The 115,343-nt window shown below is 40.8% G+C and carries 105 protein-coding genes, 1 other RNA gene, 2 pseudogenes and 3 riboswitches (1 of these 111 running past the window's edge); of the genes and pseudogenes, 26 read left to right on the forward strand and 82 right to left on the reverse strand.

The window, feature by feature from the left end:
• The coding region (locus N693_RS20425) for a hypothetical protein (RefSeq protein ID WP_216593571.1) at positions 1-182 on the forward strand (182 nt) is incomplete at its 5' end.
• A gap of 288 nt (positions 183-470) precedes the next feature.
• Here the strand turns inward: N693_RS20425 and N693_RS0101055 are convergent.
• The gene (locus N693_RS0101055; RefSeq protein WP_025782943.1) at positions 471-1,355 is read right to left on the reverse strand and encodes a DMT family transporter; all 885 of its coding nucleotides are present in this window, start codon (positions 1,353-1,355) and stop codon (positions 471-473) included.
• A 189-nt stretch (positions 1,356-1,544) separates the two neighbouring features.
• Between N693_RS0101055 and N693_RS0101060 the strand changes: the two genes are divergently transcribed.
• A complete protein-coding gene (locus N693_RS0101060; RefSeq protein ID WP_025782944.1) occupies positions 1,545-2,543 on the forward strand; it encodes a cation diffusion facilitator family transporter in 999 nt (332 codons plus the stop codon).
• Positions 2,544-2,586: 43 nt separating this feature from the next.
• Here the strand turns inward: N693_RS0101060 and N693_RS0101065 are convergent, their stop codons facing one another.
• From N693_RS0101065 to pruA, 4 genes are all read right to left on the reverse strand, one after another.
• Complete coding sequence (locus N693_RS0101065; RefSeq protein ID WP_025782945.1) at positions 2,587-3,750, reverse strand: iron-containing alcohol dehydrogenase; 1,164 nt, start codon at positions 3,748-3,750, stop codon at positions 2,587-2,589.
• A 127-nt stretch (positions 3,751-3,877) separates the two neighbouring features.
• Complete coding sequence (locus tag N693_RS0101070; RefSeq protein WP_025782946.1) at positions 3,878-5,122, reverse strand: Glu/Leu/Phe/Val dehydrogenase; 1,245 nt, start codon at positions 5,120-5,122, stop codon at positions 3,878-3,880.
• A gap of 80 nt (positions 5,123-5,202) precedes the next feature.
• Entirely contained in the window at positions 5,203-6,396 is a 1,194-nt protein-coding gene (locus N693_RS0101075) for an ornithine--oxo-acid transaminase (RefSeq protein ID WP_025782947.1), read from the reverse strand.
• 72 nt (positions 6,397-6,468) lie between these two features.
• Entirely contained in the window at positions 6,469-8,016 is a 1,548-nt protein-coding gene (gene pruA / locus N693_RS0101080; protein WP_025782948.1) for an L-glutamate gamma-semialdehyde dehydrogenase, read from the reverse strand.
• A 134-nt stretch (positions 8,017-8,150) separates the two neighbouring features.
• Here pruA and N693_RS0101085 point away from each other — a divergent pair, with 134 nt between their 5' ends.
• Positions 8,151-9,470 carry a sigma-54-dependent Fis family transcriptional regulator gene (locus tag N693_RS0101085; protein ID WP_025782949.1) on the forward strand — a complete coding sequence of 440 codons (1,320 nt, stop codon included), beginning with the start codon at positions 8,151-8,153 and terminating at the stop codon, positions 9,468-9,470.
• A gap of 16 nt (positions 9,471-9,486) precedes the next feature.
• Here N693_RS0101085 and yugI read toward each other — a convergent pair whose 3' ends face one another.
• Positions 9,487-9,861 carry a S1 domain-containing post-transcriptional regulator GSP13 gene (gene yugI / locus N693_RS0101090; protein ID WP_025782950.1) on the reverse strand — a complete coding sequence of 125 codons (375 nt, stop codon included), beginning with the start codon at positions 9,859-9,861 and terminating at the stop codon, positions 9,487-9,489.
• Between the two features lie 130 nt (positions 9,862-9,991).
• Positions 9,992-10,255 (reverse strand): DUF1871 family protein, encoded by a 264-nt coding sequence (locus N693_RS0101095; RefSeq protein ID WP_025782951.1) that lies wholly within the window; start codon positions 10,253-10,255, stop codon positions 9,992-9,994.
• A 77-nt stretch (positions 10,256-10,332) separates the two neighbouring features.
• Here N693_RS0101095 and N693_RS0101100 point away from each other — a divergent pair, with 77 nt between their 5' ends.
• Positions 10,333-11,508 (forward strand): MalY/PatB family protein, encoded by a 1,176-nt coding sequence (locus tag N693_RS0101100; RefSeq protein WP_025782952.1) that lies wholly within the window; start codon positions 10,333-10,335, stop codon positions 11,506-11,508.
• A 13-nt stretch (positions 11,509-11,521) separates the two neighbouring features.
• Here N693_RS0101100 and N693_RS0101105 read toward each other — a convergent pair whose 3' ends face one another.
• Positions 11,522-11,746 (reverse strand): hypothetical protein, encoded by a 225-nt coding sequence (locus tag N693_RS0101105; RefSeq protein ID WP_025782953.1) that lies wholly within the window; start codon positions 11,744-11,746, stop codon positions 11,522-11,524.
• A 35-nt stretch (positions 11,747-11,781) separates the two neighbouring features.
• Positions 11,782-12,534 (reverse strand): peptidylprolyl isomerase, encoded by a 753-nt coding sequence (locus N693_RS0101110; RefSeq protein ID WP_253271141.1) that lies wholly within the window; start codon positions 12,532-12,534, stop codon positions 11,782-11,784.
• 125 nt (positions 12,535-12,659) lie between these two features.
• Here N693_RS0101110 and N693_RS0101115 point away from each other — a divergent pair, with 125 nt between their 5' ends.
• On the forward strand, positions 12,660-13,889 hold the full coding sequence (locus tag N693_RS0101115; RefSeq protein WP_025782955.1) for an MFS transporter: 1,230 nt from the start codon (positions 12,660-12,662) through the stop codon (positions 13,887-13,889).
• A gap of 73 nt (positions 13,890-13,962) precedes the next feature.
• Positions 13,963-15,816 (forward strand): transglycosylase domain-containing protein, encoded by a 1,854-nt coding sequence (locus N693_RS0101120; protein ID WP_025782956.1) that lies wholly within the window; start codon positions 13,963-13,965, stop codon positions 15,814-15,816.
• On the opposite strand, the gene N693_RS0101125 is transcribed toward N693_RS0101120, so the two are convergent.
• Complete coding sequence (locus N693_RS0101125) at positions 15,813-16,415, reverse strand: DUF5366 family protein (RefSeq protein ID WP_025782957.1); 603 nt, start codon at positions 16,413-16,415, stop codon at positions 15,813-15,815. The genes N693_RS0101120 and N693_RS0101125 overlap by 4 nt on opposite strands.
• A 175-nt stretch (positions 16,416-16,590) precedes the next feature.
• Between N693_RS0101125 and N693_RS0101130 the strand changes: the two genes are divergently transcribed.
• The 7 genes from N693_RS0101130 to mnhG are packed head-to-tail and all read left to right on the forward strand — an operon-like array spanning position 16,591 to position 22,336.
• Positions 16,591-18,999 carry a Na+/H+ antiporter subunit A gene (locus tag N693_RS0101130; RefSeq protein WP_025782958.1) on the forward strand — a complete coding sequence of 803 codons (2,409 nt, stop codon included), beginning with the start codon at positions 16,591-16,593 and terminating at the stop codon, positions 18,997-18,999.
• Positions 18,986-19,408, forward strand: coding sequence for a Na(+)/H(+) antiporter subunit B (locus N693_RS0101135; RefSeq protein WP_025782959.1), 423 nt, complete (start codon positions 18,986-18,988; stop codon positions 19,406-19,408). The genes N693_RS0101130 and N693_RS0101135 overlap by 14 nt, the downstream gene beginning before the upstream one ends.
• Positions 19,408-19,749 carry a Na(+)/H(+) antiporter subunit C gene (locus N693_RS0101140; RefSeq protein ID WP_025782960.1) on the forward strand — a complete coding sequence of 114 codons (342 nt, stop codon included), beginning with the start codon at positions 19,408-19,410 and terminating at the stop codon, positions 19,747-19,749. Before N693_RS0101135 ends, N693_RS0101140 begins: the two co-directional genes overlap by 1 nt.
• A complete protein-coding gene (locus tag N693_RS0101145) occupies positions 19,742-21,223 on the forward strand; it encodes a Na+/H+ antiporter subunit D (protein ID WP_025782961.1) in 1,482 nt (493 codons plus the stop codon). The genes N693_RS0101140 and N693_RS0101145 overlap by 8 nt, the downstream gene beginning before the upstream one ends.
• Positions 21,224-21,229: 6 nt before the next feature.
• The gene (locus N693_RS0101150) at positions 21,230-21,709 is read left to right on the forward strand and encodes a Na+/H+ antiporter subunit E (RefSeq protein ID WP_025782962.1); all 480 of its coding nucleotides are present in this window, start codon (positions 21,230-21,232) and stop codon (positions 21,707-21,709) included.
• Positions 21,706-21,987: a Na(+)/H(+) antiporter subunit F1 gene (locus N693_RS0101155; protein ID WP_025782963.1), complete on the forward strand. Its 282-nt coding sequence runs from the start codon at positions 21,706-21,708 to the stop codon at positions 21,985-21,987. Before N693_RS0101150 ends, N693_RS0101155 begins: the two co-directional genes overlap by 4 nt.
• Positions 21,971-22,336, forward strand: coding sequence for a monovalent cation/H(+) antiporter subunit G (gene mnhG / locus N693_RS0101160; RefSeq protein WP_025782964.1), 366 nt, complete (start codon positions 21,971-21,973; stop codon positions 22,334-22,336). The genes N693_RS0101155 and mnhG overlap by 17 nt, the downstream gene beginning before the upstream one ends.
• Positions 22,337-22,383: 47 nt before the next feature.
• Here the strand turns inward: mnhG and N693_RS0101165 are convergent, their stop codons facing one another.
• On the reverse strand, positions 22,384-22,641 hold the full coding sequence (locus tag N693_RS0101165; RefSeq protein WP_025782965.1) for a hypothetical protein: 258 nt from the start codon (positions 22,639-22,641) through the stop codon (positions 22,384-22,386).
• Between the two features lie 62 nt (positions 22,642-22,703).
• Positions 22,704-24,218, reverse strand: coding sequence for a leucyl aminopeptidase (locus N693_RS0101170; RefSeq protein WP_025782966.1), 1,515 nt, complete (start codon positions 24,216-24,218; stop codon positions 22,704-22,706).
• Between the two features lie 117 nt (positions 24,219-24,335).
• On the opposite strand from N693_RS0101170, the gene N693_RS0101175 reads away from it, so the two are divergent.
• Entirely contained in the window at positions 24,336-24,812 is a 477-nt protein-coding gene (locus N693_RS0101175; protein ID WP_025782967.1) for a divergent PAP2 family protein, read from the forward strand.
• Positions 24,813-24,849: 37 nt separating this feature from the next.
• Here N693_RS0101175 and N693_RS0101180 read toward each other — a convergent pair whose 3' ends face one another.
• The 3 genes from N693_RS0101180 to N693_RS0101190 all read right to left on the reverse strand — a co-directional run bounded on the left by N693_RS0101180 (position 24,850) and on the right by N693_RS0101190 (position 27,260).
• A complete protein-coding gene (locus N693_RS0101180; protein ID WP_156028841.1) occupies positions 24,850-25,191 on the reverse strand; it encodes a YuiB family protein in 342 nt (113 codons plus the stop codon).
• A gap of 127 nt (positions 25,192-25,318) precedes the next feature.
• On the reverse strand, positions 25,319-26,536 hold the full coding sequence (locus N693_RS0101185) for an NAD(P)/FAD-dependent oxidoreductase (protein WP_025782969.1): 1,218 nt from the start codon (positions 26,534-26,536) through the stop codon (positions 25,319-25,321).
• 358 nt (positions 26,537-26,894) lie between these two features.
• On the reverse strand, positions 26,895-27,260 hold the full coding sequence (locus N693_RS0101190; protein ID WP_025782970.1) for an iron-sulfur cluster assembly accessory protein: 366 nt from the start codon (positions 27,258-27,260) through the stop codon (positions 26,895-26,897).
• A gap of 119 nt (positions 27,261-27,379) precedes the next feature.
• Here N693_RS0101190 and N693_RS0101195 point away from each other — a divergent pair, with 119 nt between their 5' ends.
• Positions 27,380-28,057 (forward strand): DUF2225 domain-containing protein, encoded by a 678-nt coding sequence (locus N693_RS0101195; RefSeq protein ID WP_025782971.1) that lies wholly within the window; start codon positions 27,380-27,382, stop codon positions 28,055-28,057.
• A 47-nt stretch (positions 28,058-28,104) separates the two neighbouring features.
• On the opposite strand, the pseudogene N693_RS0101200 reads toward N693_RS0101195, so the two are convergent.
• Positions 28,105-28,400, reverse strand: a pseudogene (locus tag N693_RS0101200) (NifU family protein).
• A 23-nt stretch (positions 28,401-28,423) separates the two neighbouring features.
• Between N693_RS0101200 and N693_RS0101205 the strand changes: the two are divergent.
• Positions 28,424-28,753 (forward strand): YuzD family protein, encoded by a 330-nt coding sequence (locus tag N693_RS0101205; protein ID WP_025782973.1) that lies wholly within the window; start codon positions 28,424-28,426, stop codon positions 28,751-28,753.
• A gap of 104 nt (positions 28,754-28,857) precedes the next feature.
• Here the strand turns inward: N693_RS0101205 and N693_RS0101210 are convergent, their stop codons facing one another.
• Positions 28,858-29,922, reverse strand: a complete 1,065-nt coding sequence (locus N693_RS0101210) for an NAD(P)/FAD-dependent oxidoreductase (RefSeq protein WP_025782974.1) — start codon at positions 29,920-29,922, stop codon at positions 28,858-28,860.
• Positions 29,923-30,061: 139 nt separating this feature from the next.
• On the opposite strand from N693_RS0101210, the gene N693_RS0101215 reads away from it, so the two are divergent.
• Positions 30,062-30,298, forward strand: a complete 237-nt coding sequence (locus N693_RS0101215) for a YuzB family protein (protein ID WP_025782975.1) — start codon at positions 30,062-30,064, stop codon at positions 30,296-30,298.
• Positions 30,299-30,418: 120 nt separating this feature from the next.
• On the opposite strand, the gene N693_RS0101220 is transcribed toward N693_RS0101215, so the two are convergent.
• The 31 genes from N693_RS0101220 to N693_RS0101370 form a co-directional block, all read right to left on the reverse strand.
• Entirely contained in the window at positions 30,419-31,183 is a 765-nt protein-coding gene (locus N693_RS0101220) for a TIGR01457 family HAD-type hydrolase (protein WP_025782976.1), read from the reverse strand.
• Positions 31,170-31,634: a DUF86 domain-containing protein gene (locus tag N693_RS0101225; protein WP_025782977.1), complete on the reverse strand. Its 465-nt coding sequence runs from the start codon at positions 31,632-31,634 to the stop codon at positions 31,170-31,172. Before N693_RS0101225 ends, N693_RS0101220 begins: the two co-directional genes overlap by 14 nt.
• Positions 31,635-31,722: 88 nt before the next feature.
• Positions 31,723-32,082: a YutD family protein gene (locus tag N693_RS0101230; protein ID WP_025782978.1), complete on the reverse strand. Its 360-nt coding sequence runs from the start codon at positions 32,080-32,082 to the stop codon at positions 31,723-31,725.
• Positions 32,083-32,088: 6 nt separating this feature from the next.
• Positions 32,089-33,018, reverse strand: a complete 930-nt coding sequence (gene lipA / locus N693_RS0101235) for a lipoyl synthase (RefSeq protein ID WP_025782979.1) — start codon at positions 33,016-33,018, stop codon at positions 32,089-32,091.
• Positions 33,019-33,372: 354 nt separating this feature from the next.
• A complete protein-coding gene (locus N693_RS0101240; protein WP_025782980.1) occupies positions 33,373-34,080 on the reverse strand; it encodes an ABC transporter ATP-binding protein in 708 nt (235 codons plus the stop codon).
• A 2-nt stretch (positions 34,081-34,082) separates the two neighbouring features.
• Entirely contained in the window at positions 34,083-34,859 is a 777-nt protein-coding gene (locus N693_RS0101245; protein WP_025782981.1) for an ABC transporter ATP-binding protein, read from the reverse strand.
• The gene (locus tag N693_RS0101250; RefSeq protein ID WP_025782982.1) at positions 34,849-35,799 is read right to left on the reverse strand and encodes a branched-chain amino acid ABC transporter permease; all 951 of its coding nucleotides are present in this window, start codon (positions 35,797-35,799) and stop codon (positions 34,849-34,851) included. The genes N693_RS0101245 and N693_RS0101250 overlap by 11 nt, the downstream gene beginning before the upstream one ends.
• Positions 35,800-35,812: 13 nt before the next feature.
• The gene (locus tag N693_RS0101255) at positions 35,813-36,688 is read right to left on the reverse strand and encodes a branched-chain amino acid ABC transporter permease (protein ID WP_025782983.1); all 876 of its coding nucleotides are present in this window, start codon (positions 36,686-36,688) and stop codon (positions 35,813-35,815) included.
• Between the two features lie 78 nt (positions 36,689-36,766).
• Positions 36,767-37,951, reverse strand: coding sequence for an ABC transporter substrate-binding protein (locus tag N693_RS0101260; RefSeq protein ID WP_025782984.1), 1,185 nt, complete (start codon positions 37,949-37,951; stop codon positions 36,767-36,769).
• Between the two features lie 292 nt (positions 37,952-38,243).
• Complete coding sequence (locus N693_RS0101265; RefSeq protein WP_025782985.1) at positions 38,244-39,821, reverse strand: Na+/H+ antiporter NhaC family protein; 1,578 nt, start codon at positions 39,819-39,821, stop codon at positions 38,244-38,246.
• Positions 39,822-39,955: 134 nt separating this feature from the next.
• A riboswitch (Lysine riboswitch) is annotated at positions 39,956-40,136 on the reverse strand.
• 54 nt (positions 40,137-40,190) lie between these two features.
• Positions 40,191-40,958 carry a sporulation protein YunB gene (gene yunB, locus N693_RS0101270; RefSeq protein WP_025782986.1) on the reverse strand — a complete coding sequence of 256 codons (768 nt, stop codon included), beginning with the start codon at positions 40,956-40,958 and terminating at the stop codon, positions 40,191-40,193.
• A gap of 54 nt (positions 40,959-41,012) precedes the next feature.
• Complete coding sequence (locus N693_RS0101275; protein ID WP_025782987.1) at positions 41,013-42,389, reverse strand: bifunctional UDP-sugar hydrolase/5'-nucleotidase; 1,377 nt, start codon at positions 42,387-42,389, stop codon at positions 41,013-41,015.
• Positions 42,390-42,391: 2 nt separating this feature from the next.
• Positions 42,392-43,216, reverse strand: a complete 825-nt coding sequence (locus N693_RS0101280; RefSeq protein ID WP_025782988.1) for a sulfite exporter TauE/SafE family protein — start codon at positions 43,214-43,216, stop codon at positions 42,392-42,394.
• A 2-nt stretch (positions 43,217-43,218) separates the two neighbouring features.
• Complete coding sequence (locus N693_RS0101285) at positions 43,219-44,079, reverse strand: DUF72 domain-containing protein (protein ID WP_025782989.1); 861 nt, start codon at positions 44,077-44,079, stop codon at positions 43,219-43,221.
• 124 nt (positions 44,080-44,203) lie between these two features.
• Positions 44,204-44,914, reverse strand: coding sequence for an N-acetylmuramoyl-L-alanine amidase (locus N693_RS0101290; protein WP_025782990.1), 711 nt, complete (start codon positions 44,912-44,914; stop codon positions 44,204-44,206).
• A gap of 209 nt (positions 44,915-45,123) precedes the next feature.
• A complete protein-coding gene (locus N693_RS0101295; RefSeq protein WP_253271145.1) occupies positions 45,124-46,182 on the reverse strand; it encodes an acyltransferase in 1,059 nt (352 codons plus the stop codon).
• A gap of 385 nt (positions 46,183-46,567) precedes the next feature.
• Positions 46,568-47,965 (reverse strand): Fe-S cluster assembly protein SufB, encoded by a 1,398-nt coding sequence (gene sufB / locus N693_RS0101300; protein WP_025782992.1) that lies wholly within the window; start codon positions 47,963-47,965, stop codon positions 46,568-46,570.
• A 22-nt stretch (positions 47,966-47,987) separates the two neighbouring features.
• The gene (gene sufU, locus N693_RS0101305) at positions 47,988-48,425 is read right to left on the reverse strand and encodes a Fe-S cluster assembly sulfur transfer protein SufU (RefSeq protein ID WP_025782993.1); all 438 of its coding nucleotides are present in this window, start codon (positions 48,423-48,425) and stop codon (positions 47,988-47,990) included.
• Positions 48,425-49,645 carry a cysteine desulfurase gene (locus N693_RS0101310; RefSeq protein WP_025782994.1) on the reverse strand — a complete coding sequence of 407 codons (1,221 nt, stop codon included), beginning with the start codon at positions 49,643-49,645 and terminating at the stop codon, positions 48,425-48,427. Before N693_RS0101310 ends, sufU begins: the two co-directional genes overlap by 1 nt.
• On the reverse strand, positions 49,645-50,952 hold the full coding sequence (gene sufD / locus N693_RS0101315) for a Fe-S cluster assembly protein SufD (RefSeq protein ID WP_025782995.1): 1,308 nt from the start codon (positions 50,950-50,952) through the stop codon (positions 49,645-49,647). Before sufD ends, N693_RS0101310 begins: the two co-directional genes overlap by 1 nt.
• Before the next feature lie 18 nt (positions 50,953-50,970).
• Entirely contained in the window at positions 50,971-51,750 is a 780-nt protein-coding gene (gene sufC / locus N693_RS0101320; RefSeq protein WP_025782996.1) for a Fe-S cluster assembly ATPase SufC, read from the reverse strand.
• 335 nt (positions 51,751-52,085) lie between these two features.
• Entirely contained in the window at positions 52,086-53,285 is a 1,200-nt protein-coding gene (locus N693_RS0101325) for a dicarboxylate/amino acid:cation symporter (RefSeq protein WP_025782997.1), read from the reverse strand.
• Positions 53,286-53,422: 137 nt separating this feature from the next.
• A complete protein-coding gene (locus N693_RS0101330) occupies positions 53,423-54,265 on the reverse strand; it encodes a MetQ/NlpA family ABC transporter substrate-binding protein (RefSeq protein WP_025782998.1) in 843 nt (280 codons plus the stop codon).
• A gap of 247 nt (positions 54,266-54,512) precedes the next feature.
• Positions 54,513-55,181, reverse strand: coding sequence for a methionine ABC transporter permease (locus N693_RS0101335; RefSeq protein ID WP_025782999.1), 669 nt, complete (start codon positions 55,179-55,181; stop codon positions 54,513-54,515).
• Positions 55,178-56,200, reverse strand: coding sequence for a methionine ABC transporter ATP-binding protein (locus N693_RS0101340; protein WP_025783000.1), 1,023 nt, complete (start codon positions 56,198-56,200; stop codon positions 55,178-55,180). Before N693_RS0101340 ends, N693_RS0101335 begins: the two co-directional genes overlap by 4 nt.
• A 119-nt stretch (positions 56,201-56,319) precedes the next feature.
• Positions 56,320-56,425: riboswitch (SAM riboswitch) on the reverse strand.
• A 50-nt stretch (positions 56,426-56,475) separates the two neighbouring features.
• Complete coding sequence (locus N693_RS0101345) at positions 56,476-56,775, reverse strand: thioredoxin family protein (protein WP_025783001.1); 300 nt, start codon at positions 56,773-56,775, stop codon at positions 56,476-56,478.
• Positions 56,776-56,842: 67 nt separating this feature from the next.
• Positions 56,843-57,226, reverse strand: coding sequence for a glycine cleavage system protein GcvH (gene gcvH / locus N693_RS0101350; RefSeq protein ID WP_025783002.1), 384 nt, complete (start codon positions 57,224-57,226; stop codon positions 56,843-56,845).
• A 77-nt stretch (positions 57,227-57,303) separates the two neighbouring features.
• On the reverse strand, positions 57,304-57,663 hold the full coding sequence (locus N693_RS0101355; RefSeq protein ID WP_025783003.1) for an arsenate reductase family protein: 360 nt from the start codon (positions 57,661-57,663) through the stop codon (positions 57,304-57,306).
• A 77-nt stretch (positions 57,664-57,740) separates the two neighbouring features.
• The gene (locus N693_RS0101360; RefSeq protein ID WP_025783004.1) at positions 57,741-59,528 is read right to left on the reverse strand and encodes an acyl-CoA dehydrogenase family protein; all 1,788 of its coding nucleotides are present in this window, start codon (positions 59,526-59,528) and stop codon (positions 57,741-57,743) included.
• Between the two features lie 35 nt (positions 59,529-59,563).
• Positions 59,564-60,739: an acetyl-CoA C-acetyltransferase gene (locus N693_RS0101365; RefSeq protein WP_025783005.1), complete on the reverse strand. Its 1,176-nt coding sequence runs from the start codon at positions 60,737-60,739 to the stop codon at positions 59,564-59,566.
• A gap of 30 nt (positions 60,740-60,769) precedes the next feature.
• On the reverse strand, positions 60,770-63,154 hold the full coding sequence (locus N693_RS0101370; protein WP_025783006.1) for a 3-hydroxyacyl-CoA dehydrogenase/enoyl-CoA hydratase family protein: 2,385 nt from the start codon (positions 63,152-63,154) through the stop codon (positions 60,770-60,772).
• A gap of 212 nt (positions 63,155-63,366) precedes the next feature.
• Between N693_RS0101370 and N693_RS0101375 the strand changes: the two genes are divergently transcribed.
• The 3 genes from N693_RS0101375 to N693_RS0101385 all read left to right on the forward strand — a co-directional run bounded on the left by N693_RS0101375 (position 63,367) and on the right by N693_RS0101385 (position 64,800).
• Positions 63,367-63,687, forward strand: coding sequence for a thioredoxin family protein (locus N693_RS0101375; protein WP_025783007.1), 321 nt, complete (start codon positions 63,367-63,369; stop codon positions 63,685-63,687).
• Positions 63,688-63,795: 108 nt separating this feature from the next.
• The gene (locus tag N693_RS0101380; RefSeq protein WP_025783008.1) at positions 63,796-64,254 is read left to right on the forward strand and encodes an STAS domain-containing protein; all 459 of its coding nucleotides are present in this window, start codon (positions 63,796-63,798) and stop codon (positions 64,252-64,254) included.
• 18 nt (positions 64,255-64,272) lie between these two features.
• Complete coding sequence (locus N693_RS0101385; protein ID WP_025783009.1) at positions 64,273-64,800, forward strand: C39 family peptidase; 528 nt, start codon at positions 64,273-64,275, stop codon at positions 64,798-64,800.
• 20 nt (positions 64,801-64,820) lie between these two features.
• On the opposite strand, the gene N693_RS0101390 is transcribed toward N693_RS0101385, so the two are convergent.
• On the reverse strand, positions 64,821-65,636 hold the full coding sequence (locus N693_RS0101390; RefSeq protein WP_025783010.1) for an STAS domain-containing protein: 816 nt from the start codon (positions 65,634-65,636) through the stop codon (positions 64,821-64,823).
• The gene (locus N693_RS0101395; protein WP_051508667.1) at positions 65,608-66,504 is read right to left on the reverse strand and encodes a 5'-3' exonuclease H3TH domain-containing protein; all 897 of its coding nucleotides are present in this window, start codon (positions 66,502-66,504) and stop codon (positions 65,608-65,610) included. The genes N693_RS0101390 and N693_RS0101395 overlap by 29 nt, the downstream gene beginning before the upstream one ends.
• 225 nt (positions 66,505-66,729) lie before the next feature.
• On the opposite strand from N693_RS0101395, the gene N693_RS18745 reads away from it, so the two are divergent.
• Positions 66,730-67,392, forward strand: coding sequence for a hypothetical protein (locus N693_RS18745; RefSeq protein ID WP_025783012.1), 663 nt, complete (start codon positions 66,730-66,732; stop codon positions 67,390-67,392).
• 937 nt (positions 67,393-68,329) lie between these two features.
• On the opposite strand, the gene N693_RS18750 is transcribed toward N693_RS18745, so the two are convergent.
• The gene (locus tag N693_RS18750) at positions 68,330-74,167 is read right to left on the reverse strand and encodes an NPCBM/NEW2 domain-containing protein (protein WP_025783013.1); all 5,838 of its coding nucleotides are present in this window, start codon (positions 74,165-74,167) and stop codon (positions 68,330-68,332) included.
• A gap of 139 nt (positions 74,168-74,306) precedes the next feature.
• Positions 74,307-74,390, reverse strand: a riboswitch (cyclic di-GMP riboswitch).
• Between the two features lie 157 nt (positions 74,391-74,547).
• Here N693_RS18750 and N693_RS0101410 point away from each other — a divergent pair.
• On the forward strand, positions 74,548-74,985 hold the full coding sequence (locus N693_RS0101410) for a general stress protein (RefSeq protein WP_025783014.1): 438 nt from the start codon (positions 74,548-74,550) through the stop codon (positions 74,983-74,985).
• Positions 74,986-75,118: 133 nt separating this feature from the next.
• Here N693_RS0101410 and N693_RS0101415 read toward each other — a convergent pair whose 3' ends face one another.
• The 4 genes from N693_RS0101415 to N693_RS18755 form a co-directional block, all read right to left on the reverse strand.
• On the reverse strand, positions 75,119-77,203 hold the full coding sequence (locus tag N693_RS0101415; RefSeq protein WP_025783015.1) for a methyl-accepting chemotaxis protein: 2,085 nt from the start codon (positions 77,201-77,203) through the stop codon (positions 75,119-75,121).
• 219 nt (positions 77,204-77,422) lie between these two features.
• Positions 77,423-77,929, reverse strand: coding sequence for a DUF2165 family protein (locus tag N693_RS0101420; protein ID WP_025783016.1), 507 nt, complete (start codon positions 77,927-77,929; stop codon positions 77,423-77,425).
• A complete protein-coding gene (locus N693_RS0101425; RefSeq protein WP_025783017.1) occupies positions 77,926-78,135 on the reverse strand; it encodes a DUF4177 domain-containing protein in 210 nt (69 codons plus the stop codon). The genes N693_RS0101420 and N693_RS0101425 overlap by 4 nt, the downstream gene beginning before the upstream one ends.
• Positions 78,136-78,682: 547 nt before the next feature.
• Entirely contained in the window at positions 78,683-79,111 is a 429-nt protein-coding gene (locus N693_RS18755; protein ID WP_051508665.1) for a MarR family winged helix-turn-helix transcriptional regulator, read from the reverse strand.
• 228 nt (positions 79,112-79,339) lie between these two features.
• Here N693_RS18755 and N693_RS0101435 point away from each other — a divergent pair, with 228 nt between their 5' ends.
• Positions 79,340-79,924 carry a DUF3238 domain-containing protein gene (locus N693_RS0101435; protein WP_025783018.1) on the forward strand — a complete coding sequence of 195 codons (585 nt, stop codon included), beginning with the start codon at positions 79,340-79,342 and terminating at the stop codon, positions 79,922-79,924.
• Between the two features lie 271 nt (positions 79,925-80,195).
• On the opposite strand, the gene N693_RS0101440 is transcribed toward N693_RS0101435, so the two are convergent.
• The 4 genes and pseudogenes from N693_RS0101440 to N693_RS18760 all read right to left on the reverse strand — a co-directional run bounded on the left by N693_RS0101440 (position 80,196) and on the right by N693_RS18760 (position 83,747).
• Positions 80,196-80,882: a DUF4956 domain-containing protein gene (locus N693_RS0101440; RefSeq protein WP_025783019.1), complete on the reverse strand. Its 687-nt coding sequence runs from the start codon at positions 80,880-80,882 to the stop codon at positions 80,196-80,198.
• Entirely contained in the window at positions 80,851-81,660 is an 810-nt protein-coding gene (locus N693_RS0101445) for a polyphosphate polymerase domain-containing protein (RefSeq protein WP_025783020.1), read from the reverse strand. Before N693_RS0101445 ends, N693_RS0101440 begins: the two co-directional genes overlap by 32 nt.
• A gap of 115 nt (positions 81,661-81,775) precedes the next feature.
• The gene (locus N693_RS0101450; protein ID WP_253271142.1) at positions 81,776-83,080 is read right to left on the reverse strand and encodes a cell wall metabolism sensor histidine kinase WalK; all 1,305 of its coding nucleotides are present in this window, start codon (positions 83,078-83,080) and stop codon (positions 81,776-81,778) included.
• Positions 83,061-83,747: pseudogene (locus N693_RS18760) on the reverse strand (response regulator transcription factor). Before N693_RS18760 ends, N693_RS0101450 begins: the two are co-directional and overlap by 20 nt.
• Before the next feature lie 197 nt (positions 83,748-83,944).
• On the opposite strand from N693_RS18760, the gene N693_RS0101460 reads away from it, so the two are divergent.
• Positions 83,945-86,062, forward strand: coding sequence for a carbohydrate-binding domain-containing protein (locus tag N693_RS0101460; protein ID WP_025783022.1), 2,118 nt, complete (start codon positions 83,945-83,947; stop codon positions 86,060-86,062).
• 353 nt (positions 86,063-86,415) lie between these two features.
• Here N693_RS0101460 and N693_RS0101465 read toward each other — a convergent pair whose 3' ends face one another.
• The 5 genes from N693_RS0101465 to N693_RS0101485 all read right to left on the reverse strand — a co-directional run bounded on the left by N693_RS0101465 (position 86,416) and on the right by N693_RS0101485 (position 93,051).
• Positions 86,416-87,246, reverse strand: coding sequence for a MerR family transcriptional regulator (locus N693_RS0101465; RefSeq protein ID WP_025783023.1), 831 nt, complete (start codon positions 87,244-87,246; stop codon positions 86,416-86,418).
• A gap of 346 nt (positions 87,247-87,592) precedes the next feature.
• On the reverse strand, positions 87,593-88,594 hold the full coding sequence (speB, locus tag N693_RS0101470) for an agmatinase (protein ID WP_025783024.1): 1,002 nt from the start codon (positions 88,592-88,594) through the stop codon (positions 87,593-87,595).
• A gap of 72 nt (positions 88,595-88,666) precedes the next feature.
• The gene (locus N693_RS0101475; protein WP_025783025.1) at positions 88,667-89,848 is read right to left on the reverse strand and encodes an iron-containing alcohol dehydrogenase; all 1,182 of its coding nucleotides are present in this window, start codon (positions 89,846-89,848) and stop codon (positions 88,667-88,669) included.
• 56 nt (positions 89,849-89,904) lie between these two features.
• Entirely contained in the window at positions 89,905-91,398 is a 1,494-nt protein-coding gene (locus N693_RS0101480; protein WP_025783026.1) for an aldehyde dehydrogenase family protein, read from the reverse strand.
• Between the two features lie 264 nt (positions 91,399-91,662).
• A complete protein-coding gene (locus N693_RS0101485) occupies positions 91,663-93,051 on the reverse strand; it encodes an APC family permease (protein ID WP_037592526.1) in 1,389 nt (462 codons plus the stop codon).
• 643 nt (positions 93,052-93,694) lie between these two features.
• Here N693_RS0101485 and N693_RS0101490 point away from each other — a divergent pair.
• Both N693_RS0101490 and N693_RS18765 read left to right on the forward strand, forming a co-directional pair.
• Entirely contained in the window at positions 93,695-94,468 is a 774-nt protein-coding gene (locus tag N693_RS0101490; RefSeq protein ID WP_025783028.1) for an SDR family NAD(P)-dependent oxidoreductase, read from the forward strand.
• Between the two features lie 242 nt (positions 94,469-94,710).
• On the forward strand, positions 94,711-95,211 hold the full coding sequence (locus tag N693_RS18765) for an Ltp family lipoprotein (protein ID WP_025783029.1): 501 nt from the start codon (positions 94,711-94,713) through the stop codon (positions 95,209-95,211).
• A 190-nt stretch (positions 95,212-95,401) separates the two neighbouring features.
• Here N693_RS18765 and N693_RS20350 read toward each other — a convergent pair whose 3' ends face one another.
• The 18 genes from N693_RS20350 to rnr form a co-directional block, all read right to left on the reverse strand.
• On the reverse strand, positions 95,402-95,572 hold the full coding sequence (locus tag N693_RS20350; protein WP_025783030.1) for a hypothetical protein: 171 nt from the start codon (positions 95,570-95,572) through the stop codon (positions 95,402-95,404).
• A gap of 208 nt (positions 95,573-95,780) precedes the next feature.
• Positions 95,781-97,733, reverse strand: coding sequence for an LTA synthase family protein (locus tag N693_RS0101510; protein ID WP_025783031.1), 1,953 nt, complete (start codon positions 97,731-97,733; stop codon positions 95,781-95,783).
• 554 nt (positions 97,734-98,287) lie between these two features.
• Positions 98,288-98,839, reverse strand: coding sequence for a hypothetical protein (locus N693_RS0101520; protein ID WP_025783032.1), 552 nt, complete (start codon positions 98,837-98,839; stop codon positions 98,288-98,290).
• Positions 98,840-99,121: 282 nt separating this feature from the next.
• Positions 99,122-100,045, reverse strand: coding sequence for an LD-carboxypeptidase (locus N693_RS0101525; RefSeq protein WP_025783033.1), 924 nt, complete (start codon positions 100,043-100,045; stop codon positions 99,122-99,124).
• 1,358 nt (positions 100,046-101,403) lie between these two features.
• Positions 101,404-101,634 carry a hypothetical protein gene (locus tag N693_RS0101530; protein ID WP_025783034.1) on the reverse strand — a complete coding sequence of 77 codons (231 nt, stop codon included), beginning with the start codon at positions 101,632-101,634 and terminating at the stop codon, positions 101,404-101,406.
• On the reverse strand, positions 101,603-102,271 hold the full coding sequence (locus tag N693_RS0101535) for a DUF3990 domain-containing protein (RefSeq protein ID WP_025783035.1): 669 nt from the start codon (positions 102,269-102,271) through the stop codon (positions 101,603-101,605). Before N693_RS0101535 ends, N693_RS0101530 begins: the two co-directional genes overlap by 32 nt.
• A gap of 853 nt (positions 102,272-103,124) precedes the next feature.
• Positions 103,125-103,406 carry a hypothetical protein gene (locus N693_RS0101540; RefSeq protein ID WP_156028843.1) on the reverse strand — a complete coding sequence of 94 codons (282 nt, stop codon included), beginning with the start codon at positions 103,404-103,406 and terminating at the stop codon, positions 103,125-103,127.
• A gap of 126 nt (positions 103,407-103,532) precedes the next feature.
• Positions 103,533-103,694 (reverse strand): hypothetical protein, encoded by a 162-nt coding sequence (locus tag N693_RS20105; RefSeq protein WP_156028844.1) that lies wholly within the window; start codon positions 103,692-103,694, stop codon positions 103,533-103,535.
• Between the two features lie 247 nt (positions 103,695-103,941).
• Positions 103,942-104,280, reverse strand: coding sequence for a hypothetical protein (locus tag N693_RS0101550; protein WP_025783037.1), 339 nt, complete (start codon positions 104,278-104,280; stop codon positions 103,942-103,944).
• Between the two features lie 629 nt (positions 104,281-104,909).
• Positions 104,910-105,137: a hypothetical protein gene (locus N693_RS0101560; RefSeq protein WP_025783038.1), complete on the reverse strand. Its 228-nt coding sequence runs from the start codon at positions 105,135-105,137 to the stop codon at positions 104,910-104,912.
• 1 nt (position 105,138) lies between these two features.
• Positions 105,139-105,348, reverse strand: a complete 210-nt coding sequence (locus N693_RS0101565; protein WP_025783039.1) for a hypothetical protein — start codon at positions 105,346-105,348, stop codon at positions 105,139-105,141.
• Between the two features lie 207 nt (positions 105,349-105,555).
• The gene (locus tag N693_RS0101570) at positions 105,556-107,172 is read right to left on the reverse strand and encodes a type I restriction-modification system subunit M (protein ID WP_025783040.1); all 1,617 of its coding nucleotides are present in this window, start codon (positions 107,170-107,172) and stop codon (positions 105,556-105,558) included.
• An 18-nt stretch (positions 107,173-107,190) separates the two neighbouring features.
• Complete coding sequence (locus N693_RS19825) at positions 107,191-108,471, reverse strand: restriction endonuclease subunit S (protein WP_025783041.1); 1,281 nt, start codon at positions 108,469-108,471, stop codon at positions 107,191-107,193.
• 41 nt (positions 108,472-108,512) lie between these two features.
• Positions 108,513-111,569 carry a type I restriction endonuclease subunit R gene (locus N693_RS0101580; RefSeq protein WP_025783042.1) on the reverse strand — a complete coding sequence of 1,019 codons (3,057 nt, stop codon included), beginning with the start codon at positions 111,567-111,569 and terminating at the stop codon, positions 108,513-108,515.
• A gap of 4 nt (positions 111,570-111,573) precedes the next feature.
• Entirely contained in the window at positions 111,574-112,152 is a 579-nt protein-coding gene (locus N693_RS0101585) for a restriction endonuclease subunit S (protein WP_025783043.1), read from the reverse strand.
• Positions 112,153-113,368: 1,216 nt separating this feature from the next.
• Positions 113,369-113,727, reverse strand: a transfer-messenger RNA (tmRNA) gene (ssrA, locus tag N693_RS19830).
• A gap of 109 nt (positions 113,728-113,836) precedes the next feature.
• Positions 113,837-114,304, reverse strand: coding sequence for an SsrA-binding protein SmpB (gene smpB, locus N693_RS0101595; RefSeq protein ID WP_025783044.1), 468 nt, complete (start codon positions 114,302-114,304; stop codon positions 113,837-113,839).
• A 47-nt stretch (positions 114,305-114,351) separates the two neighbouring features.
• Positions 114,352-115,343, reverse strand: the end of a protein-coding gene (rnr, locus tag N693_RS0101600) for a ribonuclease R (protein ID WP_051508668.1). It continues 1,324 nt past the right edge of the window; 992 of the gene's 2,316 nt are visible here — the last part of the coding sequence; its start codon lies beyond the right edge, outside the window — the gene reads right to left on this strand; the stop codon is at positions 114,352-114,354.

Below are 115,343 nucleotides of genomic sequence, written 5' to 3' on the forward strand. Positions count from 1 at the left end.
GGATCAAACTCTCCATAAAACTGGTAGTCGATCTGCAGCGCATTACGTCGTCAGCTTCACTCTCTCAATCGGTCACGTACCAAAGTACGCTCCCTTCTTCGTTCGATCACTTCCTAGTACCACACTACAGCTCGACAACCAGTATGAGAATTGATTGCTCAATTCGTACTGGCATCATTTAAGATGTCTATCAGATCGATTAAGATCTGTTTGTGTTTGTTTCGCCGACAGAGCCGGTAAAACAAACAATAATTCGTTGACATTTTGCTGTTCAGTTTTCAAGGTTCATAGTGTTAAACTTATTTGTTAGCTGTTGTTTCAGCAACTCTTACATCATAACATGGTGTAATCATCGTGTCAACAACTTTTTTTAAAAAATATTACTTGCCTTTGAACCCGATAAAGCGTGTTCCGAAGGACAAGTAATAATATACAACAGATAGTATATAGTTTGCAAGCTTTTTTTAAAATTAAACCGAAGTTTTTTTTCGACCATCGACCACAAACAACAAAATCCCTAGTAATACAACGATTCCACCTGTAATTTGTGCTGTCGATAAACTCTCATCGAAGATGTAATACGCCAAGATTGACGCACCAACAGGTTCGAATAATATTGCAATAGAAATGGCATTCGTACTTACCCACCGGATTGCCCAGTTAAAAAGGGTATGACCTAGTAGGTTCGGAATTAACGCTAATAACATGAACCACATCCAATCTGATTGTGGATATGGACCAAATGACTCCCCTTTTATTAATACATAGAAGAAAAGTGTAATTGAGCTAATTGAGTAAACTACAAACGTATATGTGATAAGGGACAATCTTTGACGCACGTCTTGGCCTAACAATAAGTTACCTGTAATTAGCGCACAACCAATCAGTGCAAGGATATCTCCATAAAATGCAGTTCCTCCAAGTTGGAAATCACCAAAACTGATAATGACACTCCCCGATATTGCGACAACTGCAGATAATATCGTTTTAATCGATAAACGTTCTTTAAAGAAAAAGTATGTACCCGCAAACGCAAATATAGGTTGGAGTGTTACTAATACCGTAGAACTTGCAACGGATGTATAATTCAACGATTCAAACCAAAAGATGAAGTGGAACGCTAAAAACACACCTGCCAAAGTTGAAAATATCCAATCCCGTTTTTTCAGTAGAGTTATTTCTTTTCTGTATTTCAGTAAGAAAATCGGCAACATCAAGAGGACCGAGAAAAACATTCTGTAAAATGCAGTAACTCCCGCTTCTGAGGATACTAATTTTACAAAAATTGCTGATAAAGCAACTGAGATAACTCCTATAATGATAGGGATCGCTGGATGTATAGGAGGTTTGTTCATATAAACACATCACTTTCCTTCTATTGAGGGTTACAATAGTTTGTTTATGGATATAGCATATAGTATATCAGACAAGGTTGTTCTAAAAATTCCGCGTTTAGAATACCTCTATTATTTATCTAGAAGGAAAAAAGATGTCACAATGTAATTGAACGAACCACCATTTTTGTTACAAAGGAGCATACATTCATGACCAATTGGATTCAACTTTTAAAAGATGGTAACAAACCTGCTCTTTTAGCCGCTATAGTTAATGTTATTATCGCCGCTTTAAAAGCGGGTGCTTTTTTTCTAACAGGCAACGTGGCCATGTTCGCTGAAATGATGCACTCTATCGGAGATGCTGCAAACCAACTATTCGTTTATGTTGGTTCTGCCCTTTCTAAAAAAGCACCAACTCCTAAATATCCAAATGGTTTTGGTAGGATTGTAAACCTCGTCTGTCTTGGGGCAGTTTTGATCGTAGCGATCCTTTCTTATGAAACTATAGTTGGAGGGATACATCATATCCTCCATCCTTCAGAAAGTGGAGGTTTGTGGATCAATCTAGGCGTCCTCGGAATCGGAATTGTGCTAGAATCCTTTGTTCTCTATAAGGCATCAAAAGAAGTCTTTCACGATGCAGGTGTTGAACATGTAGGTTTATCATCTTTTCTAAAAAGCTTTATATATCTCAAAAAGGCAAAACCTCCAACTAAGTTAGTCTTTATGGAAGACTTAGTGGCGACTAGCGGAGGCATAATAGCATTTGTTGCCGTGCTACTCGCTCATTTCTTTGGCTGGTTCGCAGCCGAAGGCGTTGCTTCAATTATCATTGGTGTAATGATGTTCTATGTAGTAGGTAAAGTGTTCCTCGAAAATGCTCGAGGGGCTATTGGAGAAACGGATGAAGAAATGCTCGCGCACATTGCCCATCTACTCGCAGAAGACCCTGACATTGTGGATATTCAACGTGTTGAGGTTGTTAAAGAAGGAGAATTTCTACATGTTGAAATCATTGCCGAGGTTGCGACTTCGAATACAGTTGAGTATGTTCTTAAAGTCAAAGATCGTTTACTTACTACAATCCTGATTCAGAAAGGCATTCAGGATGTCATCATTTCTTTAGTAGGCGATGACGGTGTTGAATCCTGGACTGGCAAAAATAGTTCTAACCTCATCGAAAATCGCAAGAAACTACCTGAATAAAAAAATGCGAGCCAACGCTAGAGACTGTTGGCTCGTATTTTTATTACAATGAATTCGTCAAAATTTGAACGACGTCCTCTTTAGCTAGCTTCGCGAAGTTACCAAGCGGTCCTCTTGCTGCAGCTTTTTCAGCCATTAGTTCAATTTTCGAATCATCTATATCGAAATCAGCAAGTTTTCGAGGCGCTCCAATCGATGCCCAGAACTCCTCTAATTTAGAAATACCTTCTAATGCCGTTTCTTCATCTGTCTTACCCGCCGGATCTACACCAAATGCTTTTACAGCTAACTGTGCATAACGTTTAGGATTCAAATGCATCGTATAACGCATCCACTCTGGGAATAGGATAGACAGACCGCCAGCGTGTGGAATGTCATAGACTGCTGAAACAGCGTGCTCAATGTCATGAGTTCCCCAGTCACCTGTGTATCCCATGCGAAGGAAACCATTCAATCCCCAAACACCCGCAAGCATCATAGTCGCTCTTAGTTCGTAGTTATCTGGATAATTCACTACTTCTGCACCTGTTGTGATCAAAGTACGGAGAGCACTTTCACACATTTCATCTTGGAAAGGAGTATTCGATGATTCATTGAAGTATTCTTCAAAGATATGAGACATCGTATCTACAATTCCGTTGACTGTTTGATCCTTCGGAACTGACATCGTATAAGACGGATCTAAAATTGAGAATTTAGGGAAGTTAAATGGTGTTCCCCATCCATACTTTTCTTGAGTTTCTTCATTAGTAATGACAGACCCTGCATTCATCTCAGAACTTGTTGCAGATAGTGTCAATACTGTACCAAACGGTAGTGCATCTTGAGGTACCGCTTTACGTACAACAAAGTCCCACGGGTTGCCATCATATTTTGCAGCACAAGCGATTAGCTTCGTACAGTCAATGACCGAACCGCCCCCGACTGCTATGATTACGTCTATGTTCTCACGTTTACATAATTCCGCTGCAGCAATCGCAGTTGAAAGTCTAGGGTTCGGCTCCACTCCACCAAATTCGTGAACAGTGAGTCCCCCTTCTTTCAGTACTCCCATTACATCATCATATACACCATTCTTCTTAATACTTCCTCCACCGTATACAACAAGAACGTTATTTCCATATTTTTTAAGCTCATCTGCTAAATTCGAGACTTGCCCTTTACCGAACAATAATTTTACAGGATTTTGAAATACGAAGTTATCCAAAATTCATCGCCTCCTCAGACTACATCTATTATGTTTTAGGACAGTTAGTGATGCAACTGTTCTGCCCATCATCTTAGTTGAACCAAAAAGAGCACCCCTGTTAGCAGGGGTGCTCTCGATTTACTGATTATGCCCAGCCACGGAAACGTGAAGCTTCCGCTGTTTTACGGATACCGATCATATACGCAGCAAGACGCATGTCAATGCCTCGTGTAGTTGATACAGAATATACATTTTCAAACGCTGCGACCATTTTTTCAGTCATGCGCTCACGAACAAGTTCTTCTGACCAGTAGTAACCCATGTTGTTCTGAACCCACTCGAAGTACGAAACGGTAACACCGCCAGCACTTGCCAGTACGTCAGGAACAAGTAGAACTCCACGATCTGCAAGAATTTTCGTTGCTTCAGAAGTTGTTGGACCATTTGCTGCTTCAACAACAATAGAAGCTTTAATGTTATGTGCATTGTGTTCTGTAATTTGGTTCTCGATTGCTGCAGGAACGAGGATATCGCAATCCAACTCCAACAACTCTTGGTTCGTCAATGTGTTTTCGAACAATGTAGTTACTGTTCCAAAACTATCACGACGGTCAAGTAAATAATCGATGTCCAAGCCGTTTGGATCGTGTAAAGCTCCATAAGCATCAGAAATCCCGATTACTTTAGCACCTGCGTCGTGAAGGAATTTAGAAAGGAAGCTACCTGCGTTACCAAAACCTTGGATAACAATACGAGCGCCTTTCATATCGATACCACGACGTTTAGCTGCTTCATTAATAATAATCGTTACGCCTTCAGCAGTCGCACGGTCGCGACCTTGTGAACCACCGAGAACGATAGGTTTTCCTGTAATGAAGCCTGGTGAGTTGAACTCATCAATTCTGCTGTATTCATCCATCATCCACGCCATAATTTGTGAGTTTGTGAAAACGTCAGGTGCTGGAATATCTTTAGTTGGCCCCATAACTTGAGACAACGCTCGAACATAGCCACGACTTAGACGTTCTAATTCGTCCATAGACATTTCACGCGGATCACAAACGATGCCGCCTTTACCGCCGCCGTAAGGAAGGTCTACGATACCAGCTTTAAGTGTCATCCACATGGAAAGTGCACGCACTTCATCTAAAGTAACATCTGGGTGGAAACGTACTCCGCCTTTTGTTGGTCCGACAGCGTCGTTATGCTGGCCACGGTATCCAGTGAAGACTTTTACTTTTCCATCGTCCATTTTAATAGGGATACGTACTTCTGTCATGCGCATCGGTTCTTTCAGAAGTTCATACATTCCTTCATCGTAGCCCAGCTTGTCAAGTGCTTCTTTAATAACAACTTGTGTAGATGTGAACAGATTCAGGTTTTCAGTCATTGTAATGGTCGCCTCTTTGTTTCATAATGTTTTTTCCTTATTCATAGTATCATATCGAACAACGTAATTGGAAAGAATTTTTAGTTAGCAAATACGCTTTTGATTTTTTCAAGTGCCCAATCAAGTTCTTCTTTAGTAATGACTAATGGTGGAGCAAAACGAATTACTGTATCGTGTGTTTCTTTACAGAGCAATCCAAGTTCTTTGAGCTTTTCACAGTACGGACGTGCCTCTACAGTTAGCTGCATTCCGATGAACAAACCGCGTCCGCGTACTTCTGTAATCACTTCATTTTCGATCTTTTGAAGTTCTTCTTTGAAGTAGTTTCCAAGTTCAAGTGACTTGTCTGCAAGTTTTTCGTTTTCAAGCACATCTAAAGATGCAATTGAAACAGCACATGCCATTGGGTTTCCACCAAATGTAGATCCATGTGAACCTGGGTTAAATACTTCAAGCACTTCTTTGTCAGCTACTACACAAGAGATCGGGAATACTCCGCCACCTAGTGCTTTACCAAGGATATACATATCCGGGTTAACGTCTTCCCATTCACATGCAAACATTTTACCAGTACGGCATAGACCCGCTTGGATTTCGTCTGCAATGAATAGAACATTGTTTTCTTTACATAGGTCACGCGCTTTTTTCAAATAGCCTGCTGTAGGAATGATGATTCCAGCTTCTCCTTGAATTGGCTCGATGATGAATGCCGCTGTATTTGGTGTAATTGCTTTTTCCAGTGCATCAAGATCGCCATAAGGTACTAATTTGATACCTGGAAGCATTGGTCCGAAACCACGCTTATATTCCGGATCTGAAGAAAGGGACACTGCACCCATCGTACGTCCGTGGAAGTTGCCTTCACATCCGATGATTTCAGCTTTGTTTTCTTCTACGCCTTTAACGTCATATGCCCAGCGGCGAGCTGCCTTGATTGCTGTTTCAACAGCTTCAGCACCAGTGTTCATTGGCAACGCCATTTCTTTACCAGAGAGTTCAGTAATTTTTTCGTACCAAGGACCCAACTGATCGCTGTGGAATGCACGTGAAGTAAGAGTAACTTTGTCTGCCTGATCTTTAAGTGCTTGAATGATTTTAGGATGACGATGCCCTTGGTTCACTGCAGAGTATGCAGAGAGCATATCCATGTATTTGTTACCTTCTGGATCCTTTACCCATACACCTTCTGCTTCTGAGATAACAATCGGTAGCGGATGATAGTTTGGTGCACCATACTTATTAGTTTGTTCAATCACTTGTTGAGATACTGACATTCAAATTCCCTCCTCGGTTAGGTATGTAGATACAGCGCCTGTCTTGTGACAGGCGACTGCTTGAAACTAGTCTTATAGCATTTCAGAAGTTGTTTTACCTTGCATGTGAAGCTGCAAGTAGTCTGGGCCACCTGCTTTTGAATCTGTTCCTGACATGTTGAATCCACCAAATGGCTGGTATCCAACGATAGCGCCTGTGCAACCACGGTTGAAGTACAAGTTACCACAGTGGAAATCTTCACGAGCTTGCTCGATGTGCTCACGGTTATTAGTGATAACTGCGCCTGTCAAACCGTAATCTGTGTCGTTTGCCATGTCGATTGCTTCTGTGAAGTTTTTCGCTTTTGCAAGTGCTACGAATGGACCGAATACTTCTTCTTTCATAATACGAGCTTCAGGTGCAACGTCTGCGAATACAGTCGGAGCAACGAAGAATCCTTTAGAGCTATCGCCTTCCCCACCTGCAACAAGACGACCTTCTTCTTTACCAATTTCAACATAGCTCATGATTTTGTCAAAAGCAGCTTGGTCGATAACTGGTCCAGCGAAGTTAGACTGGTCAGTTGGATCACCATAAGTCAACTCTTTAGTAAGTTCTTCTACGCGAGCAACCACTGTGTCATATACATCTTCGTGGATAATTGCACGTGAACAAGCTGAACATTTTTGTCCGCTGAAACCGAATGCTGATTTAACGATAGATTGTGCAGCAAGCTCAAGATCCGCTTCGTTGTCAACAACGATTGTATCTTTACCGCCCATTTCAGCAATCACACGCTTCAACCAAATTTGTCCTTCGTTCACTTTAGAAGCGCGCTCGAAAATACGTGTTCCAACTTCGCGTGAACCTGTGAACGATACGAAACGAGTGCGCGCGTGATCTACTAAGTAGTCACCGATTTCAGAGCCAGAACCTGGTACATAGTTTACTACGCCTGCAGGCATTCCCGCTTCTTCAAGGACTTCCATGAATTTGTAAGCAACAACTGGAGTAGTTGAAGCTGGCTTCAATAGTACTGTGTTTCCTGTTACAAGTGCAGCTACTGTAGTACCCGCCATGATTGCGAATGCAAAGTTCCACGGAGAGATAACAACGCCAACTCCTAAAGGAATGTAGTCAAAACGGTTGAATTCGCCTGGACGGCTTTCTACTGGCATTCCGTCTTTCAAGCGTAACATTTGACGGCCGTAGTACTCTAGGAAGTCAATTGCTTCTGCAGTATCTGCATCCGCTTCGTTCCAAGGCTTACCAGCTTCTTTTGTCAATAGTGCTGAGAATTCCATTTTGCGGCGACGAACAATTGCTGCAGCTTTGAAAAGAATATCTGCACGCATTGCTGGTTCTGTCTTTCTCCAAGTATTGAAAGTTTCGTCTGCAACTTTCATAGCTTTTTCTGCAATATCTTTACTTGCTTTAGAAACGCTACCGATAACTTCTTCTTTGTTAGCTGGATTGAAAGAGACGAGCTTATCATCAGTCATGATGCGCTCTCCACCTACGATTAGGGGATAATCTTTACCAAGGTAAGCTTCCACAGTCTTAAGACCTTCTTGGAATGCTTTTTTATTTTCTTCGATTGTGAAATCTGTGAATGGTTCATGTTTGTACGGGATCATGATAGTCCTCCTTTAGATGGGTCATGCAAATAATATTTGCACTTCATTGTTAATTGCACTTATAATAATGCAAGATATTATTGCACATTGCAAGTATTAATGTTTACCTGAAGAAAAAAGTTAGGCGGTGTCACTCTATGAGTGCTTTTGAAGAGTCACTCTTTCCCTTTTATGAATTTGCTGTAAAGCGTGCAGGGGTTGGAATCCATGCCGTTAACAGTGAGGGCAGGACCATTATTTACAACGACAAGATGAAAGAAATCGAAGGACTAGACCTCGATGATATCCGAGATTTGTCCATCATGGAATTATTCAATTTCCGCCAACAACCGAGTACGTTGATGGAAGTGTTACAAAGTGGACAAGAACAATTAAACATTAAACAAACGTATTGGAACCAAAACGAAACTGAAATTACAACGATTAATAATACCTATCCTATTGTGAATAACGGAGTGCTCATAGGTGCAGTTGAACTCTCTCATGACGTCACAGCACTGGAAAAGTTTGTTCTGCAACCGTTGACCAAGGATCGAGAACCTGTTTTGCTGAACAACATCGTAGCGGAATCCGTATCCATGAAAAAGATTATCGCTACAGCAAAAAAAGCGGTACGTGCAAAACTCCCTGTCCTCCTTGTAGGAGAAGCAGGCACTGGTAAAGACCTTGTAGCCCAAGGAATTCATCATGAAGTTCCTGTTGCAGATTCGTCGTTTTATACACTTTACTGCAATCGATCTGATGACCAATCAATTGATCGTCTGGCAACTGAATTAAAAACCGATGCGCCATTCACCCTATTTTGCGAACGAATCGACTTTTTATCCATCGAACTACAGCGCAAGCTTCTAAGGATTTTAGAAAGTTCGGACCATCATAAACGACAATTCATCGCAAGCATAGGTGAAGACCCCGTCGAACTTATCGCATCAGGAAGTCTGCTAAAGGAGCTGTATTACTTTTTTGCATCCTTTACGATTCGCTTCCCACCTCTGCGGGAAAGGAAAGAAGATATACTTCCTTTCGTCAAAAGGTATTTAGTGAGACGCAAAGAAAGTTTAGGTACCGCATTAGACGACATTACAGGAGAAGTCGAGGAACTATTCCTTTCATACACATGGCCTGGCAATATCCGTGAACTTGAAATGTTGCTAAACGAAGTGGCCTCCCTCGCTTCAGCTGAAACAACAATTACGTATGAAATGCTCCCTCAACACTTTAGAGCTAAAAGTGCGGTTTTGGACGAAGGAACAGTTCCGTTCCCCTCTTTCATCTTGCCAAGTGAAAAAGACATGCTTCCTCTCGATAAATTTTTAAGAGAAGCAGAATCCTATTATTTACAAAAAGCTTTAACCATTCATGACGGTAACATTACTAGAACAGCGAATGCCTTGTCGATGAGCAGACAAAACTTACAATATCGTCTTCGGAAAAACAAAAAAGGAGAAGAGGGATAATCGCCTCTTCTCCTTTTTAATATCCTGACTTGTCGATCCAGTCTCTCAGCTTGTCTTTCAAAGAGTTGAATCCTTTTTCATCTTGTTCGTCTACCCGTTCTTGTAAGGATTTACGGGGACGAGTAAATTTCTTTGTGGGTGTCGGGGGATCTTGTAACGAACGGATGGACAAACTGATTTTCTTATCCGTCTCGTCCACTTCCAACACTTTTACAGTTACTTGCTGACCAACCGATAAATGCTCGTTGATATCCTTCACAAATCCGTAAGTGATTTCAGAAATGTGGACGAGTCCTTGAGTGGATTCATCAAGAGCTACAAACGCACCATAAGGCTGAATGCCTGTAACTGTACCTGACAGTTCTTCACCTGCTTCGTATTTACCTGTCATGTGTAACAGCTCCCAATTCTGTTTTGACTATCTGAAATTGCCATTGCGGCCATTATCAGTATACCATTTGAACACTATTGGGGCAAAATATAGTCATTTAGACCGGATTTGAGCTATTAGAAAACGAGATTTATGAAATGATGCATTTAGCTTCGAATTTCACAGCTAATAACTTATACGAAATTTGCATGCAATCTTCCAAAGGAATCCACATTGCATAAGAGTGTTCATAAATTTCGCGAATTCGTTTCGCTAGATCTGTTGGATGATCCAGTAGTTGAAGTTCCTCCACAACATCCGCTATTTCTAGTTCGTATGCATCTGATCCAGCAAGGAAAGGATCCCATTCTTCTAGTAAATGAATCGCTTTTTTATTCATTTCTACAGTTTGCACGTCAAGTCACCTGATTTTTTCTTTTTATTTATGATAGCATAGGTATGAAAAAGAAAACAGACTTAGGGGGATTATGTATGAAAGAATTCACTGCTGTAAAAAACCGACGAAATACGTCGTCAATGAAGTGGGATCGGATGGATCGCATTTATGGAATAGAAAATACTGAAGATATACTTCCTATGTGGATCGCAGATATGGACTTTTCAGCACCTCAACCTGTCATCGATGCGTTGAAAGAACGCTTAGATCATGGAGTTTTCGGCTACTCTTACGTATGTGAGGATTGTAAAGACGCAATCCGTGAATGGATGTCCAATAAGCATGGTTGGCAAACTAAAAATGAGTGGATGTTATCTCATCACGGCGTCGTTCCTGCAATTGCCTCTGTTGTTGAGACGTTGACAAACGAAGGTGATGCTATTCTAATCACTCCACCTGTTTATCCACCGTTCTCTGGTATACCTAGTTTACAGAATCGTACTCTTGAAGAATGTACGCTTATCGATAAAAATGGAACCTATGAAATCGACTTCGTTAAATTCGAAGAATCATTAAAAAGAAATGTCAGATTATTCATTTTTTGCAATCCACACAACCCGGGCGGGATTGTATGGCCGGTACCCGTGTTACAAGAAATTGTTCGACTATGCGCTAAATATGATGTACTTATATTGTCTGATGAAATTCATGCAGATCTAGTGTTTGCTCCTTACAATCATACTCCCCTACATACAGTTGCTGGAGATGAAGGAAATCGGATTATCACGTGTGTCGCACCTACCAAAACCTTTAACTTAGCTGGAATTCAGGCGGCTATGATGATTATTCCAGATGAAGGATTACGCGAGCAATTGCGCGCTAACGGAATGGCTCACGGTCAAATGGAATTAAACGCTTTTGCAAATGTTGCGTTGAAAACAGCTTATCGCCACGGAGAGCCATGGCTTGAAAAGTTACTTATAACGGTGTCTGATAATATGGATTACGTGATTGAAACATTACCTACGCGTGTCCCAGGAGTTAAAATTACTAAACCTCAAGGAACTTATTTGCTTTGGATAGACTACCGTGGAACAGGTCTTTCCGAAGATGAAATAATGGACAAGTTACTTAACAAAGGAAAATTAGCACTTGAGCCAGGTACAAAATACGGGGAAGCTGGTCGTGGATTCTTACGTATGAATGTTGCTACTTGTCTTTCCACGGTTCAAGATGGTGTCGAACGCTTTATAAAAGGCATGGAAAACTAAGAAAAGAGCATCCTCATGAATGAGGATGCTCTTTTTGTTGTTCGTGCATATCTCTACGTTCCCGGAGTATGCGTTCTTCTAATTCTTTCGTTTCCAATTCTTGCTTTTTAGAGATGCGCTGAATCCACATGAATGTCAGTACAAGAAGCACCATGAAAAAAGAAAAGGAAATGGCCGCTGGGATATATTCTGATTTGTCTTCCGGGAAATATAGGAAGGGCATTAGAACTGTCACCATGGATATCACTCCCTAACCAATAATTTTAGTGGGCATTACTCGCCTTGAATGTCAATAGACTCAATTTTCACATCTTCAACCGGCTTATCTTGAGCGCCAGTTTTAACCGTAGCAATCTTGTTGACAACATCCATACCTTCAATAACTTGTCCAAACACAGTGTGCTTCTGGTCAAGGTGCGGTGTTCCGCCACGCTCTGCATATGCATCAGCGATTTCTTCTGGCCATCCGCCTTTTTTCAACTGATCCGCATTAGCGCCAGCTAGGTTAGATGCTTGGACGATGAAGAACTGGCTACCGTTTGTATTTGGACCAGCATTCGCCATTGACAATGCACCATTTAAGTTGAAAAGATCCATCGTGAATTCGTCTTCGAACGAATCTCCATAGATACTTTCTCCGCCCATACCTGTACCAGTCGGGTCTCCACCTTGGATCATGAAGTCTTTAATAACACGGTGGAAAATAAGTCCGTCATAATAACCGTCTTTTGCATGAGTTAAGAAGTTCTTAACTGTTTTTGGTGCTTTTTCTTCAAAAAGCTTGATTTTAATTGGACCAAGAGTGGTGTTCATAGTAATAAGCTTTTCTCCTGCTGCTACTTCATTAGATAATTGCGGATACATCTGGGAGTCCTCCTTAGGAATCGTTTTTTCTGGTTCATCTGTTTGAGTCGTTTCACCTTTATCAGGTGCAGACTCTTTTTCTTTAGCTTCTTGTTTTCCACATGCAGATACAATAAGAATCAATGCTAAAGAAAGCATGAGCATATAAAGTTTTTTATGCAATTCTCTCACCCTAAATTAGTTTAACACATGATTCAGTGAAACCGAACTACGAGCACTTGACTTCCTTCGGGAAACGAATTGTTTTATACTACTTAAATACAGTTTTTATAGAGGGAAGGTCACCTATGGATATTCAAAAAAGAAATTTCATCATTATCTGGGTGTCAAACTTTCTAGTAGCCGGTACAATGACAATGATTATGCCATTCTTGTCATTATATATTGAAACGTTTGGCGATTATTCAGATGCATACGTTCAAAAATGGTCGGGTCTTGTTTTCGGCGCGACATTCATATCCGCTCTCATTATGTCTCCAATTTGGGGAAGGATTGCCGATAAATACGGATTTAAGCCCATTCTAATCATTAACGGATTCGGAATCGCACTTTCAGTATTCTTAATGGGATTCATCCACTCTGTCGAAGCGTTCTTTATACTCCGTCTTCTTAACGGTGTGGTAACAGGCTTTATTCCCACTTCTCTTGCGTTCATCTCCGCGAACACAAAACGCGAAGAAGCCGGAAAACGGTTAGGGACACTTCAAATGGGTAGTGTAACAGGTACTTTGTTTGGTCCAGTATTAGGCGGACTCCTTGCCGATGCTTTCGGTTTTAAATACACGTTTGTAATTACGTCAATCTCCGTTATTATCGCTGCTCTCATCATCATATTCGGGATAAAAGAACAGCGCAAAGTAAAAAGTGGTCGTGGCAATGTCTATTCCCGAAAAATGATCTTAAGTGGATTGTTGCGTCATCGGCTCATGTTGAATGTCATGGTTGTGACTGCCCTTATTCAAATCGGGAACTTCAGTATTCAGCCATTACTCTCTCTTTACGTCTCCCACTTAACGGACACGAAAGACGTTGCCTTTTTAGCAGGAATTACTTTTAGTGCAGCTGGTGTTGGGAACTTATTGTTCGCCCGGAAATGGGGAAAACTTGGCGATGACATTGGGTACGAGAAAGTCCTAGGATTCTTACTACTCCTCTCCTTCATCTTCATCATCCCACAAGCTTTCGTAGGCAGTCTTTGGCAGCTTGTGATTTGGCGTCTACTATTCGGTATTTCCATGGGCGGTATGATTCCAATTACGACAGCCCTCGTTCGCCGTGAAGCACCGCTCGATATCCAAGGCGAAGTGATGGGCTATAATACAAGTTTCCGATTCTTAGGTAACATTATCGGTCCTATGGTCGGAGGAATTATTAGTGGATTCCTCGGTATTTCTTCTGTATTTATCATAACTGGCTTATTGTTCTTGCTCGGTTTCGCGTTCCTTTACTATGCAAAACGCAAACCGACACAAGATTTTGAAGATTTCTTGGCTGATTCACAACAAAAAAACTCCTAAAAATATAGCACACTCCAAATACTGGAGTGTGCTATATTTTGTATAGGTATTTGTAAGAACGGAGGGACCAGTTGTGAGACAGCTTGCAGGATTTGCTGTCGCTTTGTTAAGTCTCCCGCTACTTTTCTGGCTTCAACAGGAAGTCGCAGCGGAATGGCATGAGGCGAATGCGTATAAAGAACAAGTTGAAGAAACCATCGAATTCTCAGATCCTAAAGTAACAATTCCGATGGCACTCTACGATAGTAATGGACAATTATTTGCAGAAGAATATGCGGAGTGGCGGGATCCGCTCCCGTTATCCGAAATCCCCTTGTTTGCGAAACAGCTGTTTCTTGAAAGCGAAGACAAAGGGTTTTACGAACATAGAGGATACGATGTCGCTGCAATCGCTCGAGCATTCGCAGTAAACGTGAATTCGGATGGATTAAGCCAGGGCGCTTCGACCATCACTCAACAAGTCGTGAGAATGCGTTTTCTCTCTCCTGAAAAAACCTATGAGCGGAAATTCAAAGAAATTCTTTATGCTGCTGAACTAGAAAAGCAATCCACAAAAGATGAAATCTTGGAAATGTATATGAATGAGATGTACTTCGGCAACCAAGTTTATGGAATTGGTGCTGCTTCTACCTATTACTTTAGTAAACCATTAGCTAATTTAAACGAAGCGGAGACTGCGTTTTTGGCAGCTATCCCTAATAACCCTTCTTTGTATGATCCATTGAAGCATTTTGACCGTACAAAAAAGCGGCAAGAACGACTTCTTCAAGTTCTAGTGAACAACGAAGTGCTCTCCATGGAAGAAGGAAAAATCGCTCAGAGTACACCAGTCAAGCTACGGCTAAAACAGAAAAACAGTCAATTCCCTGCCTATCATACCTATGTAGTTGACGAGCTAAAACAGTTGATCAGCGAAAAAGAAGGTTTTTCCGACCAATTAAAAACAGCAAAAGATGAAGAAGCACGAAAAAAGATTCAACAATCGCTATCGGAGCGTACCTCTGAAGTGATCAATTCAGGCGTCCGTATCGACACTTCCCTTGACCCCGTTAAGCAAAGCAGCGTCGAAAGTGGCATTTCAAACGCACTTGGCGGTAGTGGTATCCAATCCGGTGCAGCTGTTGTGGATAACAAATCTCGTGAACTCATTAGTGTATACGGGGGATTTGGCTATCGGAAAACAGATTTCAATCGGTCCTTTCAAGCTGTGCGACAGCCAGGGTCTATTATTAAACCATTACTCGTATATGCCCCTTATTTAGAAAGCGGACCGTATACTGAGAACTCTCTTATCGATGGTAGTGGAATTTGTATCGGGAATTTCTGTCCTGAGAATTTCGGACGCTATTCGTATGGCGTTTCAACGGTAAAAAAAGCGTTTAGTCGAAGTTATAATACGACAGCTGTCCGGGTCTTCCAACGTGTTGGGATTGAAGAGTCGTTTGCTCACCTAGCTCCTTTTGGATTCAAGTATGTCACCGAAAAAGATCATCAGTATACTGCAGCTCTTGGTGGTTTTGAAAATGGCATGACGCCTTATGAAATGGCAAATGCGTATACGAGCTTCATAGATGGTACGTTTAAACCTGCTAGAGCGATCCGTTCTGTAAAAGATCGTCAAGGGAACGTGTTATACAAATGGGAGGATGAACGTAAAGAGGTATGGTCGCAGAAGACAACGCAAAACATCCGATCCATGCTAGAAGAGACTGTAAGAACAGGAACAGCTCTTGGCCTCCGTCCCACAACGGATTATACAGGAGCAAAAACAGGAACAACAAGTCATTTTAAAGACTTATGGGTTGCCGGGATGAACGATGATTATACGGCCGCGACCTGGATCGGGTATGACCGACCGCAGTCACTCCAACAAGAGAGCGAACAAAAATTACATCTGAAGGTTTTTTCAGCCGCACTTTCCGACTAGTTGCCAATTGGCAGCTGGTCTTTTTCAACTCCTGGGATACTTGCGGCGATTCCGTTATAAAGTCTCAGTAAAATGTAAACAACGGCAGAAACCAAAACCGCCCATACGATGAATTCAAAGAAGATAATTCCGATTATCGCTGAAAAAGGTAGCTGATGGTGCAACATATATGTGCTATATACAAAGTAAATGAAAGTGACTGTCAAAAACACGATAAGTAACCAGTAAATCGATTGAATAGCAAATGCAGAAGCAAGCGCGCCGATGAAGTAAATGAGCTTCCCCCCTCGATCGTCCGTCACATGGTGAACAGGAGAATCTGCTGTAGGGGTCGCTTTGTAAAAGAACAACATTGCCGTTTCATGAATCGTAGCTGCAATCAGTTTGAGAGCACTGAATACCATGAAGTAAAAGAGCGCATAGATGGTTAGCAAAAACAATCGGAGTTGGGTATCCGTCAGAAATTCCAATAGACCATTGTACAAGCCGATTTCGCGAAATACACTCAATGAATAGCCAACTGTATACACTCCGAACGTTAAACTAAACAGCATAATTGTGAAGAAAGGTAAATAACTAAACAAATACGGATTTTTCATACTGCACCTCAGACTGACTTGTTATTTTTAATGGATTTTTCCATGACTCTATAATATAGGAAGAGATTGATGTACCGCAATATCTTTCAAGTGCCCACAGTGCAAAATGCGCTTGTTTACGTTATACTTTAAAGCAATGTCTACATCATAATAGTACGAGGAAGGAGGATTTTTAGTGGAATTTGTTTGGTTCATTTTCTTGCCAGCGTTAGCAGCTCTTTTCATCCCGACGTTGTTCCGTCGTGTGACTGGCATACATACAGGTTGGTTTGTTCTGATTGTCCCAGTTGTACTGTTTGTTTACTACAGTACGTACTTACCACTGACAGCAAGTGGAGATCACGCAGTCTCTTCGTTCGATTGGATCCCTTCACTAGGAATCTCTTTTGTCTCCTACCTAGATGGTCTCAGTCTTCTATTCACGCTGCTCATCACAGGGATTGGTGCGTTGGTTGTACTGTATTCAATTTTCTATCTAGATAGGCACAAAGAAAAGCTTGGTAATTTCTATGTATACTTACTGCTTTTCATGACGGCAATGCTTGGTGTTGTCCAGTCAGATAATGTCATTTCTCTCTACCTTTTTTGGGAGTTAACTTCCATTTCTTCTTTCCTACTAATCGGTTATTGGTACACAAGGGACGGTTCTCGATTCGGTGCCTTAAAGTCAATGATGATAACCGTTGGTGGAGGACTAATGATGCTCGGGGGCTTCGTAATTCTCGGGATTTTAGGAGATACATACTCGATTCGTGAATTGATATCCGGGTTGTCCGATTACTCTGGAGATCCGTTATTTACACTTGCAGCAGTACTTCTGTTATTCGGAGCATTTACAAAGTCTGCTCAATTCCCGTTTTATATTTGGCTTCCGGATGCAATGGAAGCACCGACTCCGGTCAGTGCCTACTTACACTCCGCGACAATGGTCAAAGCTGGATTATATTTAGTCGCACGATTTACGCCGATTTTCGCAGAGTCCTCTGTGTGGATCTGGCTCGTTTCCGGTATTGGACTGCTCACATTAATGTGGGGCTCGTTCTTTGCTGTGAAGCAAACCGATTTAAAAGGAATTCTCGCATTCTCGACAGTTAGTCAATTAGGTCTGATCATGTCGTTACTAGGTGCCGGAGCAATTGCTTATCACTCAGACGATACGCTATTCCGCTTAGCGATGTTTGCAGCGATCTTCCACTTAGTGAATCACGCAGTCTTTAAAGGTAGTCTGTTCATGATTGCAGGTATTGTTGACCATGAAACTGGAACACGTGATATTCGTAAACTCGGTGGCCTGATGAGTGTCATGCCAATCAGCTTCACCGTTGCGTTCATCGGCGGTCTTTCAATGGCAGGTATTCCGCCATTTGGTGGATTCTTGAGTAAAGAATTGTTCTTAGATTCTATGGTTGCTCTGAAACAATTTGAACTGTTCAACTTTGATACGTGGGGCATTCTATTCCCTGTAATTGCATGGATTGCAAGCGTATTCACATTTGTCTATAGTTTCTACTTTGTATTCAAGACATTTACAGGTGAGAAGAAGTTTGACAAGCTTCCGCTTAAGCCACACGAAGCACCAATTGGTATGCTTATTTCACCTATTATTTTAGCAATCAGTGTCATTGCACTATTCTTCATCCCGAACATTGTTGGGAAGTGGCTTGTTGCGCCAGCTGTAATGGCTGCACAGCCACAACTGTACAGTTTACCTTCAGAAGCTGCTGTTCATGTACAAGCCTGGCATGGGTTCGAGTATATTCCAATGTGGCTGACAGTTGGCGTTATTGCAATTGGAGCATTGCTATTTACTTCGATTAAAAAATGGCAACCAGTTTATGGCATGCAGCCAGAGAAGTTATCATTGAACGCACTTTATGATGGCGTGATGACGTTATCAGAAAAAGGGATGAACAAGCTATCCCGTTTCTATATGAATGGGTTAATCCGAACGTATTTACTGTATATGTTTGCTTTCTTCTCCATCATGACGATTGTTGTGTTGTTCGCTAAAGGCGCATTTAAATTAGATATGAGTAGTCTGTCACCAATTACGTTATTCGCTGTGATGAATGCCATTGTAGCTATATTAGGAACTGGCATGGTAATTATGTCGAAAAACAGAATCTCCGCTATTATTGCTCTAGGGGCAGTCGGATACTCTGTCGCATTGTTCTTCGTGCTCTTTAAAGCACCTGACTTAGCCTTAACCCAGCTCGTAATTGAGACGATTTCAGTCGCTCTCTTCTTATTAGCTTTCCGTCACCTCCCTGCTTTAAAAACGCATGGAGAAACAAAACAGAACAAATTGGTGAACGAAATTATTGCAATCGGGGTTGGTCTTTCCGTTACTCTCGTTGCATTGTCCGCACATTCCAATAAGCTTGTCGCAAGTATTTCACAGTACTATAAAGATACCGTCTATACAGAAGCTGGCGGAGGCAATATCGTGAACGTCATTCTCGTCGACTACCGTGGTTTCGATACATTGTTTGAAATCGCCGTGCTATCGATTGCTGGAATTGCTGTTCTTGGCATGATCAAGCTTCGCTTGTCGAGAAAGGGGTCTGATGATGAAAAAGAATAACGTTATATTACAGACGACTACTAAAGTCACATTTTTCATCATTTCCTTGTTCTCGATTCATATCTTCTTTGCTGGCCATTTCGCTCCGGGTGGAGGATTTGTCGGAGGCCTGCTAACGACGGGTGCGATTGTTTTACTATTACTTGCATTCGATCTTGAAACGGTACAAGCTACACTGCCCTTCAATTTCACGATTGTGATTGGTGTCGGTTTACTTCTTTCATTAGGAACAGCAGCTGGATCCATTTTGTTCAACGTTCCCTTTTTCACACATGCATTTGCACATTTCGATTTACCGCTATTCGGTGACACTGAACTCCATACAGCCATGATCTTTGACTCTGGCGTGTATCTCGTCGTCGTTGGTGCAGCAATTACAATCATTCAGTCGATTGGAGGGGATGAGTAATGGAATTGCTCATGGCGATTGTAGCGGGCATTCTATTCACCGCTGCAATTTACTTAATTCTATCCAGAAGTCTGATTAAAGTAATCCTAGGAACAGGCTTGTTAAGTCACGGTGCCCATTTATTCATTTTAACAATGGGTGGATTAGGTGGTAGTGCACCTCCAGTCCTTCTAGACGGGGTTACTGAATATGCAGATCCACTTCCACAAGCTTTAATCTTGACCGCAATTGTTATCAGTTTTGGGGTTACGGCGTTCATATTGGTACTCGCCTACAGAACCTATGCAGTTCACAAAACTGATGATTTGAATTCGATGAAAGGAAATGATGAGCATGATTAACCTTCTATTGTTTCCGATCATCATCCCGTTTTTCTTTGCGATTGTACTTCTGTTTTTCAAAGAACAAGTACGCATCCAGCGAATCCTCACTGTCATTGGACTAAGTGCAAGTATTGCTTCCGCATTTACACTCGTTATGAAAGTGAAACAGGATGGGATCCAAACACTTACACTCGGGAGCTGGCCCGCTCCCTTCGGCATCACAATGGTTTCGGATATGTTTTCTGCGTTACTCGTAACGTCAACATTAGTGATTACGTTATTAGTGGCCATTTATAGCTTTAGCTCAATTGGTGAAGAGCGGGAACGGTTTTTCTACTATCCTGCCATCCTCTTCATGATTACAGGAGTGAATGGTGCATTTACGACTGGTGATATTTTTAACATGTTTGTATTTTTTGAGGTATTGCTGATTGCTTCTTACCTGCTCATCGTTCTAGGTGGAGAGAAGAGACAGCTTCGCGAATCTATTAAGTACATACTTGTAAATGTCATTTCTTCTGCTTTCTTTGTCATTACAGTTGCGTATTTGTACTCTATCGTCGGAACGCTCAATATGGCGGATATCGGTCAGAAGATTGCAGATATCGGTCAGCCTGGAATCGTTTCAGTAATTGGTGTTCTATTGTTGCTCGTATTCGGGATTAAAGCAGGAATCTTCCCACTCTACTTCTGGATGCCTGGATCATACGCTGCACCTCCTGTCCCGATTCTCGCATTGTTTGGTGCGTTACTGACTAAAGTCGGTGTGTATGCCATCACACGTACCTATACACTATTTTTCGTCAATGACCTTGCGTTTACGCACACCATTTTAATGGTACTCTCATTGCTCACAATTGTTGCGGGATGCATTGGGGCACTTGCCTATTTCGATTTGAAACAGATTATCATTTACAATATTTTAATTGCGATTGGCGTTATACTGTTCGGAGTCTCTATGATGAACGAAGCTGGGATGCAAGGTGCCGTTTTCTACCTGATTCATGACATGCTCATTAAAGGGGCATTGTTCCTAATAATCGGGATTATGATTTATGTTACAGGGACGTCCAATCTACGAGAAATGGGTGGACTTATTAAAACCCATGCACCACTTGGCTGGCTATTTCTCATTGCTGCCTTCGGTCTAGCTGGTATTCCCCCGCTAAGCGGTTTTGTTGGGAAGTTGCTAATTGTTCAAGGTGGATTTGAACATGGGCAGTTATTCGGAACGATTGTCATCCTCGCTTCTAGCCTGGTTGTCCTACTATCGGTCATCCGAATATTCATTTATGCGTTTTGGGGAGAGCCGGTTGCGTTACAACCAACGAACCGTAAAACCTATAAGCACATGATGTTCCCTGCCGTAATTCTAGTAGCTCTGTCCGTTTTATACGGAGTCGGAACTGAGTGGATTTTCCCGTACGTATCTGATGCAGCTCATGTGCTGCTCGATCCGTCGAGTTATATAAACGCCGTGTTAAAGGAGTAGATCACGTTGGCATTTCAAATACTGCTTAACTTTTTCATCGCAATTACGTGGGTGCTCATCACGGCGTCTTTCACCCCTTCTACATTTATAATCGGTTATATCATTGGATTACTACTGCTCATACTCACAAGGCGTTTTTACAAAAATCGCTTGTATGTAGATCGACTATGGGCTTGCGTAAAATTGACATGCATCTTCTTTAAGGAACTAATCCTGTCAAATATCTCCGTTGCAATGCTTGTGTTAAAACCCAAGCTGCAATTACAGCCGATGATTTTCGCGATGCCTACTGTTCTTGAAAAAGACTGGGAAATTACGTTACTTGCTAGTTTGATTACATTGACACCTGGTACAATTGTTATACATGTTTCGGATGATCAACGGACGCTGTACGTTCATGCAATTGACGTGGATGATGTTGAAGAAGCCATCAATTCCATTAAACAATCATTCGAAAATGCCATCTTGGAGGTGAGCAGGACATGAAGATATTCATATGGATTAGCTTAATCATCATCTTCTTATCCATGCTCGGCACGCTTGTTCGAGTATTCAAAGGCCCCTCAACTCCAGACCGGCTTATCGCTTTAGATGGAATCGGTGTGATGCTGATTTCAATAATCGCGTTGCTGTCAATTGTATTTGATACAATATTTTTCATTGATGTGATTTTGCTCATTGCGATTATGTCCTTCATCGGGACTGTATCGTTCTCGAAGTTCATCGAGAAAGGGGCGATTATAGACCGTGATACTCATCGCTAACATTATTATTGCTTTGTTCATACTTGTAGGCGTCTTCTTCACTGTTGTCACTGTTGTAGGGGTTCTCCGATTACCTGATGTGTACACACGAGCGCATGCCGCATCAAAAAGTGCGACTCTCGGTGTTCTAGGAATCCTGATTGGGGTGTTCCTTCACTTCTGGTGGATTAAAGGACATTTCAGTATTCAGCTATTACTAGGTAGTGTTTTCTTATTCATCACGTCGCCTGTTGGTGGGCACTTAATGAGCCGTGCCGCTTATATGTCTGGCGTAAAACCGACAGAACTGACGGTTGGGGACGATCTTCAAGAAGCCATCGGTGAACAGAAATCTCATGAAGAGGACTAAACAAAAAGACGCAGTGTCCCAAATCGGACGCTGCGTCTTTTTGTTGTTTACCAATATCCATATGGGCTGTAATAAGGTTGGTAGTAGTATGGATAATAGCCGTATGGGGGATACCCTCCATATGGTGGGTATCCTCCGTAGCCTCCTCCGTATCCGTAAGGTGAAATTGCACTACCGAGAAAGCTACCGAATAATCCACCAAGAAAAGGTCCGCCGAAGCTGTTTCCAAATCCGCCTCCGCCGTAGCCTCTACCTCCTCCGTAACCTCTTCCACCACCATAGTTATTTCCTCTATATCGTGACATGTTACTCCCCCTTTCCCACTTATCTTATTCATTGGGCAAAGGTAGGGGTAGGCTGACACCTATTACGCTTCAGAGGAGTCTTCAGCTAAACGCTCAATAAACGTAGCTAATGTTCTTGTCATGGCCCCTGTTGCACCTTTAGGTCCAAGTGCATGAGGTGCATCCGCTTCAGACGTACCTGCGATATCCAAGTGGATCCAAGGTGTATCTCCTACGAATTCTCCAACGAATCCACCACCAAAGATCATATGACCATCACGACCTGGTGAGTTATTAAGGTCCGCTACTTCGCTCTTACGAAGACGCTTTTTATCACTTTCAGTTAACGGCAAACGCCAAACGAATTCTCCTGTTTCTACAGAAGCTTCCATGAAATCTTCGAAGAATGCTTCGTTGTTCGTCAATGCTCCAGTTTTGTCTTTACCAAGAGCAACGATTACTCCGCCAGTGAGTGTTGCAATGTCAATTAGATAATTTGCACCTGATTGTTTTGCATAGGTCACAGCGTCTGCCAATACGAGGCGTCCTTCAGCGTCCGTGTTCAACACTTCAATCGTTTTTCCTGACAGCGATGTAATGACATCGTCCGGTTTGAATGCATCCCCTGAAACCATGTTGTCGGTAGAAGCAATGACAGCGATTACGTTTTTTGCAGGTCGAAGTTCACCGATGATTTGCATTGCACCGAATACAGCTGCAGCACCACCCATGTCCCCTTTCATGCCAACCATGCCTTCACGAGGCTTCAACGAGTATCCGCCTGTATCGTACGTAATTCCCTTACCAACGAGACCAACTACATCTGTCCAGTCCGCGTTGCCGCCAGCGTATTTAAGGACAATCAGACGTGGTTCCTCTACTGATCCTTTGTTGACAGCAAGAATCGCCCCCATACCGAGTTCTTCCATTTCTTTTTTACCGAGAACTTCGATTTCAAACCCGTATTTTTCAGCCAACATTTCACCATGCTCCGCCATCTTAACTGCAGTTAAAATATTTGGAGGTGTGTTAACGAGGGTACGAGCCGAATTGACAGCTACTGCATGTACATGGCCTACTTCTACTGCCGCTTTCAGTTCATCCTCATCTGCTGTGCTGAGTAGTTCAATCGTTTCGAATTCAAAATCTTTCTCGTTCGAAGTCGTTTTGTAATCGGCAAATTGGTAGCTTCCTAACACTAGCCCTTGTAGAGAGGCAAATGCTATGTCATCAGCTTCAAGTTCTTCTGTTGTGAAGGAATCTACCCAAATGGAAACGCTTTCTGATTTCATCGATCTAAGCTCTTTTCCAACCTTAGAGAATACTTCAAGCAACCCTTGGTCTGTTAACTTTTTAGATGCTCCAAGACCGATGAAAACAACTCGCTTGAACGTGCTTTCGCCCATAGATGGCAGCTTAGTGACTGCATTGAGTTCCGTCTTTACATCGCCTGTTTTAACCCAATCCGTTAACTTCCCATTGAATGTGTCATTTATGACTTTCCAATTTGTATTGTTTTCTGGATGTTCAGGAACACCGATCACAACCACGTCAAGATTGGTCTCCGTAATCTGTTTGTTTGTAATGATAGTTTTCATTTGACTACCTCCTCATTTTCATACATTCTTAATTATATACCAATTGAAGAAGAAACGAAAAAAATTCTTCGGTTGCCGGACTATTTTTCATAATTATTTTTAACGAGGAGTGCCTACATGACAATTTTGAGCAATGTGCCACTGTTGGTTGCGCTATTCGGAATTTTTTTCGCACAGTTCGTAAAGATTCCGATTCATTTTTTACTCACTCGTGAGCTCGATTGGAAGCTAATGACCTCGACAGGAGGCATGCCAAGTTCTCACTCAGCCGCAGTAACTGCACTCACAACTGCTATCGCCTTCGAACACGGTCTCGATTCTTCCATGTTTGCGATTTCAGCAATTTTTGCAGTGATTGTCATGTTTGACGCAAGCGGTGTTCGTTACCAAGCAGGTCAACAAGCCTTGATCATCAACCAGATCCGTGCAGACTTTCAAACATTCGTCAGTGGAACAAAAGGTTGGATTAAGAAAGACGAAGAACAAAAGATTGTAGAGCTGAAGACGCTACTCGGTCACAAGCCAAGCGAAGTTTTTGCAGGAGCAGTAACCGGCATCCTGATTTCCGTTCTCACGTATTCATTTATCGTATAAAAAAAACGCTCGGGCAACTTTGCCTGAGCGTTTTTTTTTAAAACATCTGATAACCTTGTTTGCGTAAAAGCTTACTCACAAACCCTGAAAGGATAGCTCCAACTAGACCGCTTGAAAGAATCACGATGTCGACTGTATGTAACGCCATCAACTTATCTCCGAGCATACTGAATGCATGACCTGATTTCGTAATATATTCATATGCCTTCACTTCATCAATAATTAAGATGACGACAATCGGGTAGACAATTGCCATGACCCACGACATGCGCAGTAACATGTTAAGCAAAAAGCCAATCCCGAAAAACATGACTATAAAGATGAGGACTGACAGAATAATCTCTGTAAGTGAAATTGTTCCCAAAATGATGACCTCCATTTTCCTTAGTTCATTTTACCGGATTGTGGCACTTCTTTCAACAGCTTAAACAAGTGTCATGAAGTTGTTGAAAAGTTTAAAAAACACTCGTCCTTAAAAAAGGAGACGAGTGTTTTTCGATTTTGTATTAAAGGAGGTCAAACTTTCCTTTTTTAAATGTAAGACCAGCCCCACCGATTAAGTAAAGGGCACGGTTGTCGACCATTTTCTTCATGAAGGATGCTTTCTTACCTGTCATCTTCTTACCGAAAGCAACTCCAATCGCATCGTTAGAACCAAGTGAAGCTATGCTCCCTTTCAAGTCCGGAACGAATGCTTGAGTCGGTTGACCTTTCATAAGAGCGATCAAGTTATTTGCACACATGTCTCCTTGCTGCATCGCGATTTGAGCAGTTGGAGGGTATGGACGGTTGATTTCTTCGTTAATCATCAATGCACAGTCACCCACGATGAAGACATCGTCGAATCCTGGAGCACGTAGATCTTTTTCTACTTTAACGCGCGCACGCATGTTTTCGATGCCTGTCTCTTCGATCAAACGGTTACCACGGACACCTGCTGCCCATACAACTGTACCAGCTTCGATGAATTCAAATTCGTCGTCGCCTTTTTTCAGTTTAACACCTTCAGGAGTCGCTTCAACAACTGGTGTACCTATTGAGAATTCGATTCCTTTAGATTTCAATTGTCGAACTGCGTATTCAACCAATTCAGGGTCAAATCCTGGAAGGACCATAGGAGCTGCTTCTACACAAAGTACTTTTACTTTGTCAGCAGGTACATCGAACTCTTCACAAAGTTCCGGAATACGATCTCCGAGTTCACCAAGGAATTCGATGCCTGTAAATCCAGCGCCTCCGACAATAATAGTTAAACGGCTGTCTGCTTTCACTTCTTCAAGAGACCATGTCGCAAACTGATATTCAATATGCTCACGAATTTGACGTGCTGCCTTTACGTTTGCAATCGAAAGTGCATACTTATCAAGACCTTGGATTCCGAATGTTTCTCCTTCAAATCCAAGTCCGATGACTAAGTAATCATATGTATGCTGTCCAGCTGATGAGGTAACCATTTTAGCTTTAACATCGATTGCTTCAACTTCAGCTTTCACAAATTTCACTTTGTCTTGCTGAATAACACGGCTAATCGGATAACGAACTTGTTCAGGCTTCAATGTACCTGCTGCAGCTTCATGAAGCCAAGTAGATTCATAGTGGTAATCATTTTTGTTAATAAGGATAATTTCAGCATCGTCTACGCCTAGAGATTTCTGTAGATTTACAACGGTTGCTAATCCACCATATCCAGCACCTAAAACGAGGATTGTAGGTCTTTTTTTCACGGGAATCGGTTCCACCTTTTCTTGTATGATGTGCCGGTTTGTAAAAATCACGTAATTCCTACAATCCAGCGTTTATTATTTATATTCCTCATTCATAGTAGCCTTTTTGACCTGCTATTTCAATAGCTTATTAGGAATATAATCGGACATATTGAAATAACTTCATAGTGTCTCCATAAACTCGTAAAAAAATTCCAACAAACGGAACGATTCCCCTACAAATTGGTTGACGTGACTAATTTCTGTGAAATCATAAGAAAAATCTCTTGAAGGAGTCATGTTCTAATCCATGCCCTTCAAGAGACCTTATTTAAGCATTCGTAAATTGCAAATAGAACAAAACGATTTTTAGGGAGTATCAATCACAACTTGCAGGATTTCCCGCTTTCTTCGCTGTTCTGAATGACGTCCCACAGCCACAAGAAGCAATGGCGTTTGGATTTTCGATGGTGAACCCACCACCCATTAATGATTCTTTATAGTCGATTTCTGTACCTGCTAATATATCCGTATCCTCAGAAGACACGACAATCTTTACTCCGTGCAATTCCAAAAGCTGATCTGACGCATGCTGTTCTGTATCAAATCCCATTCCGTACGTAAGACCACTGCAGCCTCCACCGTTGACAGAAACACGTAGAAAAGATCCTTGCTCCCCATTATGCTCCATCATTTCTTTCACTCGGTAGGCAGCTGCTTCAGATAAGTTGAGTAGTTGTGTCATCTATATCCCTCCTAAGTAATATCAATCATATCAATGTTGTAAATTGTAATGCAATGAAACCCACTTGTTCTATAAAGTTTTGCTATAATAGGTAAGGAAGCACGAAAGGATGGTGCAGCATGGAAGTTACCCCATTTTATGACAAAAAGATAGTATGCTTGAATTGTAAAGAAGCTTTCACAACGACTCGTATTCGTTCTCGTTTTGCAAGGGTTGCTTCTACGGATAGTGATTTCAAACCCAATTATGTGGACAGCGATGTGAATCCACTGTTCTATAATATCGCTGTATGTCCATCGTGCGGTTTCTCGTTCACAGATGATTTTGCACCCTATTTTGCACCTGGAGCGAAAGAACAAATAGCTTCAGTCATTACCGCTGGTTGGAAACCCCATTCACTAGGTGGTGAGCGCACTATTGAAGATGCCATCGCTGCTTACAAGCTAGGCTATTTAAGTGCAATGGTAAAAAAAGAAAAATCACTTACAACAGCTGGAATTACGCTGAGGACCGCTTGGCTCTATCGAATCATGAAAAACGAGGAAGAAGAGCAGCGTTTTTTAACACTTGCACGAAATTTGTATGAAGAAGCTTATTCAGCAGACGATCACGTCGGTACCCAAATGTCAGAATTGCGTGTTCTCTACATGATTGCGGAGTTGTCATGGCGTGTGGGTGATCGTGATAAAGCTGTTCTATACTTCTCGAAGATTATTGAGGCGCAGAGAACTTCCACTGAACCTCAGCTTATAGAAATGGCAAAAGAGCGCTGGCGAGAAATACGAGAAGAAAAATAAAACAGGAACGGACACATGAGGCCCGTTCCTGCGAAGCCAAATGGCCCTTAGAAAACTTGTTCTACTTCTACAACGCCGGGTACTTCTTCAAGAAGAGCACGCTCAATACCGGCTTTCAATGTAATTGTGGAGCTTGGGCACGTACCGCAAGCGCCTAGAAGACGTAACTTTACAATTCCGTCCTCCACATCGATTAGTTCACAGTCACCGCCGTCACGTAAGAGGAACGGACGTAATTTATTTAACACTTCTTGAACGGATTCGTTCATCGTTGCTTCTGTCATAAGTTTTAAACTCCCCTTTCCTTATAGTTATTATAAACTGGATCGCAAAAAAAATCCAATAGAGAATCAGGAGGCGTTAGCTATGAACGCTAAACACGTTACAGTAGAAGTATACGGCGCAGAGGTCGTTTGTGCAAGTTGTGTGAACGCACCGACGTCAAAAGATACATATGAATGGCTAGATGCTGCAATTCAACGAAAATATCCAAATCATCCATTTGAGATCGTTTATATCGATATTGAGTCCTTTATTGAAAACGATCGTCAACGCAAGCTGGCTGAACAAGTAAAAGAAGAAGAGTTTTTCTATCCACTTGTACTTGTGAACGAAGAAGTGATTGGTGAAGGCTATATTCAATTAAAACCCATTTTCAATGAACTAGAAAAACATGGCTTCATTTCAGCTGGTTAAGTGATAATACTTATTTTGTAATTGAGAACTTAGGGTCATCCATTTTACAAACAAAAGCGTGCAAGGCAGCGTATTTCTGCCTTACACGCTTTTATTTGATTTACTCAGCCATTATGCCATTTGTACATCCAGAGAACTCCAGATTTCAACAGTCGTGCAATTCGTCCTGTTACCGTGCGATCTGCTAAGTACGCAAATCCTTGTTTTTTACCGAGAGACCCCATAAATCCTTTGAGCTTGATTTCCGGCATTGTCTCTGGCAACGATTCACCATTCCACGTATGTTTGAGTACAGTAACGATCTGTTCCGCTTGTCCTTCTGCCAACTGTGCGCTTGGAGCATGAGGAAGTGCAGCGATGTCCCCTACGACGTATACATCTTCATAGCCAGGAATCTGATGGTACTGATTCAACACAATACGGTTTGACCTATCTTTTTCAACATCCAATTCTCGAACTACTTTAGTCGGTTGAATACCAGCCGTCCACACTACTGCATCCACAGCAATTTGGTCCTCATGGTTATGAAGTAGATTCATTTCAACTTTAGTAATATTTGAGTTTGCAATGACATCCACATCGTTTTTGGCGAACCAACTTTGAATGTAATTACTCAGACGCTCCGGGAAGTCACGTAAAATACGCGGTCCTCTGTCGAATAATTTGATATTCAAATCTGAGCGACTTTCTCTCAATTCACTTGCTAGCTCGATGCCACTTAGACCCGCACCGACAATTCCAACAGTCGCACCACCATTTAAATTCAAAAGCTTTTTGTACGTTTCACGGGATTGACCAATCGTTTGAATGCTGTACGTAAATTCGTCAGCACCTGGCACGTCGTGATAATTATCTTCACAACCTAGGCCAATGACAAGTTGGTCGTAGTCTAGCTGTCTGCCATCTGTAAGTAAGACACACTTTTCCCCAACTTCAATTCCTGCAATCTCACCTTCAACAACTTTCAAACGTTCATGTGTCGGTAGTGCAACACGCACTTCGCTATCTGGTACAGTACCTGAAGCGAGTGCATAGAATTCTGTCTTTAAACTATGGAATGATGTGCGATCTACTAGTGTCACTGCAACATCTGATGGTAAGTTATTCAGTATTCGCAGTAAAATTCGCATATTTCCGTAACCGGAACCTAATAATAGCAATTTTTTCATGATAGTCTCCTTTGTCTGAGAGATTTCCGTCTTTTCCTCACGTATGAGTATAACAGTTTGTGACGTTCTTCACAATAAGACAAGGGCTTTGACGATTAAAGAAAAAAAGAGTACGATCGTACAAGGTGAGGTGATGGGTGTGAACCCGATAGTTGAGTTTTGCATTAGTAATTTAGCCAATGGTTCTCAAGAGACACTGGAAGCACTTGAGAAGGATCCGAATCTGGATGTCTTGGAATATGGTTGTCTTAGTTATTGCACCAAGTGTGTAGAGTCACTGTATGCTCTAGTGAACGGAGAAGTCGTAGAAGCGGATACACCCGCTGAGCTGACAGAGAAGATTTACGAGTTTATAGAAGAGAATCCTCTTTTTTAAAATAGGAAAATACGAAAGGACTTGTCCGGGTTAATGGGCAAGTCCTTTTGTTGTATGCTACTGGCTAGGAACACGTGTCATAATACTAATAAAAACCATATTGAAAGAAGGTTATTACTTTCAATCATTCCATTCGGCTAGCGTTTTAAACATATACGTCGGATGTTCCAGTTTGGCTAGTACTTCCTCTAGCGCCGTGACGCCGCCTTGGAGATGGATCGTATCGATGCCGTAACGAATGCCTGAAAGAATATCCGTTTCATAATTGTCGCCGATCATAATCATCTCTTCCTTGCTTGCTCCACTTTGTTGTTGGATGAATTCCAGCATGTACGATTGTGGCTTTCCGAGTATCGTCGGTGTAACTCCAGTTGAGGCTTTTACAAGTTCTATGAATGCGCCGTTGCCTGGCACAAGTCCCAGTTCGTTAGGCAACGCAAGATCTCCATTTGTCGCGAGAAAGTGTGCGCCATTTCGTATAGATAAACAAGCCGTAGCTAATTTGTCGTATGTAATTTTGTGGTCAATCCCCATGATCACAATGTCACCGTCAGCTTCGACAAGTCTAATTCCCTCGTCTAATAACGCTTCACGTAATCCCGATTCACCAATCATTTGAACTGACTTACCTGTATAGTGTTGTGCACAATACTTAGCACTGGCGATCGCAGATGTCATGATCTGTTGCTCTGTCGTTTCAACACCGAGCAATTTCAGTTTTTGTTGTTGTTCCAGAGCTGTACGTGATGAGTTATTCGTTAAGAAATACGGCTCGATACCTGATTGCTGTAACTTTTGGATGAGAGCAACCGACTCTGGGATAGCTTGGCTTCCTTTATATACAGTGCCATCCAGATCCAAGCAAATCGTCTTATAGCGTTCCATGAGGTGAATCCTCTGGAAGGAATGCAGAAACCGGTCCCAATTCGTTTTCCAAATATGTTAACACACAACTGGGAAACTTTTCGAGTGAAGAGTAGCTCGCCTTAATAGTTTTCTCTACTTCCCCTAAATCGACTTTCATAAAGTCACGGACAAGCATTTTTCGTAATTCAATCATTTCTTTTAGTGGTTGTTCCATTTCTTTGTCGATTACTTTTTCATCTTCCATAATATCGACAATGTCTTCATAACTTCCCGGATCACGCATGATAAACCCATCAATCATGGAGTTCCCTACATCTATAATGGACTCGATGATGTTTTGTGCGATTCGTTCAAGTGCCAACGTCTTTAACGTACTATCTTGCCAGTTAGACTCACTTGAAAATTGTGCAAGAAGTTCTTCCATATAAGCGAGCGTCTCACTAATTTTTTTCCGGTCGATAAAATACATGATAGTTCCTCCTCAAATGTCTTCGTATAAAGAACATGCAGAAACGGACGTCACAGAGAATTCTCCAAGACGCCCGAATGGAAAGGGATTATGATGTTTGCGGAATTTCTTCTGCAACAGGTAATTCCTGTTTCGCATCAGCATCCGCTTGTTCCTTCTTCACTTTCCCTACTTTTTTCAATATAAAATGGGCACAGCCAAAGTTACAGTATTCGTAAAGGTAATCTTGCAACGTGCTGATTTTCGTTTCATAAGTGGCTTTCGCATTACGATCCTCAAAAAATCCCTTAAGACGGAGTTGTCCATATCCCCAGTCTCCGAGGATATAATCGTATTTCAAAAGAATTTCACTGTAACGACTCATCAGTGCTTCGCTGTCAAAACCCTCACGAAAGTTTTCGATAATCTCGAATTCGTACTGATCCAACGTAATTAGTCGTTCTGTCATGTCGACTCAGCCTTTCACAGTCAAGGATTCAAGCATCTCTTCGCCTCTACGCTGACGTTCTTTCGCCGCTGCATTCACTTGCTCATCTGCATGATAACTTGAACGAACGAGTGGCCCTGATTGGCAATGCGAAAAGCCTTTACTCATTGCAATCTCAAAGAGTTCTTTGAATTCCTTTGGCGTGTAATATTTTTGTACAGTTAAATGCTTTTTACTTGGTTGTAAGTATTGACCAATAGACATAATATCCACTTGGTTCGCACGTAAATCATCCATTGTTTCTAAAATCTCTTCCCACGTCTCGCCCACACCTAGCATAATCGATGATTTTGTAGGAATTTCTGGGTACATTTCTTTTGCACGACGAAGTAATTCTAACGAGCGATCATACTTAGCCCGTGCTCGGACTCTCGGCGTCATTCGTCTAACCGTTTCAATATTATGATTCAAAATATCCGGTTTGGCATCCATTAACCGTTTAATATTATCATACTCTCCTCCCATATCAGAAGGAAGTACTTCGACTGTTGCAAATGGATTTTTTCTACGAATCGCACGTATTGTTTCTGCGAACACACCGGATCCACCATCTTTTTGGTCATCCCGAGCAACTGCAGTCACAACGACATGCTTTAAATTCATCAGTGCAACTGAATCTGCCACGCGCTCCGGCTCTGCTAAATCGAGCTCTGTTGGCAATCCTGTTTTAACGGCACAAAAACGGCAGGCGCGTGTGCACGTATCCCCTAAAATCATGAATGTAGCCGTTCTGCGCTCTCCCCAGCACTCATGGATATTCGGGCAGCGCGCTTCTTCACAGACTGTATGAAGATTTTTTTCACGCATCAACTTTTTTAAATCCGTATAGTTTTCGTTCGTATTCAACTTGATTTTAAGCCAATCCGGTTTACGGATATGCTCTGTTTTTTTGTCCACCCCTGGTTTGCAAGACAAAGTCTTCAGCTCCATTCCATATCAATTGAGCCTTGGCGTAATTGCGTCCAGATTTTTTCGAGAGAGCTCGAAAAGCACCCTTAAAAATCTGTGACTTCCGCCGGAGGCTATAACTTAATTCAGTAGCTTTATCCCCACGAAAAAGATAAAAAGTTCGCACTCATACGGACATTTATAGAAGAGGAAGACTCCTGCTGAATTTAGTTAAACGTTTACTGTTTCCCCCACTTCCAATAATGTAACATATATTCAGAAAGCGAACAACTTGATGCCTAAAGGGTTGTAACAAGAAAAGCGCCCGTAAAAGGGACGCTTTTCCTTAGATAATTTAGTTGTTTAGTGACCGCCAAGATAGGCGTTTTTCACTTCTTCACTTGCTTGTAACTCAGCTGCAGTTCCTGACAGAATGACCCTACCAGTTTCAATTACATATCCGCGATCCGCAATTGAAAGTGCAATGTGGGCATTTTGCTCAACTAACAGAATCGTCGTTCCTGCCTTACTAATATCTTTAACCGTTTCAAAAATGGTTTTGACCATAAGCGGCGCCAGTCCCATAGACGGCTCATCTAATAGAAGTAATTTAGGGCGCGCCATTATTGCCCTTCCCATCGCAAGCATTTGCTGTTCCCCTCCTGAAAGCGTCCCAGCAGTTTGTTTACGCCGTTCATACAGTCTTGGGAAAATACTATAGACTTTCTTAAGGTCCTTCCCGATTTCACCTTTGTCTTTCCTCAAGTAGGCACCTAGTTCAATATTCTCTTCTACCGTCATATCCGCGAAAACCCGCCTCCCCTCTGGTACTTGGGAAACCCCCATTTTCACGATAGATTGTGCCGGCTTCCCACTTATCAAAGAATCCTGATAATGGATAGTACCATCTTTTGGCTTTAGTAGGCCAGATAACGTTTTCAGCAATGTACTCTTCCCTGCACCGTTTGCGCCAATAAGTGTGACGATTTCTCCTTCATTCACTTCGAGAGAAACCCCTTTTAATGCATGGATGCTGCCATAATAGACGTTCAAATCTTGGATGCTCAGCATGCTCATACAATTTCCTCCCCTAAATACGCTTCAATCACTTTTGGATTGTTCCGGATTTCTTCAGCCGATCCTTCAGCTAACAAAACACCATGGTCAAGAACGTAAATCCGCTCACAAATTCCCATGACCAAGTTCATATCATGTTCGATTAAAAGAATCGTCAATCCGAATTGCTTTCGGATAAAGGCGATGAGATCCATCAGTTCTTTCGTTTCAAAAGGGTTCATCCCAGCTGCAGGTTCATCCAACAGCAACAGATCAGGATTTGCTGCAAGTGCTCTCGCAATTTCTAGTCTACGCTGTTTCCCATATGGAAGATTTTTTGCGGTTTCATCTTTATATTTATCGAGTTCGAATATCTTCAAGAACTCCATCGCTTTGTTTTCCATCTCATGTTCGTTCTTAAAATAAGAAGGCAAACGCAAAATTGAACTCATTACAGAATCATTTGCTAGTGAATGATAAGCAACTTTCACGTTATCTAAAACAGAAAGTTCGTCGAATAACCTGATGTTTTGAAATGTACGACTCATCCCCAAACGAGTTACTTTAAACGGTGGGAGTCCATTAATTTTCTTTCCATCAAAGAATATTTCACCTTCAGTCGGAACGTAAACACCTGTCAATAAGTTAAAACTAGTTGTTTTACCTGCTCCATTTGGCCCTATTAAACCAACCAATTCACCTTTATTGATTTTCATGTTGAATCCTGAAACTGCTTTTAGCCCCCCGAATTGGATGCCTGCGCTTTGCACATCTAACAATACCTCATTGCTCATGCTGGCTTCCCCCTTTCGGACGCATCCACATCTTCAAATAGTCTGTGAATTCCATTTTGCCCATCAACCCTTTTGGACGGTATAACATGACGATAATCAGGACAAGACTGTAAATGATCATCCGTGTTTCAGGATAGTCTTGTAGGAATGTAGAAACGATTGTTAATAAGATTGTCGCAACAATTGCACCTGACAAACTACCAAGACCACCAAGTACGACATAGATCAAAATATCGATTGACTTCAGAAAACCGAAGTTGGAAGGCTGGATAATGTAGAAATTGTGTGCATACAACGCACCGGCTACGCCCGCGAAGAAAGAACCAATCGCAAATGCAAGCACTTTATAGTAAGTTGTATTAATGCCCATTGCATCAGCTGCAATTTCGTTTTCTCGTATTGCAATACATGCGCGACCATGCCTCGAATTCGTAAAGTTCACGATGACTAGAATGGTTACGAAGAGGCAAATGAATGTATATGTCCATGTTGTTAAGTGAGCGACTTGCATACCAGCAGCTCCACCCACATAATCGATATTCAAGAAAATGATGCGGATAATTTCAGCGAACCCAAGTGTCGCTATGGCTAGATAATCTCCACGTAGCCTCAAACTTGGGATACCAACTACCAACCCTGCAAGCGCTGCTGCAATTCCAGCAATTAGAATCGCTGCAAAGAATGGCAAATCGAGTTTCATCGTCATAATTGCGGATACATAGGCACCGACAGCTAGAAAACCAGCATGACCGAGAGAAAATTGTCCCGTAATTCCAATGACTAGGTGTAAGCTGACCGCCAGCATGATATTAATCGCCATAAAGATCAGTGTATTGGAATAGAAATTATTCAAAAATCCTCCGCTAATCATAAACTGGATGGCAGCGAAGATTGCAATTGCCAAAATGGCAAATACCCAAAACTGTTTAGATTTTTTCATCATTTCGTTTCACCTACACTTTCTCTCTTGTGTTTTTACCGAAGATGCCAGAAGGTTTAAAGATTAAGATCAAAATCAAAATGATGAACGCAGCCGCATCTCGCCACAAGGAGAATCCAAGGGCACTTACTACTGTTTCGACGACGCCAAGTACAAGACCGCCTGCAACCGCTCCTGGAATGATTCCAATCCCACCAAGTACAGCTGCGACAAATGCTTTCAGACCTGGAATAACGCCCATTAACGGATCAATTTTTGTATAATAGATTCCGAAAATGACACCTGCTGCTCCAGCTAGTGCAGACCCAATTGCGAACGTAGCAGAAATTGTATTGTCTACGTTAATACCCATTAGTTTTGCAGCTTCAGCGTCATAGGATACAGCTCGCATGGCTTTCCCGATTTTTGTCTTATGTACAATGAACTGTAGGACAATCATCAAGAATACAGATACAGATAGTATAAGAATTGCCTGTGTGCTAATTTGTGCACCAAACAGGTTAAATGATTTGTTCGCAAATACTTCAGGATAAGCCGCTGGTTGTGCACCTCTAAAGTAGATCACTCCGTTTTGAATGAGAAGAGAAACCCCGATAGCTGTAATAAGTGCAGCAATACGTGTTGCATTCCTTAGACGTTTGTAAGCGATGCGTTCAATGACGACACCAATAATCGCACAAACCGTCATCGAAAGTAAAAGTGCTGGGAAAAAGCCTAGACCCCATCCTGCAATGGAGATGTATCCTATGAACGCACCAATCATAAACACTTCACCGTGTGCAAAGTTGATCAACTTAATAATGCCGTATACCATTGTATAACCTAGCGCAATGAGCGCATAAATACTGCCTAAAGAAATACCGTTGATGAGTTGCTGTAGCCATTCCATGATGTCTCACTCCTTTTTCATATCTGACATTCGTCCAAAAAAAGAAGGTAGGGAGAGAGCTCCCCACCCCTCATGAAATTATGGATTCACCTTCGTATTGAAGACTTGCTCGCCATCCTTGTATTCAAGGATGGTTGCAGATTTAATCGGGTGATGATTTTCATCCACTGAATATTTACCTGTTACAAGATCGAGTCCATCTGTCTTAGCAAGTTCGTCTTTAATCTTTGTTGAATCTGCACTGCCAGCACGTTCAATTGCATCTTTCAACAAGTAGACTGTGTCGTACCCTAGAGCGTTAAAGGCATCCGGAGCCTTGTTATATTTCTCGTTAAACTTGTCATTGAATGCTTTAACCGCACCGTCTGGATCGTCAGAGGAATAGTGGTTGGTTGTAAACGTATTGTTAAGCGCATCTGCCCCTGCAAGATCCATCAAGATCGGAGAATCCCATCCATCAGCACCCATAAGTGGGACATTGATACCCATTTCACGTGCTTGTTTAACAATCAAGCCAACTTCTTCATAATAACCAGGAATAAAAATGAATTCGGGATTAGCAGATTTAATACGTGTCAGTGTGGAACGGAAATCAGAATCTTTCGCAACATATGATTCCTCGGCAACAATTTTTCCACCTGCTTTTTCAAAGTCTTCTTTAAAGGATGAAGCAAGACCTTTAGAATAGTCACTTGCGTTATCCGAGAAAATTGCAACGTTTTTAACACCTAAATCATTTGCTGCAAAGTTCGCTGCAACCGTTCCTTGGAAAGGATCGATGAATGATGTACGGAACACGTACTCATTTACCTCACCCTTTTCATTGACTGTAACTGTCGGGCTTGTTCCGGAGGGACTAATGAGCGGCGTCTTGTTGTCATTTGCAATTTGAGCTTGTGCCACTGTTGCTCCACTTGTGGCTGCACCGATTATAGCTACAACGTTCTCTTGAGTCGTCAGTTTGATTGCTGCATTTGTTGCTTCAGCAGCATCTGACTTGTTATCAATTTTAACAAGCTTTATTTTCTTGCCATCAATTCCACCGTCTTTGTTGATTTCATCAACAGCGAGCTGAATTCCGTCCGCTTCGGATGTACCGTATGAAGCAACCGCTCCTGAGAGTTCGAGGTTTACCCCGATTTTAATCTCATCGCCATCCTTCCCACCTGATGCTCCGTCCTTACCTTCTTGACCGCAGCCCGCTAGGAGACCAACACCAAGCGTCATCGCTGCTAGTAAACTCCATGCTCTTTTAAACTTCATTTCTCTTCCCCCTTATTAAACTATTCTGAAATTACAACAGAAAGGATTGCATTAGTCCGAGTGGAGACATCCGCACCCTTTCTTTTCTTTCTGTATCCCTATTCTAAAACAAACTTCCAATTCAGTCTATACAAATTTTCAAAATCTTATTACTAGATTGTTAAATTGTTTCGGTTCCCGTCACTTCTACCCTCTAGATAGAGGGAACTATTGCTAATTTCCTAGTGAATAGAATTATTCAACATACAAAAAAGGTATTCCCCACAACTAAGTAGGAATACCTTTTTTCTGCTTATTCTGCTGTTACGCTCACTGCTTTTTTTGAATTTCTCACATTCCAAACAGTAAACAATGCCGCTAGAATAATAATTACTGCAACAAGACCGATCCAAATCGATCCTGTTAATCCAAGAACAATGTATCCACCAGTCGCAATTGCAGCTGCCATGAGCGCATAAGGTAACTGTGTTGAGACGTGATCCATGTGATTACTTCCTGCTCCTGTAGACGAAAGAATTGTCGTATCCGATATTGGTGAACAGTGGTCACCGAACACCGCCCCTGCAAGTACTGCAGATAATGCTGGTAATAGTAATTCCGGAGCTGCGTTCACCATAATCGTTCCTGCAATCGGAAGTAAGATTCCGAATGATCCCCAAGAAGTTCCTGTAGAAAAGGCCATTAATCCCGCTAACACAAACAGTACAACTGGCAGGAATGCTACAGGGATATTTGACTTCCCGACTACTTCAGATAAGAATAGTCCAGTCTCTAAAATATCGATTAAGTGAGTCAGTGACCAAGCCAGTATTAGAATTAATACTGCAGGCATCATCGCTTTTACACCGCTGACAAATGCTTGCCCAATTAACCCGGCAGATGCGGTCTGATTCACCTTAAATTGAGAAGTATATAGTATGATGGCAATTGCAGTACCTGCAAGACCGCCAATGACTAAGGACAACGGAACATCTGTGTTTTCAAAGATGGTCCATAGATTTAACTCTCCACCAATTTTGTACCCTGTAATAACCATCGACACCAATGTTACAGCTACAAGTGTCACAATCGGTGCTACTAGATCTCTTACACGTCCATGATTGTGCTCAGGGAACTCATCTTTCAATTGTCCAGGTATCTCTTTATTAGGATCAAATAACTCCCCTTTTTCTTCTGCACGATTTTCATGTTTTTTCATTGCAAAAAAGTCGATATTCGTCCAAGCGAAGAAGAATACCATTGCTAATGTAGCAATTACATAAAAGTTCATCGGCGCCATCATTAGAAATGCTGCTAGCGGTGAGTAGTTGACTGTAGCAGTCGTTGCAAGAATGATTGCAAGTTGTCCGATTAGGAACGCTCCCCAGCTCGATACAGGTGAAATCACACACACCGGAGCCGATGTAGAGTCTATGAAATAAGCAAGTTTTGCTCGAGAAATCTTATGACGATCTGTAATCGGTCGTGCGATTTGACCAACCGCAAGTGCGTTGAAATAGTCATCTACAAAAATGGCAATTCCTAATACCATCGTAAGAAGTTTTGCACTTCGGCGAGTTTGGATTCGCGTTACAGCCCACTCTGCAAAGGCACGGCTTCCTCCTGATAGACTAACAAGTGCCGTAATAACACCTAACAAGAGTATGAATAACATTATGAAAATATTATACGTATTCAATTCACCATCTGCCCAAAATGAGACGATGAGCGCTTTCCCTAACTGCGTCAATGTTTCCACTGGTGCAAAGGAAGCGACTAGTAATGCAGCGGACAAAATCCCTGCCCCGAGTGAAAGTAGCACCCGCTTTGTCGTGAGTACCATTACAATGGCAATCACTGGTGGCAGTATCGATAACCAAGTTCCAATCATTCCAATCTCCTCCTTCAATTTGTTAATGTAACCGGGGAAACAAAAAAGCCGGTGCCCGTTTCACTCTTTTCAAGTGGACCGGGTACCGGCTGTCTACATGTCGTTTGTTTGATAATCACTTTCGTTATCTCACTGACGATTGTAGCTCATCATGGACAATATAGCTGTCCCTGACAGTGCCATCCCTTTTCGAAATGACCCCAGCCTCATGGAATTGACGTTCCATCAGACTTCGGCAATGCTTCCTTTCACGCATGGTCTACGATGTCACCCTCGCATGCGGTACTCTTAAACAGTGCAGCCTCTACCCTATCGATTACGTTATTACTTTCTAATCATAACAATAATCGATAGAACATGCAAGGTCACTTATGGTTTCTTAATATCTTCCATAGGTACTTCGATATTTGCTGGACTCTGTCCCCCCTTCGTATAGATTTGTGGAACGACCCCTTGGATGATACCGATAGCAATCGGGATTTGCTGAACAACTGTACTTTGTTTAGTTGCTATTGGAATAATAATTTGGACATTTACAGTCAATTCCATATTCACTTCCATATAGACGTTATTGATGCCATACTCTGTTAGTTTTGTATCAACGTCCGCATGTACATCTCCTACAATATGAAACCTGATTGGAATCTTCGGTCCTAAATTCCCGAGCAGCGGAATATCCGCAACTTGACCGATTGGAACGAAAAAGACGACACCTCCATGCTTCTCCATTTCTTCAGTATCGAATTTGATCCCATCACTTTGCGGTAACATTTCAAGATCTCCGGACTCTGCTCGGTCCAAGTGTTCTTCAACCAACTGATGCATCTCGGCCATAACCTGATTAATGGTTTCTGCATCGACTTTTAGTGTAACCGTCTCATTAGAATCATTAGGGATATTCAAGAGGACATCGTTCGCATCCAACACACTTGTTGACCTCGATTGAATGGCTTGACTGATAACGTGTGCAGCAATTTTACGTGTTTGAACTTCAGCATAGTTCATGTAAACCGGCTTTAACTTCATATTTAAATAGTAAAAACTTCCGATTATCGTCAAAAGAAGTGCTGGGATAATGAGTTTTAACCATCTTCTTTTCGGTTTTCGTTTCTTAGGGACTTGCATGTGAAATTTCAAAAAGCGACGCCTCCCTATTCCACAATATGAAGAGGAGGAGTCGCTTATTACTTGTTATGAAGTTGTTCCAAAATGCTTTTCCCCATACCAGCCGAAAATATCACGAATGAGTTCCGGGACGAGGTAGTCAATTTTCTCTAATTTCATGTTCGGATAAAAGAAACCGAATGTAAACATATCAAGAGTTGCTAACCTATACTCTCTATCTGGTTCGACGATTTCATCCCCCATATAGAGAATATCTTGTTTCATCCTCAGATTCACTTGGATCATTACGCCCATCATTGTTCCTCTGAATCCAAGTCCCTTCACTTCAGTACGCGGCCAATCAGGATGGCAAGATATTTCATAATACTCCCTTAAAGCACGGCCGGTTACTATGATGACACATGCATTGATCGGATGTGGAAGAATACGGTGCAAATCTCTCTTCGTAACAACGCCTTCATGAAGTCGTCCAAGAAAAATTCCCGAGTTAAACAATCCGCAATCCGCTTTCGTATAGGCGAGTAATGCTCGACCGAAAATGTCGGATAGCGGGCTCGGCCCAAATAGATTTTGCCCAAGACTACTAGGCGTTGTAAAAACTTCTTCATCTAATAGTTGCGTTCCCTCAGTGATCATCTGCTGCACAGCTTTGAATTCATGTTTTTCTGCCTTAAGTTCATCTGCCTGTATGACAGTTGCCTTTTTATCGACAACTTGACCATTCTCCAGTGTGAGCGTGACATGCCCTACATACTGTCCATATTTCCCTGTGGCGGCTAACAATGTATTTTCAACAACCTCACCTCGTAAGAACAAATGATGAGTGTGTGCGCCTAAAATGACATCGATCGAGGATGTTTCCTTAGCTAAAAGACGATCTTCATTCACCCCAAGATGAGAGAGACAAATGACGCAATCCATTGAATGGCTTAACTCGGAAGCAAGATCCGCCAACACTTTGCGAGGTTCTTGAATCGACCAACCAAGCTTGTCGTAGAATAACTCATAAACAGCAGTAGCCCCTATCACAGCCAGTTTTACTCCACTATGGGTTGTGTAGCACGTATATGGAACAGCCCACTCTAACTCACGTCCATCCATATTCTTCAGGTTTGCAACGACCACCTCAAACTGGGCATCCACATACAATTCTTCGAGTGCCTCGTGTGATAACGTAATCCCTTCGTTATTCCCTATTGTCACCGCATCATATTTGGCACGATTCAACAGTTCAATATTCCCTTTTCCTTCAGTCGCTTCAGTAAATGGATGAGACCGATCGACGAAATCACCGAGATCGAAAACAAAACAAGACTCTCCAGCCTGTTCGTGTTCAATTCGTTTATCCACTAAGAATTCACTGATACCTGGCCAATTGTCAAAATGACTATGAATGTCGTTTGTATGATATATATGAATGGTTTCTGTTTTTCTAGCGATCATTGTCAACCCCAAATCCCATCAATAATTGAATTAATCCCGAATAATAGTAATAGTACGCGTAACACTACAACCAGCGTTTCAGAACTCATCTTCTTGTTCAACATGGATCCGAGTGTTCCTCCTATATAAGCACCCGGAATGACTGCGAGTGAATAGAGCCAAGGGACGTGACCCAGATAAATATGAGTCCCGGAGTTGACGAGAGCAGACAAAAATACCATGAGCATCGATGTACCGACTGCAACGTGCGGCGGAAATAAAAATAGTAGAAGCATAGCTGGTACGATCATTGCACCGCCACCGATTCCAAACAAGCCCGACATTAAGCCAATCACAAATGTCAGCAGAAGAGCAAACCAGATCGGATACCCATACACATGTGTTTCACCTTGTGGATCAGTGAATGTAATTTCTTTGCCGTGATTCACAAACCAATTGATAGGTTTCAAATATTTTTTGACGAGCAGTAGAGCCGCTAAAAAGATCAGTAATATCCCAAAGTATAAGTTAAAAGACCCTAAATCTAAACTCTTATTAAAAAATGCCCCTAAAATTGTGCCTGGGACACTACCAGCGAAGAAGATGAATCCACTTCTGTAGTCCATAGTTTTGGCTTTCATGTGGAACAGAGTTGAAGACAGCCCATTGAACACCATCATGATCACGGACATCCCTACAACCGTCTGTGGTGTCACATGTGGGATCCAGCCTAAGTCAATTCCCACTAATATTGTGACAGGGACAAAAATCGTACCTCCACCTAGTCCGACGAGTGAACCAACCACTCCTGAAAGCATTCCAATAACAATCAGCAAAACATATTCCATCGTTATTCCCCCTCAAAGATGTCGAGCTGTTTAGGAGCCAAGTCATCGAAAGAGAGATGAAGCATTTTTTGAAAACGTTTGGCATTCTCTGCAGCATGCCCACCTGAGTTATTATTAAAAATAACAGCAACATAATCGCACTTTTTTTCTACCTGCTCAACAGCTGATTGCACTCCTTTTAACTCTTCATCTGTATAATCATACAAGTAACGCACTTTCCGCCACGCTTCCCTACTCCCACCTGGGTTACGCCATCCTGCTAGATTTCGACCATGTAGACGAATGACCGCTTTATCACTCCGTGTAACACTTGGAACAAATGGAACACTTCCTGTACCTGCTTGCGGTTCATCTGCAATGACATGGATTAGATGGTTCTCTTCCAGGAAACGAAGTGTCTTATCACGTAACTCTTCCGCATACCAAGACTGGTGACGAAATTCAATTCCAATATCGAATCCTTCTAATTGCTTACTTATGTATCGTATTTCTTCAACGTTCTCTTTGACACAATCGAACCAGGGTGGGAACTGTACTAAGATAAGCGATAGCTTGTCCGCTTCTATTAGCGGTTCCATTGAAAGACGAAAGAGCTCAAACATTTCTTCCTTCGATTCATACGGCAGTTCGCCGCGCAGATGCCCTGTCATCCCTTGATATGCTTTGACGATGAAACCGAAGTGATCAGGAGTTTCCTTAATCCATTTTCGGATATTTCGTTCCGGTTGGATCGCATAGAACGTTGCATCCAGTTCGACGACAGGGAAATGAGCGCTATAGTCCATTAACTTTTCTTTCGCTGTGGATGAGGGCGCATACACATCAGGGTGGTCTCCCCATCCAGTTAAGCCGATTTCAATCATGTTTAGCCCTCCAATCGTGTACGAATCTGTTACCCTCATCATATCATAACTAATCCGTTTTTCTGGACTTCGGGACTGTGTGAGGATGAAAAAATGACCTTTGCATTTCAGCAAAGGTCAGCTGTTAGGATTCTTCTTTTACATAAACGGTCCATCCGTGTTGCTTCCTTAGACGATCAGCTGAGACTTCTGCATCTTCTTTGGATAGAAATGTACCTGTTACTAATCGGAATGTCTTTCCGTGATTGATAATAGATGCCGTGCTCGATTTCTTTTTGAGTTGATAATAAGCTATCACTGCTTCAGCTATAGCTTCGCCTTGAGCCTTCAATCGTTGTGGATTCCTAAGTGCTTCAATATCTGTCCGGGAATCCATGAAGCCCCCTTCAATAAGTACAGCAGGCATCTTGGTTTCGCGGAGCACATGCAAGTTTTTCTTTCGTACGCCTCGATCTCGCAGCCCCATTGCACGTACGAGTCTCGGCTGAATGAATTTTGCAAGTTTATCAGCCTTCGAATTCGATCCATTCCCCTCAAACGTATACGTCTCCACCCCACCCCAGTCGCCCCAAACACCTGTATTGGCGTTGTGATGAAACGATAGATAGACATCGGCTTTCCATGTGTTTGCATAGTCTGTCCTCATTTTTAACCGAACGTCAGTCTTTCCAGTCGGATCATCCACTCTTAGCAGTTCGACATTTTCATATGTTTCCAATATTGACTGTGCCGCTATAAGTACTGTGTTGTTAAACAGCCATTCTTTCTCACCATCAGGAGTGAGTTTTCCAGCTGTTCGTAAACCATGCCCTGCATCAAGTACAATTTTCACCATTTTCTATTCTCCTTTTCGAGTGCCATATTATGCTTCATCTTTATATAGACGACTAGTCATAAAAAGGATACAGAAAACTAAAAATCCCCTTGCACTTGTTTAAACGTGTGCAAGAGGCTATGCATATAAAAACCGAATTTGTTCAGTTGTAATTTATGAATGAGAGATGAACGATATAAATACAAAAAATTAACAGGCTCTTTCTATTTCTATTTAGATATTAAGAAACTATCTATTTCTAATTCGTTATTTGCTTTCAATTTCTTTTTTTCATTAATACGATGCTTTAAATAATTGGTAAATCTTTTCTCAATTAAATTATACGATAAATGGGAAACCATCATGGAAATAGATATTGATAATCCAAAGAATATCATAAACAAGATAGAAGGCGAGGGCTCCAGAAAGTCATTTATCTTGTGCATAAACACCTTCAATATAAACATTACAAATGTATGCCATAAGTAAAGACTGTAGCTGATATTTCCAAGGTAATAAAAGAACTTTGATTGTAATACAAACGACAATATTCCTTCTTCATTTATGATTGTTATAAAAAGTAAGAAACTTAAAAGTAGTGAAACTAAAATATGGAACCTCTCAAAAGATGTATACAGTATAGTTATTAAAATTAATCCATTAAAGTAAAACCAAGGTTTGTACACTCTTTTCACATTTATTGTCCCAATGAGTTTAAAGATTAGAATACCAACTATAAAAAAACTAGATCTTGGATGAAAATATAAGAAACTAATCGAAATAAAAATAGCAATCATTAAAATAAAATAGCCCATTACAGATTTATAATTTAGTAGTGTACCAAAAATTAATGCTGTTAAAATATAGAATAAAAATTCATAACTCAAAGACCAAGAAACGAGTTGTGCAATCGGTAAAGAAGTGAATAATCCAGGTAATAATAGCAAGTTTGAAAAGAAATGACCTGCATACTCGTTAATAGATATTCCAGCCATCCATTTATACCCTATAATTGGCCCAACAATAAATATAAGTAAATGGATAACTACATAAACAGGATAAATCCTCAACACTCTATCAATTATAAAATTTTTTATTTGCCTATGTCGATTTAAACTCTGTATTATCAAGTATCCGCTTATTACAAAAAATAAATTAACAGACATATACCCTAGGGAGTCCACTAAGCTTGTATCAGTCATCAATTGCAAGAGGTTGATAGATACTAGCCCATAATAGGCGTGAAATATTACCACTAAAAATGATAACAATCCCCGTAATCCATGCATCGAAAGGTTTTTCTGTTTCAAAGAATTTCAAACCCTTTCTCTTCTTTTACTTATAGTATATGACTATATGTGGACAAGTATTATCAAATTTGTAGTATTAAGAGAATTTAGGAGCTATGTACTTTAAGGATACACATTCTAACAAACACAAACCTTTTTGCTGGTGGAAGTTTAAGAGAGGATAAATTTTTCTTCACAACAGTTATGTCACTCAACGTCTGAAACTAAAACTGATGCTTATGTAGATTTAAGCGATGGAATACAAAAAGACGAACTTAAAAAAGTTCGCCTCTTATATGTCCGGCCGATATCGATTCGGTACGAATTCGGCACGGACAGTTATTCAGTTGTTGGAAATACCGCACAAACACTGGTGTACCAATGCTTATCCGATACTGCCCTCCATCTCGAATTTAATGAGACGGTTCATTTCTACGGCATATTCCATTGGAAGTTCTTTTGTGAATGGCTCGATGAAGCCCATAACGATCATTTCAGTCGCTTCTTGTTCTGAAATACCGCGGCTCATCAAGTAGAAGAGCTGCTCTTCAGAGACTTTAGAAACTTTTGCTTCGTGTTCGAGTGAAATGTTATCATTTAGGATTTCGTTGTATGGAATCGTATCTGAAGTAGATTTGTCATCCATGATGAGCGTATCACATTCGATGTTGGAGCGAGCGCCTTCCGCTTTACGTCCGAAGTGAACGATTCCGCGGTACGTTACTTTACCACCGTGCTGTGAAATGGACTTCGACACAATTGTTGAAGATGTGTTCGGAGCCAAGTGCATCATTTTTGCACCCGCATCTTGGTGTTGCCCTTTACCTGCGATTGCAATTGACAATGTCATACCGCGAGCGCCTTCACCTTTGAGGATGACTGCAGGATATTTCATCGTTAGCTTAGAACCGATGTTACCATCAATCCATTCCATCGTTGCGTTCGCATCACAGACAGCGCGCTTCGTTACTAGGTTGTACACGTTGTTCGCCCAGTTTTGAATCGTTGTGTAACGGCAGTATGCATCTTTTTTGATGATGATTTCAACAACCGCACTGTGAAGTGAGTTCGTTGTATAAACAGGAGCTGTACAGCCTTCTACGTAGTGAACGCTTGCGCCCTCATCAACGATGATCAGTGTACGCTCGAATTGCCCCATGTTCTCAGAGTTAATGCGGAAATACGCTTGAAGAGGCGTATCTACTTTAACGCCTGGTGGTACATAGATGAACGATCCACCTGACCAAACCGCTGAGTTTAGTGCAGCGAATTTATTATCAGAGTTCGGGATGACTGTACCAAAGTGTTTCTTAAACAGTTCTTCGTTTTCGCGAAGTGCTGAGTCAGTATCTTTAAAGACAATTCCTAAGTTTGTTAACTCTTCTTTCATGTTGTGGTAGACAACTTCGGATTCATACTGTGCGGAAACACCTGCAAGGTATTTTTGTTCTGCTTCAGGAATTCCCAGTTTGTCAAACGTACGCTTGATTTCTTCTGGTACTTCATCCCATGAAGTTTCTGTTGCTTCAGATGGTTTTACGTAATACGTGATCTCATCGAAGTTTAATGAATTCAAGTCTCCGCCCCATTGTGGCATTGGCTTGCTGTAGAACAATTCAAGAGACTTCAGACGGTAATTCAGCATCCACTCCGGCTCTTCTTTCATACGTGAGATTTCTTCAACGATTTCTTTTGTCAATCCACGTTCAGAACGGAAAACAGATACGTCTTTGTCATGGAAACCGTATTTGTAATCGCCAATTTCAGGCATCTTTTTAGCCATTTGTTAGTCCTCCTTCGTTCAATTATTCGGAATCGCTCGCGATTCCTTTTTCCATCGCTTTCCATGGCAGAGTGGCACATTTAATGCGCGCTGGGAATTTAGCAACCCCTGTCAACGCTTCAATATCTCCAAAATCCATAGAATCATCGATATCTTTACCCAACATCATATCTGAAAAGGCATGAGCTGCTGTGACTGCATCCTCAGTATTCTTTCCTTTGATCAGTTGCGTCATCATGGAAGCAGATGCCATTGAAATCGAACATCCTTCTCCTTCAAACTTAGCATCCTTAACGATGTCGTCTTCAACTTGTAGCGTTAGGTGAATCACATCTCCACAAGTAGGGTTGTTCATATCGATTGTAACGTTACTGCTTTCAAGGACTCCTTTGTTGCGAGGAGTTTTATAATGATCCATTATGACCGAGCGATACAGCTGATCCAGTTTTTCGTTTCCCATTATTGAAAATACTCCTTTGCCATGCGAAGGCCTTCAACAAGACGGTCCACATCTTCTTTCGTGTTGTAGAGATAGAAGCTGGCACGTGCTGTTGCAGATACATCCAACCATTTCATAAGAGGCTGGCAACAATGGTGTCCTGCACGAACTGCTACACCATTCATATCTAACACAGTTGCTAAATCGTGTGGATGAACCCCTTCTAAATTGAAGGTAACAATCCCTGCACGCTTGCTAGAATCCCGTGGGCCATAAATTTCAAGACCTTCAACAGTCTTCATTTGTTCCATTGCATATGCGACCAGTTCGTGCTCATGCTTCTCAATAGTATCAAGTCCAATAGATTCGATATAATCGATAGCCGCCGCCATTCCGATTGCACCAGCTATGATCGGTGTCCCACCTTCAAACTTCCAAGGCAGTTCTTTCCACGAAGAATCATAAAGTCCTACGAAGTCGATCATTTCACCACCGAATTCAATAGGCTCCATCTCATTTAATAACGCTTTTTTTCCGTAGAGTGCACCGATACCTGTAGGACCACACAACTTATGTCCGGAAAACGCGAGGAAATCACAGTCTAAGTCTTGGACATCAAGCTTTAGATGGGGCGCTGCTTGCGCTGCATCCACCACCATGATTGAATTGTGCGCATGAGCAATTTCTGTGATTTCTTTTATCGGATTCATTGTTCCCAAAACGTTCGAGACATACATCATCGATACAATCTTCGTCCGATCTGTCATCGCATCCCTCACTTTTTCAAGTGCTATCGTGCCATCTTCTTCAAGATCGATGTATTTCAAGACAGCTCCAGTCGCTTTCGCTAGTTGCTGCCAAGGAATGATATTCGAGTGATGCTCCATATACGTGATGAGAATTTCATCACCTTCACTAATGTTTGCACGACCATAGCTTTGAGCAATTAGATTCAAAGCGGTAGTCGTTCCACGAGTGAAGACGATTTCTTCTGTTGACGAAGCATTCAAGAACTTGCGCACAGTTTCACGCGCGCCTTCATAACCTTCTGTCGCTCTGTTACCAAGTGTGTGGACTCCTCGGTGAACGTTTGCATTATCATTTTGATAGTAGTTGGCAACCGCCTCGATTACTTGACGTGGTTTCTGAGAAGTTGCTGCACTGTCAAGGTATACGAGAGGATATCCATTTACTTCTTGGTCGAGTATCGGGAAATCTTTGCGAATGTCGTTGTTCAGCATTAGCGCACTTTCCTTTCGATGACCTCCGTCAACTGTTTCTTGACGCCTTCAATTGGCAATTTGCTAACAACCGGCTCAAGGAAACCATGGATGACGAGACGTTCTGCTTCCTGCTTCGAAATCCCGCGGCTCATCAAGTAGAACAACTGAAGTGGATCTACGCGTCCGACAGAAGCGGCGTGTCCTGCTGTTACATCGTCTTCATCGATTAAAAGAATCGGATTGGCATCTCCACGAGCTTTTTCGCTAAGCATAAGTACTCTCGACTCTTGCTCCGCATTTGAACGTGTTGCACCTTTTTCGATTTTACCAATACCGTTGAAGATGGATGAAGCAGCATCTTTCATAACACCGTGCTTTAAAATGTGACCTTCTGTGTCAAGTCCCCAGTGGACAATTTCAGAAGTGAAGTTTTGTTTTTGTGTTCCGCGTCCTACTACAACAGATTTCATATCACAGCGTGAGCCGTTGCCAACTAAATGTGTTAAGTTGTCTGAAACCGTGTTGCTATCGTTCATTAAGCCCAGTGCCCAATCAATGCGGCTATCACGGCCAGCAATACCACGACGGTTTACGTAAGTTGTAAACCCTTCAGCTAGTACATCTACTGCGCCATAAGTAACAACAGCATTATCACCTGTGAATACTTCTGAAATGATATTCGCAAGTCCTTCAGCGTGAGGGACTGTAGATAGATAGTTCTCAACGTAAGTGATAGCACTATTCGCTTCAGCAACTACAATAACGTGGTTGAAAAGGGATGCTTGTGCATCATCATGTAAAAACAACACTTGAATCGGTTGTTTAACTTCTACGTTTTTTGGTACGTATACAAATACGCCACCGTTCATGAGAGCTGCGTGGAATGCAGTGAGGCGGTGCTCGTCCACTTTAACGCCATCCGTCATGAAGTATTTCTTTACAAGTTCACTATGTTCACGAGATGCCGTGAAAATATCTGTCAAAATAACGCCTTGCTCTTTCAATTCATCTGATAATGACAAATAAGCAGGTGTGTTGTTATGTTGTACATAAATATTTTTTTGGTTTTCTGCGTCTACAAGTGATTTCGCATCGTCTGGAAGTTCGCTAAGGTTTTCATATACTGTGCTTTCAACAGCATGTACAGGAAACTCCGTGAAGTTCCATTTATCAATCTTCGTTTTATCTGGTTTTGGCATTGGAAGTGAGTCTACTTTGCCCAGCGCACCCAAGCGGAGATCGGTTAACCAGCTCGCTTCTCCCGTAGTTGCGGAATAAGAGCGGACGTCTTCTCCGGTCAATGCCAATTTAGTTTCAACCGTCATGTTCAATCGTCCTCCCTCTTACGCTTCTTGTTCAACCGTCTCGTCTTCGATTCCTAATTCTTCTTTAATCCAGTCATAGCCCTGTTCTTCCAGTTTGCGAGCAAGCTCTTCTCCACCGGATTTCACAACGCGACCTTGCATCATCACGTGAACGTGGTCAGGTGTGATGTAGTTCAATAGACGCTGATAGTGAGTAATGATGAGGCAACCGAAGTCTTCTCCGCGCATTTCGTTGATACCTGTAGAAACAATACGTAAAGCATCGATGTCAAGACCGGAGTCAATTTCGTCTAGAATTGCGAATTTAGGCTTTAACATCATAAGTTGAAGAATTTCGTTACGCTTTTTCTCTCCACCTGAGAATCCTTCGTTCAAGTAGCGAGTAGCCATATCTTCGTCCATTTCAAGAAGTTCCATTTTGCTATCGAGTTCACGGATGAACTTCATAAGCGAGATTTCGTTCCCTTCTTCGCGACGTGCGTTAACACCTGAACGAAGGAAATCAGCGTTTGTTACGCCTGTAATTTCACTCGGATATTGCATTCCTAGGAACAGACCTGCTTTCGCACGTTCGTCCACTTCCATTTCAAGAACTTCTTCTCCATCAAGAAGTACAGATCCTGATGTAACTTCGTATTTTGGATGACCCATGATTGCAGACGCGAGCGTGGATTTACCTGTTCCGTTCGGTCCCATGATTGCATGGATTTCATTTGTGTTGATCGTTAAATTGACACCTTTAAGTATTTCTTTGTCTTCGATTGAAACATGAAGATCTTTGATTTCCAAAGTAGCCATTCCAATACCTCCAGTATGCTTAAGATGAATTTCACTCATCTTCTATTTATCATCATTCTAATCTTATCCTATATACGAAGTACTTGCAAATCATTAAGAATGATTATATTTTGTAAAAGAAGTCCCTTATTTCACTAGCTTTCACACCCTCCCTCCATTTTCAATTGACGATTTGCGAATGAGAATTTATCACGAACTGTTCACAAACTATTTTTCTGATTAGGCTCCCAACAGCAACGGATTTCTCCACTCTTCCTTCAACCCATGATTAAAAATAAAAAGCGCGCCATCTTCTAATAGAACAGAAGATAGACACGCTACTTATTGAAGGTTAATCATTTTGAGAGCTTGGCAGATGTGCCGTCTTTTGAAAAGCTGTCGACGACAATTGCAAGTGCTCCATCTCCTGTAACGTTCGTTGCAGTACCGAAGCTATCTTGAGCCATGTATAGAGCAATCATGAGTGCCACCATGGATTCGTCGAAACCTAACATGGAAGCCAATAGACCTGTCGCCGCAACAACTGCTCCGCCTGGTACTCCAGGTGCAGCGATCATTGTAATTCCTAACATGAAGATGAAACCAAGATACGCAACAAAACTAATTGGCATATCGTTCATCAGCATAACCCCGATTGAACAAGATACGAGTGTAATCGTACTTCCTGACAAGTGGATTGTTGCAAACAATGGAACGGTAAAGTCCGTCACTCGTGCAGACGCCCCAGTTTGTTTTGCTTGACGTAATGTTACAGGGATTGTTGCTGCTGAAGATTGTGTACCGATCGCTGTGAAATAAGCTGGTGCCATAATCTTCATCAGACGGAACGGATTCCGTTTTGAAACAGCCCCAGCAACTGTGTATTGCAATGTCAACATAACTAGGTGAAGAATAATGATCATAACGAATACGAAGATGAAAATCGAAAGCACTTTAGCAACTTCACCTGTATATGTCATATTTAAGAAAATCCCGAAAATATGTATTGGTAGGAGCGGTATGATAATGACCGTGATCACTTTTTCTATAATCGTGTTCAATTCTTCAAACATGTGTAACATTGTTTTACTGCCGATTGCAGCCATACCGATTCCTAGTACGAATGCAAGAAGCAACGTCGTCATAACGCCCATAAGAGGTGTCATTTCTAGCTCGAAGAAAGCGGTAGCTGCTGCCTTCGCAGTTTCGATAGATTTACTGCCTAAACCACCTATGTATCCTGGTAATAAGTTCGTTGCTGCAAAGTATGCAAGTATTCCTGCGATGATTGTTGAAGCATACGCAAATAACGTCGCAAGACCAAGCAACTTCCCAGAACCTTTACCAAGTTTAGCTATTCCCGGTGCGATAAATGCCAAAATAATCAAGGGGACCACAAAGTTGAGGAATCCTCCAAATAACATGTTAAATGTTGCGAATAGACGTGTGAAGCCCTCTGCAAATCCTTCACCAATCATAGGTGTCAAATATCCAAGTCCTACTGCGAGTCCAATGGCGATGACAATCCTCCAGATCAGTCCTATTTTAAATTTCACGTTCCAAACCCCTTTCGTACATTGAATTATTAAAGCTCTCTTTAATCATACATGAAAACGCTTTAATCTTCAGTCCTATTTATTATCCAAAAAACCCCTCATCTTTGTAATCTCAAAGATGAGGGATTTCTTCTATATTATTTAGTAACCGGTACGACAGAACCTTTCCATTCATCAAGGATGAAGTCTTGGATCTCTTTTGAAGTTAGAACTTCGACAAGTGCCTTGATAGCTGGTTTGTCTTCATCGCCTGTATTCACTGCAATGATGTTCACATATGGAGAATCAGATTCTTCAAGTGCAATAGAATCCTCCAGTGGGTTGATGCCTGCATCAATTGCGTAGTTCGAGTTGATCAGTACTGCATCGCCTTCTTCGCTGTCAAACATTTGTGGAAGAAGTGCCGCTTCATAGTTTGCGTCGAACTTGATGTTTTTCGGGTTATCCACGATATCTTTCACTTCAGCTTTTGTCTTATCCACACCGTCTTTAAGCTTAATAAGACCTTCTGCTTCAAGCATCGCAAGAACACGACCGTGGTCAGCAACCGAGTTACTGATAAGGATTGTAGCGCCATCCGGAAGTTCGTCTAGTGATTTGTATTTCTTTGAATAGACTCCGATTGGCTCGATATGAATGCTACCTGCATTTGTGAAGTCATATCCATGATCCGCAACTTGTGTTTCCATGTAAGGGATGTGTTGGAAGTAGTTTGCGTCCAGGTCTCCAGAATCAAGATCTTGGTTCGGTAATACATAATCCTGATACGGTTCAATCTCCAAGTCATATCCTTTTTCTTTCAATAGTGGCTTTGCTTCTTCCAAAATTTCTGCGTGTGGAACGTTGGATGCGCCAACTTTAATGACTTTTAGGTCTTCATCAGAACCGCTTGCTTTTCCATCTTTGTCGTCTTTTGAACCACATGCTGCAAGTGCTAATACAAGTACTGCTAGTAAAATTCCTGTTAAAAACTTTTTCATCCATTCCACTTCCCTTTTCTTTTTTTTTAGATTTGATAACGAACAGTGTTGATTTCCGTTGCAGGCGGACGCGTTCCGTGGGCTCGAACTCAGCCTACTCGGTCGCTACGTTTCCTGCGGGGTCTTCGTTCTTCGCTCATTCCACAGGAGTCGCCGCCTTCCACTCCTATCAACGGAGATGCCAGGCATCAGTTTTAATTCATCAAACCACTTATATAGTAGACAGGCATGCCTGTTTTTCCCTGTGTTATCGTTTGTCGAGCTTTTTGACGGCGAAGTCTCCCGCAAATTGTAAGATGAAGACGACGATTAGGATCAAGATTGTTGAAACGAGTGTGACGTCTTCTCGGCTTCGTTGGAATCCGTCTAGGAAAGCGAGTGTTCCAAGTCCTCCTGCACCAATAATTCCTGCCATTGCTGTGTAACCAACAAGTGCGATTGCTGTCACTGTAATCCCAGAGATTAAAGCGGGCATCGACTCTGGCAATAATACTTTGAAAATGATTGTTGAGGTTTTTGCACCCATCGAGCGTGCTGCTTCTAGAACACCCTTGTCAATTTCCTGCAGCGCAATCAGTACCATTCTTGCGTAAAACGGAGCAGCTCCGATTATCAATGCCGGCATTGCAGCTTCTGGGCCCCTAATTGTTCCGATTAGAAACTTGGTAAACGGAATTAAAAGGATGATTAATATAATGAAAGGAATCGATCTGAAAATGTTAACAATCGATCCTGTTAGCAAATTCACAATCTTATTTGCCCATATATGGCCTGGACCGGTTAGGAAAAGAAGAATCCCAAGTGCTAGCCCGATGATGAAAGTGAATATGGTTGACACCGACGTCATATAAAGCGTTTCTACTGTTGCATCCCACATTTTTGCCCAGTCCACGTTCGGGAAATACGTTTCAATCATTTCTCAAACACCTCCGTCTGGACACCTTGTTCATGTAAATATTGAATTGCATTTGCGGTTGCCTCTGGTTCACCTGTTATTTGTAAAATCATTGTCCCGTATGCACCGCCACGAGTTTGCGAGATGTTTCCTTGAAGAATACTGACATCCACTGGAAACTCTCTTATTAAACTAGCGAGCACGGGTTGCTCTGTACGTTCCCCAACAAACGCTAGTTTGACAAGTGTGCCGTCCGGATAATCCTGACGCATGAGAGACATCACTTTCTTCGCATCTTCCGGTTCTGTTACTTGTGAAACGAATCGCTTTGTAATCGGTTCTTTTGGTGACTGGAACAGCCGCAGAACGTCACCAGTTTCTACAACGCGTCCTGCTTCCATCACTGCAACTTCATGACAGATTTTCCGAATGACGTGCATTTCGTGCGTGATGAGGACAATTGTTAATCCAAGACGTTCGTTAATGCTCGTTAACAAGTCTAAAATTGCATCAGTCGTTTCTGGATCGAGAGCGGACGTTGCTTCGTCACATAAGAGCACTTCAGGGTCGTTTGCGAGTGCTCTTGCAATTCCGACACGCTGTTTCTGCCCACCTGATAATTGGGAGGGATACGCGTTTTCACGTCCTGTTAACCCTACGAGCTCTATTAATTCCATTGCTTTCCGCTCTCGCTCCGCCTTTTTAACTCCTGCTATTTCTAGTGGAAATGTAATGTTCTCTTTTACAGTACGCGACCAAAGTAAGTTGAAATGTTGGAAGATCATACTGATTTTTTGACGGGCTTGACGAAGTTCTTTTCCACCGATGGATGAAATCTTACGACCGTTCACTTCGACGGATCCGTCTGTTGGTTGTTCCAATCCGTTGAGTAATCGGATCAGCGTACTTTTACCAGCACCACTATACCCGATAATGCCGTATATTTTTCCTTCTTCAATCGTTAGGTTTACTCCGTCAACTGCAGTAATCGCAGTGCTTGAGGTCCCAAATCGTTTGTTGACATTTGATAATTGAATCATTCGACACCCACCTCACTGCTTTTCATTCTGTCCATCAATGATTACGATTAAAAATAAAAACGCCTTCCTGCAGATTCACAGAAAGGCGTACGCATAAAAATTCATGGCGTTCATCCGATCTCTCATCTTTCAAAGCAACTGCTTTGTGTGACTTGGCACCATTTCAAGTAAATTGACGGTTGCCGGGCTTCACAGGGTTCTCCCCTCCACCTCTCTTTATAAGAGTCAGTTATTCAATTGGTTGCTATTAGTTATACCATAGTGATCTATCAGTGTCAACTAAGCTTTTGGAGAATATTTTGTACCGATTGAAAGGCATAGACCTTCTCAGCTTGCTCGCCTTTTCGCTTGATGAGCAAGCACGGTACGCTTTCAATCTGGTATTCTGTCGCCAGTTCTTCAACATAGTTTAAGTTAGCTTTTCCAATTGAAAGACTTGGCTTCAACTCTGTGACCACATTCAATATCTTGCTAGCCACTGCACACGTCCCACATAGCGGTGTGTATAAATAGAAAGCCACAAGTTCTTCATGTTCAGTGGCTTCTTTCCAGTCACTATTTGTCCACTCATTCATTATGTTCACCTACACTCTATTTCAATAGAAAATATAAAAGACGCCGGATAGTCGGCGTCTTTTAGTATTATTCTCCGACAGTCATTTTGTCGTAGTCTTCAGGAGACATAAGCTCATCGAGTTCAGCTGGTTTTGTTGCTTCCACAACGACCATCCAAGCACCCTCGTATGGAGATTCGTTGACAAGCTCAGGGCTGTCCTCTAAATCTTCGTTCACTTCAACGACTTTACCGCTGATTGGTGCATATAGTTCTGAAACCGTTTTTACAGATTCAACGCTACCGAATGGCTCGTCTGATTTCAATTCGTCGCCAACAGATGGCAATTCAACGAACACGATATCACCAAGCTCAGATTGTGCAAAGTGTGTAATACCAATTCGGTATTTACCGTCTTCTTCTTTAACCCATTCGTGCTCTTCAGAATACTTCAAACCTTGTGGTGTGCTCATTCTATTCCCCTCCAACTAATAATTGTTATATCTGATTCTATTTTGCCACAGGTACCTTTGAAAGACAAGAATTGAACTTACGCCTTCCACGTTTCTGAGAAAGTCTCTTCATTGAATCCAACCGTAGTCGATTGTCCATCGGTGACAAGAGGACGTTTGATAAGCATACCATCAGATGCGAGTAATTTGATTTGATCATCCTCACTCATGGTAGCTAGCTTGTCTTTCAACCCGAGTTCACGATATTTCATCCCACTTGTGTTGAAAAACTTCTTCACCGGCAATCCAGAGCTAATGAGCATTTCTTTCAATGCTTGTTCGTTCGGTGGCTGTTCAGCGATATTCGATGCTTCAAACGGAATGTTATTTTCTTTCAGCCACTTTTCAGCCTTTTTACAAGTTGTACATTTTGGATAGCCATAATAGTGCAGTCCCAATTTAATCACCTCATTAGTTCCACTTTACCACAAAAACATCCAGACTACAGATTGTAGTCTGGATGGGAGTCTACATATTAAACTACATATTTAGCAGCATCGATTAGCTTGACAGATGCTTCACGCTTCTTCGCAATCACGTTATATGGATTCGAGCGAGTCAATTTACGCAATGCAGAAATCATCATGCGCTGGTTATCTCCATCCACTGCTGCGTAAAGTGTTTCTTTTGCATCACGTTCGATTGCTGCGAATGCTTCTTGACAGAAGATTTCTGTGTACAAGATTTTTTGTTGCTCTTTTTCTGCCCCGTTTTTCGCAACTGCCTTTTCAGTACGAAGGAGCGCAGATTCCATTGCAAAGATGTTATTAGCGATATCCGCAATGTTAACAAGAACTTCTTGTTCCTGCTCGAGTTTCGTACCATAGCGTTGTGCAGCTAATCCTGCAGCTAGCAAACCGATTTTCTTCGCATTTTTCACAAGAACTTTTTCTTGCTCAAGTGGAGCGTCCCCAATTTCTTCTGGCATCATCATGAGCAACTCTTCTTGAAGAGCTTGAGCTTGTTGCAACAATGGCAACTCACCTTTTAGTGCCTTCTTCATGAATGTGCCCGGTACGATCATGCGGTTTATTTCGTTTGTTCCTTCGAAGATGCGGTTGATACGAGAATCACGGTATGCGCGTTCCACTTCGTATTCAGCCATGAAGCCATACCCACCATGTAATTGAACTGCTTCGTCAACGATATAGTCGAGTGTCTCAGACCCAACTACTTTGTTGATAGAACATTCAATCGCGTATTCAGCAATCGCTGCTGCAATCGCTTTTCCGTCTTTTTGCTGTTCAGCAGTCATCTGGCTTTGACGTTGCTCGAAGTAACCGACTGTACGGTAAATCAAGCTTTCAGTCGCATAAAGCTGAGATGCCATCGTTGCAATCTTTTCTTTCGTCAAGTTGAACGATGAAATCGGCGTATTGAATTGCTTTCGTTCGTTTGAATACGAAATCGCAAGTTCAAGCGCACCCTTCGAACCACCAACTGTGCCGACTCCAAGCTTATAACGGCCAATGTTCAAGATGTTGAAAGCGATAATGTGACCACGGCCAACTTCTCCAAGCAAGTTTTCTACAGGAACTTCAGCATCAGATAAGATCAGTGTACGTGTCGATGAAGACTTGATGCCCATCTTTTTCTCTTCCGCTCCAACAGAAACACCAGGGAATTCGCGCTCTACGATGAATGCTGAGAATTTATCGCCATCGATTTTTGCATAGACAACGAATACGTCAGCAAATCCAGCGTTTGTAATCCACTGCTTTTCACCATTCAAAACGTAGTGAGTACCCGCTGCGTTCAACTTCGCAGTCGTTTTAGCTCCAAGAGCATCTGAACCTGAACCTGGCTCAGTTAGTGCATACGCAGAGATTTTGTCTCCGGCTACAGAGTTCGGTAAGTACTTCTTCTTTTGCTCCTCGTTACCGAACAAAACGATTGGAAGTGTACCGATTCCAACGTGTGCACCGTGAGTGATTGAGAACCCACCTGCAACTGCAAGTTTTTCCGAGATCAATGCAGATGAGATTTTATCCAACCCTAATCCTTCATATTCTTCAGGAACGTCTGCGCCTAGAAGACCGAGGTCACCAGCAGATTTAAGAAGTTTTACAGAGTGCTCGAACTCGTGGTTTTCTAATTTATCCACAACTGGAAGCACTTCGTTTTTTACGTAGTCTTCTGCTGTTTTCGCGATCATCTTCTGCTCGTCAGAAAAATCTTCAGGCGTGAATACGCGATCCGGTGTAATGTCTTCAGTTAAAAACGCCCCGCCTTTAATTAGCTCATTTGTCGTAGTCTCAGTCATTTCTAGTTCCTCCTCTATTTTACGTTCTTGATTTTTTAAAGTAATTCAAACACGCCAGCTGCTCCCATTCCGCCACCGATACACATTGTAACGACGCCGAATTGCTTGCCTTGACGTTTCAGTTCACTCATCATACGCACAGTCAAAATCGTTCCAGTTGCACCCAGTGGGTGACCAAGAGCGATTGCGCCGCCGTTGACGTTCACTTTACTCGTATCTAGTTTTAGTTCACGGATAACTTGAAGCGATTGCGATGCGAATGCTTCGTTCAATTCCCATACGTCAATATCTTCAATTGAAAGTCCAGCGATCTTCAACGCTTTAGGAATAGCAGCAATCGGTCCGATACCCATGATTTCAGGTGGCACACCTGCTACTGCAAACGAACGGAACTTCGCGATTGGCGTAAGCCCTTCTGCCACAGCTTTTTCACGATCCATGACGAGTACAGATGCTGCACCGTCAGACGTTTGTGAAGCGTTACCTGCCGTTACTGATCCTGTAACGGAGAAGGCAGGACGCAATTTCGCTAGGATTTCCGTAGTCGTACCGCGACGTACGCCTTCATCCATAGAAAACGTTTCTTTTTTCTCTGCAAATTTACCGTTGCTGTCGACATAGCCTTTTGTGAATTCGACTGGGACGATTTCGTCATCAAACTTTCCATCGTCGATTGCTGCTGCTGCACGACGATGGGACTCAACTGCAAACGCATCCTGATCTTCACGGCTAACTCCATATTTTACTGCAACTTGCTCCGCAGTATGCCCCATTCCCATGTAATACTGAGGCGCTTCTTCAGCGAGCTTCGCATTCGGTCGAACGGTATTCCCCATCATTGGAACCATACTCATAGATTCCGCACCACCTGCTAGAATCGCTTCAGAGTGTCCAAGCATAATGCGTTCAGCTGCATAAGCAATGGACTGGAGTCCTGATGAACAAAAACGGTTGATGGTAATCGCTGGTGTCGTATCCGGTAATCCGGCAAGTGCACCGATATTACGCGCCATGTTCATGCCTTGTTCTGCTTCCGGCATTGCGCAGCCGATAATCAGGTCTTCAATCGGACCGTCATATCCTCCTGCGCGTTTTAATGTTTCTTTTATAGTAAGGGCTCCTAAATCATCTGGTCGGACTGTCGCAAGTGATCCTCGACCTGCTTTTCCGACCGGTGTGCGGGAACCCGCTACGATTACTGCTTCACGCATTGTATTTCCTCCTCTAAAAGTTCTGTTTCATCAGTTACGCAATGGTTTGCCTTTAACGAGCATGTGTTGCATGCGTGCCTGTGACTTCGGCTCTGCTACAAGGCTCAAGAACGCTTCTCGCTCTAGGTCCAGCAAGTACTGCTCATCGACTAGTGTGCCGTATGGCAGTTTGCCTCCAGCCAATACGTATGCGAGTTTCTTTGCGATCTTCATATCGTGATCGCTGATGAACCCAGACAAACGCATGCCTTCCGCACCGAGTAATAATGTTGCATAACCTGTTTCACCAACCACCGGGAACTTCTCATGTTTCGGCGCTTGATAGCCATTGTCATAAAGTGATAGTGCTGCCTGTTTTGCATCATATAATAGATGATCCGCGTTGACGCTAATGCCATCTGCGAAATCGAGGAAATTGTTTTCTCGTGCTTCATCAGCGGATGTCGAAACTTTTGCCATCGCGATCGATTCAAATACGTTGTTCGCGATGTTTTGGTAGTCCACTTGAACGCCATTCGGCAATCCTTTTAAGTGTTTCAAGTAAAGACCGACGTTTCCGCCTCCACCAGGAATCAGTCCTACTCCAGCTTCAACGAGGCCGATATACGTTTCCATGGAAGCTTGGATATGAGCTGCTGGCAAGCAGACTTCTGCTCCTCCTCCCAGCGTCATTTGGAAAGGTGCTGCAACGACTGGTTTCGATGAATACTTGATTTTCATCATTGCGTTTTGGAACGTACGCACTACGAAATCGAGTTCGAAAATGTTATCATCTTGCGCTTCCATCAAAATCATTCCGAGGTTTGCACCGACACAGAAGTTCTTTCCTTGGTTTCCGATAACGAGACCTTTGTAGTTCTTCTCGACTTCATCCACCGCAAAGTTAATCATCTGCATAATGTCGAGGCCAATCGCATTAGATTGTGAATGGAACTCAAGAAGTGCAATCCCATCTCCCATATCGATCAAACTTGCGCCAGAATTTTTCTTGATGACGCCATGCTTTTTCTTATAGCGCTTCAAGTCGATTACTTTTTCATTTACCGATACCGGTGAGTATCCTTCCCCATCGAAGTAGAAGAGCTCGTTGTCTTCCTCTTTATAGAAGGTTTCGAATCCTTTATCGAGCAATTTTTGAGCCAATTCAGGAATCGTTTCTCCCTGTTCCTTCATCCGTTCAACTGATTTGCTGACACCGATGGCATCCCACACTTCAAACGGCCCCTGTTGCCATCCGAAGCCCCACTTCATAGCGTTATCGATTGACACGATGTCGTCTGCGATTTTGCCATGCATGTCAGCTGAGTAAAGAAGTGTTGGTGCTAAGATGCTCCAGAGAAGTTCACCTGTGCGATCTTCTGCGTACACTAATGACTTCACACGATTGCCGAGTCCTTTTTGTTGCTTCGCCATTTCAATTGAAGGCGTTTTCATTTTTTTGACTGGTCCGTATTCAAGCGTCGACGAATCGATCTCGAAGATATCCTTGCCTTTTTTCACAAAGAAGCCTTGCTTCGCTTTTGCGCCGATCCAGCCGTTATCGATCATTTTCTTCATGAATTCAGGGAGTTCGAATACCGCTTGTTCCTCCCCTTCAGTCTTGTCGTAGACGTTTTTCGCAACGTGCATGAATGTATCCAGCCCTACAACATCCAACGTTCGGAATGTCGCTGATTTTGGGCGGCCAATCAGAGTTCCAGTTACAGAGTCCACTTCACCAACTGTGTAACCGCGTTTTTCCATTTCACGAAGTGTAACGAGAAGCCCGTAAGTACCGATTCGATTGGCGATGAAGTTCGGTGTGTCTTTTGCGATTACGACACCCTTACCAAGACGGTCTTCACCGAATGACGTTATGAACTCAACTACTTCTTGGGAAGTCGTTTTCGCAGGAATTACTTCTAGCAACTTCAAGTAACGAGGTGGGTTAAAGAAATGAGTACCGAGGAAATGTTTTTGGAAGTCTTCAGAACGCCCTTCCGCCATGGCATCGATACTAATTCCAGATGTATTTGAAGTGACGATTGTTCCCGGTTTGCGAACACCATCGATTTTTTCATATAAGCTCTTTTTAACTTCTAAGTTTTCAACGATAACTTCAATAATCCAGTCCACGTCTTTCAACTTTTCCAAGTCGTCCTCCAAGTTTCCTGCTTCAATGAGTGCTAGGTTTTTCTTAGAAGTCAGTGGTGCTGGTTTTTGTTTTAGTAGTTTCTGAATCGATCCAGATACGATTCGGTTACGAACTGCCTGATGATCCAGTGTAAGTCCTTTTTTCTCTTCGTCTTCTGTCAGTTTGTTTGGAACTATGTCCAGAAGAAGAACAGGAATCCCAATGTTGGCGAGGTGTGCAGCGATTCCAGACCCCATCACGCCAGATCCGATTACAGCTGCTTTCTTAATTTGATAAGCCACGTGAAAATCCTCCCTTTGCTTTTGAATGAATGCTCATTCATTTTGTGGGTAAAAAAAATAGAAACCTTTTCTATGAATCTAATTGTAGACTATTTCCTGCGTTTTCGCAATATTTAAATCTAAAAAACAACTATTCATGCCGTCCGAAACAAGTTGATGGGCTGAAAGCGCTTTTCATTGTACACTAAGGATATGAAAGGAGTCGAATACACATGCAATCAATAACAACTGCAAAACAATTCAATGACATTATTAACGAACCTTCACGCTCAGTTATTAAATTCCAGGCAGGATGGTGCCCAGACTGTCGAGTAATGGACATGTTTATCGGACCTATTACAGATGATTACGACCAGTATGAGTGGTATGATGTGGACCGCGATGTTCTTCCTGAAATCGCAGAAAAGTATGATGTGATGGGGATTCCGAGCTTACTCATTTTTGAAAATGGAGAGAAAAAAGCGCACCTTCATAGTGCCAACGCAAAATCTCCTGAGCAAGTGACAAGCTTTCTTGAAGGTCTAACAATCTAAACGATACTAGCAATTCCTCCGGCTGCCTATGCAGTCGGTTTTTTTATATATTTTTTTTGAAAATCAGTTATACTTAGGAGAGGTTATAGAAAAACTAAGAGGTGTAGAATGAATCAGATAGAAGAAATTGCACAATTGAAAGCCACTATTGCCAAGTATGAAGAAATCATCAGTGAGACATCTGTTCCGATTATTACCTCAATTATTGATAATACAATCTTACTCCCTATTGTCGGATATATAGATAAAGAACGAATGGAACGTATTCGAACGAACGTTCTTGAGTATGCTGGAGAACATAGAAATACTGAAGCTGCTGTATTCGACTTTTCAAGTATCCGTTTGGCTGAAGAGGAAGGTTTGGAAATGCTTACTCATGAATTGCAGCTCATGCGTTCCGAACTTCGATTGATGGGCATTCGTCCAATTATGGTTGGCTTCACTCCTCCATTTGTCCGTGAATTGGTTAATACAGGCGTGGCTTCTGAAGTAGAGTCATACGCAAACTTCAAATCAGCACTACAAACGCTAATGGATGAAAAAGGCCTTTCCTTTTCAAAAGAGTAAATAAGGGAGGCTTATGTCGTGCCGTTCTTAAAACAACTACAAGGCAAATCACAATATGAACCTTCCATAGACAAGGACTTAAGACCATCTGCATGCGGTCCCGTAACAGCTTCTGTGATCTTACACTATTTGAATGTCCCAATTTCCAAAGTTTCTGTCAATAAGCTTTACAAGCTATTAGGAACTACTCGAATCGGGTTATTCACATGGCGTTTCGTTCATAGGCTCCATAAGTTACTAGGTGCCGATTGGGAAGTTCGGAAATGTTCGTTATCCGAAGCGTTATGCGAACTTGAGAACGGACGTCCCGTTGCAGCGAAATTTGATAAATGGTTTACTTTCAAGTGGAGTGGAAAGTATGAATTCGATTATCACTGGGTACCTCTTATTGGATATGAAAAAAATGCGAATGATGTGATTCTCACAATTCATGACAATGGAAGCCCATCTTCTCCTAGCAACGTGCGTTCTGTCTCTTATCGAAAGAACCATGAAGTTTTAACTTTTGTTAAAATCGCTCCAAGTTCCAACCAAAAAGGACACTGATTCGCTCAGTGTCCTTTTTGTTATGCCACATATTGGATTGCTTGTTTCAACGTTGCAAAGCTCTTAATGCAGCCGAAGTCTATACCAAGTCCGACTAGCGTTTGTGCGATAGCAGGGGTTACTCCACTAACTACTGGAACAGTTCCTACTAAAGAAAGTGATTCAAAGAGGATGAACAACTGTTGAGCAACAAATGTATCCGTCGTTAAAAGTCCTGAAAGATCGATGATTAAATGCTCGAGATTGAGCCGAACAGCTTCATGAAGAACTTTTTCTTGTAAGACGGCGCCTCTATTGAAATCCATGATACCGATTAATGGAAGAATAGCAGTTGTGTCATTAATGGATGCAATCGGAACGGATAATTCAGCAATCGCAGCTTGTGAAATCTTCAGCATTTCCTTTTCGTAATGCACAAAAGGAAGGCTAAAATAATAAACGACATCGTTTACAATCGAATCGAGTACAGTCGTTAGTTCATACATGTCCTCTGAACTGATGTTACGAGTTAGCCCTTCATGCTTTAAAACGGTACCAATATACGCACGATATTGAGGAACCTCACGAAGCATCATGTCTAAAGAAACACTTTCTTTCTTCGCAAAGTGAGTCCCTGCTTCCTGCCCCCATTGACGCAATTGTTCAATTCGTTCTGACTCATCTAACTTCAGTGCTTTCGCATATAACTTTACTAATTCCACGCGAGCTAGAAAAAGTTCTTCTTCTAACCCTTTCATAATCGGATAGCGCTCATTCTGTTGTTTGGTTATCATGTCTGCAAGTTGCTCAGCATTCTCAGTGACCTTTTCACTTAAAAGGATCAATAATTCTTTCATCAAGACTCCCCCTTGTAGCAGTTACTAGTTCTGCTGTTGCCAGTTGTTTGAGGACTGCGTTCAAACCGAGTTTCCTGAGGTGGTCTAATGTTTGGTCAGTATAACTCGGAATTTCAAGTGACTCTATTGTTTTCCCTAAATCTACTTCACAGTGGATGGTTGCCAGTTCTTTTGATACATGCAACATCGCCAAGTTGTCTTGAATTTTGCTTTTCTCAGAACTCGTTAGCTTGTCCAACGAATTGACGACTTCTTCAGCTGTCCCATATGTTTGAATCAATTTGAGCGCTGTCTTCGGTCCAATTCCTTTGACACCTGGATAGCCATCACTCGTGTCACCAATGAATGCTTTATAGTCAATGAATTGGGTAGGTGTCATTCCGTAATCTTCTATAAAACGTGACTCTGTGTATAGGTCATAGATGGAATGACCTTTTTTTGTTAAAGCGATTTGGACGGAAGGTGCAAGTAATTGAAGTAAGTCCTTATCTCCGGAAACAATCGTTAAATCTGCATCCGCTTTCCACGTTTTGACGAGAGATCCGATCAGGTCATCCGCTTCCATTCCTTCCACCCCATAATTTCTCCATCCCATGGCTTCAGAAACTTGACGAGCCATATCAAACTGAGGGAGTAATTCCGGCGCGGGCGCAGGGCGATTGGCTTTATAGCCATCATAAATGTCGTTTCGGAAAGTGACCGAACCCATATCCCAGCAAACTGCAAGATGGGTCGGCTGGAAAAGGTTAGCTGCCGTTAAGGTATGTCTTAGAAATCCTTGAACCCCATTTGTAGGGATTCCGTCTTCATTATATTGGAACTGTTTTCGAACAGCTGTTGCAAAAAACGAACGGAATAATAGGGCCATTCCATCAATAATCAGTATGTGTGGACGTTCAGCACTCACTTGCTCACTCTCCTTATTAGTTCTTAAGCATATGTACAGATTTCTTTTCTTTATCATACCACGTCTTTTTAGTTTGGCACGCTCATTTAGGAATTGACGTCACTAATGTAGGCACTCGTCTAAGGCAACCTGAGCGTTTGACATAGGATGGGGAGCAGAGTGAAATTCTGAAAGGGGAATAAAAGTATGAATCCAAACGATTACACCGAGGAACAATGGTTTCCCGAGCTTCCTGAAGGATACATTCAACAGCCTAGCAGTCAGGATGATTGGAATGCGACTGCAATGAATGTGAATCCACACCAAATGGCAGTAAATGTAGATCCTCATCAAACCGCAGTAAATATTGATCCTCATCTAATGGCAGTGAACGGCTGGGACGATCCACCTCAGCAAGATTGGAACGAGTGGCAAAACCCATCCCGTCACAACCAACAGCAAGGATGGCCTGGTTGGCCGAATCAGCCACAACAACCAGGATGGCCTAGTTTCCCGAGCCAACCTAACTGGCCATGGCAAGGTGGATGGAATCCGAGTCAGCCTGCTTTTCCCGGATCTGGCGGTAACATGGGAGGAGGGGGAGGTCAACAAAGTGCACCAACTTCAGCTCCTCCTTCTCAAACTCCCCCGTATCCTGATCAGCAACTCTTGAGAGTGGATCCAGGTGGAATTCGTGGATGTTTGTTCCGCTATACGTACGTCTGGACATCTCGAACTAGAGGATTCTGGTTCTTCCCAACATTCGTCGGCAGAACGTCAGTCGCAGGATTTCGATGGAACAACCAGTGGCGCCGCTGGATGTATACTGGGATTGACTTGAATCGGATCGATGCATTTACTTGTATTTAATGAGTTCAGAATTGGGGATTAAGGGAAGATCAGCTGCGGCTGATCTTTTTTTGTTTTGGGAAATGAGTTTTGGGTGAAGTAGATTGAGGCTTAAGTTTATATTTTGGGGATATGATCACTTTCTGGGATTTATGAGCACTTTACTTGGGTTATGATCATTTCACGAGATTTATGAGCACTTTCCCGGAGTTATGATCACTTTCTCGGATTTATGAGCACTCCCCCCTGAGTTATGATCACTTTCCTTAATTTATGAGCACTTTCCCTGGGGTATGATCACTTTCTGAGGTTTATGAGCACTTCCCCTGGGTTATGATCACTTTTTGTGATTTATGAGCACTTTTCATGAGTTATGATCACTTTCTGGGATTTATGAGCACTCCCCCCTGGGTTATGATCACTTTCTGAGATTTATGAGCACTTTTCCTGCGTTATGATCACTTTCTGCGATTTATGAGCACTTCCCGGGGGATGATCACTTTCCTTAATTTATGAGCACTTTCCCTGGGGTATGATCACTTTCTGAGGTTTATGAGCACTTCCCCTGGGTTATGATCACTTTTTGTGATTTATGAGCACTTTTCATGAGTTATGATCACTTTCTGGGATTTATGAGCACTCCCCCCTGGGTTATGATCACTTTCTGCGATTTATGAGCACTTTTCCTGCGTTATGATCACTATCTGCGATTTATGAACACTCCCACTCGGGGTATGATCACTTTCTGGGATTTATGAGCACTTTACTTGGGTTATGATCACTTCACGAGATTTATGAGCACTTCCCCTGGGGTATGATCACTTTCTGGGATTTATAAGCACTTTCTGACTGAAAAGGATAGCACCACCGTAAACTATACGACAAATTGTCACCAAACATAAAGGGCTATCCCAGAAAGGTCATAATTATGACCTTTTGGGACAGCCCTTACTCATTATTAACGAAGATCTACAAAATATGTTAATTGAATGATTGCATCTTCTTTTAACTTATAAGCTACAACCAACATATACGTGCCTTTCTCTACTTGTGAAAAATCTAATGTAAACTGTTCCGAATTTGGCTTGAATTGATCCACATCTACATTTAGTATCTCATTGTTTTTTGTATTTCTTAGGACAATTTGATAAGGATTTAGATATTGACCATTCAACCCTTTCACTAAGTTCTCCACAGTTAGGTGTGGCCCTTTTAAGCTTTTCACTGCCACTAGTTGAGGATGCGCCACAATCATCTTCAATTTCTCCAGATTTTTCAGTGGTGAGAAATCCGTGATTTCATTTCCTGATACATCTAATGAAGCTAAGTTTCTTGCGTATTGCAAACCTTCCAGACTGTTAATCCTTGCATTAGGAGCAGCTAGACTCGTTAGTTTATGCAAATCTCCTAGTGTGAGATCCCCAGTAATCCCTAGTTTTTGCTTAATAAGATTTCTAAGGTATTTATCAGGAACTGTAATGACTTGAGTTAAGTCTAGTTCCACTAGTTCGGACCTCGCCTGCAGGAGCTCTTGAAAAGCCTGATCGATTTCTAGTTGAGTCACTTGGGTCATGGCAAGAATCTCTTCTGCTTTTGCAATACTATTCTGGAGTACACTCATACTCTCAGTTGAAAACTTCTCAGAATCGATAGCTTTCGCCTCTTCAACTGCATTTACTAAATCTTGAATGTACACTCTTTCACCGTTCGCAAAATGGAGTTTAGCATCTCCCCATGTCGCATGGTCTGAACCATTTCCGTTCCCGCCATCAGTCACGACTAATTTCAGCTCTTTTGCCCCAACTGTTTTTACTTCAATGAACTTCTGAGGATCTGTAGAATGCATCATTCCGCTATCGAATTGTTTCACGTCATCTACAAAAACTTGGAATGTGACGGATCCGATTGAGCCATGCATTTGTCGGTCAACCCCCACATATGAAGTGAAATAATCGGCGTCTTTCTCAGTTAAGTCATAAACGATTGTTGAGTTGGAGTGTGCGCCAATCCCTTTCTCATAAGCTTGCACATTTCCATCATTTCCTGTTAATCGTAATGGTTGACCACTGATTGCTTTGTCTTTTAAAGGAGTTTTGTAGCTGTTTTGTGTAGACTTCCATTCGAAATCAGATAGATAATTGAAGTCCTCCATATTTACTACGGATATGAAGCGCTTCTTGGATATTTCATTGCCATCACTATCTACCACAGTATATGTCATTTGATATTTACCAGCTCGGTCAAAATTCACCTGATTTTTACCTGTCACTTTTACTTGGGCTGATAAATCGCCATCTTCAGCATCGATAGCGGAATAAACTTCGCTTAAATCGATAGACGTCCCAACTTTAGTTGCTACCGATTTAGGTATTGTAAGCTGAGGCAGGCCATTCGAAATATAAAACTTAGCATCTGCAAAGTTTGCATGGTCGGATGTATTTCCGTTACTAGAATCATTTGCAATGAGCGTTAATTCCTTAACGTCCTTCAAAGGTACCCTTACCAATTTTGCTTCTGTATTATATTTCATAACGCCACTATTATAGACTTCTTGACCATCTGCCAGTACTTTAAACGTCACACTTGAATTGTTATTTTCAGCGATGTTTCGATCTATGCCAACGAGTGTCTCAAAGTAATCGTAGTTTTTACCCGCAAGATCATACACAATAGATGAATTTGCATGGGTCCCAATTCCTTTAGTAAATTCCTTAGTCGCATCATTTACAAGTACTTTAATCGCACCGCCAGATGAGGCATGATCCTTTTTCACCGTGCCCCATGCCGTTTGTGCACTCGTCCAATTTATATCACTCGCGAAAGCGACATCGCTATATACATAGATTTTCCTCGTTTTCGTAACCGTGTTCTCATCGCTATCTGTGACTGCATATGAAACTTGGTACGTTCCTGTTTTAGAAATTGTGAAGTTGTCAGCTGTTACTTTGACTTGATTGGTCAAATTGCCATCTTCCTTATCAAACGCCTCTACACCATCTAAAATTGTAAAGTCCTTTTTGTTCAGTTTAACGAACGTGAGATCTTCAGACACATTTAATGTAGGCTCACTAGAATCATTCGTAAACTTTGCATCTGCCCAAACCGTGTGGTCTGAAGAAATCCCATTGTCTTTTGCATCTGTTGTAATGAGCTTTACTTCTTTAGCCCCTGTAACTGGAACCTTCACAAATTCATGCTCTGTATTTGCTTTGAATACACGACTATCCAATTTCTTTTCTCCATCTACCCAAATCTCAAAAGTTGCGGAAGACCCTTGTCCTCTAACAGATTGGTCAATACCGATATAACTTTCAAAGAAATTGAACCCTTTTCCAGCTATGTCATACACAACTTCAGAATTGGCATGAATAGCTATTCCTTTAGGATACGTCGCATCACTACCTTGTCTTCGTAATGTGATGAGCCCACCAGAAATTGCTTTATCTTTTTGCAATGAACTCCAATCTGTTTTAACGGATTTAGCATTCATATCAGAAATATAGGTAAAGTCACTGGTTACAGTAACCTTCGTCTTCTTTGTTTCAGTTAAATTCGCATTCTTCACTTCGTAAACAATTTCATAAGATCCTTTTTTCGTTACATCTACAGTATTCGATTTTACCACTACATCTTTTGTAATGTCTTGGCCGGTAAATGAGGATGCTTTTACGAAATCCATTGGATCAAACGCTTGATGTAATTTTAACGTTACTATGTCTTCTACAGATAAGTTCGGCTGCTGAGAGTGAACTTGCACAGGTTTTAATGGCGTTAATTTCTTGTCATACGCGACGATTTCATAAGTATAAGGAACAGTTGTATCTACGTTTTTATCAATGAATGAAGTACCTGTTGTATAGCCTACTACCTTGCCATTTCTGAGAATTTCATATCCCATAGCAGCATCCTTATTTGCTATATCAATAGCATAAGACAAGTTAATTTCTTTTTTATCTGGATTGGCAGTAATCGATTGAGCAGTTACTTTTGCATCTTTTGAGAACCCGGTACCTGTATAATCTCGTCCTAAACTATGCATGTATTCTAACTTCACATCGGGCTTTGGTAAATGGGCTACCTTCTCTTTCATCTTATCTGTAGCTGTTACGTAACCCCAGTCTTCGAAAAATGCAGTTAGGTCAGTTTCGGTTGCTAAAGATAATCCTACAACTAATCGTTGCAAATTACTTCCTAATCCATTCATAACACCGTCAGGGTTTGTCCGAGCAATTCGAGATGCCTTACCATAACTATCTTCGCCATAATAATATTGAACTTGCTCAAGTACCCCTAAGTACGTCCAGAAACCATGTTGAACCGTTTCACCTGAAAACCTTTTGTACATTGAATTCCAATCTACACGGTCTTCTGTGCTGTTATTGAATTTCTTTCTCATAATTACTGAGTAGATGTTGTTTGTTATCTCTGTGTGTTCCATCGTGGAGTTATTAATGTTATGGCCCCATTCATGATAATAAGCCCAACCATCATTTCCAGGTACACTAAATGGCTTTACGATTTGTTTGAAGAATCCATCGTCTCTTCTTGGAGAATTCCCTCCGTTAAATCCTGTGTAGCCCCAATCTGACCATCCATAAGGACCTTTGGTGAATACCCGTGATGTAAACTTCGCATTGAAATATTGGTTTCTTGGATCCTGATCATCCTCAACAGCACCGCTAATTCTTTGGTACTCAGTCCACATCATTTCCCATTCTTTCATCGTGTCTGATACAGTCTTACCTGTTCCTTTTAATTCTTTAATTCCCTTTAGGGCGCCCGCAGCACTTGTAGAGATTGTATTGTTTTCGGATACTAGTTCAGAGACGTTATACACCACATCATCCGGTTTTCCGTTAGCAAAGTCGTTATCGTTCACACTAATGTTTGCTGCATACTTTTCCAACTCTTTTTCATACGTTGCGGGATCTGTTATTCCATAATAATAGACAGGGAATGCAGTTCCCCCAACTAGTCTAACTTTAGGAGCAAATGCTTGTTCAGTTGGTAACGCATTGTTTTCCACATATGCAACTGCAGGCTTCATGTTATCGAATGTTGGAACGGTTATTCTATTCAATCCTTGTTTTAGTTCATATCTTCTAATCCATCCATTTTTATCATCAGCTATTTGACCAAGAACTAGGTTCGGCATGACACCTTTTTCATCAGCTTCAACCGTGACCTGGATTGTCTCACCTGGCACAACATATCTGCCAAATGTATCTAGTGAAAAAGAGGTTCTGGCAATTTGATGCTTGCTGGCTTCTGTTTTTGAGTTCCCCCGCTGAGAAGCAATTACGATTGATTCGTTAGATACATTTACGTTGTTGAATACGTCTTTTGCCATCGTTACGTATTGTTGTAACTGTTCTTTTAATGGATGCTTCGCAACTTCTTCCTCTAATTGTTGAATTGCACTCATAGATGCAAACTCCGGCTTTAATTCGTTCATAAGACCATTTGTGAATAAATTGTTGACTTGCTCTTCTATCGGGTCTTGACTGTAGAAGGCTAGTTCCGATATAGTGGCCCAATTTTGGTTAGATTTCTTGAATTTAAATTTAACGCGTTTAAATTCGGTGGGTTCAAACTTAACTTCAACTAAACCAGCTACCATCTTGTGCTGTCCATTTGCTACAAGCTGATAAGTGTCCCCTTTGGATGTTTTGGAAGTATAGATTTCAACTTCTTCAGCGAACCCCTTTCGGTCAGAAGGTCTTGCCCCATACATAAGCCGATTTAACGTTACGCTATTTTTAAATTCGACTTCGACTTCGTTTGAAAATTCATTGGTGTTACTTCTGTTCGTTTCCCAGTAAGTGTTAAGGTTGCCGTCAATTGCATTTTCTATAACGGCACTCGCATAATGACCACCATTGTTGCGAATCCCTTTGATGTTTTGACGATCCATTCTAAATAACTGAGAGTAAGCTTCATTTGAATAATGAAGAAACGGCTTAGTTTTTGCAGTAGTCGCTTCGATTTGTACTTTATTAATGAGTACTTTTGCATTCTCGATATCTTCTTTGAATTGAGGGTATAACGGATGCCCCTTTGCTTCAGCATCCAATCTCGTTAACGCATCCAGCGTATTAAACTGTTCGCTAACTGAACTTAGCGAAGCATCCGTAAATAGCGTTTTCATTTTGTCAGATACAGGATCTTCTTTGTAAAATTGAAACTCTGAAGCGCTTGCCCAGTCTTGGTTAGCTTTTGTGAATACAAATTTAACACGCTTAAATTCTGTAGGAGCAAATTGAATTTCGACAACATCCCCTGTTGATCCGTTGTAACCTCCTGAAGAAACTAATGAGAAATCATTACCTTCTGCTGTTTGAGAACTATAGATTTCAAACGCTTGTGCAAAGCCTTTTCCTTTGGTAGTGGATTGGCGCGCGGCATAGACAATTCTATTTAAAGTTGCTGGTTCGTTAAAGTTCACGACAACTTCATTAGTAAATGAACTACTATTAGGCTTACCTGTTTCCCAGTGTGTATTTAGTTCTCCGTCAATCGCGTGTTTAATAGGAGAGCCCGAGTAGTTTCCTCCATTGTTTGTGATAGATTTGATATTCGTGATAGGCATTTTGAATACTTCATCGTAAGCCGGTAAACTCGCTTTTCCGTACAAGTCAAATTTTCGAACCGACGCAATACCGGAACTTTGGTTACTTTCTGCATCAGTAGGTGTGACTAATCCTTCTTGCGAGTGTTCATTTGCTAAAACAGAAATCGGACTGCAGACTACGTTAAGAGCCAAGGCTGCTGCTGTTGCAAACGCAATCATCTTCATATGCTTTTCCTCCTCATGAATATATTTCCTACTGAGCGCACAAAAAAGCTACTCAAAAAGAGTAGCTTCGGATTAAATAAAGTCAAAAAAAACAAGTAGCAGTTAGTTAACTTTACTAAACAAAAAGTAGTGTGTACTCTTCGGCAACTGGCTGACATAGTGATACACCTTAGTCCCTATAGCTTTGCGTCCCTAAATTTCTTTAGGTTTGCCTATTCAGTTATTTTATAGTTTAAATACTATCATACCTTTGGTTCCACACCATGAACAAATAGTACTAGATTCAAGTTTCTTGTTTTTTGTTCAAGGTGAAATGTGTCTAGAAAAACGAAAGAGGGGGTATAGAATGCATGGTTCAAGCAAACAGGAGGTAATTGATAATGAAAAATCATGTTATTGACGTATACGAGAATGAACAACAAGTTGTTGAAGTTGTAGAAGGCTTAAAAGCAACTGGCCACACAACTGAGGAGATTTCAGTTATTGCTAAAAACACAAAAAATCTTCCTGAAATTACTCAGGAAGTAAAACCTTCCACTAAAGATGGGGCCATCGCTGGGGCATTAACTGGTGGAACACTTGGAATAGCGGGCGTAATTGCAGGAATCTCTGCAATCGCGGTTCCCGGACTTGGTGCCGTTTTGGCTGCTGGTCCTATTATTTCAACGATTGGCGGAGCAGTAGTAGGTGCCAGCTCCGGTGCTGGTGGATTGAAGCATGCACTTATGGAAATCGGAGTCCCCGATGAGGAAGCTGAACGCTATTCTGAAGACGTTCAGGAGGGTAAAATCCTGGTATTTCTTCAGCCCCAAAAGTGAAGACGAATTTAAAATTTGTTACTTCCATTGCTCTTCGTTAACGCTAATAAAAAGAAGGCAGCCCATTAACAATCGGCTGCCTTCTTAACGTTTTAATTGTTTTTTCTAAAGGTACATGGTGGTCATCTACGAGTTATACAGTGAACTTTCCTATTTCACCTATTAAGTCTTCTGCAATGTCGGCTAGGTTCTTGGCAGCGGCAGCGACTTCTTCAACTGTAGCAGTTTGCTCTTCTGTCGTTGCTGCAATTTCTCCAGAATGGCTTGCCAATTTTTCGTAAAGTGAGGAGATTTGCTCAATCGATTTCAGTAAATTTCCCATTACACTTTCTACTTCAGCTGAAATCGTTGTCGCTTCAGTCGTCTGTTCTGAGACAGACTGGACTGCAAGTAAAATACTTCTAAAGGCTTCTCCTGACTCACTTACTAAGGCAGTTCCATTTTTCACTGCTTCATAACCATCTGTCATGCTGTCGACAGTTTGTGAAATATCCTGTTTGATTTCACTGATGAGTTGGCTTATGTGGTTAGCAGCACTACTCGATTCTACTGCGAGTTTCCGCACTTCATCCGCAACGACTGCAAATCCTTTACCTGCTTCTCCTGCACGTGCCGATTCAATCGCCGCATTCAGTGCCAACAGATTGGTCTGATCAGCAATAGAGGTAATGAAGTCTGAGAAGTTTTCAATCTTAGACGACTTTTCGTGAAGTTCGATGACAGTTTCTTTAGACTGTCTCGTATAGTTATTGATTTGCTCCATATTCTTTTCAGTCTCTTGAACACGTGCATTTCCGTTTGTTGAAATCGAAACGGTATGCTGTACAAGCTCATTCACATTACTAATCTTCTCAGAAAGTCGATCTACTTCCTGATTAATCGTTCCAATATCTGAAACCGCATGTTGGACAGATTGTGTTTGGTTTTCTGTTTCATAAGCCATTTCTTGAATAGAGTCAGAAATTTGTACAGAAGCAATTTTGGTCTCATCCGCACTGGCAGTGAATTCGCTCGACATGGCTAGTAATTGGTCTGAAGAGTCAATGACTTTTTCGAAAGCCCCTCGTACCGATACGAGCATCTCTTCATACTGTTCAGCCAATACACCAAAGTCATCTTTTCGTGTAAGCAAGTTGTCTACATGCTCATTTTTCGTGAAATTCAATTTAGCAGTCTGATCAATAACGTGGCTGAACTCATGGATCGGCTTGGACACTCGACGTCCAATTACGATGGATAATAAAACAGAAACAATTATTGAAACGATTACCATCACAATTGAAGTTATGTTATTTGCTTGCAATCTTTTGTTGTAATAGTTTTCGTCATACGTTAAAGCCAGTAAGCGTGATTGTCGAAATGCATTATCCTCACTTGCATCTAAATCGATTTGGGGAATCAATTTATGGGACAGACCTGATTCGCCACTTAGGTTCTTGATGACCTTTTCTTTATTGTCAACAATTGCCTTTGTGCCTGTTTTCATCAGTGACTTAGGTAGGAGCGCAGCCTCTCCCTTATCATTCTTCTTATTCATCGAATAGGAAGGTACACCATCGATGTCAATCGTATAGATACCGATATCTTTAACATACTCATGTTTCTTTTTTAAATCCGCCGTCACTTTTTCTAAGTCCATCGATTGAATCAAGTCCGAAAACTGATCCGCTGTTGCAGCGATTTGAATCATATATTTCTTATCAGGGGTAGGTGTATAACTGAACTTATTCGTCTCTTTCGTAGCAGCACTAATTTCCAGTCGATCCGCAACAAAAACACCTGCATCCATTCTCTGCTGCAAGAGATCTTGTAACCCAAACTCTTTTAAATCGAGACCTAGATCTGCTTCTCTTGTTGCATATTCTACGACAAATTGGTCATTGATCATAAAGATATCAAACCCATCAAATCGCTTCTTGAATGATTCTAGATCCCAAGATTCTACATTTGGGTTCTTCTTGTATTCGTCTTGAAGAATCTTTGTAAATGCCTCCATTTTGCCTGAAAGTGATTGTTCAATTATCGAATAGGCTACATCCGAACTTTCAATAACGCTTAGCAGATTTTCCTCAATCAGCTTTTCTGATTGCTCTTTTTCAACCTCTAAGCTCTCTTGTGATCGAATATAATTTAAAGAAACAATTGCAATAACCAGAACAGAGATTGAAATTACCAAGGTCAGTATTAAATTCCTTTGGAAAATTCCCATTTTTTTCATAGTTCTTTTCACCTCTTATTGTATTAGTTCAAATGTATTATCGGTTTATTTCTTTAGATGTTTAATCATTCATTTCTTATAAATTTCAAGTGAACTCTCAGACGTTGATGTGATCTCTTTTCATACAAAAACCCTTCGATTGATCGCTCAATCGAAAGGCTTTCACTTTAGTCTCAACCCCTATCACTTAGAACTTCTTAAGTGTCTGAGTCAAACTAATCATGCATCTAAATCTTCGTCTTTAAGCGCTAGTAAAATAGCGAAGCCGATCCACACGGAAGTGATATCCATTGCAGTCTCTTTGCCATTCCAAATTTGCGATTGCCACATAGCAAACCATTCGCTACCGATAACAACGAAGCCAAAGAACCAAATTGCAAAACCAAGAATGAATGCATAGTAACCAAATGCCTTAGACTGATTGAATTTCCGACCAGGTGCCTTAATATTTTTCAACATATGGTAAACACCGATGAAAGCAAGTACACTAAAAATTCCTTCAGCGATGATTAATCCCCAGTAAGCAATTGTGTGTACGGTCGTACTTTCAAACGCACGCCACATCAATGAGTTCCCTTCAAACGTTGTGTCCATAGAAAGAACGTGGTGGACAAATTCATAATTAGAATTATAATCCATCAAGTTTCCTGCAAATACAAAAAAGCCAAAAAGTCCTGCAAGTAGTAATGTAACTGTCTTCAATAATCTCAATGCAATGGTATTCATATAATGCCACTTCCTTTTCTTTTTTCCCTTTCAAATATGAGGTCGATGCGTCGCTCACTCAGAGATAATCCTAAAAGATTTACCAGCTGCACAAATCGCCATCCTTCACTCGCAAACTTGGCAATGAGCTGCCCATAATCTTCAGCAAGTGAAATCCCCTCGCGCCCGTGATGCACTTCAATGCGCTCGATATGATACTCAACCATCACTATCGTCCTTTCCATATATCCAGGTCATAACTTCTAAATTAAACTACTACTATCTATTACTTTAGTCAACACTTCTTTGTAGATACTTTAGGTAATAAGTTCATCATTAGTTCTTAAAACTAATTATAAAGTCCACTTTAATTTATTGTATTTTTTATAGATATATAATCCTGAAGCCCTTAGGGAGCTAAGAAAAAGAGCGTACTCCCCTACTCATAATAGAAATTCAACTTCTATTTATCACCTAGACATTATTCATAAAAAAACATTGACTTTGAATGATTTTCTAACAGCAGGCTATCTCCATAAATTATTGTGTTATCCAATTGTCTTTTTTCTTTAACAATAGAATTTATCATAAAAAGTTAATCTCCGATATGAGCATACTCATGCTTACTGCGCCGTGTTCACAGCTCATTCTATTTCCTGAAATAGCATCACTACAAAGACAAAAGGACTGGAAATCGAATTGATTTCCAGTCCTTTTTAGAAGCTAATTTTCACCAAATAGGTCTTGAAAAGATGAACATTCACCTTCGTTTTTTTAAAGAATTATTTTTAACAAATCTCCTTTTAGTACTTGCATTCGTTCACTACCTATTTTTTCACTCCAACGTCCCTCAATCTCCGTTAGTATCTTCTCTTTTGCTTTCACAACTAACCAACCTTGTTCAGTCAAAACAATAATTTTTCCTCTTTTATCAGTGGGATGAATTTGACGCATTACATAACCACTTTTCTCGAGGTAATCCACCATTTTACTGACAGCCTGCTTGGTAATCCCTAGATACTCAGATATTTCTATACCTGTCGCTCCATTAGGAATGATGCATTTCAACAAGAAACCATGTGCAGGTCTTATATCATCAAATCCCAAATCGCTTAATTTTTCATGTAGTTCATTGATTGTTGAGTTATAGGATAATGATAAAAGTGATGTAAGATCTAAATCACTAAATACTATATCATTCATGCAGTAAACCTCCTCCGAACAAAGTCAACTAGGTTGACTTTGTTTTGATTTCATTGTACTCTACACAATATGGTCAATCAAGTTGACTATGATGTGTAACAGAAACAGGACTCCACAAAATGTAAATAAATTATCGTCGTGGCTATCATTCGTAAGCGAAGAAATACGATTTGTTTTCTCAAGATTTTTATTTTCAAAAATAAAATTAGAATTGCAGAGGTGTTTTTGATGACTACTATCGTTAAAATCAGAGCAAGCGTGTTTATTCCAGTGTCTTGGACTGAACCTAAGAAGGACATTAAAACAGGGAAAGTAATCCAATTCGAAGGCGACTCGCGTGAATTCACACCATATGCAGTAAACACAATGCGTTCCAGAGTTGAACAAGAAGTCATTGTCGATTTTTATAAGAGAGAAATTTTCTTATATGCGAACACTGGTATTACAACAGAAAAAGTTACAAATCCCGATAATTCTATTGATTATAGGAATGGGAAAGCTAGCACAGACGGTATTATCTGTACCAATATCGTATGGAGTTCTGATGATGTTCAATTTCAAATGAGTGCCAGTGCTAGCAACCCATTAAATGTATATGCACCTCCTGTTGACTACTTATTAACTGTACAAGTAAATAAAGATGGTAGTGCCGAGATTCAAGGAGAACATGATGGATTTCCTTGTTATGAATTCTATAAACAAGTAAATTTTGGTCCATTTGAACAAATTCATACTCATGATCCTAGAAAAACTGGTGATACACCAGCAGCTATGGCTGGAGAGATGGAGTATAGTTTCAAAAAGACATTATAAACTGGGAAACCTGATCTAAAAGAATATAAACAATAACCTTATACAGGATCGGTTCCTGCTGAGGGAGTACTAAAATTAGTGGTGTCCTATGTTTGTATGAGTTTTGTACAAGCATAGGAATTTTTTTGCGTTCGTTTCAGTTTCATATATCATGCGATGCCGGGCATAATGATCGCAAAAAAATTAGTTAATACAAATATAAGCGTTGCCTGTGCACTACAATAATCGGATCAATTCTTAATTGAACCATGCACAGGCAACGCTTTTAAGTTCAGTCTAGTATATTAAGGTAGGATAGGGATACTTTCAAATTCGCGTTGCGCACACGGATTTCGTTCAGCAAGTCCTGATCTTTTGTATCCGTTTTGCTTCGAATCGCAAATGTATAGAGAATCATCGTTCCTAAGTTTGTTGTTTCCACTTGTCGGAGTTGGTAGGATTCGGTTCTCTCACTCAAAATATCGTCAAACAAGCTTTCGTGATTCAAGTTTTCAGGTACAGTGACTTTCAGTATTTGTGTATCTTTTCCTTTACCATAGTCCACTTTGTACAGAATGTAGAAAATGAGGCTGGCGAATAACGTCAAGGCTATTGCCAGAGAGAACTGAAACAGTCCAGCAGTCATCCCGACACAGAGACCGAAAAAGATGTATGCGATGTCCTTCGCATTAGTTACAGCACTTCTGAAACGGATGAGGGAGAATACGGCAAACAGACCAAATGCGACCCCGGCATTTCCGCTTACTACATTCATAACGACTGATACGACAACACTCATCATGATTATTGTGTGAACGAACGCTTGCGAATAGCGCTCTCCTGTAAATGTAATTTGGTACACTTTCGTGATTATTAAACTTAAGATCGCCGCGAGAGCCATCGCAGAAAGACTCATCCACATGTTCGGCACGACTCCTTCCAACCCATTAGATGTAAACAAATTCGTGATCTGATCCATTTTCTATTCCTCCTGTATGTGGTTTTTCCAATTCTTTCGGTTCAAAATATCCTGCTTGTGGTAAAACATTTCCACTCAGTAGTTCCATACTCGTACAAAACTTTGAAGCACTGCGTTGCTCACATTGCAGTTCCTGCAAAATCCTTGCGAGCCAAAGCGGTACACTATGATCTACTTTCACTTCTAGCACAACGAGATCAGGGTCAATGAAATGCTCCCCGTATGGACCGTTTTCGATATGCAGATCTGCTTTCCGACAACGTAAGTCAAAATCGAATGTGATGCGCAGTTCTGAATCGTGGATGCCATGCAAGGCATGACGGCTATAGGAGACGACCATTTCAGGAGATAATCGATAGAATTTACGGAAATAATCGATTTCCTTCATGACCTGTGAATTGGAGGTTTCGTAGTTATCCAAACCTGATTGTCCATCCTCCTCTAAGTACCGATATGCTTCCCTTAGTGGCAAAAGCATCCGCCTTTTATTGACGACTTTCTTATGTTTTTGCTTTACTTCGAAGAAGGCAGTGCTATTTAGATTTGCATCATCGTATACACGCAACCTCAGTTTCTGTCGGTACTTAAGCTTGTTCTTCGTTTCAAAATAAATGCCTTTCTCCGCATTATCGAAGTACAGGCTAGTGACTGAGTATTTTCCGTCGATGCCGTTCTTATCGTTACGCATCTCAGGTCCAATCCGTTGCACAATTTCTTCGTATTGTCGGTGAGTGATGAGGTACTTTTGCTCTTTCCGACTAAAGATTTCAATCGCCATTTGTATCTACTCCTTTTTGCTATCACTCTATGAGTTACATACTAAAAGACCAACCTTAAACAAACCTTAAAACAATTGTTCAACAACAAAAAAAAGATCACGTAGGTGTGATCTCTTACTTTGGAAGCTTGACTTTAAAGACGGTTCCTTTATGTTGGTTACTTCTTACATGAATCGTTCCATCATGTATCGATGCAATCCACTGGGCGATAGACAATCCTAATCCCATACCTCCAGTTTCCCTAGTTCGGGCTTTGTCTTCTCGGTAAAAACGATCGAAAATGTGAGGGATACTTTCTTCTTTAATACCGATTCCCGTGTCACTAACTTCAATAACAACTTTTTGGTCCTCGACATATGTTTTCACGCGAATGCTATCGTTTTCACCTGTATATTTTAGGGCATTATCCAACAAAATAACCAACAGTTGATGAAGCCGAGTATCGTCTGCTTCTATCGTTAAAGGAGTCTTACACTCTAAAGAAAAATGCTTCTCTTGCGACTCGGCAATTTCCTTATAAGGTGTACATACTTTTTGGATAAACGTATCCACGTCAATAGACTGCTTCACAATCTGGGTTTCCGCTGAATCTGCTCTTGCCAAGGTTAACAAATCCGAAGTGAGCTTGGACAATCTCCTTGTTTCGGACAAACTTTGTGCTATATTTTCAAATCGATCTGAAATTTTGTCTTGAGGTGCTGTAAGGAGAAGCTCCAGTTTGTTTTGAATGATCGTCAAAGGCGTCCTGAGTTCATGTGAAGCATTTTCAACAAACTCCGCCTGCTTATTCCAAGAGAGAATAATCGGTTTCATCATCTTTCTCGATAGCAAGTAACTAGCGGAAATCGAGAGGACGATGAAGATTGCCGAACAAATAATGATCAGTTTCTCAAAGTTAGAAATGATTGTTTGTTCAGCATCTACGTTGATCATTAGCTGCGTATAGGCAGTTTCATTCTGTTCATCACGGTCTTCAAAAAGAATATATCTGAATTGATACAGTTCACTGATTTTCGTAGTTGTAATCTTGTCAATGTGTGTTGTATCCAGTTTATAATCCACTAAATAATTTTCATAAAATGTCGTTCCCACTTCGTCTTTATTAAGTATATTTCCACCGCGATCCCAGTGGATGACAATCATTCTTGGATTCGGCTTATTTTTTTGTCTCACGTCATTCGGTTGGTTTAAGTCTCCTCCTTTAGGTGGCAGCGGCAACATCTTTGGATTGGTGTCTGTTATCATTTCTTTGAATGACCAAAGTTCCCCGTCCGTCTTTGAAAATAATGTATTTTGAACTTGGCCCAATATGATGATACTAAAGACCGTAAAAATCACAGTAAAAGCGAGCAAGTTGTAAAGCATAAATTTCAGCTGCTGTTTCTTGAAAATCTGTTTATTAAACATTACCTTCACCATGATCTTCCAGCATATACCCTAACCCTCTAAAGGTTTTGATATAGTGATCATATCCAAACCTCTTGAGGTTTTTCCGTAAATTGCTGGCGTACACTTCTACAACAGTAGTAGAAGTATCAGACTCAAACCCCCATATCCGATCAAAAATCTGTTCCTTGGTCAGTATGGCATTTTTATTGTTCACTAAATACTCTAGTAACCCGAATTGTTTTCCGTTCAACTTAAGTGCTTCCCCGTTAATTTCCGCTGTTTTATTTTTGATATTCAATTGGAGTTCCTTAAAAGTAAGGACATTTTCCTTTAGCAATCCCCCTGATCTCCTTACCATCGCTTCCAGTCGCACTTATAGTTCTTCTCGATGGAACGGCTTCACTAAATAGTCGTCTGCGCCAACTTTAAATCCCTTAATTTTATCGTCTATTCCATCTTTGGCAGTCAGCATGATGACCGGTGTATGAATGTTTTGCTTTCTTAAATTCACTAATACCTCATAACCGTTCATATACGGAAGCATGATATCTAAAATAATGACATCGAAAATATTTTGTTGTGCAAGAAACAACCCTTCCTCCCCATCGAAAGCCTGCTCTGTTTCGAACATTTCCTGTGTTGTTTCACATATTGATTCAGAGAGATACTTGTCATCTTCGACGATTAGTAATTTCATATACGACTCCCCTCGTGCCATTTATCCAAAGTTTTAATTGGTTACGTTAGATTATAGGAGCAATTGAAATAAAAGCAAACTTTAGTTTCACAGCTCTTTTTTTAAGGTTTGTTTAAGGTTCATCTTGAATAATAGGGTTCACAGCAAAATATCATCTGAAACCTAGGTGAAATTTCATTTGCAATAAGGAGCTCATGATGAAAAAGCAAAATTCTAAGTATATGAAGATATCTGCCTCTGTTATTTGCACTGCATTATTGTTTGCCTGCAGCAATGATTCAGAAAATCCAACAGCCACAAACGAAACTAGTGCAAATACAGTGAACGTAAGCACGGCTGGCAGTCAAGAAATGGCTAGTGTTATTAGCAAGAAGGTAACGTATTCCGATGAAGACTTTTACGAGGATTTGGAAAAGGCAACGGCTATTCAGTTGAATGGAAATGATGCCAGCTTTCAAGGGGATGGTGACGTAGTCATCGACAAAAGCAACATCATCATCAAATCATCAGGAGTCTATACGATAGAAGGAACGCTAGATGATGGGCAAATCACCGTGGATTCAGAAGACGACGGGATTGTTCGACTCGTTCTGAATGGGGTGGAGATCAATTCTTCCACCAGTTCGGCAATCTACGTGAAACAAGCGAAAAAAACCGTTATTTCATTAGAAGAAGGAACGGAAAATCATTTATCCGATGGAACCACATATGTTTATGAGGATTCGGAGGAAGATGAACCGAATGCGGCGTTATTCAGCAAAGATGATCTCACCATTAACGGGAGTGGGAAACTAGTCGTAAATGGCAATTACAACAATGGAATCACTAGTAAAGACCAATTGAAAATTACAGGAGGAACACTCCAAATTCAATCTGCTGATGATGGATTAATGGGTCGTGACCTCCTCGCTGTTAAAGAGGGTATGATCCGTATCTATGCAAGTGGTGATGGGATGAAGTCTACAAATGACAAAGATGCTTCCAAAGGGATTATCGCTATTGAAGGAGGAAGTTTTGATATCCAGTCAACTGAGGATGGCATTCAGGCTGAGACTTCCCTTCTGATTGCAGACGGAGATTTCAAAATTTCATCCGGAGGTGGTAGCCCTAAAAAAATAACGAACACTGAAACAAAACCACCTGCCCCTGGAGAAATGGAGGCAAGTACAACTGAAGCTAGCTCAGATACACCTAGTGCCAAAGGGCTTAAGGCAACTGAAGGGGTGGCAATTGGCGGGGGTAGCTTTACCCTAGATTCACTAGATGATGCGATACACTGTGACAACTCGATCACGATATCAGGCGGCGATTTGAATGTTGCTACTGGCGATGATGGAATTCATGCAGATACATCCATTCTCATCAATGGTGGAAATATCGACATCACGAAGAGTAATGAAGGAATAGAAAGTGATGCCATTACAATCTCAGATGGAAAAATCCATGTAAAAGCCGTCGATGATGGCATAAACATTAGCGGAGGCGACGATAAGACAGACACGTCTACTGAACAAACAGAAGCTAAAGAACATTTGCTTTCATTAAATGGAGGCTATGTCTATGTCGATGCTGCCGGTGACGGACTCGATTCAAATGGTTCCATATCTATGACAGGTGGGACAGTGATTGTCAATGGACCAACGAATAACGGCAATGGTGCGTTGGATTATGACGAAAACTTTGAAATAAGTGGCGGAGTCCTCATCGCAGCCGGAAGTTCAGGAATGGCGATGGCCACTTCAGACAATTCCTCACAGCACACGATCTTAATGAGTTATCCGGAGACTCAATCTGCAGGAACCACACTGCATCTGAAAGATAGCGAAGGAAATGAGATTGTGACATTTGCGCCCGCAAAAGATTATCAATCGGTCGTTATTAGCTCCCCAAAACTAACGAAAGATGCTTCCTACACGCTTTACTCTGGAGGGACAACGTCTGGTAATGAAAGTGACGGTCTTTTTGAAAAAGGTGACTATCAAGGTGGAACGAAAGTAGTTGAGTTCACAATTTCTGACACCGTTACATGGCTTGATGAATCTGGAATCACCACTGCAAAAAATTCCGGCCCTGGTGGTATGGGTGGCCCTGGAGGAATGGGAGCACCCGAAGGTAGAGATCCACATGAAAATGGAAATAAAGAAGAGATGTTTCCCAATCTAGATGAGGAAACGAGTGCAAAAGTAAAAATCATTATGGACCAACAAAGAGAAGGAACTATTACTGAGGAAGAAGCACAAAAGCAGCTAGATGACCTTGGAGTTGAGATTCCTCCGAGAAGAGACCCGAACATACAGGATGAACAAAAAAAGTAAGTATTGTGCTTTATCTATGCGCTAAATACAATTCCTCAAAACAAAACACCACGCACGAAGAATAGCGTTCAGACTGTAGGCAAACTCCAGAAATCATGGGGTTGTCTACAGTCTTTTCAATAGAATTAATCATGTAAAGTTGATTTCATCTGCGAGCGGAATCATTCCTATGGGCTAGATTTCCGCTACAATCACAGTGTAGCCCAACTGTCGAGGTGTTGGAAATGACATTGAGTTGCGAATCTAATGTGTTAGAACTTATTCAAAAAGTCCTGCTACTTCAAGTTTCTTAGGAAACGATAGTCATTGATGCAACGCACTTTGAAGCGAGTAGTTAGTTCCCCTAAAATGAGCTACAGTTTTCTGACGGGAACTTGTATTTCAAAGGTGATCTCATTCGATTTGTCCGTAATCGTAATATCTAGATGCATGATTTGCAATGCATCTCCAATGATTTGATAGTTATTTAGGTCAAGATGATGAAGTAATGTTCTTAAACTTTCACTACGGCTTGTTAGCAATTCCCCGTTGTAACGGATGCAAGCAAATAATCCCTCTGGAATCGTCATTTGAAAAGTATTTGGAATGTCTTCCTTATTCTTTGCCACAATAAATATAGTAGAAGGTTCTTCAAAGCGTTCCAATTTAAGATTCATTTCTTCGATTATGATGCCTAGTCTGTTGCTAGCTAGTATCGGAGTCTTCTCCGAAAGCATATTCTCCAAATTCAAAACACCATAACACAGTTCAAAGTTATTATTGATTTTCTCATTTAAAGTGATCAACTGCCTACTTTTCATCTCACGGAATACAACTCGTTGAAGATCATTTTCTTTTTCTGCCCGTTCTAAATAGATGATCTTTTCCCTGATACTTTCCTCTAGCTCGTTCAATTCTTTCAGTTTTGAAACAAGTTCTTCATGTTTGTTTTTCAAACTATCCAATGACTTACTGAAATTACGTTCATTGAGATATTCCTTTATCTCATCCGTGGTCATTCTAAGTTGCCGTAATTCTTTAATGGTACCAAGTATTTCATACTGAAAAATGGAATAGTATCGATACCCTGAATGAGGATCGACAAATTGAGGTTTGAACAAGTCAATGCGGTCATAGTGGCGTAATGCCTCGGTGGTCACCCCTCGTAACTTTGCCATTTCACCGATGGTCAATTTTTCTTTCAACCCCCATACCCCCTAAAGATTATGTATTGCGACTATATTCTTCGGTACTATCTAAAAAACTTACCATCTCCAAGTAATTTAAAGGTATCTGAGTTTATCTTACACTCGGGAACCTTTAAAAAGGAAATGATAAGTTGTATACACAATTATTCTCCTGCGTTCTTCAGTTTCCTTGAAATTCAGTAACATCGATTTCTTGAAGAGCCTCTTGTAACCTTTTCTGACTTTTGTAAAGGGAGACTAAGTCCTTCCTTCATCCAAGAGACAAGGTCCAATTGAACTTTCATATTATATTGGGGAGACTACACTACAGATAATCGTTTTCCAACAAGTGGAGCAGTTATTCTTATTTCAGTTCAGCTACCATCTTCTCTTCTGCGTTTTGGACTGTTTTTTTATGTTCCTTTTCTTTTAACACATAGCTTAGCAAGTCTAGTGAGACGCGTGCCGCCACTTGCGATGTTATGCCGGTAGGATCATAAGGTGGCGCCACTTCAACTAAGTCGAAGCCAATAACGTCTCCCCTTTTTGCAATCCCTTCCAACAGTTCGTTCACTTCGTCGTACAGAAGGCCGCCCGGGGAAGGAGTGCCCGTCCCAGGGGCGATTGATGGGTCCAATCCATCGATATCGATGGTCACATAATACTTTTCTCCTGCTGGAAGTTGTTCCAACACCTCTCCAATCCCCATCTTTCTCATTTGACGTGGAGATAGAATCACACTACCATAATCCCTTGCAGCATCGACATCTTCTTTTTTACTACTACTAATTCCACGGATACCAAATTGGAATATCTTATGAACATGATCCAGTTCCGACAAACGACGGATACAGTTACCATGACCATAGCGCATGCCAGAGCGATGATCTGCCCAATCCAGATGGGCGTCAATTTGAATCACATGAAATGGACCTAGTTCTTCCAATCCTTTTCCTACTGCCGCCGTGATGGAATGGTCTCCCCCCAACACTACTGGCATGGCACCTTTTGAAACGATTTTACGAATCGCTTGTTCCGTGTTGTCATGGCATTGCATAAGGTCACCATGCACCATATCGACATCGCCGCAATCCACTACGTTCCAATCCGGACCAAGATACGTAATATCATTTTCGATGTCATAGGCACCCTCTAGTCCAAAGCTGTATAGCGTAGATCCTTCTCGGATACCCCGCGGTCCCATTCTAGCACCCGATTTCCATTGTGTACCCATATCATTTGGCACTCCAATGACCGCTACATCTGCGTCTAACTGATCTAAATCTGGGCAAATCGGATACTTTCCGAACGTACATATGCCAGTGAATGGCAAATTCAAAACTTGTTTCTCATCAGGATTAACCATAATTATTACTCCTTTTCCGTCTGTGATAGTCACGCACTGAAAATGGAAATCCTCCATTGTATCATCGTAAGATTAATGCGTTGACAGTTCCATTTTGTTTTCATACGTTTTTTGAAATAATTTCAAGTAGTCCTCTTCCGATAATTCCCGAGAGTTTGTAAGGGTGCATAAATGATTGAATGCCCCTTCAGCGAGAAATTGAAAATCTTCAGGGTTCACATTATCTAACTCTCTGAATTTTGGAATGCCGATTTCGCTTGCAAGTTCATGCAGTAATACAACACCTTCTTGAGCAATTTCCTCGAAGGTCTTCCCTTCAGGTTTCACACCCAATTTTTCAGCCACCATCGCATGTTTTTTCGGGTTGGAAGGAATATTATATTCAAATACATGAGGGAGGAAAATGGAATTCGCCACTCCATGTGGTGTGTCATACAGTCCTCCAAGTGGTTCAGCCATTGCATGCACGGCACCAAGATCAGCGTTATTAAACGCCATACCTGCAATCATACTTCCCACAAGCATGTTTTGCCTTGCTTCGATATCCTTCCCGTTTTCCACAGCTACTGGAAGATATTTAGCGATCAATTCAATCGCGTATAGACTAAGGGCATCTGAAATGGGTTCAGCAACATTAGCTGTATAAGCTTCTATCGCATGTGTAAGTGCATCCATCCCGGTAGCGGCCGTAATCGATTTAGGCAATGATAGCGTCAATTCGGGATCCACAATCGCTAGTTTTGGAGCCAATTTAATATCGAGGATAGCCTCTTTCTTCTTTGTAACTGTATCTGTAATGACAGAACCCGACGTCACTTCACTCCCCGTACCTGAAGTGGTAGGGATACAAATAAGTGGTGTAATTTCCCTTTCGAGCTTATCAAAATCATAATAGTCTTTAAGGTCCCCTTCATGTGTGAATAATACCCCAATCGCTTTGGCAGTATCCATGGAACTTCCGCCTCCAAGTCCCAATAACAGATCGATGTTTTCATTTTTGAATTTTTCGTAGGCCTTTACGCAGTCAACGTCTTTCGGGTTCGGCGTAATTTCATCATGAATAAGATAAGAGACACCTTCCTGCTCCAAGGAATTAGTGATCCTGTCTAAAATCCCCGTTTGAGCAAGTCCTTTATCGGTAATAATGAGTACCTTATTACCACCAAGCTCCTTCGCTCTTTTCCCTACATTGTTCACAGTCCCATTCCCAAATTCAATAGACGTCGGTACATTAAAGTTAAATTCCCATCTCATGTTTCATATCCCCTTTCCATTTTTAAATGCTCTTTTACTAACAAATGTCTTTTTTATCATTTACTTTCTACAGCTTTCGATCTTTCAAACCAGTTCGTTGGACTGACATCTAAGTTAATATTGATTTGCTTCACTTCCGAAAATTCATCCAAACCGAAAGTGCCCAATCCTCGGCCAAGACCACTTTGCTTATAGCCGCCCCATGGAGCTTCAGCGTAAGCAAGATTGAAGGCATTAATCGATGTAATACCTGCTCTAATCTTTTTAATAACCCGTAATGCTTTGGCATCATCTTGGGAGAACACGCCAGCTGCTAGACCATATGGAGTGTCGTTTGCAAGCTCAATTGCCTCTGCTTCGTCTTTGAACTTTTGAATAACAAGGACAGGACCAAAGATCTCTTCTCGCACGATTTGCATGTCAGGCGTTGTATTAATAAATATCGTGGGCTCAACAAAATACCCCTGCTCTAACCCTTCACTTGTAATCCGTTTACCACCACAAGCCAATTCGGCACCTTCATCGATGCCGGCTTGGATGTAGTTAAGTACTGTGTTCATATGACCTTCACTGACAAGGGAACCCATGTCTGTCGCTGGATCATCACCACGCCCCACCTTAATGTTCTTCGCTTTCTGAATTAGGCTGTCGACGAACTTATCGTGAATGCTTTCCTCAAGAAGTAAGCGAGATCCTGCATTACAAACTTGCCCGGCATTTACAAATATGCCGTAAAGCGCATAGTCAACCGCAGTCTCAAAGTCTGCATCCGCAAAAATGATATTCGGTGACTTCCCACCTAATTCGAGAGACGTTTTCTTAATATTTCCTGATGCTGCTTTCATGATGGATCTGCCTGTATCTGTACTACCAGTGAATGAAATCATATCGACTTTATGGCTCTCAGCTAATTCGTTTCCAACAGTCGAGCCCCCACCTGTCACCAAATTCACAACGCCAGCTGGAATGCCCACTTCTTCAAGAATTTCAAATAACTTAACAGTAGTTATTGGTGTTATCTCCGAAGGCTTGAACACAAGCGTATTTCCTGCTGCGAGGGCTGGCGCGATTTTCCACGCCCCTGTCAATAACGGGAAATTCCAAGGAGCAACCATGCCGCATACGCCTACAGGTTCACGGACAATCAGTCCTTGCACCGGATCGGCAACTTTATACGTTTCTTCGTTTGGTTTTGTTACAAGATCGCCATAGTAACGAAAACAATCGATTGCATCGGCAACATCAAATTCCGCTTCCCGTAAAGGCTTACCGACATTCGACATTTCAAGCGCACTCAGCTCTGCTGAATTTTCCTCGAGTTTGTCTGCAATTTTAAATAGATAGGATGCTCGTTCAGTAGTTGACAACTCTGACCAAACTCCAGAATCAAATGCAATACGTGCTGCATCAATAGCTTCCCGCGTTTCTTCCACACTTGCTCTTGGAGCCTCCGCAATCTCTTCGTTATTAGCCGGATTGATAATCTTTCGCTTTTCCCCATTCGCCGAATCTACCCATTCACCATTTATGAACATTTTCAACTTTAGCAATTTCATAACCTCCAATTTATGTTTTTAGTTTTTCAATACAGGTCGTTAAAATCTTCAGTATTAAAATTATTTAATCTAGTTAACGGGCCACAGGTCTTCTTTATAATTGTTTCATCTTGATATTTTCGATGGTACGTACTTTTACACATTCCGAACAAGCTGTCTTCATTTCAAAAATTCAGCTCTTTCGAATCGCATCACCCCTTTCAATGGTCTATCCTACCTTCAACTGATAAGCACGCCCCTCATGAAAACCCTTACATTTTACCGTACCTTTTCCATATACACTTCTTCATGTATGATCTCTTCCTCTGGAACAATCTCCTTATCAAAACTGAACTCAGGCAATGGTTGTCTAAAAAACTTTGTCATATAAGCTAGATATACCAAGCCACATGCTAACCAGATACCACCTAAGATCATCGCGTCTAGCTCTAAGTGTGACCATAACCAAAGCGTAAATCCTGCTCCAAGGAGAGGCATGAGAAGATAGCGCATGTATTCGTTAAAAGAAGAGCGCAAACGATTTCGAACAAAGAAATGAAAAATGACAGACACATTTACGGCTGTAAATGCAATCAGTGCCCCAAAGTTAATAAACTTAATCACTTGGTCGAGTGTCAGCACGATACCGAGCAAGGAAATGATTCCGATGACAATAATTCCTGTTGACGGTGTTTTAAAGCGTGAATGGATATGCCCGAATACTCTTTTAGGTAAGACAGAATCTCGCCCCATTGCATACAACACACGCGATGCGCTTGTAGTCGCAGCCACACCAGAGGAGAAATTCCCTAAAATTACTGCGGTAACAAATATAGATTTGAACGCATTCCCACCGACTAAATAGACCACTTCCATAGCTGCAGAATCCGTATTTGTAAATGAAAAGCCAGGGTGGACCAATTGTGCCAAATAAGCTGAACCGATATAGAGGACTCCAATCGTCACTAACATAATGATGATTGCTCTGGGTATTGTTTTTTCTGGGTTGATCGTTTCTTCCGACAACGTAGTCAGGGAGTCAAATCCGAGAAAGCTGAAACAAAGAATGGATGCTCCTGCCAATATGACAGGCAATTCGATTTCGCTATTGAACAAAGGTTGGAGAGAGAAAAGCGTACCTGTTCCTACACCGTCCAATAAACTTTTAATGGTCAAAAACCAGAAGATACCAACAAATACTACTTGTGCAATTACAAAAATCTTTCCAGTAGATGCTGTAAACTTAACCCCTAGAATGCTCGGTACCACAATCGTTGCAGTCAACAAAATAATCCAAACGGAATGAGGGATTTCTGGAAATACTGCGTGTAAAAAGACAGACGACATTAAGCAAGTAACCATCGGTGTCAGCATGTAATCCAACATAATCGTCCAACCTACAAGAAAACCAATTTGCGGATTAATAGATTTTTGTGTGAATGTATAAGCCGATCCGGAAATTGGAAATGCTTTTGCCATCTTTCCATAACTAAATGCTGTGAACAGGATTGCAAGAAAGGCGATGATATATGCCCCCATGATGACACCTTGTGATGTGACAGTAGCGATTCCATACGTATTGAAGAATACCATCGGGTTGTTCCAGGCAATCCCTAAAAATACAACCTGAGACAAAGTCAGCGTTCGTATTAGCTTTTGTCGTTCCATCATAGCCCCTCCATCTAATTTAGTACTCACGACATCCAAATGACTTAATATTTTGTTAATACAGACTATAAAGGTTTTTGTTACACAAAGGTCAATAGCTAGATTGTGATAATCGCATAGGAATATATTACCTATTTCAATTCGTATTAGATGCTATTTCACCTGAATAGGAAAAGTAATACTTATTGATGAAAGATTAGCTGCGATTAAACAGGGATGTAACTATTTTCATTAAAATGGGTATGCTGATTCAGATCCCGAACATTTGTCACCTTATTGAAATACAAAAGTAGTGCAAACCATTTTCTTGGTCTGCACTACTGGTTATGTTTTAGTCAAGATCTACATTTTCACGATCTCCCATCTAAAACTAATTAGTGTGAAATGGATCGAGGTTACACAGTTCACACGCATCTTCCAAACAAAAAAACACATTGGGGAAATCCGACAGAGTAGATGAAAATCCCTTTGTTTTCGCTCTTCTTTGCCGATATTTTAATGTTTAACAATTTCGTTATTTCGTGCTAAAAAAAACAAATAATACAGATGATTTTTTTATTTCATAAGTGAGTTCAGTTTGATTGTGAAATGCAAAATTTGGTGTAAACTAATAGGGAGATTTATAAAAGAAGGAGTGTTTTTTATGACAGGAACTATGGAAGGTAAAGCAGGATTAGTTACAGCATCAGGATCAGGAATCGGTAGAGCATCTGCAGTTGCATTAGCAAAAGCAGGAGCAAAAGTAATGATTTCTGACGTAAACGTAGAAGCGGGAGAAGAAACTGTACAAATCATCAAAGATAACGGCGGCGAAGCAGCCTTTTTCAAATGTGATGTAAGTGATGAAGAACAAGTAATCGAACTTGTCAACAAAACTGTTGAAACATTCGGCAAGCTTGACTTCGCGCATAACAACGCAGGTATTAACAAAGGTCTTGTTCCAATTGGAGAAATGGATTCTAAAGACTGGGATATTACACTGAAAGTAACACTTTATGGTACTTTCTACTGCATCAAGCACCAAGTCAATGCAATGCTGAAAACTGGCGGCGGTGCGATTGTCAATACAGCATCAGGTGCTGGTATTGAAGGTTCACCAAACATGGCGCCTTATACGGCTTCTAAACACGCAATTGCTGGTTTAACTAAATCAGTTGCTTTGGAATATGGCCAAAAAGGCATTACAATTAATTCAATTGCTCCAGGTGCTACTATCACACCTGCAATTGAATATTGGGCAAAAACATCACCAGAACAATACGAAGGTGTTCTCAAATCACTTCCAGCTGGAAGAATGTCTACAGCAGAAGACCAAGCTAATGCTGTCGTATTCCTTTGTTCAGACCTTGCAAAATCAATTAGCGGTGTAACACTTGCAGTTGATGGCGGCTTTACAGCAGGTAAAATGCAACAATAATTTTCTCGAATTTAAACGTATATATATAAAGAGTGGATCAGGCATAGTGCTTGGTCCATTTTTTATTGCACAAAATGGGACGGTGCCTTTGTGTCTCTCAACTGGGAAACAATAAAAGCGCTGTGCACTTCGTACATAAGATTTGCCTTGTGCAACGATTGCAACCATTTGTATACACAGTTGTTCACTGATAGTCATACACTATAAACAACAAAGAAATCTATTTAAAAGGGGTATCGAATATGACAGATTTTAAAAAGTTTGGAAAGAGAACTCAGTCAAATCGAAAATCCGTGGAACAAATCGTAAGAGAAGAACAAGAACGTATGGATGCTAAATTAATTGAAAGACGTGACAAACTCATTGCTAAATTGAAGGAATCAGATAATGAATACAATACAAAAGAAGAAGCGGAAGCTAAGGCGTATGAGGAAAGTATTCCTAGGGAACATAAATCGGCATTAAAAAGAGCAGAAAGCTATGCCGAATTTATGAGTATGTCAAAGGCGAGCGTTTATGACCAGTTGACTTATCCATACGGAGACAAATACCCTGCAGATGCGGCTCAATATGCTATTGATAATATTGAATTTGATTGGAAAGAAAATGCGGTAATAAAAGCAAGGTTCTATGCAGATATTAGGGATATGTCAGACTCTGCTATTTACGATCGATTGATTTCGGAATACGGGGGAAAGTTCACTCCTGATGAAGCACAACATGGTATTGATAATTTATACTAATTAAAGCACCCGTCCAATGGACAGAGTGCTTTTTGTTATTTATTTAGTTCTTTCTCCAACTAAAGATTGATGCACACGTACCTCATTTTCTTGTGAGAAATCCCCGTGCGGGAAATAGTCAAGAATGTTAAAATAACAACCCTTGTCTAACGCTGGATACCTCACACTTTTTTCTTCACTCCCCCACGAATCACTTTTTTACTTGCGCAGAGTCTGTGTCACTATACTGAGCCGATCCCATTCCACCCGTCTTGGCAATTAACGCGTTAAGCTCATTGTACGTGAGTCCAGAATTGGCGTTCAGCCGCTTCACTTCGTCAATATCAGTACCTACGATTGTGTACTTTTTATCGGTTTGCACTATATCTCGCCTCCTCTCAAACAGTGTGTACTTCTTTCTGTTTTTTATGAAAGTAGGTTTCGTCGAGAGTAGAGAGGTATTCACACATGTTTAGACAACTCCTTTTTTACAGGAAGGCTGAATCGTTCACTTTAGCTCCCCTTAGCCCGATAAAGATTATTTCAGAAAAAAAGCACCATCCACAAGGGATAGTGCTTTTTCATAGCGATTAGTTAGCTTTTTCATCTGCATCTTTACTGTAATTGTACTGCGAAGGATCCACTGGCGTAAACCCTTTTGGCGTATAGAATCTTAATAAGTCACCATTCACGACTTTATCTGATAGCTCCAATTTATGAGCCACTTCTTTTTTAAGCGCCTTCGCATCCTCTAATTGACTTTCATCGAGTGGTAAACCGGTTTTATTATCATAAAACTTTTCATTAATGGAGTCGATCTCAGGACTGACAAAATCGCCGTTTCTAAATGGAACAACTTCATTATGCTCATCTGACAATAAATCTGAACCAAATTGAACATAATCCTTCGTATCAATTCCTAGTAAGTGTAACAGTGTCGGAAGGAGGTCTGTTTGGCCACCATACGTGTGGTTGGCTTCGCCCTTCATGCCCGGGACATGTATGAACAATGGTACTCGTTGTAAATTAGCACCTGCTTGTGGTGTAATTTCTTCTCCCATGACTTGTGACATCGCCTTATTATGATTATGCGAAATACCATAATGGTCCCCATAAAGAACAATCATCGAATTATCATATAAACCTTGTTCTTTTAATTGATTGAAGGCCTGTTCGATTGATTCATCTGTATAGCGTGCTGTTTGGAAATAGTTATCAACACTTGAATCTCCAGTTTGAGCTTTATCGATTGTTACTAAGTCCTGACTCATAGTATATGGAAAGTGGTTTCCGACTGTAATAAACTTCGTATAGAAAGGTTGTGGCAACGAACTCAAATAGTTTTTAGATTGTTCGTAGAATGGTTTATCCAACAAACCGTATTCTGCCATGTCTTCTGAAGAACTCGTGTCATAATAACTCGCATCATAGAAGTGATCGTATCCAAATGATTTGTAAACTTCATTTCGATTCCAGAAGCTTCCCTTATTACCGTGGAATACAGCGGATGTATACCCATAATCCTTTAAAATACTAGGAGCAGCTTGGTACGTATTTTGCGCTTTTGTAATAAATGCAGACCCTTGTGGTAAACCGAATAGTGAATTCTCCAGCATAAATTCTGCATCGGAAGTTTTACCTTGACCTGTTTGGTGGAAGAAATTATCAAAGTACAGGGTGTTTTTATCTTTAGATAATGAATTTAAGAATGGTGTAACTTCTTCCCCATTCAATTTGTAGTCGATAATAAAGTTTTGGAATGATTCTAAATGTAAATAGATGACGTTCATCCCTTTAGCCGCACCAAAGTAGTTTGGATTTGGCTCGGCGTAGTTAGATTGCGTATAGTTCACCACTTCTGTAGTATCACTGCTATCCGCCAACGCTCTCTGTGACGATGCTTTCATCGTTTCTACTGAGTCATAGATCGAATAGTTGTACATGCCTAGATATTTTACAATATAGTTCCTATCAAAACCACGAGTCAATAGTTGCGGACGGCTAGCTTCAGCAAGTCCTAAATTTATGATTGATACGACTAATGCAACAGCAATAATTGCTACTGGTTTTTTATATCCAATACGAGTTGTTTGTTTTTGTACTTTTTTTGAGAATCTCAGGTAGAACATTACAAATACATCCACAAAGAACAAGATATCAAAAGGTTTTAGTAACGTAAGAATACTTCCACCTAAATCACCGAAGTTCTGAGTTTGAAATATTGTGGGCAACGTAATGAAATCACTAAAGAATCGGTAGTACACAACATTGGAATATAAAAGAATAGACATAAGCGTGTAAATGACAAGTAGTGATGTGTATTTTTTCTTTCCTCTAAATAAAAACGAAATTCCTAGAAAGAGTAATGCTGAACCTAGTGGATTTAATAATAGAAGGAACTGTTGAAGAGGTCCTTCCACACCTAGTTGAAATTGTGTTGTTTGAGTGATATATGTTTTAATCCATAACATCAAAACAGCTAATAGATAAATCCCTAGAAAGTTGTTCAAAAGATTATCTTTTTTACTGATTAGATTTTTCAATTTTGCACCTTCCTTTTATTTATTTGAATTTATATCTTGCTTTATATTTACTTAAATACTTAGGTTAAAAGTCAGAAAAATGTTACATTATAACAGCATTTTTCTCGCTGCTAGTGAATTTTACTCCCCATTTACACCGCTGTCAATCTTATAAACCACAAACCCACTCTAGACTAAAGCGTCAAAATTGTTGTTGTATTAATGCATTTTGCGTTTTGACCTCTTTCTAAAAACAAAAGAAAGCAGATCCTAGCCGGATGGCTGAGATTCACTTTCCTTTTGTTTACTATTTGACGTCATATACCTTTTAAAGGTTGCTGAGACACGAACTATGGAGACTGTGGGAAAAGACCCAGGTCTAACGGTATGTATTTACTTTGCACTTCATTACTCTTTCTTCTCATTTTCTGATTGCCCAAAAAAGTCTGCTAGCAGACGATCGTATAGTTTTGTATTTTTGGGTACATTATACAATTCCTTGTTCCCGTCAAATTTCATTTGTAGAGCTCCTGTATCTGAATTTAGCCAGAACCGGTAATTTAGTTCGCGTTTACTTATAACTCTTCATTAAGTTGCATAACAAAATCCCTTACAAGTTTTAAGTTTTCAGCGGACATACCGTCGATCGATTGCAGCAAGTCTTCCCTATTCACTTCCGCTACGCTAACCTCATCACAATCATCACTATAACACTCCAACAACTCTTCAAGCGTATACGCCACATAGTCTGGACTGTTTTTCTCTAAATCATGTAACCTAAATAGTTCAATTTCATCTGCAGTCGGCATATTTTCCGGTTGATTCAAGTCTCTCAAATACGTTTTTAAAGCCACCCATCTCTTTTCCGATACCGATACTTCAAATACTTGATTGAATTCCTTTCGATTCATAATCATTTCGTTCACTCTTTGGAATCCAGCTTTTAGTTCTTCGGTTGTTGCGTATTTGTAAAATTCTCCATGTCCATACTTTTGTCTAATCGCTTCAATCTCATGATCAGATGAAGATTCCGCAGGCATGTCTTTAATCTTAAGATATCTTTCAACGTCGGCCCACTTACTTTGGGGCACAGCGTCAACTAATTGGTATAAATCTTCTGCTTTCATGTTTAAATTTGCCCCTTTCTATAAGTTGATGTTTTTTCCACTCTTAGCATATCCTATAAGCTTAAAGTTAGGAATCACTATATCTGTATGATTCTTTAGAAAATAATGGTCTGTACATTTCAGACCCAATTTAGATTCGATCCCAGTCGTTCGATGTAGCGGTATGGGTTTTATATCATGGAATAGAATTAGCCGACTACGTACTCAAACGCAGTCGGCTAGTTCTGTTTTCCGGTCAATTGTAAGCCCTGCTGATCCTAATTCCTCCTGGCCACATTTTCACTACACCCTAACCACTGGCTCCATCACCGTCAACGTTCGATTCACCGTATCCATATTAACACTCGCTCCAATAGGAACTGTGGCTTTATAGTAGCTATGTGCGGTGGCTAGGTTGGTCAATAAAGGCTTACCAAGGGGAACTAGAAATTCGTTGATCAAATCCGCGTAGCTTTTCCCATAAGCTGGTTCACAGTTCGTACATTGTCCCATAATGATTCCTACGCAATCTTCAAATTTCCCAGCCATCGCTAAGTGACTTAAGTATCGATACACCGTATTGATCGGTTCGTGTGTTTCTTCCAAAAGAAGAATTCTGCCTTCCGTATTAATTTCATAGGATGTGCCCAAGGTGCCCACGAATGACGTAAGATTACCGCCTACAATCGGTCCTGTAACATTTCCGGGAATCGCTCCGATAAGTGGCACTTCGGGCGGATTAATAATTTGCCAAGGCGCAGTTACAGTCGAAGTCGCCGCAAAGAATTGATTGAAATTATAGGGAGGGGTTTGTGGATTAAAGTCTAACAATAACAAACTTTGAAAACTGATTATGTCCGCATATTCAAACAGCACATTTAATAAAATTGTGATATCGCTGTATCCCGAAACAATTTTAGGATTTTGCTTGATGACGTTAAAATCCAGGAATGGTAAAATACCTGCCACTCCGACTCCACCTCGAGCAGGTAAAATCCATTTCACTTCTGGATTTTTAAACATTTTCATTAAATCCGAAGCTCTTTGCTGGGGAGTTGCTGCAAGAAAACCATTGGCGGAATACACATGATCTCCCACTACGACTTTAAACCCCATCGTTTGCAACATCCGAATCCCTTCATTAATACGATTAGCCGCCAGTGGACTCCCAAGCGCCACGATTCCTACAGTGTTGCCCCTTTTTAATTGCTGCGGTGCCGTAGCCATTACCCAATAGCTCCTCTCCACATGTAAAGGTAGACGTACAATTTCCCATCGTGTATTAGCATATGTCTGTGGGCCTATTAGGAGAACACTATGGGTTTTCGTATATTCGGTTACACAAGAGGGAAGAATTTTCCCATATATTCTTCAAAGAATAGTTGAAGCATTGGACTAGTACGTGGATCTGTGAATCTGCAATTTGCTGGATGACCAGTTTTACCGTTTTTATGAGCGGTTTTATGCTCAACGGAAGAAAACGCACCCTCTCACGTCACAAATTCTGGCTAATACAAAAAACACCTTCCACAAGGGATGGTGTTTTTGATCATACTTCTATGGAGACGGTGGGAGTCGAACCAACTGCACTTATAAATGCTATAACATCAGTATTCATAAAGGTTTATAGCTGCTAGTGAAAATGTTTGACTACGCTTATGACTACGTTTGATAAAAAATGTGTTGCGGGGGCAAGGTTTTATAATACTATATTTCTTATTTAACCAAATAGCTATTCATACTGTGCAAGTGATGATAGTAAAGAAAAAGTAGAAACTCAAAAGGATTACTGTTTAATAATTCCCTCTAAATCATTACAGCACCTTCAATTCCTCTACCATTTCATTTATCTGCGGTATCCAAATAAAATAGTCACGAAGCCAGAGATGAAGACAACAAGTTGGTGCAAAAAATGAATGCCTTATTCTCTGACATAGCTTGTAATAAACTATATCATGATTAAGAACAGCCATTAGCAATTCCATGAACCCTTCAATTGAGGTGCCCAATATTGTATACCCTTGTTAAAGGTGTTTTTTTTCAAATCTATAAACCTACTAACCACTTCTGCCTCTGATAACTGCTAAAGTCCATTCAATTATTATTTATAATCGTTGTTAATCCCTATCCTATCGTTATGAGGAACTCTGGAATCTCTTTTGCAAATAGGTTATTCTACAATTGCCTTGACTATTCAAATCTTCCATTCCTAGCCTTTATGGTAGCTAACACCATTCAGATACTTGCACCGGCAAGGAATACTTTACTGTATCCTAGACCTATTTATCGCTTTGGTTAAATCATAACCTGATCAAAAATTTAATTTCTATTACTCAAATTGGAGCATTAAGTACGCATCGCTAAAAAAAATATATCAGGACCGTAAAACTTCCACATTGAAATCCAATTAAAAAAGATGCCTGTGTAATAAACAAACATGATTGTTTTTACACTGGCACCAATTATTTTGGATTTATAATTAAAACTCTAACAAACCACACACTAGACGTGTGCTATGTTAATAAGAAGAACATAAATGGGTTAAAGTGGTGCTAACCTGATTGCTTTAATAAAAAATCCGCTGCTTAGAAGCCACAGCTTAGACTATTTTTCAAGATTTTTTCTGCAACCCAAGATAATCCTTTGTGGGCTAAAAATGGGTTATCTAAGTTTAAAGTCTTTAAATTGGATATAGCTAATGACTCGGCTACCTCTTGATCGATTTTATAATTCGATAAGCGAAGTAATGACGTAGTTAATTCTTCAACCAAGATAGCGTTAACACTATCGTTGTCCATGACTAATGTACTCGACATGTTTAACCACTCCTTCTTTTACGTAATGTACAGCTTTCATAACAAGCTTATCACAAATAACTTGATTGTGCACAGATAATTGACGAGTTGATGTTGTTTTTTTTGTAATTTCGTCCACAAACTGCTCTTTTGTTATAAGTTTCCCTTTAAATTGAGGGACCAGAATATTAGGGTTACTATCACTCATTACACCATATATCAAATCATAATCATGCATTTTTTTTTGTGGATTCAAACGATTTTCCAATATAAAAAGAGCGAAATCTTCTGAATAACTCGGGAAGCAAGTTGTTTTCACATCAGGGGCGATGAAGAAACTCTCTGCTATCGGATCGATAAGTTCATACTCTATTACTATCGGCGTCAATTCATCTTCGGTGAATGGGAATTGATTTCCCATTTCCTTCATATATCCAATCATAGTCTCCGTATAACGTTTAGCCATTTCTAAATCAGGTGCAAGATAAAATCCATGCCCAAAGTCTAATTCTTTTCCTATATTGTGATTAACTAAAGGACCTTTTAACTTCAAATTGTTAAGTGAGTCTAATGTTGTTCCATGATACCAACAATTATTCCTCAGTATCTTTTTATATTTCTCTTTTAAAGTTATGAATTCTGTACCAAATGAAGTCATGATTTCCCCCTAGTATATTCCGTTACAAACAATCCCATACCTTTTATTGTACTATAATTTATACTTTGATGGAATCTAATGAATAATTTTACTCTGTGTCTGATTAATTAAGTACGTTCCCCTTTGAAACGGAATTAAAAAGAATGTAATGAGTTCACTATAAACTAAAGGAAAAACAAAAATCTCAGAATACCCATATTAATACCGCCTGATTTTTGCTATTTTAACCTATAAGACTTCATAAAAAACGGAAAAAATTGCACGTTACTACTCGTTATATGATTTCTCCGATTCTTACAGACGCCTCCGTCTTTGGTTTATTAAGCAATTTCTATAACTGGTTTTTTGATAAACTTTCGAACGATTTGTAGCCTTGCTCTCTATCACGGTTAACGAAACCAAAATGGCACTTAGTAAATAACGAGTGCTTTTTCTAATTAAATTGCTACCCAACTCACTAAGGTTATTCCAAAAAATATAACCTTCTCAGATAACCATTTTTAACTTAGCAGAAACTATCGCCCATAATCGATGTTCTAGGCGATGGTTTTCTTGTCTTGATAGTTTGGATTATAGTTAGCAACGAGAAAGCAAGTTCCCCCTTGTCCCCACCATATACTCACAAAGACATCAACTAACGTGTTAATCACTTGCTGAAGAATTAGTTCTTATAATGACGATACATTTTGATTACTGTAGGATTATGGATTCTCTTGAATTTCCGCCCAAAATTATTCCATTAATTTCGCGGGTATCGGATTTCCTTTGTTCAATCTTACTAAGCACCACATCTTAATATAAAAATAAAGTAGCTACTCCCATTAACCTTAGGAATAGATACTTAATCTTATGGTCATTTTGCTTCTATGTCTAGTCCTTCATCTTCATCAAGTTGCATAACATAATCGCTTATAAGTTTTAATTTTTCAGCCGACATAATGTTTATCGATTGAAGCAAGTCTTCTCTTTTCACGTTTACCACACTATCCTCTGCACAATCATCAATATAACATTTCATTACCTCTTCATGAGAGTACGTCACGTAGTCTGGACTGTTCTTCTCCATATCGTGTAACCAAAACATCTCTATTTCATGTGCAGCCGTCATATTTTCTGTTTGATTCAAGTCTCTCAAGTACGTTTTTAAGGCCACCCACATTTTTTACGATACCTTTACTTCATATACTTCATTGAATTCTTTTCGATTTATAATCATTTCGTTCACTTTTTCGAATCCAGCTCTCAGCTCATCGATTGCTGTTTATCTGTAAAATTCACCATTCGCATCCCCTTGTCTAATCACTTCAATTTCGTCATCAGATGGAGCTTCGGTAGGAATAGTTTTAATTTTAAGATATCTCGCAACATCAGCCCACTCGCTTTCGGGGACTGCATTAACTAACCTATACAAATCTTCCTCCATTATGCCTAACCGCCCCCCTCCTTCATTTTAGACCTGTTATCACTTCGATGAGTCCTAGTTTCATTAGTTCTTGCTAAGCTTCTCCAGTGCCTTAAAAGCGCTGTCTGTGCGCCAAACAAATCAAATCCATTCTGAATTGTGTCTGAGTTGTACCGTGCAAAGGCAACACTTTTGTTTTAAAACAATCATGAATGTTTACATAAACATGAGAGTTGAGTGCACAAGTACCTGACACTTAATATCATTATTACTGTATCGGTTGGATTTCCATATCAATATCTACAGGGCCATTTAATTTGAGTAATAGGTCTAAGGCTGACATATTTGGAAGTTCAGTTAAAAAGTTATAGGCCATTTCATTCGACTCAAATGCAAAGGACTCTATCAAGTTTTCAAAGACATACTGACCTTCTCGCTGTATATACAATAGTAAGTGGATAACACTGTTTGCTTTTTCATTACGTATGTCTGGTTTCATATTTTCACCTAAAATCAAAATTTCGAAACGAGTATTGTCACTGTTTATAATTTGCGAGAGTAATAACATATGCTTCATTTCAAAAGGAATCTCAACTTTTTGATTCAATTTATGATCTCCTCCTGCGAGATATTTAGAGACAGATATTTTTCAGGTACTTTTCGAACGACGAATATTGTTCCTAGGAATATTCTCATCAATAATACTGTTCTATATAGATATAAGCCTTATCAAATACTTCTTTATCCTTAATCTTGTACTTATTCCAGATCACACTGCGAAGTGCCTTCTTTACCTTTTTTTCCTGTGGTAGTTCTTTACAAGCCATCAAAACGTACAATCATTACGATGTAATCGATAACAGCAACAATACGCTCAGAGTTTTAGCATTCTTAATGCCTTTAAAGAACTCTGCGCGTGGTGATTTCACACGATCAAATTCTTCTTTTGGTACAACTTCCTTCTTCGCCTGCGCTGCCTCTCTTGCAAGTTCAAGCAACTGCTTAAGGAACTAATACTTGTTATCAGCCCCTGTTCATGGCGGTCACGTACTTCTTCAAGCTTCTCGCCAAGTTTAACGAATTTGGGGTCATTTGTATGTTCACGATTCTTAGCAACCAGGTCGATTTCTATCTTTTAGGTTGTTCTCTTGACATCATTCTGCATACGGATGAGCTCGTGAATCAAGTTTGCATCTAATGTAAGGAGATCTAGGTCATCATGTGCCTCTCCAAAATCTATGTTTGCGTGAACCAGTTCCAATGTTTAGCATCAAAAGATATCCATACAAGCGCATTACGATTGTCCGTTGGCTTTACAGACTCATAAACTTTACTATGCCATACATAGTCCAATTTGTAGTTATCAAGGAATGGATCAGGGGACAGCGCATCCCAGGCAATATTCACAACACGGTAATCTGCTGCGAATTCATCCTTCTCCTTATTAACACTCTTGTGCTGCAAGTTAGTCTTCCCAGCCTTCAGCAGTACGGTCAACGCCCACCCGGTTAGGTTTCTCGAAATCTTCTAGACTTGCCTCATAAGGCTTCAGAACAAGATTTAATCGAGATTCAAGTTGAGAAGGATTTTCTTCAATAATATCCGCCAATCCCTTGAAGATTTCATCATAATACTCTTCTTGAATAACGTCTTTAAATGAACGTATTTTCCCCATAGCCAAGTCTCCTTGCTCTTCTGATAAATATAAGTCTAGTACACTATTCTCCTAGAAATCCAAATACCTCCAAAAACTGATTCTCAACAAAATTTTTATCCTACTCAATTTAAATTTGTAACTGCCCCTGCCCACTACTCACGCTTTTCCAAATCATTTATGTAAAGAGCCAAGGATTAAATCCTCCTTAGCTCTTTTCTAACACAATCAGCTACCTAAAAGACCGAGAAATTTACTCAGTTCTTCCTTGGCTTCGTCAGTTGTCCCGTTCAACTCATTCAAAAGCCCAAACAAGTTATCATATGAATTCGCAATTTCTTCTTTAACTTCTGCTAACTCTTGAGCCACTTGTGAAAGTGGAATAACTTCTTCTTCCTCAAACGTGTCGACATAGCGTGGAATGTTTAAATTGTAATCATTTTCTTTGATTTCATCCAAAGATGCCACATGAGCATATTTCTCTACGTCTTCACGGTTACTGTAAGTTTCGAGAATTTTATTGATGTTTTCAGAAGAGAGGTTGTTTTTGTTTCTACCTCTTTCAAACTCGCTCGAAGCATCGATAAACAAAATATCCTTATTCTTACGTGCTTCACGACCTTTAAACACCAAAATACATGTCTGGATTTGTGTTCCGTAAAATAAGTTAGCAGGCAAACCAATAACGGTGTCCAATAGATTGTTATCGATGATATTTTTGCGAATTCTACCTTCAGATGCACCTCTGAAGAGTACCCCATGCGGCAAGACAATCGCCATAGTTCCAGCTTTATCTAAATGATAAAGTCCATGCAGAACAAAGGCATAATCTGCTTTGGATGTCGGTGCTACACCATAACCCTTGAAACGTGAGTCTTTTTCTCGATCGACGTCCTTCGTATTCCAATTTTGAGAATACGGAGGGTTCGCTACAACCGCGTCAAACTTCAACGGAATTTGTGTACCGTCTTTTTCAGCAAATGGCCAGTCTCCATCAAGTGTGTCTGCACGTCTGAGCTCCATATTGCGATAATTGACCCCATGCATCATCAAGTTCATGCGAGCTAAGTTATATGTTGTGGTATTCAATTCTTGTCCGTAAAACTCAACACTTCCTTCTTCCTCACCATTTGGTAATTCTTTTTGGACAGTTAAAAGAAGGGAACCTGATCCCATTGTGGGGTCATAGACACGGAATTGACCATCAATACCTACTACATCAATCGTTACAATTTTCGCCAGTATTTGACTAACTTCATGAGGTGTATAAAACTCCCCGCCCTTTTTACCAGCGTTGGCAGCAAACTGTCCAATCAAATACTCGTAAACATCACCTAAAATGTCATGTCCTGAAATATCTTTAAACGTGAAGTCGTTAATTATCAATACGATATCATTTAAAGCCTTTGCTCTTTCGTTTGTACTTGTACCTAGACGGATATCTCCAAGGTTCACATCAGCAAATATATTTGCAAAATGGTCTTCTGCGGCTGCATTACGTTTGGCATTTGTATTGAACTTGTCAAACGTGTCTTGGAAATCACTAGCTTTAATTTTGTGATTTTCAATTTTCGCTATAATTTTATCCCAAGTGTAGGCTGGGTCAATAGCATAGCCAAGACCTCTACTGATTTCTTCGAGGTAATCTTCTATTTCAGCGGCATCGGTTACTTCGTAAAACTCTTCCAACCCATTGACTTTTAAATATTCATCTTGATTTTCTGATAAGTACCGATAGAACATAAATGGCAAAATATAGTTCTGGTAATCATTTGCACTCATTGTCCCACGCAGTTTGTTGGCCATTTCCCATAGTTTTGATGTAATGTCTTTTGCATTGCTCATTTGTGCAGTCTCCTTTTCTTATACAAACATTTGTTGAAGCAGTAATTTCTTCAAATTTTTAAGCGAATTTAACTCACGCTGATGAAGGGTGATGAGGTTGTCAAAGCTTTCAAAGAACGAGCCAATATTTTCTTGTTCTTCAGCATTTTTTGGAAATGAAACGTTTGTTTTAGCAATATTTGCTTTGCTCAAAGATAATACCTTGGTACCTTGCATAAGCGGTAATAGCGTATTGTGATACGCAGGCGAGTTCAAATAATAGCCTAGGTATTTAGGTGCAAACTCTTGATTTGGTCGTGCCACCATTGTGTGTAGGCCAGATACAGCAAAGTTATTTGTGATACCAGTAACTTCGATAGCTTTACCAGTTGTTTCATCTTCTGCTGTATCAGCGATAATTACGTCACCGTTTTGCAACCGCTGTTTCTTATAATCTTCAGGTTTACCATCAGTAACCCAAGGGACATAATCGCTATTAATATCAACGATTGTATCAAATTTCACAAGGATGTCACCATAGTGAATGTTTTTGACTTCTCCTTTATCATAGTTCAAATTTGCACGTGATAATGTGTTGTTTGAAATTGAGAAATCTAGTACATAGGAGAACTTACGATGTTCCCAATCATCAGTAAATCCTGCAAAGCGAATTTCGGGAACATTGGCTCCATCATTCGGAAACATTTTTTGAAGTAGACTCTTTTTAGTATCCTTCAGCAGCTCCAACTTACGATAATGAAGGGCGATGATGTTGTCTAGTTGATTGAAAAAGTCTCCAATTTTCTTCTGTTCTTCACTATCTTTAGGCACCAGCAATTCAGTTTCAAAAAAATCTGAGGCAGCTATATTTAATAACCCATGATTTCTTGCACCTTCCGCTGCATGCTTTGATACTTCACGATACCAATAAGTTGTATCATAATACTTTGTAAGAAAATCAGAATTAATATCTGTAGTTTCAAAAACAATATATAGTGTTGAAAGTACTCCTTTATCGTAACGATCTAGCCTTTTTACTGCCCCCCATGGATAACCATTTGAATACGATTTGTTATAAGCAAATTCACCATTTCTAACTAAGTAATAGCCACTAACATCTCGGCTGGCAACTGTCTTATTAAAAAATTCATTTTGGCCTATTAATCCGTCTTGCGCTGAAATTGTTAATGGTAAGGTTGATTCCAAATCTTTATTTTTTCTTGTAACCCTTTTAACTACTTCCCCCAACTTACGCTGTTCCCAAGCATCTATAAATCCTGCGAATCTAATTTGAGGTGATTTTGTTATTTTATCGCTCATTTCCGTTCTCCTTTTTGATGTCGAATAATTTTATCACTTGACTATTCTCCTTTCTTAATTTCGTCAGCCATTCCGTAAAATGCCTTACGGAATTCGATTCGATATCGAACCCAAGTTAATGCAGCAATCTTTTCATCTGCAATTTCTTTATAATCCACCCTTGCGTCATTCATGATTGCTGTTAACTCGCCTTGTTTATCCATATCGTCTTGACCTAATCTGTGTTTCTTAATCAAGTTTTCAAGTTCTTTAGGTTTTGTGCTGTTGTCAAGTCCCCAAGTACGGATGAAATTCGTTACAAGTTGGATATTCGTATCCTTTTGTGCTTTATCCATTGCTTGGTTCATTTTTTCAACACTTCGAGGTGCTGGATAACTATCAAACTCAAACTCCTTCGAGAAAATTTTAGATACAAAGTTATGCATCTTAGATTTTTCTTTTTCATTCTCAGATTTGGCGATTTCAAGATGGATTTCTTCACGTGTACTTACCGCTTTCGACATTTCGTTCGCTTGAACTTCGTCAGCCATCCGGGCGATCAAATCAATCAAATAATCATAGTTGATGGTAACATCGTGAATATGAACCATGGAAAGATTGACTTGCGAAATATCAATGTCTTCACGCTTCGCACGTCGTTCCTTCAATTCACCGGCGATTACCGTTGTTAAAATGACTTCCTGCTCCTCAGTAATACCTAAGCGCTCATAGAATTCTTCCGGATTATCATAGGCAGAAATAGGATTTTTGTCATCATCTTCGGTATATTGTTTCAATTGACTCAACAAGCGATTATACTCTTTCAGATTCTCAAAAACTTCATCCTGAGCTTTTTCACTCGGTGGTAATTGCACAAAATCGTCTGTGAGTACTCCAAGCTTCTCGATAACTTCTTGCATTTCAGCCTGAACCTTGCTGAATGGTTTGGAAGTGATACCAGCCTCTTCGTTTCCTTTCTTCAAATCTTCAAGTGAAAGTTGTTCGTCAGCAGATGCACGATTTGAATAGATAGCAAAAGCTTTATTCATTTCATACTCGTTTTGCTCGGGCCAACGATAATTAACTATATTTCCCCAAGGCTTATCGACAAAATTATGCATTCTGTTTGTACGTGAGTACGCCTGAATTAAGTTCCCACCCTTAAGCGTTCGATCAATATAGAGCGTATTCATTCCTGGGGCATCAAAACCGGTTAATAGTTGATCCACAACGATTACCAAATCTAAATAGTTACCATCATCAGCTGTCTTATTAAGCCTCCGTGCTAAGTCTTCTGTGTAGGCTTTAACAGTCGTCATATCAAAAGCTGTGCCAAACATTGCGTTATAGGCTTCGATGGCTCTGTGCAAGTTTTCATTCGTTTTCAGTTGATGAATACTATTGGATGTATCTACCGAGAAACTCACCGCAACTTTTAGTCGTTTATCTTCTGGACGATTCGCATTCTCTTCCGCAAACTTATCGAAGTATTCCATCGCTCTTGGTGTACTTGCTTTATTACCACCAACGTGGACTGTAAACAAGGCATTATACTTACGGTCATTTGAACGTTTCTTCCAGTTATCGAATATGTCCTTCACTACTAAGTGAACATGTTCTGGACTATCATCGTAAACACTACTACGAACATTATCATCGATATCATCTTCGGTGGGATCTTCAGGAGGCTTGATCGTTTCCATAAATTCGACGTTAAACCCTAAGACATTTTTATCCGCAATGGCTTCTTTAATGGTATATGCATGTAGTAATTCACCAAAGATTTCTGGTGTTTCAGGGAATTTTGGTGTACCAGTATAACCAACCCAAGCAGAATTAGGAATCGCTTTCCGGATTGATTCGAGCATACCTTCATTTTCAGTACCGTTACCAGTTGAACGGTGGGCTTCATCAACGATAAAAAGAATATTTTCATTAAGTGACTTGAAGCTGTCCCGCGCTACATAACGCGAAATCTTTTGGATACTTGTCACAATGATGTTCTTATCACTTTTCTTCGTTAGTTTGCGATGAAGTTCTGAGATATTGGCTGTGTCACCCACCACACCAGTTTTCCTTTCAAAACCCGCAACAGGATCATAGGCTTTATAGGCATCAGCTGTTTGGTTGGTAAGCGCTATTCGGTCAACCAAGAAGACAACTTTGTCTACATTAGATAGCCGACTTGCAAGCCACGCTGTCTTAAAACTTGTGATTGTTTTACCTGATCCTGTTGTATGCCAAATGTATCCTAATTTACCGTCATCATATTTGAAGTCAAATTTTCTAACTTTATCAAGCACGCGCTTTGTGGCATAGACTTGATAAGGACGCATGACTTTGATACTTTCTTTGTTTTTTGTACCATCAAGTACCATGTAGCGTGTTGCTAAATTATGAGCCATTGGAATTGACAACACTTTATCCGAAAACGTCTTCCATGAACGAATAGGGCGAGCATCATCTTCGTTTTGCCAGTTGAAAGCAAAAGCTCGGTTAAAGCTATGTAGTGGAGTATTTGCCATATAACGAATATCAAATGGCGTCATCGCTATTAAAATCTGCAAGGTTGAAAATATACCGCTGTATTGCTTTTCAGCAATATACTGCTCCATCTGGTTTAAGGATTCTGTAGCGCTATGAAGTGCTTTCTTTAATTCGATTTGAATAATCGGCAAACCATTAATAAGTAACGTCACGTCAAACCTGCAATCCCGCTTACCATCCACTACTTTTGGTCGTTTAATTTGATTTACTACTTGATAAACAGTGTTCCCACCACCGACTTGGGCTTGATCGAATACGGTCAAAAATACATGCTTACCATTGTCAAGGTCCACTTCAATTTCAGAAACACCGTTCACACCATACAAGAATTGTCCAGCTTGGTAAGGTGATTCAATACTCGTGATGATTTTCTTCACCTGATTAAATTCAGTGACAGACAATGGTTCATCCAAACGAGCCCGATTGTTTTGTTCTAAGATTGTTTTAAAGTTATCCCATAGTTGTTTAGTTGTTGTGATGTCCTTTTTGTATTCCCATTGTTTTACTCCGCCGATTTTGGTCAAATAATCGATAACTTCATTTTCAAATGCTAATTCCGATTGACTTTTCATTTGATCATTCCCCCTTTAAGATTCCTTCTATAATTGAGCTTGTAAACTGTCCAATCATGTCTGCGAATTGATTTAACTTGCTCTGCAGCTTCAATGTTTCTGAGTAAATAGCGCCTATTTTCTTCTGTTCCTCAAGAGGAACAACCGGAACGATAATTTCTCCAAGTGAACGGAGTGGGATTCTTAGAACAGGGCCATTCCCCTGTGACTCCCTTTCTTTTTGTCGTCTCACTTCTTTGTAAGCATTAAACAAGAAAAGAAAATATCTCTTATCAAGTTGTTCGCTATTAAACTCTATTTTTGTGAAGTTGAGAGACAACACTTTACCAATATTATCTTTGCCGACCATTGTTGCAAGTTGTAAGGAGTTACTGATAACAACATCACCTTCATTTAACGATGGGGTATTTTGGGATAAAGATTTCTCCCCATCTTCAGCTGTTACCTCCTCATGATTGTAATCAGCTTCAAAAGACTGCTGGTCATAATAATTTGTTATTTCAGTTCCAAATTGTTTTTGCGCCCTTGTTGGATTTATACCTGGAACGAAGGTTACAAACTCTTTTAATGCACTTTTCTCCAAATAAGACACCCCCGAACTACAGTTTACGTTTTTTGAAATATATCTATATTACATATTAAATCACCTCGAATTCGCTTTGTCAAATGATAAAATGAAATATTTTTGTATTTCATTAATTTAATATAAAAAAAGCTTATATAAACGATTCTGCAAAATATGTTTTTATGCAAATACAATCATTTTGTAAACTCTTACCCGAATCCTTAAACATCGATTTCTACGTAAAAATACAATCCCAGGGGTCAAAAAATCCCTCAAACCATTCGGCCGAGGGAACATAACACATTCTACACTATTCAACTAAAATCCGATGAATCCATTGCCACCAAGCTATTTCAACTATATCCACCACGCACTCGATGTGCGTCGAATGGAGGAACATCTCTACTAGCTTGATTTCCCGTATTTAATGGCCAATGTCTTCAAAATCCAAAATTGCGTGCTAGGATATCGGAATGGGTAGTTAAAACGCACACGACTCGGCCTGGTTTGCTCGCTAAGATTGTTCCTAGTATTTTCTTGCCTAAATCTTTTCGTAGCGAATCGGCGAGTAAGACTCCGACTGTCCTGACTTAGATGTCCTTTCTGTGTGACGTTCTTAATTACTTGAGGTACAATTTTGACACCTTGTTCATCTTTTGCCTACTTTAATAGGAACAGCAGAATCGTAACAACTTTCAGTGGGCTTTGACGTGAGCATTGCATAGTTAAGGCTACACGACTCCCAGAGTTGGCAGGGTTGCACAGATGATATACTGACACCATAAACCCTCTCCTATGGTGCACAAGACATGTTTGTTTTCATCTTCATCGATAGGCTCTACACCTTCAGTCCATTCTGCAGCATTTTATTAGTTAATGTCGACCTAATTATGGGTAGCTTCTGCTGGATGAGTACCTTCTTCGATTTCAATCATGATTTCTCCTCTTATCTACCCGTTCCCTATCCAAGTGATTCAATATTAGAGGTGTATTTCTGTGCAGCATTTTTAAAGAAACAAAAGTCTGATTTGCGAATTAGTTATGTGGTGTGGTGTGGCTAACAGACAAACCTCGAGTGTACAGCAATTCAAAACAATTTTAAACGACTTTTTAATTTTGCACTATTACTGTTTTAAGAGCACTTTCCCAGATTTAAGAACACGCCCGCTCCCCCTAGCATATTCCGACGCAAAACAAAAACACCATCCACAAAGGATGGTGTTTTACCATATTTCTATGGAGACGGTGGGAGTCGAACCCACGTCCAGAGGCTCTAATACGTAAACGTCTACGCGTGTAGTTTTCCTATTTGGTTTCGCGCTACATTATGCCGGAAGACAGGGCGTCCTGAGCGCTATTTCGGAAATCTCTTCTGGGGAGCCTCGAAAAGCAGCATCCAGCGTATCCCACTTTAGGTTAGCCCTACAACGCCACATGGGCGATGGTATTGCAAGGCAGATTCAACAGCTTACGCTGCGAATGCTAGGTTGTTGTTTGTTTTGCCTGTTATTATTAAGGTCCGTTTCTGACGGAGTCGAGCCTCCGACGCGCAGCTCACGCTTAGACCACCCCTGTCGAATCCGTAACGTCCCCGTTAAAGGGATGTCCGGGAAACGTCTGGAGTCATCAGTAGCCTCCTACTGATGCTAAGACTATCGGAACTGTATTGCTGTAAACAGTATACCTCATCGAACGCCATATATCAATATTGCTGTTTGTCTTTGAAAGCCCGTTGCATATCCCGTTTCGCTTCTTTCTCTTTCAAGTCATGCCGTTTATCGTATAACTTCTTCCCTTTACCGACTCCAACTAGCACTTTTGCGAATCCATCTTTAATATACATTTTCAATGGAACAATCGCAGTCCCTTTTTCCTTCGTCTGTCCGATCAACGTATTGATCTGCTTTCGATGCATTAATAGTTTACGAGAACGAACCGGATCATGGTTGAACTGATTCCCTTGCTCGTAGGGACTAATGTGCATATTGGAGATCCAGGCTTCATTGTTACGAATGAGCACGAAAGCATCTCTCAATTGCACTTTCCCATTACGGATCGATTTGATTTCAGTACCTTGCAGTACAATACCGGCTTCAATTGTTTCTTCAATTGCGAAGTCGTAATTGGCTTTCTTGTTGACTGCGAGTACTTTACCTTTGCCTTTTGCCATCGTCATTCACCCTCCCGTGAAACCGGATGACCAATTGGCAATCCGGATCACTTTCTTTTTCTAGGTTTTTGTTTTTTGTTCTTCTTTGCAACACCTTCATAAAACCGTTTCTTTTCACTTCCGCCAGACTTTTTGGCAGCTGGCTTTCCAGAATGATTCGGTCTACCAGAATCATTTTTCTTAGCACCTTTGTCCTTTGAATCGCCAGAATTCCTGCTCTTAGCATGAATCACTTTCGGTGTTGCTTTACGTGTTCGATGGAATGTCTTCTTCATATCTGCAATTTCGAAGTCAATTGAAGATTCTTCTGGCTTCACAGCTGTCACTCTAACTGTGACTTCATCCCCAATTCGGAATTGCTTGCCGGTATGCTCCCCGATCATCATCATTTGACGGTCGTCAAAACGATAGTAATCGTCTGTCATATAGCTGACATGAACAAGTCCTTCGATCGTGTTTTCAAGCTCTACGAACAAACCGAAATTCGTGACCGATGAAATGACACCTTCGAACTCTTCACCAATTTTGTCCAACATGAATTGTGCTTTCTTCAATGCATCCGTATCACGTTCTGCATCGACTGCACGACGCTCCATATCAGATGTATGCTGAGCGATTTCCGGTAATTCCGCATCCCAATGTGCAATTGTTTTCCCTGATACGTCTTTTTCAAACAGATACGTACGAATGAGACGATGGACGATCAAGTCTGGATAACGACGAATCGGTGACGTGAAGTGTGTATAGAAGTCTGCAGATAACCCAAAGTGGCCGAGACTTTCCTGATAATACTTCGCCTGTTGCATGGAGCGTAATAGCATCGTAGAAATAACAGTTTCCTCAGGAAGACCTGAAATGGACTCTGTAATTTCTTGCAACGCTCTTGGATGTACTTTGTTGCCGGCACCTTTTACGACGATACCGAAGTTTGTCAGGAACTCGAACAAACGTTGAAGTTTCTCTGGTTTTGGATCTTCGTGAATTCGGTACATGAACGGAACTTGAAGCCAGTGGAAATGCTCTGCGACTGTTTCGTTCG

The organism is Sporosarcina sp. D27 (assembly GCF_000586555.1).
Taxonomy (GTDB): domain Bacteria; phylum Bacillota; class Bacilli; order Bacillales_A; family Planococcaceae; genus Sporosarcina.

Bases quoted from the DNA above. Each gene is read 5' to 3' on its own strand.
- N693_RS0101055 (WP_025782943.1), bottom strand. From the start codon at position 1,355: ATGAACAAACCTCCTATACATCCAGCGATCCCTATCATTATAGGAGTT.
- N693_RS0101060 (WP_025782944.1), top strand. From the start codon at position 1,545: ATGACCAATTGGATTCAACTTTTAAAAGATGGTAACAAACCTGCTCTT.
- N693_RS0101070 (WP_025782946.1), bottom strand. From the start codon at position 5,122: ATGACTGAAAACCTGAATCTGTTCACATCTACACAAGTTGTTATTAAA.
- N693_RS0101075 (WP_025782947.1), bottom strand. From the start codon at position 6,396: ATGTCAGTATCTCAACAAGTGATTGAACAAACTAATAAGTATGGTGCA.
- N693_RS0101085 (WP_025782949.1), top strand. From the start codon at position 8,151: ATGAGTGCTTTTGAAGAGTCACTCTTTCCCTTTTATGAATTTGCTGTA.
- yugI (WP_025782950.1), bottom strand. From the start codon at position 9,861: ATGACAGGTAAATACGAAGCAGGTGAAGAACTGTCAGGTACAGTTACA.
- N693_RS0101100 (WP_025782952.1), top strand. From the start codon at position 10,333: ATGAAAGAATTCACTGCTGTAAAAAACCGACGAAATACGTCGTCAATG.
- N693_RS0101105 (WP_025782953.1), bottom strand. From the start codon at position 11,746: ATGGTGACAGTTCTAATGCCCTTCCTATATTTCCCGGAAGACAAATCA.
- N693_RS0101115 (WP_025782955.1), top strand. From the start codon at position 12,660: ATGGATATTCAAAAAAGAAATTTCATCATTATCTGGGTGTCAAACTTT.
- N693_RS0101125 (WP_025782957.1), bottom strand. From the start codon at position 16,415: ATGAAAAATCCGTATTTGTTTAGTTATTTACCTTTCTTCACAATTATG.
- N693_RS0101135 (WP_025782959.1), top strand. From the start codon at position 18,986: ATGAAAAAGAATAACGTTATATTACAGACGACTACTAAAGTCACATTT.
- N693_RS0101140 (WP_025782960.1), top strand. From the start codon at position 19,408: ATGGAATTGCTCATGGCGATTGTAGCGGGCATTCTATTCACCGCTGCA.
- N693_RS0101145 (WP_025782961.1), top strand. From the start codon at position 19,742: ATGATTAACCTTCTATTGTTTCCGATCATCATCCCGTTTTTCTTTGCG.
- N693_RS0101155 (WP_025782963.1), top strand. From the start codon at position 21,706: ATGAAGATATTCATATGGATTAGCTTAATCATCATCTTCTTATCCATG.
- N693_RS0101165 (WP_025782965.1), bottom strand. From the start codon at position 22,641: ATGTCACGATATAGAGGAAATAACTATGGTGGTGGAAGAGGTTACGGA.
- N693_RS0101170 (WP_025782966.1), bottom strand. From the start codon at position 24,218: ATGAAAACTATCATTACAAACAAACAGATTACGGAGACCAATCTTGAC.
- N693_RS0101175 (WP_025782967.1), top strand. From the start codon at position 24,336: ATGACAATTTTGAGCAATGTGCCACTGTTGGTTGCGCTATTCGGAATT.
- N693_RS0101180 (WP_156028841.1), bottom strand. From the start codon at position 25,191: ATGGAGGTCATCATTTTGGGAACAATTTCACTTACAGAGATTATTCTG.
- N693_RS0101190 (WP_025782970.1), bottom strand. From the start codon at position 27,260: ATGACACAACTACTCAACTTATCTGAAGCAGCTGCCTACCGAGTGAAA.
- N693_RS0101195 (WP_025782971.1), top strand. From the start codon at position 27,380: ATGGAAGTTACCCCATTTTATGACAAAAAGATAGTATGCTTGAATTGT.
- N693_RS0101205 (WP_025782973.1), top strand. From the start codon at position 28,424: ATGAACGCTAAACACGTTACAGTAGAAGTATACGGCGCAGAGGTCGTT.
- N693_RS0101210 (WP_025782974.1), bottom strand. From the start codon at position 29,922: ATGAAAAAATTGCTATTATTAGGTTCCGGTTACGGAAATATGCGAATT.
- N693_RS0101220 (WP_025782976.1), bottom strand. From the start codon at position 31,183: ATGGAACGCTATAAGACGATTTGCTTGGATCTGGATGGCACTGTATAT.
- N693_RS0101225 (WP_025782977.1), bottom strand. From the start codon at position 31,634: ATGTATTTTATCGACCGGAAAAAAATTAGTGAGACGCTCGCTTATATG.
- N693_RS0101230 (WP_025782978.1), bottom strand. From the start codon at position 32,082: ATGACAGAACGACTAATTACGTTGGATCAGTACGAATTCGAGATTATC.
- N693_RS0101240 (WP_025782980.1), bottom strand. From the start codon at position 34,080: ATGCTGAGCATCCAAGATTTGAACGTCTATTATGGCAGCATCCATGCA.
- N693_RS0101245 (WP_025782981.1), bottom strand. From the start codon at position 34,859: ATGAGCAATGAGGTATTGTTAGATGTGCAAAGCGCAGGCATCCAATTC.
- N693_RS0101250 (WP_025782982.1), bottom strand. From the start codon at position 35,799: ATGAAAAAATCTAAACAGTTTTGGGTATTTGCCATTTTGGCAATTGCA.
- N693_RS0101255 (WP_025782983.1), bottom strand. From the start codon at position 36,688: ATGGAATGGCTACAGCAACTCATCAACGGTATTTCTTTAGGCAGTATT.
- N693_RS0101260 (WP_025782984.1), bottom strand. From the start codon at position 37,951: ATGAAGTTTAAAAGAGCATGGAGTTTACTAGCAGCGATGACGCTTGGT.
- N693_RS0101265 (WP_025782985.1), bottom strand. From the start codon at position 39,821: ATGATTGGAACTTGGTTATCGATACTGCCACCAGTGATTGCCATTGTA.
- N693_RS0101275 (WP_025782987.1), bottom strand. From the start codon at position 42,389: ATGATCGCTAGAAAAACAGAAACCATTCATATATATCATACAAACGAC.
- N693_RS0101280 (WP_025782988.1), bottom strand. From the start codon at position 43,216: ATGGAATATGTTTTGCTGATTGTTATTGGAATGCTTTCAGGAGTGGTT.
- N693_RS0101285 (WP_025782989.1), bottom strand. From the start codon at position 44,079: ATGATTGAAATCGGCTTAACTGGATGGGGAGACCACCCTGATGTGTAT.
- N693_RS0101290 (WP_025782990.1), bottom strand. From the start codon at position 44,914: ATGGTGAAAATTGTACTTGATGCAGGGCATGGTTTACGAACAGCTGGA.
- N693_RS0101295 (WP_253271145.1), bottom strand. From the start codon at position 46,182: ATGCATGGATTACGGGGATTGTTATCATTTTTAGTGGTAATATTTCAC.
- sufB (WP_025782992.1), bottom strand. From the start codon at position 47,965: ATGGCTAAAAAGATGCCTGAAATTGGCGATTACAAATACGGTTTCCAT.
- sufU (WP_025782993.1), bottom strand. From the start codon at position 48,425: ATGGGAAACGAAAAACTGGATCAGCTGTATCGCTCGGTCATAATGGAT.
- N693_RS0101310 (WP_025782994.1), bottom strand. From the start codon at position 49,645: ATGCTGAACAACGACATTCGCAAAGATTTCCCGATACTCGACCAAGAA.
- sufD (WP_025782995.1), bottom strand. From the start codon at position 50,952: ATGACGGTTGAAACTAAATTGGCATTGACCGGAGAAGACGTCCGCTCT.
- sufC (WP_025782996.1), bottom strand. From the start codon at position 51,750: ATGGCTACTTTGGAAATCAAAGATCTTCATGTTTCAATCGAAGACAAA.
- N693_RS0101330 (WP_025782998.1), bottom strand. From the start codon at position 54,265: ATGAAAAAGTTTTTAACAGGAATTTTACTAGCAGTACTTGTATTAGCA.
- N693_RS0101335 (WP_025782999.1), bottom strand. From the start codon at position 55,181: ATGATTGAAACGTATTTCCCGAACGTGGACTGGGCAAAAATGTGGGAT.
- N693_RS0101340 (WP_025783000.1), bottom strand. From the start codon at position 56,200: ATGATTCAATTATCAAATGTCAACAAACGATTTGGGACCTCAAGCACT.
- N693_RS0101345 (WP_025783001.1), bottom strand. From the start codon at position 56,775: ATGAATGAGTGGACAAATAGTGACTGGAAAGAAGCCACTGAACATGAA.
- gcvH (WP_025783002.1), bottom strand. From the start codon at position 57,226: ATGAGCACACCACAAGGTTTGAAGTATTCTGAAGAGCACGAATGGGTT.
- N693_RS0101360 (WP_025783004.1), bottom strand. From the start codon at position 59,528: ATGACTGAGACTACGACAAATGAGCTAATTAAAGGCGGGGCGTTTTTA.
- N693_RS0101365 (WP_025783005.1), bottom strand. From the start codon at position 60,739: ATGCGTGAAGCAGTAATCGTAGCGGGTTCCCGCACACCGGTCGGAAAA.
- N693_RS0101375 (WP_025783007.1), top strand. From the start codon at position 63,367: ATGCAATCAATAACAACTGCAAAACAATTCAATGACATTATTAACGAA.
- N693_RS0101380 (WP_025783008.1), top strand. From the start codon at position 63,796: ATGAATCAGATAGAAGAAATTGCACAATTGAAAGCCACTATTGCCAAG.
- N693_RS0101390 (WP_025783010.1), bottom strand. From the start codon at position 65,636: ATGAAAGAATTATTGATCCTTTTAAGTGAAAAGGTCACTGAGAATGCT.
- N693_RS0101395 (WP_051508667.1), bottom strand. From the start codon at position 66,504: ATGGCCCTATTATTCCGTTCGTTTTTTGCAACAGCTGTTCGAAAACAG.
- N693_RS18745 (WP_025783012.1), top strand. From the start codon at position 66,730: ATGAATCCAAACGATTACACCGAGGAACAATGGTTTCCCGAGCTTCCT.
- N693_RS18750 (WP_025783013.1), bottom strand. From the start codon at position 74,167: ATGAAGATGATTGCGTTTGCAACAGCAGCAGCCTTGGCTCTTAACGTA.
- N693_RS0101410 (WP_025783014.1), top strand. From the start codon at position 74,548: ATGAAAAATCATGTTATTGACGTATACGAGAATGAACAACAAGTTGTT.
- N693_RS0101415 (WP_025783015.1), bottom strand. From the start codon at position 77,203: ATGAAAAAAATGGGAATTTTCCAAAGGAATTTAATACTGACCTTGGTA.
- N693_RS0101420 (WP_025783016.1), bottom strand. From the start codon at position 77,929: ATGAATACCATTGCATTGAGATTATTGAAGACAGTTACATTACTACTT.
- N693_RS0101425 (WP_025783017.1), bottom strand. From the start codon at position 78,135: ATGGTTGAGTATCATATCGAGCGCATTGAAGTGCATCACGGGCGCGAG.
- N693_RS18755 (WP_051508665.1), bottom strand. From the start codon at position 79,111: ATGAATGATATAGTATTTAGTGATTTAGATCTTACATCACTTTTATCA.
- N693_RS0101435 (WP_025783018.1), top strand. From the start codon at position 79,340: ATGACTACTATCGTTAAAATCAGAGCAAGCGTGTTTATTCCAGTGTCT.
- N693_RS0101440 (WP_025783019.1), bottom strand. From the start codon at position 80,882: ATGGATCAGATCACGAATTTGTTTACATCTAATGGGTTGGAAGGAGTC.
- N693_RS0101445 (WP_025783020.1), bottom strand. From the start codon at position 81,660: ATGGCGATTGAAATCTTTAGTCGGAAAGAGCAAAAGTACCTCATCACT.
- N693_RS0101450 (WP_253271142.1), bottom strand. From the start codon at position 83,080: ATGGTGAAGGTAATGTTTAATAAACAGATTTTCAAGAAACAGCAGCTG.
- N693_RS0101460 (WP_025783022.1), top strand. From the start codon at position 83,945: ATGAAAAAGCAAAATTCTAAGTATATGAAGATATCTGCCTCTGTTATT.
- speB (WP_025783024.1), bottom strand. From the start codon at position 88,594: ATGGTTAATCCTGATGAGAAACAAGTTTTGAATTTGCCATTCACTGGC.
- N693_RS0101475 (WP_025783025.1), bottom strand. From the start codon at position 89,848: ATGAGATGGGAATTTAACTTTAATGTACCGACGTCTATTGAATTTGGG.
- N693_RS0101485 (WP_037592526.1), bottom strand. From the start codon at position 93,051: ATGGAACGACAAAAGCTAATACGAACGCTGACTTTGTCTCAGGTTGTA.
- N693_RS0101490 (WP_025783028.1), top strand. From the start codon at position 93,695: ATGACAGGAACTATGGAAGGTAAAGCAGGATTAGTTACAGCATCAGGA.
- N693_RS18765 (WP_025783029.1), top strand. From the start codon at position 94,711: ATGACAGATTTTAAAAAGTTTGGAAAGAGAACTCAGTCAAATCGAAAA.
- N693_RS0101520 (WP_025783032.1), bottom strand. From the start codon at position 98,839: ATGAAAGCAGAAGATTTATACCAATTAGTTGACGCTGTGCCCCAAAGT.
- N693_RS0101525 (WP_025783033.1), bottom strand. From the start codon at position 100,045: ATGGCTACGGCACCGCAGCAATTAAAAAGGGGCAACACTGTAGGAATC.
- N693_RS0101530 (WP_025783034.1), bottom strand. From the start codon at position 101,634: ATGTCGAGTACATTAGTCATGGACAACGATAGTGTTAACGCTATCTTG.
- N693_RS0101535 (WP_025783035.1), bottom strand. From the start codon at position 102,271: ATGACTTCATTTGGTACAGAATTCATAACTTTAAAAGAGAAATATAAA.
- N693_RS20105 (WP_156028844.1), bottom strand. From the start codon at position 103,694: ATGGAGGAAGATTTGTATAGGTTAGTTAATGCAGTCCCCGAAAGCGAG.
- N693_RS0101565 (WP_025783039.1), bottom strand. From the start codon at position 105,348: ATGGGGAAAATACGTTCATTTAAAGACGTTATTCAAGAAGAGTATTAT.
- N693_RS0101570 (WP_025783040.1), bottom strand. From the start codon at position 107,172: ATGAGCAATGCAAAAGACATTACATCAAAACTATGGGAAATGGCCAAC.
- N693_RS19825 (WP_025783041.1), bottom strand. From the start codon at position 108,471: ATGAGCGATAAAATAACAAAATCACCTCAAATTAGATTCGCAGGATTT.
- N693_RS0101580 (WP_025783042.1), bottom strand. From the start codon at position 111,569: ATGAAAAGTCAATCGGAATTAGCATTTGAAAATGAAGTTATCGATTAT.
- smpB (WP_025783044.1), bottom strand. From the start codon at position 114,304: ATGGCAAAAGGCAAAGGTAAAGTACTCGCAGTCAACAAGAAAGCCAAT.